A 111,709-nucleotide genomic window follows, 5' to 3' on the forward strand; every position below is an offset into this window, starting at 1 on the left:
CGCCGATGGTACTGCACGGGGGACCGTGTGGGAGAGTAGGACGCCGCCGAACGAGTTGTTGTGGAGGCCCCGTCGGGCAGGTTCCGACGGGGCCTCTTCACGTTTTCGGGCCTTTGTTAAGGGGGGGTTTCGGTTTCCGAGTCGAAGGATTCGGGGGCCGGAGCCTCCCTGCATTTCGCCGTCTGAAACCAGTTCGAAGGCATTCAGGACCCCGGGCATTCGGCGATGGACAGCGGAGATGTCTCTCAGGGGCGGAAGCGGCGGACGAAGCGACGCTGCCAGGGCGTCTCCACCGCACGGGAGTCGTAGTTCCGCCGGACGTAGGAGACCGCCTCGTCGGCGGGTACTCCGTCCAGTACGGCGATGCAGGCCAGCGCCGTGCCGGTCCGTCCTCGGCCGCCTCCGCAGGCGACCTCCACGCGGTCGGTCGCGGCGCGCTCCCACGCCTCGAGCAGCGCCTCCGCGGCGGCCGTGCGGTCGGATGGAAGCCGGAAGTCGGGCCAGCGAATCCACCGGGAGTCCCAGTCGACGGCGGGAGGCTCATGACCCAGCAGATACAGGCCGAACGTGGGCGGTTGGCCCTCCGGGAGGGGGCGTCTCAATCCTCGTCCACGTACGAGCCGGCCCGAGGGCAGTCGCAGCACTCCCGTCGCTCCGGGTTCCCATGGGGCGTTCACGGCGTGGATGCGGCCCTTCCGATCGGACCGCTCCCGGTGAGCTGTGGCCACCAGGCGCACGCCTGTTCCTCGGAGCGGAGCAGCGCCAGTGTGGGCATGCCCATCGACTCGCCGGTCGCCAGGAGCTCGGGGAGCTGGGGTATGGGGGCCACCGCCGCGAGGTTGTCGAGGATCAGGCTCATTGGTGGGTCGAGCCGACCGGCGGATGACCCTGCGGCCATGCGGCGGCCGTGCTCGACCACGCTCGCGGTGAGGGCGGTGAGGAGCGGCATCGTGCCGGGGGCACTGCGTGGATCCTCGATGGCTTCGCCCACGACATAGAGTGTTCCCCCTTCCGCCGCGAAGGAATCCAGTGCGGTGGAATCCGTCCGCGACGCCGTACAGGCGTTGCGGACGTGGAGTTGGGCGAGGGAGGCGAGGGCGCCGCGGACGAGGTGTGTCGCGGCGTCCCTGCGTTCCGGGTGGGCGATGAGAGTGGCTTCCAGCTCACCCGCCGCGCCGGACGCGGCCTTGGGGTGCGTCCGCAGGATGTGGACGGCTTCGCCCGGCGAACCCGCGGTGGCCGTGGCCCAGCGGTGGACCTGACGGAACGGCTCGCCGGCGACGGCGGCGGCGTGGAGCCAGCACCCCAGGAGCGTCTCCGCCGCGCTGTGGACGGCCGCGTCCACGCGGGCGGGGCTCCGTACGGGGGCGAGCAGGGCCGCGGCCCGGAAGGCGGCGGTACGGCGGTCCTCGCAGCCGTGGTGGGGTGCCCAGCGCAGGCGGACGGGGGCGTCGGTGCGCTGTGACGGGTCGTAGAGGTGGACCGGGCCCAGTTTGGCGCGGGCTCCCACGGTGTCCGCCCAGAGGTTCGGGTCGGCGGTCACGACGAGGGCGGGGCCGGAGGCGGCGCGCAGGGCGTCGGCCGCGCGGCTGCCGTGGTCACGGCCGTACTCCACTCCCGTGGGCGGCCCGGCGAACGCCTCCGGTACGGGGTGGGCCCGCATCGGGGCCGGCGGGGGTGGTGCGTCCGCCACCGGCGCGTGGCGTGCCGGGGAGGCCGGGGGCGCCGGGGACGTCTTTGGACGTGAGGCGGCGGGGCGCCGGCGGGGGAGGGGCGCGGTGGCGTCTCGTACGTCGCTTCGGGCCTTCTCGCGCCGGGCCGCGCGCAGGGCACGCCAACGGGCGACGGTGCCGACGACGAAGACTCCCAGGACGGTCAGGACCATCGACTGGCCGATGAGGACGCCCCAGAACAGGCCGGGCCCCGGCAGGGTCTCGGCGGGGGTGTCGGGCCAGGCGGCGGCCAAGTCGCCGGGCTCGGTGAGCAGTGCCCGCATGGCCAGGGGGGTGCGGGTGAAGGCCAGGTCCCGCGGCCACGCTCCGTGGGCGAGGAGGCCGGCCAGCCCGGTGGCGGTCCAGGCGAGGGCGGTGATGCCCAGCAGGAAGCCCAGGAGGCCGACGAGCAGCCCGTCCGGGATGCCGCGCCCCCGCGGGCCGTCCTGCGGCGTCCGGCGCCCCTCGTGGCCGTACGGCACCGTCAGGCCACCGTCTCGTCGGCGCGCGCGAGCCGCTCCATCGCCGCGGCGCGGGACTCGGTCTCGGCGTCGAACTCCTCGGCCAGGGTGTCCTCCAGGGGGGAGCGGGAGGAGGCGGACTCCGTCATGGCGCGGTCGGTGAAGACCAGCGGGCGTTCCATCTCGGTGACCAGGTGTTTGACGACCTGTACGTTGCCGTTGACGTCCCAGACCGCGATGCCGGGCGAGAGCGTGGGGATGATCTCCACGGCCCAGCGGGGCAGGCCCAGCACCTGTCCGGTGGCCCGGGCCTCGTCGGCCTTCTGGGCGTAGATCGTGCGGGTGGAGGCCATCTTGAGGATGGCGGCGGCCTCCTTGGCCGCCGCGCCGTCGACCACGTCGGAGAGGTGGTGGACGACCGCGACGAACGACAGGCCCAGCCGCCGGCCGAACTTCAGCAGGCGCTGGAAGAGTTGGGCCACGAACGGGCTGTTGATGATGTGCCAGGCCTCCTCGACCAGGAAGATGCGCTTCTTCCGGTCGGGACGGATCCAGGTGTGCTCCAGCCAGACGCCGACGATCGCCATCAGGATCGGCATGGCGATGGAGTTGCGGTCGATGTGGGAGAGGTCGAAGACGATCAGCGGCGCGTCGAGGTCGATGCCCACCGTCGTGGGGCCGTCGAACATGCCGCGCAGGTCGCCGTCGACCAGCCGGTCCAGGACGAGCGCCACGTCCAGGCCCCAGGCGCGCACGTCCTCCAGGGCCACGTTCATCGCCTCGGCCGACTCCTGCTTGGGGTGGCGCAGTTGCTCGACGATGTCGGTGAGGACGGGCTGGCGGTCGGTGACGGTCTCGTTGACGTAGGAGTGGGCCACCTTCAGGGCGAAGCCCGCGCGTTCGTCGAGGCCGTGCCCCATGGCGACCTCGATGATGGTGCGCAGCAGGGCGAGCTGGCCGGTGGTGGTGATGGCCGGGTCCAGCGGGTTGAGGCGGATGCCGCCGTCGAGCGCGGCCATCGGGTCCAGGCGGATGGGGGTGATGCCCATCTGCTCGGCGATGAGGTTCCACTCGCCGACGCCGTCCTCGCCCTGGGCGTCCAGGACCACCACTTGGCGGTCGCGGAACCGCAACTGGCGTAGGACGTACGTCTTCTCCAGGGCCGACTTGCCGTTGCCGGACTCGCCGAGCACCAGCCAGTGGGGGGCCGGAAGCTGCTGGCCGTAGAGCTGGAAGGGGTCGTAGATGTACCCCTTGCCGCTGTAGACCTCACGGCCGATGATCACCCCGGAGTCGCCCAGACCGGGGGCGGCGGTGGGCAGGTAGACGGCCTGTGCCTGGCCCGTGGAGGTGCGCACGGGCAGCCGGGTGGTCTCGGTCTTGCCGAAGAGGAAGCTGGTGAAGGCGTCGGTGACGGCGGTCAGCGGATCGAACGCGGCCATGGTGGTTGCGCCTCCTCAGCGGCGGATGCCGGTCGCGAACGGCAGGGTGTTCACGAACGCACGGTGATGCTCCCGGTCGCACCACTCCAGCTTCAAGTAGCTCTTTCCGGCCGATGCCCGGATCGTCCGCTTGTCGCGGGCCAGGGCCTCGGGTGAGCGGGAGGAGACGGTGATGTAGCCGACGAGGTTGACGCCCGCGGCGCCGGAGGCCAGGTCTTCGCCGCGCTGGTCGACGCGGCCGGAGGCGGCCACGTCGCGCGGGTCCACGGTGCGGTTCATCTTCGCGGCGCGGCTGGCCTCGGCCGCGTCGTTGGTCTTCTCCGTCAGCATCCGCTCGATGGCGACCTCGGTGGGCTCCAGGTCCATGCAGACGGCGACGGTGCGGATCACGTCGGGGGTGTGGACCAGCAGGGGTGCGAGGAAGTTGACGCCCACGGGGGTCATCGGCCACTCCTTGACCCAGGCGGTGGCGTGGCACCAGGGGGCGCGGGTGGCCGACTCGCGGGTCTTGGCCCGGAGGTGGGTCGGCTCGGCCGCGTCCAGCTCGGCCGGCCAGGCGTTGCGTCGGGTCATCGCCTGGATGTGGTCGATGGGGTGGTCCGGGTCGTACATGGAGTGGATCAGTGATGCCATCCGGGCCTGGCCCAGCGGCTGCCGCACTCGGATGTCGGCCTCGGTGAGGCGGGCGCAGATGTCGGTGAGTTCCCGGGCCATGACGACGGCCAGGCCCTCGTCGCGGGTGAGGCGACGGCCGGTGGAGGCGCGGGTGGCCTTGGCGATCGCGGCGGCCTCGGCGGCCAGGTCGCGGGTGTAGTGCATGCAGGCGACCAGGTAGGCGCGGTGCTGTTCGCTGGAGGTGGAGACCATCGACAGCAGTTGGTCGTAGGAGTCCCGCAGCCAGGGCGCGGCCCGCTCGTCGCCGCGCTGCGCGACGTCCTTGGCGTGGGCGTCGGGGTCGGCGGGGAGGGTGCGGGCGAGCATCTGGAGGCGGGTGACGAAGCCGTCGCCGTTGGCCACGTGCTTGAGGAGGGTGCCGAAGCGGTCGACGAGGGCTTCTTGGTCCTCGCTGTCGCGCAGGCCCACGCCGGGGCCCTCGATCTCGATGGCGGCGGTGACGGTGCGCCGGTCGGCGTGGAGCAGGACGGCGATCTCGTCGGGCCCGAAGGGCGCGGACAGCCAGGTGATGCGGCCGACGCCGGGCGGCGGTGGGATGTCCACCTCGGTGCCGTCCAGTCGGGTGCCGGCCTCGGCGGCGGCGGACCGGTAGGTGGTGCCGCGGCGCAGCAGCCGGCGGTAACTGCGGTTGATCTCGAACCACTTGTAGTAGGTGCGCCCCTTGTACGGCACGTACACCGCGGCGAGGGCGAGCAGGGGGAAGCCGACCAGGGTGACGATCCGCAGGGACAGGACGGGGATGAGGAGTCCGCTCATCATGCCCAGGAAGGCGCCCGCGATGATCAGCGCGATCTCGCCCGTCTCCCGGTTCCTGCCGATGACGGCGTTGGGGCGGGCGCGCCCGATCATGTACGTGCGGCGCGGTGCGACGGTGTGGGACGGGGAGGTCACCCGCGATCACCTCCGGTGCGGTGGCTGGTGGAGCTGTCGCCCCTGCGCGGCTGGGGCGGTGCGGCGGGCGGGGTGGGCCGGACGCCGCGTGAGGCGTGGGCGGCCACGCCGCCGGAGACGGGGTTGGCGGGCCTGGGCGTGGCGCCGGCGGTGGACGCGCCGCCGCCCTCGGAGCCGCCGCCGCGGGCGCTGTGGGTGTTGATGCCCTGGCGGAGCATGGCGGCGGGGGAGGCGACGACGGCGGCGGCCGTGCGGGAGGCAGGGTCGGCGGCGGCGTTGCGCTGACGGACGATCTCGTCGCCGAAGCCGGGGACGAAGCGGTAGATCATCGCGCTGGCGAAGATGGCGAGCAGGATGATCGCGAGGCCGGAGACGATCGCGGAGAAGGCGTTCGGGCCCTCGTCGGACGCCAGCGCCCCGGCGAGGCCGAGGACGATGACGATGACCGGCTTGACGAGGATCACCGCGATCATGATGCCCGCCCAGCGGCGGACGTGGCCCCACAGGTTCTTGTCGACGAGTCCGGCGTAGACGACCGTCCCCAGGAGGGCGCCGACGTACAACAGGGCGGCGCGGATGACGAGTTCGAGCCACAGGACGCCGGCGGCGAGGACGGAGACGAGGGAGACGACGATCAGCATGATCGGCCCGCCGCCGATGTCGTCGCCCTTCTCGAGCGCCTCGGAGAAGGAGCCGAAGAACTTGTCGGTGTTGGAGCCGGTGCCCGCGGCGATCACCTCGGTGACGGCGTCGGTCGCGGTGACCAGGGTGTAGAGGATCAGGGGGGTGAAGGCCGAGGCGAGGACCGTCAGCCACAGGAAGCCGATGGCCTCGGTGAGCGCCTCGGTGAGGGGGATGCCGCGCACGGCGCGCTTGGCGACGGCCAGCAGCCACAGGACGAGGGTGAGGATCGTCGAGGCGGCGAAGACGACGGCGTACTGGCGGAGGAAGGCGGGGTTGGTGAAGTCGACGGTGGCGGTGGCGGTGACGGCGTCGGAGAGCTTGGTGACGATCCACGCGGCGGCGTCGGCGCAGCCCTGGGCGAGGGAGGCGAGGGGGTCGAGGGAGGACAGGGCGTCGGTGGTGCCGCCGTCGGAGCCCCCGCCGTCGGTCCGGCCCTGTTCGCACACGTCCCTGGCGGCGCCGGGGACGTTCTCGCACTCGTCGTTCTCCTGATCGCCGCTCGGCGTCGGTGTCGGCGTCGGCGTCGGTGTCGGGTCGGCGACCGCGCGGGCGGCCAGCCAGAGCCCGGATGCCTGCAGGCCCGCGAGGAGCGCGGCGAGCGACAGGGCACGGCGGCGGTCAGCGGGCATAGGTGAACCCTCCGTACTCCTCGACGGCCTTGCTGATGTCCTCGGCTGTGGCGGCTCGGTCGCCGCCCGGTACGGGGGCGGGGCCGTCCTCCTGGGAGTCGTCGGCGATCCTCCAGTCGGAGCCGTCCCACCGCAGTTCGAAGGTCCAGGTCTTCCAGGTGGTGGTCACGGGGGTGGTCGAGTCCTCGCCCGCCATGCCGATGAGGCTCGTGTACCAGACCTCGACGGTGGCGTTGTCGTCGTCGTACTCGGTCACCTTGGTGCCGACCGGGATGGTGCGGGAGACGAAGGTCATGCCCGCGGGTGCCGTGCCGTCGGCGGTGAGGCCCAGGCGCTCGAAGAACTCCTTCGAGTACGCTCTGTCCTGCGGTCCCTTGATGCGGGCGGCGGTCTCGGGGGTGTAGAGGGTGTCGACGAGCATGTGGCGGTGCTCGGTCTCGAACATGCCGGTTCCGCCCAGCGCCACCGCGTAGTTGGCCGCGGCGCTCTGCGCGCCCTGTTCGGTGCGGGGGAACCCCGTGGGGATGCCGTTGGTCTGGGTGGTGACGGGACGTTCGCCGGTGGGGGCGGTGGGGCGGGCGTTGTTCTCCGCGTTCGCTCCGTCGGCGCCCGACGGCCCGTCACCTCCGTCTCTGTTGGCGAAGGCTATGGCCGCGATCAGCAGGACGACGACGCCCACCACCGTCACCATGCTGCGGCCCACGCGGACCGGCGGTCGCCTGGGCTCGCCGTAGGCGTCGACGACGTCGTCGTCGTACCCGTCCTCGCCGCCGATGCTCATCGTGCGCGTGCCCCCTCGGTCGCCCGGCTGCCGCCCGGCTGTCGTCGTGCCCTCTCCATGACGTTAACCCCGCCGCGGCCGTTGTGGGGCCGGTGTGTGCGGGATCGCTTCCGCACGGTGATCGGCGGGTGGTCGGCGCCGGTCCCGGCGCCGGCGGTTCGCTCCGATCCGCCGGGTCGGAGGGGCCGCGGGACGGCGTGGGGGGCGGGACAGGGCTGGTGCATGGCCGTGGTGCCTTTTTCTGGTGTGCCGGGCCGTCCCGGGGCGACAGGCGTCGGCGCCCCACCGTCCGCCGGTGGGCGGTGGGGCCGTGGACGCGTGGGTCCGTGAGGTCCGGGACGGTCGTCCCGGGCCGGCCGGTTCCGTCGGCGGGCCGTGAGGTCCCGCCGGTCCGCGGGTGGGTCGGGGGTGGTCGGTGTGGGGGATGGTCGGTGCGGCGCTACACGGCCATGCCGTAGACGATCGTGAAGAGCGTGCCGAGCGATCCGATGATGAAGACGCCCGTCAGGCCCGCCACGATCAGGCCCTTGCCCTGCTCCGCGCTGAAGGTGTCGCGCAGGGCCGTGGCGCCGATGCGCTGCTTGGCGGCGCCCCAGACGGCGATGCCGAGGCACAGAAGGATGGCCACGGCCATCACGACCTCGATCATCACGCGGGCCTCGTTGCCCAACGATCCGAACGGGCCCCAGTCAGGGGCGATTCCGCCGATGATGGTGTTGATGTCGCCCTTGTCGGCTGCCAGGAACATGGTGTACTCACCGCCCCAGGTGGGTTGTTGGAGATGCGCTTCCTTTGGATTCTGACACGGTTACGGCCGAATCGGCAGTGAACTGGGGCCTGATGGGGGATGGTTGAGGGGTGCGTAGGGCATGGGTGGCGATCGGGGTCGGGATCGGGCTCGTCGTGTGCTTCATGGCGTTGCTCGTGGTCGGTACGTACAGCGCCGCGTCGAGCCTCTTCGGGGGGCGCGGCGGGACGGTCGCGTTGGCGAAGGGAGCCGTGCCGGCGGCGTACCAACCCCTGGTGCAGAAGTGGGGCAACTACTGTCCGGCGCTCAACCCGGCGCTGCTGGCCGCCCAGCTCTACCAGGAGAGCGGGTGGAACCCGAAGGCGCAGAGCCCGGCCGAGGCGCAGGGCATCGCCCAGTTCATCCCGGGCACCTGGGCGACGCACGGCATCGACGGGGACGGTGACGGGGACCGGGACGTGTGGGACCCGAAGGACGCGATCCCGTCGGCGGCCAAGTACGACTGCGCGTTGGCGAAGCACGTCGAGGGCGTGCCCGGCGATCCGACGGACAACATGCTCGCCGCCTACAACGCGGGTCCGTACGCGGTGGTGAAGTACGGCGGTGTGCCTCCCTATCGGGAGACGCAGAACTACGTGCGGGTCATCCGGAAGCTGGAGAAGAGCTTCGCCGCGCCGGCCGGTCGCGTGTCCCCGTCGAAGCAGGCGGCCGGGGCGATCGACTTCGCGCAGAAGAAGCTGGGGACGCCGTACCTGTGGGGCGGCGACGGCACGCCGGAGGACGGCGGGCGGTTCGACTGCTCGGGTCTGACGAAGGCGGCGTACGCGAGCGTGGGGATCGAGCTGCCACGCGTCGCCAACGACCAGTGGAACGCCGGTCCGCACCCGAAGCGGGACGAACTGCTCCCGGGGGACCTGGTCTTCTTCGCGCACGATCTGAACGACTCGCGATCGATCTACCACGTGGGCATCTACGTGGGCGGTGGCTATATGATCGACGCGCCGTACACGGGCGCGACGATCCGCTTCGATCCGATCGACACCCCCGACTACTTCGGGGCGACGAGGCCGACGGCATCGTGATCCCAGAGTTCCGGACGCTCCCGATGAGCGATGTGGGGCGTGGGTCCCGAGCCGCGGCGGCGGATCACCGCGGGTCACCCTCCGATAACGTCCGCGTGATCATTCGGTGGAGGTCGGAACGTGCGGCTCGGACAGGGCGTTGTCCTGTCCGGACAGGGCATTCCGCTACCACGGGGGTCGGCAGCGACGAGTGAAGGGCAGCAACGCGATGGCTGATTGGGACAACCCCGACGTCGAGCTGCTGTACGACATCAACGGACTGGCCAAGGACGCCCCCGGTTGGGCCGATCACTTGATGGAGTACATCGGCGAGTACGGCACCATCGCGGCGCTGGGGCTGTTGGGCGTGTGGGCCTGGTGGGTCGCGCGGCGGCGGACGGACGCGGTGAGCGCGGTGGCCGGGTTGGCCTGGGCGCCGCTGGCGGCCGGGGTGGCGCTGCTGGTGAACGTGCCGATCCGGGAGTTCGTGGAGCGACCCAGACCCTTCCTGACCCACGAGGGGCTGGAGGTGCTGGTGGACGGGAAGAAGGACTTCTCGTTCGTCAGCGACCACGCGACGCTGGCGATGGCGCTCGCCGTGGGGATCTTCATGGTGAACAGGAAGCTGGGCCTCGTCGGCATCCTGGTGGCGGTGTTCGCGGGGTTCTGCCGGATCTACATGGGGGTGCACTACCCCACCGACGTGATCGGCGGTCTGGCGTTGGGGACGGCGGTGGCGCTGCTGCTGGCCCCTGCGGCGCTGGCGCTGCTGACGCCGTTGCTGCGCGCGGTGGCCTCCTCCCCGGCCGGTTGGCTGGTGCGGACGCCGGAGGTGGCGGCACGGGCCGAGGAGCCGGAGGCCGAGCGGCGGCCGTACGACCGCGACTTGGCCGCCTGAGGCGCGGCGGAGGAGCGTCCGGTCGGTCCGGGACTCCTCGGGAACGTTCGAAGCCCGGCCCCCGATGGGGCCGGGTTCCGCGTTTTCCGGGGGTTTTCGGGCCTCCGCCCGTTCCCTGCCCGCCCCGTCACCCGCCCGTTCTCCGCCCGGTCGTGCTCATGCCTCCCGACCGCCCGGGGGGTGGGACGTGGCGTCCCTGCGGGCCTGCGAGCGGGCGCGACGGGCGGGTCCGCGCCACCCGCAGGTGCAGACCGCGCTGCAGAACGCGCCCTTCTCCGTTGTCGAGGTGTGGTGTTCGTCGGGCCGCACCGGCCGCTCTCCGCACTCCTCCTGTCGCACGTGACCACGGTACCGGCCGTGACGGTGGCCGGGAATCGTCGTTAATCGGATCGAGTTGCGAGGCTTGTTCTTGGGGGTCGGCAGACGATGGTGGTCAAGCGCGGGCGGACGGCCGGGATTCTCGTGGCCTGTGCCGGAGTGGTGCTGATGACCCTGTCCGTCGCCGGGTGTTCCGGGTGGGGCGCCGCCGCCGCGGACGTGAGTGCCGCCGAGGCGCGGGCGGCCGTGCGGGAGGCGGCCGAGGTGCTGGTGGAGTCGGGCACCTCGCGGACGCGCACGGCGGTGGAGATGAACAGCGGCGGCACCCGCGTCACCATCCGGGGCGCGGGCGTCTTCGACTACGCGGCGGGGACGGGGCGGCTGGAGGTGGTGCTGCCGGGCGAGGCCACCGAGGACGGCGAGCGCCGGCCCATCGTCGAGCTGATCACATCGGACGCGCTCTACATGAGGAACCGGGGCGCCGGTGTTCCCGCCGACAAGTGGGTGCGGGTGGACACGGCCGGTCTGCCGGACGGGAACCTGGTCACGGGGGGTGCCACCGATCCGATCAGCGCGGCCGAGCTGCTGCGCGGCGCGCGGTCGGTGTCCTTCCGGGGCGAGGAGCGGCTGCACGGGGAGAAGGTGCGGCACTACCGGGGCACCGTGGACCTGGCGGTGGCGGCCGAGGAGGCCGGGCCGCGCGCGCGGAAGCGGCTGGCCGCCGCGGCGGAGGGGCTCTCCCGTCGGAGCGTGCCCTTCGACGCCTACGTGGACGAGCGGGGGCGGCTGCGGAAGGTCCGGCACCGCTTCACCTTCCCGGCCTCGGCCGGCGCGCCCGGGCGGGAGGGGAGCGGAGAGGTGTCGGTGGTCTCGACGACGACGCTGTACGGCTTCGGGGTGCCGGTGGAGGTCGAGCTGCCCGAGCCGGAGGACATCTACACCGGGAGGATCGCCGTTCCGTAGCGGCCGGGCGACGGTGCGTTCCGGCCGGCGCCGCCGAACGCCGGTACTGGCCGATGACGGTGGCGTGAAATGGCCCGTACGTGCCATGCGCGGCGGGCGCGCTCCTTCCTACCCTGGGGGTTCGTGTGCCCGAGAGGGGAGCTGGAGGAGGTGGTGCGTGTGTCCCGCAAGAACGGCGGCTCACTGGTCCAGGACCACGTGGCCCTCGACGAGATCGAACTCTACGGCGAGCTGATGATCGCGGCCTCGACGGCGGCCGAGGACCGGCTCAGCCCGGCGCGGATCGACGAGGTGCTCCGGGTCGGGCGCGACGCGGAGGGGAAGGTCTGAGCCCGGGCCCCGGCCTCCGGCTCCGGGGAGCGGGAGTGGGGGCTGGGAGCGGTGAGCCGGGGTTCAGGTGCGCAGCAGACGGGCGATGGCGGCCGTGGCCTCCTCCACCTTGGCGTCGGCCTCGGCGCCGCCCTCGGCCGCCGCGTGGGCGACGCAGTGGCGCAGGTGCTCCTGCAGGAGTTGGAGCGCGAAGGACTGCAGCGCCTTGGTGGAGGCCGAGACCTGGGTGAGTATGTCGATGCAGTAGACGTCCTCCTCGACCATGCGCTGGAGGCCGCGGATCTGTCCCTCGATGCGCCTCAGCCGCTTGAGGTGGGCGTCCTTCTCCTTGGCGTATCCGTGTGGACCGTGGACGGTCTCTGGACGGGCGTCGGCGGTCGTCATACGGTCCTCCCGTGGTCGCCGTGGGGGTCGATACCCCCTCTGGGTATATCGTACCGAATGTTCCGTTCCGGGAATCTGTTACGCATGAGCCCGGTACGGAGGGGCACGGGACGATGAGTGACACTGATGAACGCCGGTTCGCTGTGACCGGGTGATGCGCCTAGCATCATCGAGACCGACAACGAGGCACCCCGAGGAATCCCAGTGCGCTTTCGTCTGACCCCCAGGGAGACGAGCTTTTATGACATGTTCGCCGCATCCGCGGACAACATCGTCACCGGTTCGAAGCTCCTGATGGAACTGCTCGGGGCGGATACATCGACACGGGCCGAGATCTCGGAGCGCATGCGTGCGGCCGAGCACGCCGGTGACGATGCCACCCACGCGATCTTCCACCAACTGAACTCCTCGTTCATCACGCCGTTCGACCGCGAGGACATCTACCGGCTCGCGTCGTTGCTCGACGACATCATGGACTTCATGGAGGAGGCCGTCGACCTGGTCGTCCTCTACCAGATCGAGGAGCTGCCCAAGGGGGTGGAGCAGCAGATCGAGGTCCTGGCGCGCGCGGCGGAGCTGACGGCGGAGGCCATGCCGAACCTGCGGACGATGGACAACCTCACCGAGTACTGGATCGAGGTCAACCGGCTGGAGAACCAGGCCGACCAGATCCACCGCAAGCTGCTCGCCCACCTGTTCAACGGCAAGTACGACGCCATCGAGGTCCTCAAGCTCAAGCAGATCGTGGACGTTCTGGAAGAGGCGGCCGACGCCTTCGAGCACGTGGCGAACACGGTGGAGACCATCGTCGTCAAGGAGTCCTGAACCACGTGGACACCTTCGCGCTCGTACTGACCGTCGGGGTCGCGCTCTTCTTCACTTACACCAACGGCTTCCACGACTCCGCGAACGCCATCGCCACGTCCGTCTCCACGCGGGCGCTCACCCCCCGGGTGGCGCTGCTGATGGCCGCGGTGATGAACCTGGCCGGCGCCTTCCTGGGCAGCGGTGTGGCCAAGACCGTCAGCGAGGGGCTGATCGAGACCCCCTCCGGTGACAGTGGCATGGCCATCCTGTTCGCGGCGCTGGTCGGCGCGATCACCTGGAACCTGATCACCTGGTACTTCGGCCTGCCGTCGTCCTCCTCGCACGCCCTCTTCGGCGGCATGGTGGGCGCGGCGCTGGCGGGCGGCATCGCGGTGTACTGGTCGGGTGTGTTCGAGAAGGTCGTCGTCCCGATGTTCATCTCGCCGGTGGTCGGGCTCGTGCTCGGCTACCTGGTGATGGTGGCCATCCTGTGGATGTTCCGGAAGGCCAACCCGCACCGGGCCAAGCGCGGTTTCCGCATCGCGCAGACGGTCTCGGCGGCGGGCATGGCGCTCGGACACGGCCTGCAGGACGCGCAGAAGACCATGGGCGTCGTGGTGATGGCCTTGGTGATCGCGGACGTCCAGGACCACGGACAGATCCCGGTCTGGGTCAAGGTCTCCTGCGCCGTGATGCTCTCCCTGGGCACGTACGCCGGTGGTTGGCGGATCATGCGGACGCTGGGGCGCCGGATCATCGAGCTGGACCCGCCGCACGGCTTCGCCGCCGAGACGACGGCGGCGTCGGTGATGTACACGGCGTCGTTCATGTTCCACGCGCCGATCTCCACCACGCACGTGATCACGTCCGCGATCATGGGCGTGGGCGCCACGAAGCGGGTGAGCGCGGTGCGGTGGGGGGTCGCCAAGAACATCGTCCTCGGCTGGTTCATCACGATGCCGGCGGCGGCGATGGCGGCGGCCATCTGCTACTGGCTGATCAAGATGGTGCTGGGCTGAGGTCCGCCGACCGGCGAGAACGTGAGGTGCCCGCCCCCCGGGAGCCGGGGGGCGGGCATTCGTCGTGCGGTGGCACCGCCATGCAGCACCGCAGACGGTCGGTGACGGGCCGGCCGGATCAGCCGAAGCGGCCCGAGATGTAGTCCTCGGTGGCCTGCACCGAGGGGTTGGAGAAGATGCGCTCGGTGTCGTCGATCTCCACCAGCTTGCCGGGCTGACCGATCGCGGCCAGGTTGAAGAACGCGGTGCGGTCCGAGACGCGCGCGGCCTGCTGCATGTTGTGGGTGACGATGACGATCGTGAACTGTTCCTTCAGCTCGCCGATCAGGTCCTCGATGGCGAGGGTGGAGATCGGGTCGAGCGCCGAGCACGGCTCGTCCATCAGCAGCACCTTCGGCTCGACCGCGATGGCGCGGGCGATGCACAGACGCTGCTGCTGACCGCCGGAGAGGCCGGAACCGGGCCTGTTCAGGCGGTCCTTGACCTCGTTCCAGAGGTTGGCGCCCTTCAGCGACTTCTCGACGACGTCGTCCAGTTCGGACTTCTTGTAGGAGCCGTTGAGCCGCAGGCCCGCCGCCACGTTGTCGTAGATCGACATGGTCGGGAACGGGTTCGGCCGCTGGAAGACCATGCCGATGGTGCGGCGCACGGAGACGGGGTCGACCCCGCTCGCGTACAGGTCCTCGTTGTCGAGCATCACCTTGCCCTCGACGCGCCCGCCGGGGGTGACCTCGTGCATGCGGTTGAGGGTGCGGAGGAAGGTGGACTTGCCGCAGCCGGACGGGCCGATGAAGGCCGTCACGGAGCGGGGCTCGATGGACATCGAGATGTCCTCGATGGCCTTGTGGGAACCGTAGTAGGCGGTGAGGCCGCTGACGTCGATGCGCTTGGCCATGGGAATCACTTCTCTTCTGCTCGCGTGGCCGGGTCAGCGGCCGGTCTTCGGGGCCTTCCAGCGGGCTATGCCGCGGGCCACCAGGTTCAGGATCATCACGAAGGCGATCAGGACGAGGGCGGCGGCCCAGGCGCGGTCGTAGGAGGCCTCGTTGCCGTTGGCCCACTGCTCGTAGATGTAGTACGGCAGGGACGACTGGGCGCCTTCGAAGGGGTTGCCGTTGATCGCCTGGGACCCGAACACCAGCAGCAGGATCGGTGCGCTCTCGCCGGCGATGCGGGCGACGGCGAGCATCACGCCGGTGGTGATGCCGCCGATCGCGGTGGGCAGCACCACCTTGAGGATGGTGCGCCACTTCGGCACGCCCAGGGCCAGGGACGCCTCGCGCAGCTCGTTCGGGACGAGCTTGAGCATCTCCTCGGTGGAGCGCACGACGATCGGCATCATCAGGATGGCCAGCGCCATGGCGCCGGCGAAGCCGGAGTAGCCGAAGTCCAGGACGATGATCCAGAAGGACAGGATGAACAGACCGGCGACGATCGAGGGGATGCCGGTCATGACGTCGACGAAGAAGGTGACGGCCTTGGCGAGCCTGCCGGTCCCGTACTCGACGAGGTAGATCGCGGTCAGCAGGCCGATGGGCGCCGCGATCAGCGTGGCGAGGCCGACCTGCTCCACGGTGCCGATGATGGCGTGGTAGATGCCTCCGCCGGGCTGGAGGGTGATCACGCCGTTCATGGAGTGGGTGAGGAAGTAGACGTCCAGCACCTTGACGCCGCGGACGATCGTCTCCCAGATCAGGGAGGCGAGCGGGATCACGGCGACCAGGAAGCTGACCCACACCAGGCTGGTGACGAGCCGGTCCTTCGCCTGGCGCTTGCCCTCCACGACCGTGGCGAGGACGTGGGTGGCCACGATGTAGAAGAGCGCGGCGATCAGGCCCCACTGGACGCGGCTGGCCAGGTCGGCCGCCAGTCCGATGCCGACGCCGACGGCGGCCGAGAGCACGGCCAGACCGGCGGGAGCCCAGCGCGGGAGGCGGGGCTGCTTGAGCGTGCCGCCGGGGAGCGGCGTGGTGATCACGGGCTTTTCCATGACTGCGTTGCTCATCAGGCGTTCGCCCCCGAGTACTCCTTGCGGCGGGCAATGATCAGGCGGGCGGCGCCGTTCACCAGCAGGGTGATGACGAACAGGACGAGTCCGGAGGCGATCAGGGCGTCACGGCCCAGGTCACCGGCCTCCTTGAAGCCCGCGGCGATGTTCTGCGCGAAGGTGCCGCCGCCCGGGTTGAGCAGGCTGACGTTGATCAGGAAGCTCGGGGAGAGGACGGTGGCCACCGCCATCGTCTCGCCGAGGGCGCGTCCCAGGCCGAGCATCGAGGCGCTGATCACACCGGAACGGCCGAACGGCAGGACGGCCATCCTGACGACCTCCCACCGGGTGGCGCCGAGCGCGAGCGCGGCCTCCTCGTGCATCTTCGGGGACTGCTTGAAGACCTCGCGGCTGACGTTGGTGACAATCGGCAGGATCATGATCGCCAGGAGGATGCCGGCGGTGAACAGCGAGCGGGCGGCGCCGCCGTCGTAGGCGAAGACGCCGGTCCAGCCGAGGTAGTCGTCGAGCCACTGGTACAGGCCGGTCAGGTGCGGCACCAGGAACAGGGCGCCCCACAGACCGTAGATGATGCTGGGGACCGCGGCGAGCAGGTCGACGACGTACCCCAGCGGCGCGGCCAGCCTGCGCGGGGCGTAGTGCGAGATGAACAGGGCGATGCCGACGGCCACCGGGACCGCCAGCACCATCGCGATGATCGAGCTGACGATCGTGCCGTACGCCAGGACCGCGATGCCGAAGACCGGCGGGTTGGCGTTGGGGTTCCACTCGAAGGTGGTGAGGAAGTTGCCCTCGTTGTGGGCGATGGCGACCACGGCCCGCCAGGTGAGGAAGACCGCGATGGCGGCCATGATCACCAGCAGGGTGATGCCGGACCCCTTGGAGAGGCCCAGGAAGATCCGGTCGCCCGGCCGGGTGGCGGAGTTCCCGGGTGGCGCCTTGGGCGGGGGAACGGATGCGGTGGGTGCTATGTCCATGGTTTCTCCGGTCTGATGAGGGGTGTCATCCCCTGGCGGCGGTGCACCGGATGGGTCGTTCGCGTTGGGATCGGGGACCGGTCGGCGGACGCGGCCGGGCGGCCGGCCCCGCTGTCGGTGCGGGGCCGGCCGCCTCGGGCGTCAGGCGAGCGACTCGATGGTCGAGCGGACCTTGGTGATGATCTCGTCGGGGATCGGGGCGTAGCCCGCCTCGGCGAGGGACTGCTGGCCGTCCTCGCTGGCCGTGTAGTTCAGGAAGGACTTGGTCAGCTCCAGGGACTCCTTGTTGTTGCCCTTGTCGCAGACGATCTCGTAGGTCACCAGGACGATCGGGTAGGCGCCCTCGGCGTCGGTGGCGTAGTTCAGCTCCATCGCCATGTCCTTGCCCTCGCCGACGATCTTGCCCTCGGCGATGGCCTTGGAGGCGTTCTCGACGGTGGCCTCGACCGGCTCGCCCGCGCCGGTGTCCAGGCTCACGGTCGGGATGCCGTTGCCGCTGGCGTAGGAGAGCTCGAAGTAGCCGATGGCGCCCTCGTTGTTCTTGACGTTCGTGGCGACGCCGGAGGAGCCGTCGGCCGACTGGCCGCCCTTGCCGGCCCAGGCCTTGGAGGGCTCGTACTTCCAGGACTCGGGGGCGGCGGCGTGCAGGTACTCGGTGAAGTTGTCGGTGGTGCCGGACTCGTCGGAGCGGTGGAAGGCCTGAATCTTGGTGGAGGGCAGGTCGACGTCCGGGTTCAGCTTCTTGATCGCCTCGTCGTCCCACTGGGTGATCTTCGAGTCGAAGATCTTGGCGATGGTGTCGGCGTCCAGGACCAGGTTCTCCACGCCGGGGAGGTTGTAGCCGACGGCCACCGGGCCGCCGACCATCGGCAGGTTGATGCCCTGACCGCCCTCGCAGACCTCCTTGGACTGCTGGATCTCCTGCTCGTCCAGGGCGGAGTCGGAGCCCGCGAAGCCGGTCTTGCCCTGGAGGAACTCCTGGATGCCCGCGCCGGAGCCGGTGGGCTTGTAGTTGATGCCGACGCCCTCGCAGGCCGCCTGGTAGTTCTTGACCCAGATGTCCATCGCGTTCTTCTGGGCGCTGGAACCGGAGGCGAGCAGGTTGCCCTGGTCCGCGCACTCGATGTTGCTCGCGGTCTTGGCGTTGCCGTTCCCGTTGGCGCCGCCGGTGTTGTCGTCCGAGCCGCAGGCGGTCAGGACCAGGGCACTGGAGACCGCGACAGCGCCGACGGCGATCGCGCGAAGCCGGTGGGTGGGCTGAAGCTTCACTTCGTTCAGTTCCTTCCTGGGGCCCGCCGGTGGGGACGGCAAGCGGTGAGGTGTAACCGGGTGTCTTCAGGATGAGGAGCGGTCCACGTCCGCCGGCGACCGGACGCGCTCCCCGTAAGGCCGAAATTAGGCAGGACAGGTGAAGTGCCCGACGGCCGAGAGTGAACGAGAGGTGAACCTCGGCGGACGACGTAGTTGCGTGGCTCGTCCCGGTGTGGAAGGCGGCCCCGCGCGCGGTCGGTGTGTGCCGTCTGTTGCGGGAGCGCCGACCGTGGCACCATCCCCGACGGTGACTCGTTACGCACGAGTAGGCACAGTGTGGGAGGAAGACGCGTGGGACGTCAGGGGGAGGGCGCACGAGGAGCCCGCCGCGGAGCGCCGATGGGAGCCGCCGCCGTGTGCGCCCTTGTGTGCGCGCAGCTCGGCCTGCTGCTGGTGGTGCCCGCGGGCACGGCGTACGCGGACCCGGGCGGCCCCGGGACGTCAGGGGCCCCGGGCGCCGGGACGCCCGACGGACCCTCCGCCGACGAGGGGTCCGCCGACGGGGAGGGCACCGCCCGGCTGGAGGAGATCCGCAAGAAGATCGAGAAGCTGCACGACGGCGTGGAATCGGCCACCGAGGAGTACAACGCCGCCAGTGAGCGGGCCGAGAAGCAGCGGTACGAGATCATGCGGCTGGCCCAGGCGATCGCGCGGACCCGGGGTCGGCTGGAGCACCTGACGGACCGGGCCGGGGCGATGGCCCGCGCGCAGTACCGCGGCAGCGGGCTGCCGCCCGGGGCGCGGCTGGTCCTGGAGGACGACCCGGAGAAGTTCCTGCGCGACCTCGACCTGCTCCGCAAGGGCGAGCGGGCGACCGACGGCCTCCTGGGGAAGCTGAAGAACGCCAGGAAGGACCTCGACGAGTACGCGGACGAGGCCACCGGCCGGTGGGCGAAGCTGGAGGCGGACCGCAAGAAGAAGGCGGCGGCGAAGAAGAAGATCGAGGCCGAGCTGGAGAAGGCCGAGAAGCTGGAGTCGAAGCTCGAGGCCGAGGAGCTGGAGCGGCTGAGGGAGCTGGAGGACGAGGCGGCCTGGGCGCGGCAGGCGCGGTGGCTGGACACCGGCATTCTCGACGAGATCGACGGCAGGGCCTCGGCGCGGGGGAAGAAGGCCATCGCGTACGCCATGGCCCAGATCGGCAAGGACTACGAGTGGGGCGCCGAGGGTCCCGACACCTTCGACTGCTCGGGTCTGATGCTGCGCGCCTGGGAGGCGGCCGGCGAGCGGATTCCGCGGACCTCGCAGGAGCAGTGGCGGTTGCTGCCGAGGGTGGAGATCACCGACATGCGCCCCGGCGACCTGATCGTCTACAAGAAGGACGCCGGGCACGTCGGGATGTACGTGGGGGACGGGATGATGGTCCACGCCCCTCGGACCGGACGCCAGATCACCCTGGCAGGGGCGGGCTCGCTGCCGATCCTGGGGGTGGTGCGGCCGGACAAGTAGGCGGCCGGACCGGCCGCCCCGGTGGTTTGGCATATGCCACAAGGCATTCCGTGCACCCCCGAGGACCGATAAGGTCGCCCGGGGCGTCTTCACCCCGACGCCTGTGTGCCCTCGGGGGGAGGGAAGAGGACTTCTGCCATGCCCGTATCGATGGGCAACGAGCTGGGGACCGCGCCGGCGCCGCGGCGGTCGGCCGAGTCGGAGACGGTCCCCGGCGGCGACCTGACCCTGCTGGTCATCGAGGACGACCCGGCGGGCTCCCTGGCGATCCCCGAGATGCTCGACGCCTCCGGAGGCCGGGTGCGGGTCCGTACCGCCCGCAACCTCACCGAGGCCGAGCGGCTGCTCACCGACGACGTCCACTGCATCCTGCTCGACCTCACCCTGTCCGACGGCGCCGGGACGAGGAGCGGGGAGGAGGCCGAGGACGAGCTGGCCATCCTCCACCGAGTGCTGCGCATGGCGCCCCGGCACGCGGTGCTGGCGCTCACCGCCGAGGACGACGCCGAGCGCGCGGCCGAGGCCGTACGGGTCGGGGCCCAGGACTTCCTCTTCCGCGACGAGCTGGACGGACGCCTGCTGAGCCGGGCCATCCGGTACGCGGTCGAGCGCAAACGGGCGGACCTGGCCCAGCGGCAACTCACCGAGTCACGGCTGCGGGCCCAGGAGAACGCCCGGCTGGAGCGCGGGCTGCTGCCGACGCCGCTGCTGGACGGCTCGGAGCTGCGGTTCGCCGCCCGATACCGGCCGGGACGGTCGCGGGCCCTGCTGGGCGGCGACTTCTACGACACGGTGCGCACCGCCGACGGCACCGTCCACGCCATGATCGGCGACGTGTGCGGGCACGGCCCGGACGAGGCGGCGCTGGGGGTGGAGCTGCGGATCGCCTGGCGGGCGCTGACCTTCGCCGGGCTCTGCGGCGACGAGTTGCTGGGCACCCTCCAGCGGGTGCTGGAGCACGAGCGCTCCAGCGAGGAGATCTTCGCCACCCTGTGCACGGTGGACATCGCCCCGGACGGGCGGCGGGCCGGGGTGTGTCTGGCCGGCCACCCCGCGCCGCTGGTCGCGGGCGGTGGGCGCGGCCCGCGGCTGCTGCCCGACGAGGACTGCGGCGGCCCGGCGCTGGGGCTGCTGCCGCACGCCCGCTGGCCCCGCATGCAGGTGCAGTTGGGCGGGGCGTGGAGCCTGATGATGTACACCGACGGGCTGATCGAGGGCCGGATCGGCCAGGGCGACCGGCGGCTCGACCAGGACGGCATGCTCGAGATCGTCGGGCAGCGGATGGCCGCCGGGCTGCGCGGCGAGGAACTGCTGGACGCCGTGCTGGCGGAGGTGCGGGAACTCAACGGCGACGAGCTGACGGACGACGTGGCGGTGCTGCTGCTCGACCGGGGGTGACCCGGGCGCGATCCGCCCCGCCGCCCGTCCGGCCGGTGCCGGGCGCGGTCAGCGTCCGCCGTTGTACGGGCCGTAGGGGCCGTCGCTGCTGCTGCCGCGGCGGAATCCGCCGCCCCGGCCGCCCCGGCCTCCGCCGACCTGGACGAGTGCGGGCCGCACGTCCACCATGTAGACGATGTTGGCGATCAGGCCGGCGATGGCCAGCAGGAAGAACCCGGGGATGAGCAGGTTCACGGCGGCGGTCAGACCGAGGATGATCAGCCAGAACTGCTTGGTGTTCTTGTCCGCGGCCCGGTAGGCGTCCTCGCGGCGCAGGACCGCGTCGACGAAGCAGAAGATGCTGAAGACGAACAGGCCCAGGCGGACCCAGGACATCAGCTCGGAGAAACCTTCCAACAGCACGTTGGCCACCATCCTGTCCGTGAACCGGTCGTCGGTCGTCGGATCTCCACGCTACCGGCCGCGGGGCCGGACACGAAGGGCGTGCCCGGCCCGGCCCGGTTCACGCCTGCGGCTTCTCCGCGGGCTTCTCCGACTTCGGAGCCTGCTTGGCGGTCTTCTTCGCGGCCGTCTCCTTCTTCGCGACGGCCTTCGGCGTCGGCACCGAGGCGCTCTTCTTCGCCGCCTCCGAGGAGGAGGCGGTGCTCTTGCGGGCGGCGGTGGTCTTCCGGGCCGCCGCCTTCTTCGCGGCGCCGGTCCGGGCGGTCCCGCCGCGGGCGGTGGTCTTCCGGGCGGCGGCGGCCCTGGCCCGCGGCCTCTCCTCCTCTTCCACCACGACGGTCTCGGCACGCCGGTGGGTCTTGTCCAGCGCCTTGTCGGCGCCGTTCTTCTCCTCGCGCCAGGTCTGCACCGCGCCGCGCCCGCGCTCGGCCAGCTCGCCGTACCCCTCGCGCGCCTTGATGGCGTACTCGGCGGCGAGCCCGACGCCCTGGAGGGCCAGGTGCTGGGCCTGCTCGCGGAGCTTCTTGAGGTCGGTGTCGAGGCCGGACAGCGCGGCGGTCAGCTTCGACTGGGTCTGCTTCGCCTGCTGGGCGAGGCGCTCCTGTACGGCCTTGGGGTCCGCCGCCCGCTCCTTCACCGCGGCCAGGCGCTCGGGAGCCGTCTCGCGGAGCTTGTCGATCACTCCGGCGGCGAAGTACAGCGGCGTGGGGCTGGTCAGGACCTTGCGAATGTCGTTGGTCTTGGTGGGCATTGAGGATCCCTCCTGGTCATGGGTTCGTGGGCTTCGCTTCGGTGGAGGGGGCGTCCTCGGCCTCCGCGCTGGAAGCGTCGTCGGTGTGTCCGTTCTCCTTGCGGAACGACTCGTAGATCTGCAGCAGGACCTGTTTCTGCTGCTCGTTGATCGACGTGTCGGCCAGGATCGCGCCGCGCACCTCCACCCCGGTCCGGTCCTTCTCGTCGAGGATCCCGGCCCGGACGTAGAGCGTTTCGGCGGATATCCGCAGCGCCTTGGCGAGCTGCTGGAGGATCTCCGCGCTGGGTTTGCGCAGCCCTCGTTCGATCTGGCTGAGGTACGGATTCGACACCCCGGCGGCGTCGGCGAGCTGCCGCAGGGACAGTTGGGCGTTGCGCCGCTGCTCCCGCAGGAACTCGCCGAGGTTGCCGACATGCAGTGAAGCCATGACTCCACCGTGCCTTGTCGCGCTAACTTTTGCAAGCAAGTGCTTGCAGGAGTGTCGCTCCGGTCCGGTCTTCCCTCGCCACGCCGGGGGTGTGGTCGGTCACACCGGTGGTCGACGTCGGTGGTCGACGTCGGTGACCGGCACTTTCACCGGCACCGTCACCGGCGTGCTCCGGGTCGGGCGGCGGTGAGGAGACCGAGCCGGTCGGCGGACTCGGTGCCCGGCGCCGCGGTGTGGACGACGACGCGCAGATCGCCGTCGGGCACGGTGAGGACGTCGCAGTCGAGCACGAGCGGACCGACGGAGGGATGGTGGACGGTCTTGGTGTCCCGCTCGTGGACGCCCACCACGTGGGAGTCCCAGAGTCGGGCGAAGCGGTCGCCGGTGTTCCGGAGGTCGTCGACGAGCGACCACAGCCGCGCCTCGGAGGGGTAACGGGCGGTCGCGGCCCTCAAATCGGCGACCACGGCCGCCTCGAAGCGGGCCTCCTGCTCGGGAGTGTGGCGCACTCGGCCGGGCGGGCCGGCGAAGTGACACCACGGCACGTTGCGCTCGCGGTCCGTCAGTTCGGACGGGTCGCCCAGCAGCGCGGTGTGCGGACGGTTCCACGCGATCAGGGTCCAGGACGCGTCGTACACGCCGACGGGCGTGTCCGCCAGCCGGTCGAGCAGGCGCCGTACTCCCGGTGTGGGGCGCGTGGCCATCCGGCCGTGGGCGGGGGGCGCCTGACCCGCCAGCAGGAACAGGTGCCGGGACTCGGGTCCCGACAGTCGCAGCGCCCGCGCCAGCGCGGCGAGGACCTGCGCGGACGGGGAGACAGCCCGCCCCTGCTCCAGGCGCGTGACGTAGTCGACGGACACCCCTGCGAGCAGGGCGAGCTCCTCGCGCCGCAGCCCGACCGCCCGCCGACGGCGTCCGGTGGGCAGGCCGACCGAGGCCGGGTCCGTCCGGTCGCGCCAGCGGCGCAACGCCTCCCCCAGACCGCTGCCCGGACCGCTGCCCGGACCGCCGTTCCGCCCACTGTCCCGTCCGGTGCCGTGTGTGCCCGTGCCGTCGCTCACCCCTCCAGTATCCGGCCGGTTTCCCTGGTACCGCCGGTCCCGGGATACGGAGGGCACTTCACCCCCGTCCACCGCCCGCCGAGGCTGACTCCATGACCGTCACACTCATCACCGGGGCCAACCGGGGGCTGGGGCTGGAGACCGCCCGCCGGTTGGTCGACGCCGGGCACACCGTCCACCTGGGAGCGCGCGACCTCCGGCGCGGGGAGGAGGCCGCGCGGCGGATCGGCGCCCACCCGCTGCGCATCGACGTCACCAGCGACGCGTCCGTGCGGGAGGCCGCCCGGCTCCTTCGGGAGCGGGCGGGGCGGCTGGACGTCCTGGTCAACAACGCGGGCATCGCCGGGCCCGCCCGTCCGGCGGGCGAGGTCACCGCGGCCGAGATGCTGGAGGTCTACGACACCAACGTGTTCGGCGCCGTCCGCGTCCTGCACGCCTTCCTCCCGCTGTTGGAGGAGAGCGACGCGCCCGTGGTGGTGAACGTCGGCAGCGGACTGGGATCGCTGGCCGTCGCCGCCGACCCCGCGGGGCACGCGTCGGTCGTGCCCGACTGGATTCCGGCGCCGGCCTACGGCTCCTCCAAGGCCGCGCTGAACATGGTCACCGTGCAGTACGCCCACGCCTGCCCGACGGTCAGGATCAACGTCGTGGACCCCGGGCTCACCGCCACCGACTTCAACGGCCACGCCGGGACCCGGACCGTGGAGGAGGGCGCCGAGATCATCGTGCGGATGGCCACGATCGGCGCCGACGGCCCGAGCGGCGGGTACTTCTCGGCGAACGGGGTGGTCCCGTGGTGACGGCGCGTCGGGTCGAGGTCGTCCTGGACTTCGTGTGCGTCCACTCCTACCGCGGGTTCGTCCGGTTCCTCCGCGCCGCCCGGCGCCACCGGGCCGACGGGGGCGAGGTGGAGACGGTGCTCCGCCCGTTCCGGCTGGCGCCCGAGGCGTCGTTCACCGGGGAGCCGCTGTTCGAGGTCCACAAACGGGACAGGGGAGAGGCCGTCGCCCGCGCGATCGCGGCCGACACGTCGCTCGGTGCCGCCGACGGCCTGGAGGTGAACCTCGGGCGCGCCGTGTTCGTCAACACCTTCGAGGCCCACCGGCTTCTCGCGAGGGCGTCCGGCGCGGGGCGGGGCGAGGAGATGGCCGAGCGGTTGTTCCGGGCGTACTTCACCGACGGGCTGCACATCGCCGACCGGACCGTCCTGGACCGACTGGCGGCCGAGGTCGGGGTGGTGCCGGGCGCGGGCGGGGAGGCCGAGCTGCGGGCCGAACTCGACCGCGTGCGGGAACTCGGCGTCCGCTCGGTACCGGTCTTCCGGTTCGACGACGGAACGGTCCTGGAGGGAGAGCGGTCCGAGGAGGCGTTCCTCGCGGCTCTCCGGTCGTGACGCCGGTCGTGACGCCGGTCGTGACGGCCGCGGAACGTTTGACCTCCTCCGATCACGGAACCCGTGCCCCTTGTCCCGCGGCGCCTCGTGCGCGGACCCGTGTCCACCGTGACATGCAAAAGGGACTGATGGAACACAACGCCACACAGGGCGATGAACGGGGCGGCGAACCGCGACACGTCGGTGTCCACGCCGCCGGGCAAGAGCGAGGAGTCGGAAACACCATGGCCAACGGCACCGTAAAGCTGTCCATCATCTACTACTCGGCGACCGGCACCATCCAGAAGATGGCCGACCGCCTGGTCGAGGCCGGGCGGCAGGCCGGCGCGGACGTGCGGTTGCGGCACGTCGAGGAACTCGCCCCCATGGCGGCCATCTCCTCCAACGACGCGTGGCTGCGGCACTACGAACAGATCAAGGACCAGCCGAAGGCCACCGCCGACGACGTCGTTTGGGCCGACGCCGTGCTGTTCGGCACCCCCACCCGGTACGGCAACGTCTGCAGCCAGCTCAAGCAGTTCATCGACACCCTGGGCCCGCAGTGGCAGCAGGGCCTCCTCGCGGACAAGGTGTACGCCGGCTTCACCGCCTCCCAGACCACCCACGGCGGCCAGGAGTCCACCCTGCTGACGCTCTACAACGTCATCATCCACTTCGGCGGCATCCTCGTCCCGCCGGGCTACACCGACCCGCTGAAGTTCGTCGACGGCAACCCCTACGGCGTCTCCCACGTCACCGGCCCCGAGAACACCGACCCGCTCACCGAGGCGGAGTACAACGCGCTCGACCACATGGCCCGGCGCGTCGTGACGACCGCGGGCAAGCTGCGCGCCGGCGCCTGACGCGGCGTCCGGCACCGGGAAGCGCCCCGGCGGACGGGGAGGGCGGAACGGACCGCCCTCCCCGGTGACGCCGGCCGACCTACGACAGGTGCACCTCCAGCGCCGCCCGGACGGCCGACTCCAGCGCGCCCTCGATCCAGGCGGTCCTGATCGAGGTGTGGTCCCCGGCGAAGAACAGCGGCCCCTCGGCCGTGCCGACGTGCGGGAAGAGCTCGGTGTGCTGCCCGGGCAGCGGGACGGCCGCCTCACCGCCCGCGTACGGGCTCCGCTGCCAGCTCTGGGTCTGCCCGGCACCGGTGTAGAACACCTCGACGCGCTGCCCGTACACCTGCTGCACCCCGCGCAGCGCGTACGGGTAGCGGGCCTCGTCGTCGAGCGCGTCCCAGCGCCGCGCGTCGTCGGCCCAACTGTAGGAGGCCAGGATCACCCCGCCCTCGCTGCCCTCGACGGGGTGCGAGGGGTGGAGCACGAGCCGGTTGGGGTTGTCGGAGACCGAGCCGCCGCCGGTGACGCCCACCGCCTCCGGCTGATTCCGGGAGACCCAGCGGTGCGCGGTGTAGTGGACGCGCTGCGCCTGGGAGACGCGGCCCCGCGGCACGGACGGGTGCGCCCCCAGCAGGCTGCCGTCGTCGGGCGCGCGGCCCGTGCGGTAGGCGTCGTACAGCCCCGGCCGCACCTTCTCCAACTCGCGCTTCCAGTCGGCCTCGGAGAACTCCCACCAGCGGCGGCTGAACTCCAGCAGCACCTTGGTGGCGCTGTCGTAGTGCAGCTCGGCCACCGCGCGGCGCTTGCCGTACGACAGCGGCGGGGCGATCTGCACGTGCCGCAGCCCGGGGAGGGGCACCGTGAGGATCGCGCAGTCGGCGGTGAACTGCTCGCGCACCACCATGCCGTCGCGCCCCTCGGAGACGGTGTCGATCCACACCCGCGGCCCGTCGGGGGTGAGGTGCGGGGTGTCCTCGCGGACGCCCTCCCCGTCCGCGCGGTACTCGACGCGGGTCACGCGCCGGTCGAGCCGGACGTGGTGGTGGACGCGTTCCAACAGGGCGTCGGTCAGCGCGGCGGTGCCGCCCTCCAGCTCCCAGTAGGTGGGTCCGGGGCTGATCAGGGACCAGCCGACGAAGCTGTGGAGGAAGGACAGGGGGAGACGGGCGGTGAGGTTCTCCAGGGTGCCGACCAGGTCGATGGTGCGTTCGTCGAGTCCGGCGTGCTCGGCCAGGAAGCGGTGCATCGACCAGTGCCCGAACCGCCGGACGATCCGGGCCCAGCCCTCCAGGCGCTCCCGCACCGGCTTGTCCAGGCGTCGCCCGCCGGAGGTGCGCAGGCTGTACTCGTCACGGATCGGGTCCAGGGCGTTGAGCAGGATCGTCGGGGCGGGGACGTCCCAGTACTCCTCGGGCACTCCGAAGGAACGATTCACCGCCCGAGGCGACCTCAGATAGTCGGCGCGGCGGACCCGGATGCCGTTGACGTCGATCCACGAGCGGTGCGCGGGCCTGCCCCGGCCGTCCACGTCCACGTGGTGGAAGCGTCGGCGCTTCAACCCGAGCCGGTCGACCAGGCCCATGGTCAGCTTGTGGTGGCCGGGGATGTGGGTGGGGCCGGCCTCCGCGTACTGCCGGGCGTCGGCGAAGGGCTGCCCGGCGCGCTCGTGGCCGCCGGAGCGGAAGGTCTTGACGCGCCCGCCGACCCGGTTGCCGTTGGCCTCGACGACGGTGACGCGGTGCCCGGCCTGGTTGAGCAGCACCGCGGCGGCCAAGCCCGCCGGACCCGCCCCCACGACCAGCACCTTCTTGGGGGAGCGGGCGGTTCCGGGGCGGACGCGGGGCAGGCCCTGGTGGTGCAGGATTTCGGCGTACCGGGGGACCAGTTCGTTGTTCTCCTCGTCCAGGAGGAGGATGGCGCGGGCCACGGCCAGACAGGTCTCCCAGTCGGCGGTGCCCTTGTCGGCGGAGGCGGGGGCGGAGGCAGTGGTGGGAACGGCGGCGGGGACGGGCTCGGGCGCGGAGCGCGCCGGTGGCGCGGGGGCGCCGGCGCCGAGCCCGGCGACGGCGGCGACCGTCCCGGCGCCCGCGGTGAACCGCCGTCGCGACAGGCGCGTGTCGGGGGTGTGGTGGTCCTGGTGCATGATCACCTGCCTACGGCGGCGCCGCCCCGGCGGACCGTCGGCACACGGGAGGAACCGTCGAATTCGCTCGTACGGGACGCCCGTTCGGCGCGAAAAGCGTTGGTTCGGAGGCGGGCGCGCGGGGCATGGTGCCCCCATGGAAACCGTTGTGCCCGACCTCGTCACCCTGCGCCCCCTGGACGAGGAGCTGCTGCGCGCGCTGTCGGCCACGGCCGTCGCCGAGGCCGATCCCCGTGAGGTGATGCCGCCGGTCGAGGAGGACGGACCGGCCGGGTGGACACAGCGGCGCCGGGAGGCGTTCCTGGCCTTCCACCGGTCGCGCTCCCTGGGCGCCGCGCCGGCGGAGGACGTGTACGCCGTCGTCGTGACCGAGACGGACGGGACGGGACGGCCGACGGAGGCGGTCGCGGGAGCGGCCCGGCTGGCTCCGGGCCCGGAGCCGGACACGGTCGAGGCGGGGCTGTGGCTCGGACGCTCCTACCGGGGCCGAGGGGTGGGCACGGCGGTCTTCGCCCGGCTCGTCGAGACGGCCGGGGCGGGTGGCGCCGCCCGCCTGTTCGCCCGTACCGGCGCGGTCAACGCCGCCGCCCGGCGCATGCTCACGGCGGCGGGCGCCGACCTCGTGCGGCACGGCGACGGGACGGTCACCGCGTGGCTGGCCCTGCGCCGGCCGGTCGGACGTTGCGGTTGAGGCGGAAGAGGTTGTGCGGGTCGTGGACGGCCTTGAGGGCGGCGAGCCGCTCGTAGGTGTCGGGCTCGAACCCGGCGCGGGTCCGGGCCTCGTCGGCCCGCTCGCCGTCCCCGTAGAGGAAGGCGAGGCTGTGGCCCACCGTCCACGGCTCCAGGGCCCCGCGCAGCAGGGCGTGCCGCTCGCGGATCTCGTCCGGGTCGGTGCCGGGGCCGGGGAAGGAGATGACGCGGACGACGTACTCCGCCTCCCGGTGGTCCACGGCCACCCGCGCCGGGCCGCGCCGGCGCAGCGCCCCGCCGAGGTGGCGGACGTCCACCACGCAGTCGACGGGCGACCGCGGCCCCACGGTGTCGAACACGGCGCGCAGCGCCTCGGGCGGGAACGCGCGGAGCAGGGCGTTGTCGGCGGTGTAGGCGTGCGGGGTGGCGGGTTCCCGATGGATGGTGTCGGACTCGGCGTACGGCATCTCCCGCAGGTCGTCCACGAGCCGTTCGCCGACCGCCCGTAGCGGCGCCACCAGCCGCTCGCCCCGCTCGGCCGGTCCGTCGAGGGCGATCCGGAGGGAGGCGGTGTACCGGCCGCGCAGCGGGGCGGGTACGGCGGGGAGGTCGGGGAAGCGGAACAGGACGGCGGTGGAGGTCAGTTCCTCGGGCGCCTCGGCGGTCCACTGCCGCCAGGTCTCCACGGCCTCCTGTGCCAGTGGGGCGTCGAAGACCAGTTGGCCGCCGTAGATCGAGGGCACGGGGAAGAGGTCCACCTCCATGGCGGTCACGATCCCCAGGTTGTCGCCGCTGCCCAGCAGCGCGCCGAACAGTTCGTCGCCGGGCCCGGTGCGGTGGAGGCGCCCGTCGGCGGTGACGACCTCGAGCGCGCGGACGTGGTCGGCGGCGTAGCCGAACCGGCGGGCCGACAGACCGATGCCGCCGCCGAGCGTGTAGCCGACGGCGCCGACGGTCGGGGAGGAACCGGCCAGGGGCGCCAATCCGTGCGGGGCCGCCGCCTCGATCACCGTGCCCCACCGTGCCCCGGCGGCGACGCGCGCCGTCCGGGTGGCGGGGTCGACGTGGACGTCCGTCATCCGCCGGGTGCTCACCAGCACGCCGCCGTCGGCGGCCACCGACAGCCCGTGCCCGGTGGCCTGCACCGCGACCGGCAGTCCGTGCTCGGCGGCGTGTGTCACGGCCAGGCGCACGTCCTCGGCGTCCACCGCGCCGACGGCCAGAGAGGGGCGGTGGGCGTAGGCGGTCTGGAAGCCGGAGACCTCTTCCTCGTAGCCGGGGTCGCCGGGCCGGAGGACCGGGCCGGTGAAGGGCGGAAGCCGCCGTGTCGTGTTCGCCATGAATCCCAGCGTGGTGGCCGCCGGTCCATAAGTCCAAGATCTGATTCTGATGGCGACTAGAATTCCCGCGTATGGAACTCCGACAGTTGCGGTACCTGGTCACCGTGGTGGAGGAGGCCGGCTTCACCCGTGCCGCCGAGCGTCTGCACGTCGCCCAACCGGGGGTGAGCGCGCAGGTCCGGCAGCTCGAGAAGGAGCTGGGGCAGCCGCTGCTGGACCGCTCGGGTCGGACGGTGCGCCTCACGGAGGCGGGGAAGGCGGCGCTGCCGTACGCGAGGGCCGCGCTGGCCGCCGCCGACGGCATGCGGCACGTGGTGGAGGAGTACACCGGGCTGCTGCGCGGCCACGTCACGCTCGGCCTGTTCTCCGCCGCGGCCACGCACGACTTGGACGTGGTCTCCGTGCTGGCCGACTTCCACGACGAGCACCCGGGAGTCGAGATCACCCTCACCGAGGACGTCTCGGACCGGATGATCACCGCCCTGCACCACGGTGAACTGGACGTGGCGGTGATCGGGCTCACCGGGGAGGAGCCGCCGGGGGTCTCGCTCCAGGTGGTGATCGACGAGCCGCTGGTCGTGGCCGTCCCGCCGGACGACCCCCTCGCCTCCCCCGCGGACCGCGCGAGCGTGACGCTGGACGCCCTCCGCGATCGGACGCTGATCAGCCTGCCGCGCGGCACCGGGCTGCGCGGTGTCCTCGATGGGGCCTTCGCCCGGATCGGGGCGCGTCCCCACGTCGGCTTCGAGGCCGCCGCGCCGCACGTCCTCGCCCGGATCGCCGAGCGGGGGCTGGGCGTCGCCGTGCTGCCGGCGTCCTCGGCGGCCGAACACGCGGACCGGCTGCGGGTGTTGGAGATCGTCCGACCCCGGCTGCGCGGCCGGATCGCCCTGGCCTGGCGGGCCGACGGTCCGGCGAGCCCCGCGGCCCGAGCCTTCCTGGCACGGCTGCGCACGGCCCTCCCCGCCCCGGGGCCCACCGGTTCCGGGGACGGCTCGGGTCCCCTGTGAGCGGGGGTCGGAGGACGGTTCGAGAGATATTCGGAATTCTTAATTCCGTTTGACGTCGGAGTGTCTTCCCCGGATGCTTTGGGCTTGCTTGACAAATAACTGTTGTTAACGAACACTTGCGTGTCGTGGACGTCGATATCGCGCTGGTTCGCTCGTTCGTGGTGACTGCGGACGAGTTGCATTTCCGCCGCGCGGCGGAGCTGTTGGGCATTACCCAGCAGGCCCTTTCCCAGCGGATTCGACGCCTGGAGAACACGCTCGGAGTGATGCTGTTCGTCCGGGAGGGGCGGAGCGTCGAACTGTCCGAGCACGGGCGTCGTTTTCTCGCGCCCGCCATCCGCCTTCTGGCCGCGGCGGACGCCGCGCTGGAGGCCGTCCGCCCGGAGCGGCAGCGGCTGCTGAGGATCGACGTGGTGGACGGTCGACTCGCCCCCCTGCGCCTGGTGCGGAAACTGGTGGAGGACAACCCGGACGTCCAGTTGAGCCTGAGCATGCGCCAACGGCTCTCCGCGGCGCTGCCCGCGCTCGTCCGCGGGGAGATCGACGCGGCCTTCGGACGGGTGCACGACGTCTCCGGCACGTGGCCGGCCAGCGTGACCTCGCGGTTGATGAGGCTGGAGCCGCTGCACGCGGTCGTGCTGCGCGACCACCCGCTGGCCGACCGGTCCGCCGTGGAGACGAGCGACCTGCGGAAGGTCGGGGTCTGGCTGCCGTACTACGGAACGCCCTCGGAGTGGGTGTGCTACGTGCGCAGGTTCGCGGACGCCTTCGACGTCCCGCTCACCCTCACCGGCCCCGTGGTCGACGAGGAGCACCTCGTCCGGCGCATGCGGGAGCGAGGGGACGAGGTGTGTCTGAGCGGCGGTGACGTGTCGTACGACCACTCCGACGCGATCCGCTCGATCCCCGTGACCGCTCCCGTGCCGCTGTACCCCTGGTCACTGGTGTGGCGCCGGTACGAGACCCACCACCTGATCGAGAAGCTCTTCGGCGTCGCCCACGAGACCGGGGCGGACGGGTTCGACTACGACTCCGAGGAGCAGTGGCTGCCCGAACCCGACCGGGAGCTGCTCGCCCGGTGAGGCCGGTGGGCCTCGTGAGAGGGGCGTAGGAAACTCGCCATTGCCCCACGGGTGCCCCGGACCCGCCCTGGCGCGATTCCACCGTCCGGACCACCGTCGACCGCCCCGAGGGCATTGTGCCAGGGGGGTGGAAGAACCTTTCCACCCGTGCCGCGGCGGCGTCGTGGCGGGCTTTGCCATGGGCATCGGCGGCGAACCGGCTCCGCTCTTTCCGGCTCCGAGACATCTTTCGACCCGGCGGACAAGGGTCTGTTCGGAAGTCCGAAAACACACTGATTCGTTTGTGGGTCGGAAGAACGAATGTAGTGTGTGTGTCGCTTTCGAATAGTCGTGCGTTACGAGTCGATCGCGGAGGTCAGCCCGGGGGGTACATGCCTATGGGTGTCCCTGCGGAATCGATTGCGACTGAGAAACCGAAACCGCCGATCGGCGCAGCGTTCCGCCACGCCCGCGTCGGCCTGCTCCCTCACTTCTTCCCGCATCCGACACTTCCGAACAATCGAATTCGTCCATCGCCGCGGTGGCTCGCCGGCGAGCGTGTTCGCACGTCTTCTCGCTGTCCGTTGTCAATGCTTCTGGGGGATACATGCCTGTTCGGGGGAGGATCCTGCCGACCGCCTCGGTGTGCCTGGCGACGCTGTTGCCGTTGTCGACCGTTCCCGGCTCGGCGTTCGCCGAGGAGCGCGGCGCGCCCGTGCCCTCGCCGACCGCGTCCGTCCGCGCCCACCTGGAACGCCTCGACGAGATCGCCGACAGGAACGGCGGCCACCGCGCCTCGGGCTCCGAGGGGTACCGGGAGTCGCTGGCCTATGCGGAAACCGTCCTCGAACGCGCCGGATACCACACGGAACGCCGGCCCTTCCGCTTCCTCTACACCGAGACCCTGGAGGAGCGGCTGACGCTGGCCGACGGCACCACGCGGACGGTTGTCCTCACCGGGTACTCGCCGTCCACGCCCGAGGGAGGCCTGGAGACCACCGTGGCGGTGCCGGCGGGAAGCGGGTCGGAGCGGCAGGGCTGCGCTCCCGGAGACTACGCCGGCACACCGGTACGGGACCGTGTCGCACTGGTGGTCGACGGCGGCTGCTCCCTGGACGACAAGCAGCGCGTCGCCGCGGACGCCGGGGCGGCGGCCGTGCTCGTCGCCAACGACGGTCCCGGGGAGCTGTACGGCTGGCTGGCACGGCCGCAGGAGGCCCGCATACCCATCGCCGGCGTCTCGCGGCGAACCGGTGAGGAACTGGCCGAGGAGGCGGCGCGGGAGCGCCCGGTCACCCTGGCCATCCGCTCCCTCACCGAGGAGCGCGTCACCGAGAACCTGATCGCCACCGGCCGGACGGGGGACCCCGAGCACACGGTGGTGTCGGGCGCCCACCTCGACTCCGTCCCCGAGGCCCCCGGCATCAACGACAACGGAGTTGCGGTCGCGGTCCTCCTGGACACCGCCGTGCGGATGGCGCGGCTCCCGGGGGGACAGCGCAACCGACTCGTCTTCGCCCTCTGGGGCGCGGAGGAGTTCGGCATGGTCGGCTCCCGGCACTACGTGCGGTCGCTGTCCCCGTCGGCCCGCGACGACATCGAGCTCTACCTGAACCTGGAGATGATCGGGAGCCCCAACCACGGGCTCTTCGTCCTGGACGGCACCGCCCCCGACGAGCAGACGGGCGCCGTGCCCCCGCCCGGCTCCGCCGAGATAGAGGAGCGTCTCCGCGACGCCTTCTCCGCACGGGGACGGACCGCGCGCCCGTCGGGCGCGGAAGGGAGGTCCGACTACGCGCCCTTCATGGAGGCGGGCATCCCGGTGGGCGGTCTGTACGGAGGGTCGTTCGAGACCAAGACGGCCGAGGAGGCGGCGCTGTGGGGCGGCACGGCGGGCGAGCCCTACGACGCCTGCTACCACCTGCCGTGCGACGACATCGACAACTACAGCCCCGCGGGCGCGGAGGCACACCGGAGCGCCTTCGCGGACGTGCTGGGGCACTTCGCGCGGCACCGGCTCTCCTCCGGCGGGACCCCGTGACGAGGAGTCCCGTGACGAGGAGTTCGGACCGGAGGAGGGAGGACGTTCCGTGGGCGGTCGCGTCGTGGTGGGAGCCCTGATCAGGGACCCGGACGATCGGATCTTCGTGCAGCAGCGCTCGGAGGACCGACGTCTCTTCCCGGGCTGCTGGGACATCGTCGGGGGCGCGGTGGAGGACGGGGAGAGCCTCCTGGCGGCGCTCCGCAGGGAGATTCGGGAGGAGACGGGGTGGGAACTCGACCGTGTCCTGACGCGGTTGCCGCCCCGTACCTGGGAAGCCGACGGACACCGTCACACCGAGTACGACTACGTCGTCGAGGTGCGCGGCGACCTCGCCGCGCCCCGCCTGGAATGGGACAAGCACCCCCGGTACACCTGGCTCGGACCCGACGGGATCTCGATCCTCCACGCGGACGCCGAGCGCACTGGCAGCAGCTTCATCGTCGATTCCGTCAGCGCGGCGCACCGCTGGCTCGCGGCCACGCCCGAACGCTCGTGCCGCGCCGCCGAACAGCCCCTTCCGCACGAACCGCGGCCCTAGCCGCGTGCAGCACCGTCACGACGCACGGCGGCCGAGAAGGACCGACCCGGCGTGCGCGTGCGGTTCGAGCGAGCGTCAGGAGGATGGAATGCCGGTCAGCGAAGGGAAACGTCTCCGAGTGCTGGTGGTGGGGTTCGCCGGCCACCAGGGAACCGAATACCTGCCCGTCATGAGGCGGCTCGCCGACGTGGTCGGCGGGGTCGATCCCGCGCCGGAGGCCGACGAGATCTCCCACCGGCACGGCTTCCCCCGCTTCGCCACCGTGGGGGAGGCGTTGAAACGAGTGAGCTTCGACGCCGCGCTGGTGACCGTCCCGCACAGCCTGCACTTCCCGCTCTGCCGTGAGCTGCTGTCGCACGGCAAGCACGTGCTGAAGGAGAAACCCTTCGCGGTCACCGCGCGGGAGGCCCGGAGGCTGGCGGAACTGGCACGGTCGGTGGACCGGAGCGTGTTGGTGCTCGTGCAGCGGAACTTCAACCCCGCGTTCCGGTTCGCGCACCGGAACCTCCGGCGCATCGGGGCCCCCTACTGGTTCTCCTACGACTACCACATGAACCTGCCGAAGCCGACCACGGGCTGGCGGGCCTCCAGGGAGCAGGCGAGCGGCGGGGTGCTGCTGGACATGGGATACCACCTGGTCGACGCCCTGTGCGGCATGTTCACCGCCCCGGCCGCGGTGCAGGCCACGTTCCTGCACTGCTACGCGGAGATGCGCGAGCGGCGGCTGGAGGACCTCGTCAGCCTGCAGTGGACCTACCCCAACGGGACGTTCGCCGGCTCGATCCGCGTCTCACGACACAACCACGAGAAGGTGGAACGGCTGTCCGTCCTCGGCAGCGAGGGATCGCTGGCCATCACGCCGACGGGCGCCGGCCTGTACTCGCCGGGTGGTCGCGAGACCGACCGCGTCGTCGTGGAGTGCCCCAAGGACCGGATCGTCGAGGACATGGTCGCGCACTACCTGCGCCACCTGGACGACCGGCGGTACCGCGACGCGCACATCGAACGCCAACTGGCCACGGTGCGGATCATCGACGACGTCTACCGGGAGCAGCGCACCGAACAGGAACACGCCATCGACCGGGCCTCCTGAGACCCACGGCCGCGGGACGCGGAGTCCGCGGCGGAGCGCGGCCGGAGACCGAGGTGGACCAACGCCACGAAGAGGAAACGTGAGAGCTTTGACGACCGTACCCACCCGAACGCTCGACGAGTACCTGGCGGTCGCGCTGTCGGCCCACGAGGCACCGGGGGAGACGTTCCCGGTGTACGACCCCGAGGGGCGCCACCTGTGGCCCAGGCGTGTCTCCGCACGGCTGGGCATCCCCGTGGTCGATCCGCCGACCGGGGAGCCGCGGACGGACTCCGGCGCGACCCCCGAGGAGGCCGAGGCGGTCCTGCGGCACGCGCGCGAGGACCACCTGGTGGTCGCCGTGCCGGGCCGGGGGAAGGACGAGGGGTACGCCTGGCCGGCTGCCGTCTTCGCGCTGGCCAAACGGGCGCGGTTGGAACGGGCATACGGAGTCGAGGACGTCCTGCGCGCCGTGCGCCGTGCCGGCTCGCCCCGGTGGCTGACGATCGTCGGGCCGTCCGACGCGCTCGGGTTCGGCTGGACGGCCCGGATCCGTGAGGCCCGTCCCGAGCTGGACGTCGGATTGTTGTGCGCACAGTCCGTCGTCAAGCTCGGCGAGCTGGTCTTCAAGGCCCTGGCCCACCCGCGGCTGCCGGCCGCCCGCGACGTGTTCGTCGCCCCCCTCCTCAAGGGCGACGCGCCGGTCGCCGCCGGCCGGCTCACCACCTACCCGCAGGACGCCGTGGACGCCGCCGCGCTCACCGACGGCACCGGCCTGCACCGGGTGTTCAGCCTCATCACGCACGGCAGCGAGGACTACATGCGCCTGGGCTCGGGCGACATCCTGTGCGGCCTCACCCCCGACGAGTCCGCCCGGGAGGCCGCCGTGCGGGAGGGCGGCCCCCTGCCGGCGTGCCTCCAGGGAGACGGCTGCGTCTACCCGGAGGCGCGGCGCCGGGACCCGGCCCGGGTACCGGCCCAGGTGGTCTTCGCCAACGCCTGCCTCACCGTCAAACTCGGCACCCAACTGCTCGGCCGGGACAACCGCTTCACCGTCGCCCAGCGGTTCCTGGACGCCTGGGCGGGGAGTTACGTCGCCAGCCCCCTGCTGAAGGACGGCACGCCGGCCGAGAACCTGCTCTTCCACCACCTCCTCGACGAGGGGTTGCCGCTCGGCACCGCGGTCCGGGTGGTCAACGACAACCTGCGCCGCTGGGGCGTCGACGCGCCCGAAGTCGTGATCATCGGTGACCCCGAGGCGACCTACGCGCCGGAGCCGGCCACGGTCGCACCACCCTCGGTCACCTGCCACGAGGAGCCGGGCCGCGCACGGATCGTCTTCGAAGGGGTCGTGCCGGCCCGCACCCGGATCCGGTTGAAGGACCCCGATCTCCTCGCCGGACCCGCCGACGGCCTCACCGTGACACCCCTCGCCCCCTTCGGTGGGCGCCAACCCGTCTACTGCGCCACCGGAGTGATCGACGGCGAACCGAACCTGTTCGTCCTCGCCCTCCAGGACCACCGGATCACCGGTCCGCACACCTCACGGACCCTGGTGCTGGAGCGCACGACGGGCCGGGGCGCCGCGCCCGGGCCCACGGCCCACGGCTCGGGCGCGGTCGCGGCGGCGCACCGCATCGTCCGGGCGATCGAGCGCTACGAGAACCTGGCCTTCCTCGATCTCCGGCTGGACCGGACCCGCAACATCCTCGCCGACGCCGCCAACAGCCTTCCGACCATCGCCCGGCGGGTGAAGGCGGTGGCCGCGGAGCCGACCCGGTCCGAGCCGTTGGAGAAAGCCACCGACAGGATCCTGGCGAACTGCCGGCGCCTCGACCGCAACCTGCTGGAGATGCTGCTGCGGCTGACCGAGACGCGCGAGTACCACTTCGTCGAGGCGTACCGGCCCGCCTACGCCGTGCGGCACGTCGACAGCCCTTACGGCGTCTGCGACTACTGCGGCGAGGTCCTGCACCGCTACGTCAGCGCCCATGTGCTCCGTCCCCACCTCCGCCGCCACCTGCTGAGCTGCCCCGTGTGCGGTGCGACCCAGGACACCGAGGACGACGCCGTGCGCATCGCCATCCGCGGCGACAACCGGCTCCAGCCGGGGACGGAGACCGTCCTCGACGTCCGTATGGACAACGACGGTGACGAGCCCCTGGAGGTGCTGCTCGGCGCCCGCATCACCCGTGGCAAGCCGCACGGCTTCGGCTTCCGGTTGGACCCGGACACGCTGACCGTCCCCCCGCGCGCCGCGGCGCGGACCCGACTGACCGTCACCACCGGAGAACCCTCGATCCACCACCCCGTGCTGCTGCGCTTCTACGCCGTGGGCCTGGGACGCATCGACTTCGCCGGCCGGGACCTGTGGATCCGCAAGGAGCGCTGACGCTCCGCCGCCGCGCACCGGGGCGCACGAGACCGGCGCACGAGATCGGCGCACGAGACCGGCACGGACGTGAGCCGACGACGAACACGAGACGAGGAGGACACATGAGCGACGCCCGGACCCTTGCGCTCCTGGGCGGGGAGCCGGCGATCTCCCGGCCGCTGCCGCACGAGGTGTGGCCGCCCCCGGCGTCGGAGGAGGAACTCGCCGCGCTGGCCGCGCAGCGGAACCTGGACATCTCCATCAAGGGCAGCAGCGGGCCGATCGCGGAGCTGGAGCGCGACTTCCTGGACTTCCTGGAGAACCGCGTGCGCTGGGCGGTGACGTTCAACTCCGGGACGAGCGCGCTGTTGGCCGCCTACTTCGCGCTCGGCGTGCGCGAGGGCACCGAGGTGATCGGCCCGGCGCTCACCTACCACGCGGCGCTCAGCCCGGTGCACGTGCTGCGCGGAGACGTCGTCCTGGCCGACATCGACATCCGCACGCGCGGTGTCGACCCGCGCGCGGTGGAGGAGGCGATCACCGAGCGGACCAGGGTCCTCACCGTCGTCCACCAGTGGGGCCACCCCTGTGACATGGACGCCCTGCTGGACATCGCCGACCGGTACGGCCTGAAGGTCCTGGAGGACTGCTCCCACGCCCACGGCAGCCGCTACAAGGGCAGGCCGTGCGGAACCTTCGGGGACGCCGCGGTCTTCTCCCTGCAGGCCAACAAGGCGGTCTTCGCCGGCGAGGGCGGCATCCTGGTGACCGACGACGCCGAGGTGCACGACCGCGCGACCCTCCTGGGCCACTACCGCGACCGCTCCCGCGACCGCGTGGTGGACGAGGAACTGCGCCGGTTCTGGGTGACCGGTTTCGGTCTGAAGCTGCGCATGTCGCCGTTCAACGCGCTGGTCGCGCGCCACTCCCTGGCCGCTTTCCCGGCCCGCAGGGAAGCCCGTCACCAGTGCCTGCACTACCTCAACGCACGGCTGCGCGACGTGCCCTACCTGGAGCCGGTCCATGTCGCGGACGAGGTCGACATGGGCGCCTGGTACGGCTTCAAGCCGCTCTACCGGCCCGAGGCGCTGCACGGGCTGCCCCGCGCCGTGCTCATCGAGGCCCTCCGGGCGGAGGGCATGGAGGTCTCCGCGCCCTCCGGCCCGCGCCTGGCGACGCTCCCGCTCTACTCCGACGCGGACAGCCCCCTCTTCCCCGGCGCGCCCAGGCGCGCCGCCGCCCCCGAGGAGGGCTCCGTCGCCGAACACGTCGAGCGGCACGCCCTGTCGCTGCCCACGTTCACCAACTGGCCGGAGGACAAGGCACTCATCGACGAGTACGTGGAGGCGTTCCGGAAGGTGGGCCGCGAGTCGGCCGCCCTCGCCGCCCACGCGGCACGCCGCTGACCCCCGTCCCCGCCCCGTGGGGCGGACCGACGAACCGAGAGAGGCACTCATGACGATCAAGGAATCCCCGGAAGCCGCGGCGAGGGTCCTCGCCCACGCCCTGGAAGGGGAGGACCTGCCGGACTCCTTCACCCTGCTGGGCAAGGAGTGGAGCCTGCACCGGGGCGTCTTCCCCGGCACCATCACCGCGGCCACCGAGGTGATGGCGTCCGTCCTGCCCTACCCGCGCGGCGGCAGCTTCCTGGAGGTGGGATGCGGCACCGGCGTCATATCGGTCACGGCCGCGCTCTCCGGCTGCTCCCACGTGACGGCGCTGGACATCAACGAGAAGGCCGTCGCCAACACCGCGGAGAACGCCGAACGACACGGGGTCGCCGACCGGGTGCGCGTCCTCCACAGCGACCTGTACTCCGCCCTCGGCCCGGAGGACCGCTTCGACGTCGTCTTCTGGAACGTGCCGTGGACCTACGTCGAGGAGGACTTCCCGCTCACCACGGACCTGCACGGTGCCGTCTTCGACCCCGGCTACCAGGGCCAGCACCGGTTCATCACCGAGGCCCGACCGCACCTGGCGGACGGGGGGCGGCTGCTCATCGGCACCGCGGACCTGGGGGACCAGGAACGGCTGGAGCGGTCGGCGGCCGAGATCGGCATGCGGGTGGAACTGCTGCGTCGCGTGCGGCGCATCGAGGTGACGCGCGTCATGGAGTACAGGTTGCTGGAACTGACCGCCGCGTGAGCGCCGGTGGGGGCGGGCGCGCCCGCCCCCACCGGCCGGGCCCCGAACGTCCCGACGAACCACCCACACGAGAGAGGCGCGCATGCCGACACCCGAGGACCTGGCCCTGGCGAGGGAACTCGCCGACATCGCCGATGCCGTCACCGTGGAACGCTTCCGGGCACGGGACCTGGAGGTCCGCAGGAAACCGGACCGCACCCCCGTCACCGACGCGGACCTGGCCGTCGAGAAGGCGGTGCGCGCGGCGGTCGAGGAACGCCGTCCCGGCGACGCCCTCTTCGGAGAGGAGCAAGGCGGCGAGATCACCCGGGGCCGCACCTGGGTGGTGGACCCCATCGACGGCACCAAGAACTTCCTGCGCGGCGTCCCGGTGTGGGCCACCCTCGTGGCCCTCGTCGAGGACGGTCGCCCCACCGTGGGCGTGGTCAGCGCTCCCGCGCTGCGCAAGCGCTGGTGGGCCGGGCTCGGCCAGGGCGCGTGGACGGCCGGCCCCGACGGCCCCGTCGCCCTGCGGGTCTCGGAGGTCGAACACCTGGCGGACGCCTACCTGTCCACCACGGAACTGCGCACATGGGCCGCGTGCCAGGCCCGTGACAGGTACCTGCGTCTGGCCGATTCCTGCTGGCAGGACCGGGCCTTCGGCGACTTCCTCCAGTACTGCCTGGTGGCCGAGGGCACCATCGACCTCGTGGCGGAACCGATCGTCAGCCCGTGGGACGTGGCCGCCGTGCGGATCCTCGTCGAGGAGGCGGGGGGCGTCTGCACCGACCTGGACGGCCGGGACCCGCTGGAGGGGACGGGCGTCCTGGCCGGCAACCCGAGGCTGCACGCCGCCGCGCTCTCCCTGGTGAGCGCGCGGCGGGGCGGTGGAGAGGGGGACCGGGAACCGAACCGATGACCGCGCCGGGCGGGCGCCGCACACCACAGAACCGACATCCTGTCGAGGAACCAGAAGCACAGAAGAAGGCGATACGACCATGCCCACCTCCGACCACACCACCTCCGCGACCCACGCGGTGCGCCCGGCGACCCACGAGGACGTCCCCCGAGCGGTCCGGACGCTGGAACGCGCGTTCGCGGACTACCCCGCCACCCGGCACACCATCTCGGCGGACGACCACGGCAGGAGGGTGCGGGAGGCCCAGGAGCTGATCCTCACCCGCGTCGGCCTGGAGTACGGCCGGGTCTGGGTGGCTGCCGACGGCGACGCCGTGGCCGTGTGGACCACTCCGGAGAAGGACCCCACCCCGGCCTTCGTGGAGATCGGCCCGCGGATGGGCGAACTCGCCGGTGACCGGCTCCACGCCCAGCAGGAGAGCGAGCGCCTGGTGGCGCCCCACCGGCCCACCGAGCCGGTGTGGTTCCTGGCCACCGTGGCGGTGGACCCGGACCGTCAGGGGCAGGGGCTGGGCACCGCGGTCATCCGGCCCGGCCTGGAGGAGGCCGACCGGGCCGGCGTGCCCGCCTTCCTGGAGACCGCCGACGAGCGCAACGTGCGGCTCTACCGGCGGTTCGGCTTCGAGGTCACCGCCGACATCGACATCCCCGACGGCCCCCGCACCTGGTGCATGCGCCGCGCGCCCCGTTCCTAGCCCTTCGGAATCCGCCGTGCCGGCCGGCCGTCGCGTGGCCGGCCGGCACGGCGCCCGCTCCTCGCCGCCGCGGCCGACGGCCGCCCGCCCCGCCCCGCAGGGAGACCACCGTGGGAACCACCACTTCGCACCGTGACCAGTTCGCCGACCAGGCGAGGCTGTTGGAACTGATATGGGGTTACATGACGTCCGACCTGGTGGACGTCGCGACCCGCCTCCGCATCCCGGACCACATCGGCACCCGTGAGGTCGGCAGCGGCGAGCTGGCCGAGGAGACCGGCACCCACGCGCCGTCGCTCCTCCGGCTGCTGCGTGCCCTGGCCGCGCTGGGCCTGTTGGAGGAGCCGCGGGCCGACACGTTCCGCCTGACGCCGATGGGGGCACGGCTGCGCGCCGACGCTCCCGACTCGCTGTACTCGTTCGCCCGGCAGGGGACGGGGGTGTTCCGCCGGGCCTGGGAGGAGTTGGAACACAGCATCCGCACCGGGGAACCGGCCTTCGATCGGATGTTCGGCAAGGACTTCTTCGGTCACCTCGCCTCCGAGCCCGAACTCTCCTCGACGTTCACCGCCTCGATGCGGCAGGCGACCCGCAGCGTGGCCGCCGCGCTGGCGGCGCACCACGACTTCTCGCGGTACGGCACCGTCGTGGACGTGGGCGGCGCCGACGGCTCGCTGCTCGCCGCGGTGCTGCGTGAGCACCCGAAGACGAGGGGCGTCGTCTTCGACTCGGCGGAGGGCGCGGCGAACGCCCCCGACACGGTGCGCGCCGCCGGGGTGGAGGAGCGGTGCCGCGTCGAGACCGGCGACTTCTTCCGGGCGGTGCCCGAGGGCGGGGACCTGTACCTGCTCAAGAGCATCCTCCACGACTGGAACGACGAACGTTGCGTGGACATCCTGCGTGCCTGCCGGCGGGCCGTCCCGGAACACGGTCGGCTGCTGGTCATCGAGGTGCTGATGCCCCCGCGCGCCGCCTCGGACGTGCATCCGCTGACCTACCTCAGCGACCTGTACATGTTCGTCACCATGGGCGGCAAGGAGCGCACCGAGCGGGAGTACGCCGAGCTGTTCGAGGCGGCCGGGTTCACGACCGCAGGTGTCGAGTCGCCCGCGACGCTGGCACCGTTCTCCCTGATCGAGGCGGAACCGTCCGCGGAGGCGTGAGGCGCGGCGGCGCCGGGCGGCGGCCCGGCGCGATCGGGCACGGCCGGACACGACGACAAGTCCTCCTTGCCGACCGGCCCCGACCGCTTGTTGGACGCGGTGCCCCCGCCCCTGCTGTGCTGGTGCCGCGCCGAGACCACCGGGCCCGGAACACCGGACGGAACGACCTGTGGCTCGACGCTCCCGCCGTCCCCGGCGCGCACGATCGGTGGAGCCCCCGCCCACCCGTCGCCCGCCCGCGCCGGGGACGGCTCCCGGCACGACGACAAGGAGCCTCGCCCATGGCCGCGGCGGCCGATTCCTCCCCGCCCGTCCCTTCCGTGCGGACCGCGCGCCCACCCACGCCGCCGTCGGACGGTCGGCGGTGGTGGGGCATGGTGGTCGTCGGTCTGGCCCAGATCCTGGTCGTGCTGGACGGCACCATCGTCAACATCGCCCTGCCGTCGGCCCAGGCCGACCTCGGGATGTCGGACGCCGACCGACAGTGGGTCATCACCGCCTACACCCTCGCCTTCGGCGGCCTGTTGCTCCTCGGGGGCCGGGTCACCGACCTCCTGGGACGCAGGCGCGTTCTCCTGGTCGGCCTGCTCGGTTTCGCCGCCGCCTCGATGCTGGGCGGGGCGGCGACGAACCCGGGGACGCTGCTGCTCGCCCGCACCCTGCAGGGCGTCTTCGCCGCCGGACTCGCCCCGGCCGCGCTCGCTCTGGTCAGCACCATGTTCTCCGAACCACGGGAGCGGAACCGGGCGTTCGCGGTCTACGGGGCGGTGAGCGGCAGCGGCGCCGCGGTCGGACTGCTGACGGGCGGCGTGCTGACCGACTGGCTGGACTGGCGCTGGTGCCTGTACGTCAACGCTCCCGTGGCACTCGTGGCGGCGTGCGGGCGTGCGCTGCTGCCGGCCGACGGACCGGTGCGGCGCTCCACCCGGCTCGACCTGCCGGGCGCGCTGCTGGGCTGCGCGGGTCCCGTCGCCCTGGTCTATGGGTTCGCCCGGGCCGAGGGGGGGTGGGGCGATCCGGTGGTCGTCGGCGCGCTGATCCTGGGGGCGCTTCTGCTGGCCCTGTTCGCGCTGGCCGAGCGTCGGGCGCCTCACCCGCTGCTGCCGCTGCGGGTCGTGGCGGACCGGGTGCGGGGAGGCTGTTTCCTGGTCATCGGTCTGACCCAGGTGGGCCTGTTCGGGGTGTTCCTGTTCCTGACCTACTACCTCCAGACGGTCCTGAGGTACTCGCCGGCGCTCACCGGTGTGGCGTTCCTGCCGCTGGCGGCGGGCATGGCCGTCGGCGCCACGGTGATCGCCGCGTACCTGTTGCCGCGTGTGCCACCGCGCGGCTTGGTCGTCTCCGCCCTGATCACGGTGGCGACCGGGATGGCGCTGCTCACCCGGCTCCGCGCCGGGATGCCGGACGTCTACCTCACCCATCTGCTGCCGGCCCAGGTCCTGATCGGCCTGGGGCTCGGCTGCGCGATGATGCCGGCCATGAGCATCGCCACGTCCGTCGGTCCCGCCGACGCCGGAGCGGCGGCGGCCACCGTCAACAGCGCCCAGCAGATCGGGGGTTCGCTGGGGGTGGCCCAGCTCAACAGCGTCGCGACGAGCGCCACCGCCTCGTACGCCGCAGGGCACGGCACCGGGGAGGCGGTCCGGGACGAGGCGGTGGTGCACGGGTACGCCGTGGCGGCCGGCGTCTCCACGGGCATCCTGGCGGCCACCGCCGTCCTCGCCGCCATGCTGGTGACGTCGGCGCCCGGGCTGTCCCGCGGTGGGAGGCCGCGGGACGCGAAGGCGCCGGTCGACGGTGAGCGGCCGGCGTCTCAGGGGACGCTCGGGCCGCCCAGGTAGGTGCCGTCGGCGGAGTAGGGCCAGGCGTTGGAGACGCAACCCTTGAGACCCTTGATCTGCTGCATCATCGCGGGCGCGGGCAGGCCCGGACCGGGACAGGTCTCGTGGCCGTGGCCGATGCGGTGACCCACCTCGTGGTTGACGATCAGCGCCCGGTACTCCGAGACGGGACCGGCGAACTCGGGTGAACCCAGCACCCACCGCTTGAGGTTGACCACCACGGTCCCGCCGACGGCGCAGTTCAGCTCGCCGTGCGTGTTCAGGCCCGCGGCGCCGCAGAGGGCGTCGGCCGTGCCCGGAGTGGCGATCTTGATGACGAAGTCGGACGGCCCGCCGGAGACGAGTCTGAAACCGTTGACGCCGTCGTTGGTCCAGCCGCGCGGATGGCCGAGGATCGCGGCGATCTCCCGGGCGGCCTCCGTGGCCGAGAGCCGGATGCCGTCCTCCACCTGCACCCGGTAGGTGCGGATGGTGCCGCTGCCGACGGCCGTGCCGTCCGCCCGGGCGGTGACGAAGGTGCCGGGGCCGGTCGCGGGCACCGGGATGGCCTCCGGCTCCTCGGGCTCCGTGACCTCGGCGGAGGGGGACGTGGAGCCGGAGGGGGACGCCGACGGCGAGGACGACGGGGACGGTACGGGGGACGCCGTGCGGGTCGGAGCGTCGGTGGGCGGGGCCGTGCTCCCGGAGCCCGCGGCGTTCTCGGCGCGCTCTGTGTTCTCGGCGTGCTCGGCGTTCTGCCGAGCGACCTGTAAGCCGCCGACGGTCGCCATCCCGATGGTCAGCACCGAGGCCAGGACGCGCGTGTGCGGCCGTCTTCGGGAACGGTGGGCCCGGCGGCCGGTGGCACTGCGGCGTCGGTCGTTGCGGCGGCGCCCCACGATGGAATTCCCCCCGAGTGTCGATGCGTGACCCGTCGACCGGTGAGTGGGGGGAGGTCGAAGATCACACCGTAACACCGGTGTCGCGCGGTGGACGAAGGGGGAGCCGACCCGGTGGTTCGCGCCCCGGCGTGCTCCCACCCTCCCGGCGGCGGGACTCCTTCGAGCCGAACGACCCGTGGAGGAGCGGGACTTGAGGGAGGGGCGAGCGTCCGCGGCCGGGGCCCGCCGCGGCGCCGCGCCGGGCCGGGGCCCGGCGCGGGCGGGGCCCGAGCCGGCGTCCGTCCCCTCCTTCGGCCCGCTCACGGCAGGTCGCGGCGGCTGCGGGCGTTGGCCGCGGCGAGGCGGGCGCTGAGCTGCTCGCGCGGGGTGAGCGGCCGGACCTCCTCGGGCCTCGCGTCCCACTCCCGTCCGCCGCCCAGTGGTCGCAGCCAGACCCGCCCGGGGTGGACGTCCATCACGTCCCCCACCCGACCGTCCCGCACGTCCCGTGCCATCGAGCCGACTTCGACACGGGGGAGCGCCTCCCGCTCCCGAGCCCCTTCCGTGGTCATCGTGTCGCCCACGTCCTCAGCGCGTCCACGGCCTCCTCCGGCAGTTCGGCGAGCGGCGCGGTCGGCACGAAGGACGGTCCGGACGCGGCGCGTACGGGCATCGGCGTCCACCAGAAACCCCTGTCGTCGAGGCCGAGCAGGATCTCCGCCGTCGTGTCGGTGCCCGCGGCCCTGGCGGCGCGGGCGAAGTCCTCGCTGTCGGCGAAGACCGCCGACGGGTGTTGGGTTCGGGATTCCATCGTGCTCCGTACTCCGTGGTGCCCCTCTAACGGGCGACTATCACTGTCTGTATCCAGATCGTCGCTCCCTGACTCCAGAAACGGCGGGGTTTTCGCCACGGCCCCTCGGAAGTCCCGCCGGTGCGCGCGAACCGATCGACGGCGCCCCCGCCGAACGGCACGCCACACGCCGTGCGCGGTCGGCGGTTGACCTCAAGTCGACTTGAGGGCCTAGTTTCTCGGTCGTGCCCGGTCGCCTATGAGATGGGATGGGACACCGACATGACCGACAGGACAGAGAGCCTCGACACGACCGCCGTGCCGACGCGGCGGGACCAGTACCGCCTCGCCGTGGTCTTCGGAAGCGTGCGCGAGGGACGCTTCGTCACCACCGTGGGCGAGTGGTTCGTCCGACAGGCCGAGCGGCGCGAGGACGTGAAACTCGACGTGATCGACCTCGTGCGACCGGACGAGGGCGGGAGCGGGTTCGGGGAACGGATCGACGCCGCCGACGCGGTCGTGATCGTGGTGCCCGAGTACAACCACAGTTTCCCCGGGGAGCTGAAGGTGGCGATCGACTCCCTGAAACCGCAGTGGAGTGCCAAGCCGATCGGTTTCGTGTCGTACGGGGGGAGAGGCGGCGGACTGCGGGCGGTGGAGCAGTTGCGGCTGGTCTTCGCGGAGCTGCACGCGGTCACCGTCCGTGACGTGGTCAGCTTCCACAACGCCTGGGAGGTGTTCGGGCCCGACGGCGAGCCCGTGGACGCGGACGAGGCCGCCCGGGCCGCGACCGCGCTGCTGGACCAGCTCGCGTGGTGGGCGACGGCTCTGCGGCGGGCGCGGGAGGACGCGCCGTACCCGGGGTGAGCCGGTGCCGGACGATGGCGCCGGGCGGTGCGCCTTCGCACCGCCCGGCGCGGGCCGTCACGCGGTGCCGAACAGCTTCAGCAGCGAGTCCCGGCCGAACATCCGCGCGGTGTCGATGGCGGACGGGTTGCCGGCGGCCGGGTCGGCCCCGGCGTCCAGCAGCAGCCGCACCATCTCCTCTTCGTCCTTGAAGACCGCGCCCGCCAGGGGGCTCTGCCCGCGGTCGTTGATCCGGTTGGGGTCGGCCCCGCGCTCCAGGAGGGCCCGGACGGTGGGGGTGCGTCCGTAGTAGGCGGCGAGCATCAGCAGCGAGTCGCCCTTGTCGTTGGTCAGGTTGACCGGAACGCCCGCGTCCACGTAGGCGGCGAGGGTGTCCGTGTCACCGTCCCGGGCCAGGTCGAAGACCTTGGCCGCGAGTTGGAGAACCTCCGGGTCGTGGGCGGGTTCCTCGCTCGCGGGGGTCGGGGCGTCGGACATCGGGTGCCTCCTCGTTTCGTCTCGCCACTTGCCGTTTTCACCCTACGTATGCCCGGTATCGCGTCCGATGCCGCCGCGCTCGTCTTGCGTACCCTTCGTCCCATGCGACTGCCCGCCGTTCGCCGTCCCGCTCGTCTGTCGGCCGTCGCCGTCGCGCTGGTCCTGGTGGCGGCCAATGCCTACCGGATGACGCGGATCGACCGGCCGTGGACGGACATGGCCCTCGACTGGGCGTTGATCGCCGTCTGCTGCGGGGCCCTGTACTGGCGGCGCGACCGCCCGGTGGCGGTGGCGGTGGTCGTCCTGGTGGCCGCGGGGGCCTACTACCCGCTCGGGCCGTACGACAGCCCGCTGCCGATGATCGCCTACGTCGTCGCGCTCTACACCGTCGCCGCCGAGGGCCGGCTCGCGGCGGCCGTCACGCTCGCCGTGCTGACCATGCTGGCCATCGGGTACGGCGAGTTGGTGCCCCGGTCGGACGACGAACGGCATGTGGACGACGCGGCGATGGTGCTGCTCACCGGCTGGCTGTTCGGCGTGATCGCCGTCGGACACGCCCAGCGCAACCGGCAGGCGTACCTGCGGGAGGTGGAACGGCGGGCGATCGCCGCCGAACGGGAGAAGGAGGTGCGCGCCAGGCAGTCGGCGACGGAGGAGCGGCTCCGGATCGCCCGCGAACTGCACGACGTGATCGGCCACAGCCTGTCGCTGATCAATGTGCAGTCCGGCGCCGCGCTGCACGAACACGCCCGGCGGCCGGAGGGGACCAAGGGGTTGGTGGACGCGCTGGAGGCCATCCGCGCCTCCAGCAAGGACGCCCTGCGCGAGTTGCGCGCCACGCTGGGAGTGCTGCGGCAGGCGGACGAGGAGGCGGCGCCCACCGCGCCCGCGCCCGGTCTGGAGGAGGTGCGGGAACTGGTGGAGCGGGCGCGTTCCGCCGGGCTCGACGTGCGACTGGTGGTCGAGGGGCCGCGGGGACGGCCGGTGCCGCGGCAGGTCGGCCACGCCGCGTACCGGATCGTGCAGGAGTCCCTGACGAACGTGACCCGTCACGCGGAAGCGCGGCGGGTGGTCGTCACGGTCCGGTACGAGGGCGACGACATCCGGGTGAGGGTCGAGGACGACGGGCGGGGGGCGGCCGAGGAGGACACCGCGGCCGGTGCGGGTACGGGCAGCGGCATCGCGGGGATGGCGGAACGGGCCCGCGCGCTGGGCGGCGAGCTGACCGTGGGCAATGCGCACGAGGACGGCGTGCGCGAGGGCGGCGCGGGCAGGGGTTTCCGGGTGGAGGCGCGGCTGCCGCTCGGCGGCGAGGAGTGAGGCGCGGCCCGGGCGGCCGGCGGCGTTCTCGGAGCCGGTTCGGAGCCTGGTGGCGGTCGGAGTCTGATGACGGCCAGGGCCTGGTGGCGGTCAGAGCCTGATGACGACCAGGGCGACGTCGTCGGGGTTGCCGTCGTTCATCCCCTGATCGTCCAGGAGGTTGTCGGCGATCTGCTCCGGGTCCAGGTCGCTGTGTCGGGCCAGGCTCTCGGCGAGCCGCTTCAGTCCGACGTCGATGGCCTCGCTGCGGCGCTCGACGAGCCCGTCGGTGTAGAGGATGAGGACCGAGCCGGGGGCGTAGCCGGCGATCGCCTGCGGCCGGTGCGAGGGCCTGCTCCGGGCGGCCAGGGGGACGTCGGTGGCCTGGTCCAGGTACTCGACGTGCTTGTCGGGGTGGCAGAGCATCGGCGGCAGGTGGCCCGCGCTGCTGTAGGTGAGGGTGTGGGAGTGGGTGTCGATGTCGATCTTGACGGTGGTGGTGGCCAGGGCGCCGTCCAGGGAACGGGCGTACAGGTCGAGGCCGTACAGCGCCTGGGCCGGTCCGTCGGCCACCCGCATGGAGGCGCTGAGGGCACTGCGGAGCTGCCCCATCACGCTGGCGGCCTCCAGGCCCCGGCCGACGACGTCGCCCACCGCGACGGCGAAGCGGTCCTCGCTGAGGTTGATCAGGTCGTACCAGTCCCCGCACACGTTCAGCGACCCGGCGGCCGGCCGGTAGCGGACGGCCGCGTGCCGGTGCTGGAGCGGCATGTGGGTGGGGAGCATGGCCTTCTGGAGGGTGAGGGCCACCTGGTGCTCGCGGGCGTGGGCCTGCCGCAGCCGCTCGTTGTGCTCGTGGAGCTCCCGCGCGCGGGCGTAGAGTTCGGCCTCGGCGACCTCCCGGCCCACCAGCGGGTCCCGGGAGCGGCCGGTGATGCTGCCGGCCGCGGCGAGGCTGTCGCGTACGTACGCCGTGGCGTCCTCGACGCGGTTGATGATCAGGGCCACCGAGCCGTCCGGCCCGATGACCGGGGTGTTGAGGGGGCTCCAGTACCGCTCCTCGTACTCCCCCTCCTTGCCGCGCACGGGGATGTCGTACCGCTGGAGGAGCATGGTGTCCGGCTTGCCGGTGTCGAGGACGCGCTGGAAGGAGGCGCGGAGGTTCTTCGTGCCGTCGGCGGTGGGGTCGTTCGGGTTCTCGGGGAACACCTCGAACAGGGGGCGGCCGACGACCTCCTCCCGGCTGCGCCCGGTGATCTCCAGGTACGCCGGGTTGGCCTCCACGATGACCAACTCGGGGGTGAGCACCGACATGGGGGTGGGAATGGCCGCGAACAAGGCCGCGTAGTCGATGTCGCGGTTCGCCTCGATCATGCTCCCTCCCCTCCCGTGTCGTCGGCCCGACTCCGGCGCTCATCTCGACGGAACGTGCCGGACCGTACCCTTCGAACACTACCCGCTGCCCGTCCCGGGTATCGGTTCCCATGGGCCCGGGGCCCACGGAATCGGCATCCTCGCACACGGTCGTCGCCATCTGAGATGGAACGAGGAAGATCGCACGCGGCTCCCGGCAATCGCCCGGTTTGTTGCGGTAAACGCCTTTTGCTCGCCACTGCCGGTCGCCGCCTGTCGGCGAACTGTCCGGAATTGCCCATTCCGGCCTGTGGGTCGGCGTGCGTGGCGGTGTGGCGTTCCCACATCGGCGGGGCGGTGGACCGCTGTGACGGGGCCCACGGCCCGTCCCTCCACCGGGGGACGGGAGGCAGCGCCGGAAGGAGTGCGGGAGGAGGATTCCCGCCCGGCCCGCATCCGAGCCGGGCGGCATAGGCTCTTGCCATGGTCGAGTACCCATCGCGCCCCTTCGGAGCCGGCGCCGGACGAGAGGGCGGACGGACGGTACGCGTCCTCCTCGCCGATGACCAGACCCTCGTGCGGGCCGGCTTCCGGACGATCCTCGACGGCGAGGAGGACATCGAGGTCGTCGGAGAGGCCGGCGACGGCCTGCGCGCCGTCGAACTGGCCCGCGAGCTGCGGCCCGACGTGGTGCTGATGGACATCCGCATGCCGGAACCGGACGGACTGGAGGCCACTCGGCGGATCGTCGGCGACGAGCGGCTCGACCGGGTCCGGGTGGTCATCCTGACCACCTTCGACGTCGACGACTACGTCTACGGCGCACTGCGCGCGGGCGCCTCCGGCTTCCTGCTCAAGGACACCGAGCCGATGGAGCTGCTGCACGCCGTCCGCGTGGTGGCGCGCGGTGACGCGCTGATCGCCCCGGCGGTGACCCGCCGGCTGATCGCGGAGTTCGCCGGGCGGGCGAAGCGGCCCGATCCCTCCCCCCGGCTCAACGCCCTCACCGAACGCGAACGGGAGGTCATGGCGCTGGTGGGCGCCGGGCTCTCCAACGACGAGATCGCGCGGCGGCTGGTGCTCAGCCCGGCCACCGCCAAGACGCACGTCAGCCGCGTCATGACCAAGCTCGGCGCGCGGGACCGGGCGCAGTTGGTGATCCTCGCCTACGAGTCGGGGATGATCAGGCCCGGCTGGCTGGGCTGACGCTCCGGGAGTCGGGGAGGAGCCCGCCGATCCCCTAGGGGCGAGGCACGCCCGGCCGCAACCCGCGTGGTACGTCCCCACGCCCGACCGCGACCGGGGCGGTACCGCGATTGACCACCGCCGGCCGACGCGCGGGACCGAACCGCGGCCCGACGGTGAGGGCGTGAACGGTTCCGAAGCGCTCGACCTCGCCCGGTGGCAGTTCGCCCTCACCGCCGCCGCACACTTCCTGTTCGTCTCGCTGACGCTGGGCCTGGCGACCTTCGTCACCGCGGTCCAGACGTGGGCGGTGCTGCGGCGAAGGAGCCGGCAGGGTGCCCTGTACGAGCGCATGGTGCGCTTCTGGGGGCAGCTCTACGTCGTCAACTACGCCGTCGGGATCGTCACCGGCATCGTCATGGAGTTCCAGTTCGGGCTGGCCTGGAGCGGGCTCGGGCACTACGCGGGGAACGTCTTCGGCGCCTCGTTGGCGATGGAGACGGTCGTCGCGTTCTTCGTGGAGTCCACCTTCCTGGGCCTGTGGATCTTCGGCTGGCACCGCTTCGGCCCTCGCGTCCACTGCGCCCTGCTCTGGGTCGTCACCGGCACCGCGTACCTGTCGGCGTACTGGATCCTGGTCGCCAACGGCTTCCTCAACCACCCCGTCGGTCACACCCAAACCGACCACGGCATCGAGTTGGCCGACGCCGGCGCCGTCCTGACCAACCCCAGCGCGCTGCTCGCCTTCGGCCACATCGCGGGCGGGGCGGCGGTGACGGCGGCGTTCTTCGTGGCCGGCGTCAGCGCGTACCACCTCTTCCGGTGCCGTACCACCGGCGAGGACGCCGGCGGGGACGCCGACGACGCCGTCCTGTTCCGGCGGTCGCTGCGGATCGCGGCCTTCACCGCGCCGCCCGCGCTGCTGTTCACCGCGGTCTTCGGCGGCCTCCAACTCTCCGCCCTCGCCTCCTTCCAGCCGATGAAGGACGCCGTGTGGAAGGCGGAGACCGCGAAGATCGCCCGGCTCCAGGCCGATCTGGTGGAACGGTTCGGCCCCGGCGACCACGTGCCTCCCGAGTCCCTGACGCGCGGCGCCGCGCTGCTGATGCTCGTGGCCTTCGCGCTGATGCTCTACCTCTCCCTCGGCTCGGCCCTGCTGGCCTTCTTCCGCCCGGCCGTGGAGCGCTTCCGCGCCTGGCACCTGCTGCTGATGGCGATGGTGCCGCTGCCCTACGTCGCGATGACCGCCGGCTGGGTCTTCCGGGAGGTGGGACGGCAGCCCTGGGTGGTTCACGAACTGCTGAGGACCGAGGACGCCCTGACGGATGTGTCGGCCGGCGCGATGCGGGTCTCGCTGACTGTCTTCGGCACGCTCTTCGCGCTGCTCCTGGTCGTCAACTGGTGGCTGCTGCTGCGCACCGCCCGTCGCGGCCCCCGGGCCGTCACGCTCGGGCGGGACGAGCGGGTGCCGGACGGCGGACCGTCCCCCGAACCCGACCCCGTCCCCTCCTACTGATCCCTTCCGATTTCCGATCCGCGTCCGACCGGAGGGCCTTCCATGGAAATCCTCGCCGCGGCCCTGCTGGGCTTCTTCACCGTCGGCTACCTCGTGCTCGGCGGCGCCGACCTCGGCGTCGGCATGCTCCTGCCCCACCTGGGCCGCGACGGGCGCGAACGGCGGCTCGTGCTGGCCGCCATCGCACCGTTCTTCCTGGGCAACGAGGTGTGGCTGATCGCCGCGGCCGGGGTGTTCATCGGCTGCTTCCCCGCCCTGGAGGGCGACCTGTTCGGCGGACAGTTCGCCGTCCTGGTCCCGCTGCTGGCCGGCTGGGTCGTGCGTGACGCGGGCCTGTGGTGGCGCGGACGCGCGGCGCACCGCGCCTGGCACGCCCTCTGCGACGGCATGGTCACCGTCGGAAGCTGGGCCGCCGCCCTCTCCTGGGGGTGGCTGCTGGCCGGACTGCTGACCGGCGACCCCACCGGACCGGCCGGCGGCCCCGCCGCCGTGCTCACCGCCCTGGGCGTGGCCGCCCTCTTCGCCGTCCACGGGATGGCCTTCGCGGCGCTGCGGCTGACGGGCCCGCCCCACGAGCGCGTCCGGTCGTCCACGGGACGCGCCGGCGGGGCGGGGACCTTCGCCCTCACCTCCGCGGCCATGGCCGTCCTGCCGCTCGCCGCCGGCGCCCGGCTGCCCCTGACCGACACCGCCGCGCACGGCCCGGTGCTGGGGCTGCTGGTGCCGGCGCTGCTGGCCGTCACACCGCTGCTGGTGGCCGCCCAGGCGTGGCTGTGGTGGACCTTCCGCGGCCGGGTCACCGGCCCCTCCTACCTGTGAATCCCCCCTGAACTCCGCCCCTGAACTCCGCCCCCCTGAACCCCGATCCGCGAATCCTCTCCGGGAGACCTCGATGAACCCTTCGACCACCGATCCCACGACCGCCGAGAAAACCGCGCCCCCAAAACGCGCGGGCGTCCTCGAACGGATCGCGGCGCTCTCCCGCCGTCGCCGCTGGTGGGCGCTGGCCCTGTGGGCGGCGCTGCTGGTGGGCGTGCAGGCGCTGGCCGGGACCGTGGGGAACGACTACCACAACGACTTCTCGCTGCCCGGCACCGAGTCCCAGGAGGCCGCCGAACTCCTGCGGGAGCACGGCTCCGCGCAGGCGGGCGCCGAGGTGACGATCGTCCTCCACGACGAGGACGGGGTGCGTTCGGCGGAGCACCGGGAGCGCGTCGGCGCGATGCTGGCCGAGGTCGCCGACCTGCCGCACGTCACCGGGGTCCAGGACCCGTACCGGGACGGCAACGACCACGCGGTCTCGGTGGACGGCACGGTCGCCTACGCCACCGTCACGCTCGACGCGGAGGCGGAGAACGTCCCCGTCGAGGCCACCCGGCGGATCGTCGACACCGCGAACGAGGCGGAGGGCGACGGGCTGCGGGTGGAGCTGGGCGGCGACGCCGTCCGGGCCGCCGAGGAGGGCGGGGGCGGCGCGGCCGAGGGCGCGGGCGTCCTCGGGGCGCTGGTGATCCTGGTCTTCCTCTTCGGATCGCTGGTCGCCGCCGCCCTGCCGGTGGTCACCGCGCTGTTCGCGGTGGGCGGCGCGCTCGGACTGATCGTGCTCGCCTCCCACCTGGCCTCCGTCGCCGACTTCACCCCGCCGGTGATGGTGCTGGTGGGCCTGGGCGTCGGCATCGACTACGCCCTGCTGATCTTCTCCCGCTACCGGGGCGAACTCCTGCGCGGCGCCGACGACGAGACCGCCACCCGCACCGCGCTGGACGCGGCCGGCCGCACCGTCCTCTTCGCGGGCTGCACGGTGATCGTCGCCCTGCTGGGCCTGGTGGTCCTCGGCCTGGGGTCGCTCCAGGGCGTGGCGCTGGCCGTGGCCCTGACCGTGCTGGTGACGATGGTGGCCTCCCTGACGCTGCTGCCCGCGCTGCTCGGCGTCTTCGGCGGTCGCATCCGGCGCACCGTCGAGAAGAGGGCCGCGCGGCACCGGGCCCGCCGGGAGGCCAAGGGCCGCACCTGGGAGGAGGGCGCCGGCTGGCGCCGCTGGGCCCGGGGAGTGCAGCGGCGGCCGTGGACGGCGCTGCTGGTGTCGGTGGCCGCGCTGGGCGCCCTGTCCGTGCCCGCGCTGGACATGCGGCTGGGCTTCGCCGACGCGGGCAACGACCCCGCCTCCACCACCGGCCGCGCCGCGTACGACCTGCTGGCCGACGGCTTCGGTCCGGGGTTCAACGGCCCGCTGGTGGTGGTCGCCCACACCGGCGGGGACGGCCGGGCCGGCGGCGCGGCGGACGAACTGCGCGGCGCCCTCGCCGACACCCCGGGCGTCGCGGCCGTGACGCCGCCGATTCCGACCGAGGACCCGTCCACGGCCACGGTGATCGCCTTCCCGGAGTCGGCGCCGCAGGACGCGGAGACCTCCGAGCTGGTCGCCACGCTGCGCGAGGACGTCCTGCCGCCGCTGGAGGAGTCCACCGGCACCCGCTTCCTGGTGGGCGGACCGACCGCCGCCACGGAGGACTTCGCGGCGACCGTGGAGAGCCGCATGCCGCTGTTCGTCGCCCTGGTGGTGGGCCTGTCGGCGCTGCTGCTGATGCTGGTCTTCCGCTCGGTGGCGATCCCGTTGAAGGCGGCCGTGCTGAACCTGTTGAGCATCGGCGCGTCGCTGGGCGCGATCACCCTGGTCTTCCAGCACGGCTTCCTCGGCCCGGAACCGGGCCCGATCGAGGCGTTCATCCCCGTGATGATCTTCGCGATCGTCTTCGGCCTGTCGATGGACTACGAGGTCTTCCTGCTCTCCCGCATCCACGAGGAGTGGCGGAACACCGGCGACCCCGCCCTCGCCGTCCGGGAGGGCCTGGCCCACACCGGCCGGGTCGTCACGGCCGCGGCGGCCATCATGATCGTGGTCTTCGCCGCGTTCGTCCTCGGCCCGGACCGCATGCTCCAGCAGTTCGGCCTGGGGCTGGCGGTGGCCATCGCGCTGGACGCCGTGGTCATCCGCTGCCTGATCGTCCCGGCGGTCATGCAGCTCCTGGGCCGCCGCGCCTGGTGGTTGCCGCGCCCGCTGCGCCGCGTCCTGCCGACGGTGGAGGTGGAGCGGCACTGACGCGGAGCCGGCGCGCCCGGACCCTCGCGCCGGCGCCCGCCGCCACGGGGGTCCGGGCGCGCCGGGCGCCCGTGGCGGCGTCAGAACTCGTCCGGGCACCAGGGGCGGCGGGCCGTGCGGAACAGGACGTCCGCCAGGGCCGCGGCACCGGGCCGCTCCTCGACGACCCGCCCCAGCGCCCGCAGCCGCGAGGCCGGCTGGTCGCCCAGGTACAGCGAGCCCAGCGCGTCCACCCCCATCGACAGGTCGGCGGAGCGCGTGGTGGGCGAGCAGCTCGCGCCCTCGGGGGAGGCGTCCAGCAGGAAGCGCCCGCCCGCCAGGCCCATCGGGTCGTGGAGGTCCAGCACCAGGGAGGCGGGGACCGGGTAGGCGCGGGCCGCCAGCAGGGCCGGGACGTCCAGGGGGCGCAGCCACAGGAAGTCCGTCCGGGTGCGGAGCCGCGCGGCGCGCGCGTTCGGCAGCAGGTCCGGGAGCAGGTCGTCGGGGGCGCGGTTGCCGGTGTGGACCGTGGCGATCCAGTCGACGGACAGCAGGTGGTGCCACAGGTCCCGCTCGGCCTCGGGCGTGGCGGCGATCAGGTCCCGGACGTGGAGGTTCACGGACGGCGCGTTGTTCTCCCAGTGGTCGTCCGTCGTGTACGTCGCCAGGCCCTGCACCCGCCCGGCGGCGTCGCGGTGGAGGACGTGGAAGGGACGCTCGCGGTCGCCGGGCCACCGGAGCTCACCGGTGTACAGCTTCCACCAGCGCTCGCCGCGGTCGACCATCCCCTGCCGGTCGGGCAGGGCGCGCACCCGCTCGTGGAGGGCGGCCCCCTCGACCCGCACCTCGGCGCCCTCGGCCGGATCGATCCGGGCGCCCTTCTCCTCCGGCACCGGCCGGCGCCGGTCCAGGCCGGTGCGGTGGACGTCCACCGTCCAGTCGGCCGTCTCGGTGGCCGGCCCGTAGCCGAAGCGGCCGTAGATCGGGTACTCGGCGGAGTCCAGGGTGGAGCAGACATCCCCGCGCTCCTTCCCCTCGGCCAGCGCGTCCGTCATCATCCGCGTCAGCAGCCCGCGACGGCGGTGGGTGGCGGAGACGGTGACGTTGGTGACGGCGCAGGAGACCACCGAGGCCCCACCGGGGACGGTGAGGCGCTGCGGCAGCGTGCGGAACGTGGCGACGCACCGATCGCCGTCGAACGCCCCGCGGGTGCGCTCCAGGTCCACACCGCCGCGCCGGAGCCCGATCTCCTCCTCGGTGACCTCCTCACAGCGCAGGAAACCGGTCCGCAGGGCGCGCACCCACCGGGGGAAGTCGTCTTCGCTCAGCGTGCGGAGGTCGAGGACGTCGAGGCGCATGGGGGCACGCTAGGCGAGCGGAACGTCGAACGTCGCCCGAATTTCCCCCACCCGCTCGCCGCCGCCCAGCAGCGGGGCGTCGGCGATCCGCGCCAGGACCGGGGAGTCGACGCCCAGGTGCTCCAGCGCGCGGGCCAGGACCGGACCGAGCGCCCGCTGCCCACCGTCCTCGATCTTGAACGCCAGTGCCCGACCGTCGGGCAGGGCCACCGCTTGGACCGCCTCGGCGCCCACCTTCGCCAGCGAGCCCGGCACCTCGCGCATCAGCCAGGTGTCGATGCGGCGGGTACCGGCGACCCACTCGGGGTGGGCGCGCATGGCGTCCGCGACCCGGCGCTCGGGGGTGCCGGGCTCGGCCAGCACGTGGGAGCGGAAGGCGCGGGCCAGCCCGGTGAGGGAGAAGGCGAACAGCGGAGCGCCGCAGCCGTCCGTGCCGGTGTGCGCGACCGGCTCGCCCGCCATGGTCTCGACGACCTCGTGGGCCAGGGCCTGGAGGGGGTGGCCGGGGTCGAGGTAGTCGGCGCGCGACCAGCCGTTCGCGACGCAGGCGGCGAGCATCGCGGCGTGCTTGCCCGAGCAGTTCATCGCGATCCGGGAGGGACGCGTGCCCGCCGCCAGGCACCGCTCGTGCTCCTCGCGGTCCATCGGCAGGTCGGGCGGGCAGCCCAACTCGTCCTCGGTCAGGCCGTGTTCGACGAGCATCTTCCCGACCAGCTCCAGGTGGAACGGTTCGCCGGAGTGGCTGGCCGCGGCCAACGCCAGGCGCTCGCCCGTCAGTTCCACTCCGGCGCGCAGCACGGCCGTCGCCTGCATCGGCTTGTTGCAGGAACGGGGGAAGACCGGTTCGGTCACGTTCCCCAGCGACCACTCCACGTCGCCGTCCCGGTCGAGGACCACCAGCGAACCGCGGTGCCGGCCCTCGACGAAACCGGAGCGGACGACCTCGGCGAGGACGGGGGGCGCGGCGTCGTGGGACGCGCCGGTCGCGTCGGCGGGCATGAGGGTGGTCATGGGCGGCCTTCCCTGGGTGTGGGGGGACGACCGCCTCCCCGGGGTCAGGGGAGCAGGTCGTCCACGCGTGCTTCGCCCTCACGGTACCTGCGGGCGATCTCCGCGCTGCATCCGTTCGCCGTCTCCTGGAGCGCCCGGCGGCGCCGGGAGATCCGGTGCTCGTACTGGCCCAACCGTGCCATGGCGGCGTGCAGTTCGTCGTCGGTGCGGGCGGTGAGGTCGGAGAGTTCGACCTCGGCGAGCATCGCCTCGGCCAGCCGCCGGTACTCCTCGCTGCGCGGTGTGCGGAGCGTCACGTGGCGGGCGGACCGCGAGGCGAGCCCACCGGGGGCGGAGGCGGGAGCGTCGGCGAGGATCTCCGCGAGCCGTTCGATGAGCGGGACGTCCGCGGCGCTCCGGCGGGCCAGTTCGGCGCGGAGGATGTCGATCCGGCCCTGGAGGAGCCGCCGCACATAGCTGAGGTCCGCCTCCTCCTGCTGGGCCTGGCGGCGCAGTTCGCGCAGTTGGGGCAGCCGGAGGGCGGTCAGCACCGGCGGTTCGGTGTCGTGCGGGAACGCCGGGAGCGCGCCGTGCCGGTCCGGCGGCGCGGACCGTGGGGGTTCTGTGATCCGGGTGGTGCCCGTGGCTCGTGTGGTCCGTGCGTCCGGCGTGCGTCGAGCGCTCGGCGTGTCCACCGTGCTCGGCGCGTCCACCGCGTCCACCGCGTCCGACGCGTCCGCCATGTCCGGAGTGCCCGCCGTGCGGGCGGACGGAACGGCTCCGGGTGTCGACCCGGTTCCGGCTGTGCTCATCTTCCTGTGCCCCTCATCCCCTCACGCCGTGGCCCGCGACGGAACGCACGGTCCGTCACGGATGCGCCGCGTCGGCCACCGTGCGCACCGTGCTGTACGCATCGTGCCACCGCGGGAACCCTCCGTGCAGCGTGGACCACCCGTCCGGCGGCCGGCGACGGGCGCACACGGGGCGCGACGAGGCACGGCATGATGGTCGGTATGCGAGCTGTGGTGCAGAGAGTGGACGGGGCCAAGGTCGTCGTCGAGGGGAACGTCGTCGGCGAGATCGTGGGCGAGGGCCTGTGCGTGCTGGTCGGCGTCACCCACGACGACACGCCCGAGAAGGCCGCCAGGCTCGCGCACAAGCTGTGGAGCCTGCGCGTCCTGGAGGGCGAGAAGTCCTGCTCGGACACCGGGGCCCCGCTGCTGGTGGTGAGCCAGTTCACCCTCTACGGCGACGCCCGCAAGGGCCGCCGCCCCACCTGGAACGCCGCCGCGCCCGGACCGGTCGCCGAGCCCCTGGTGGACGAGGTGTGCGCCCGGCTGCGGGAGCTGGGCGCCCACGTGGAGACGGGCCGGTTCGGGGCGAAGATGTCGGTCTCGCTCACCAACGACGGCCCGTTCACGGTGCTGTTGGAGGTGTGAGGCCTCGGCCGCCCCCCGTCGGTACGGCCGGGACCTCGGTTCGGGAGGTTCGGGACGCTGCCCGGATCACTTCACCGAACCCGCCATGACGCCCTGCACGAAGTGCTTCTGGAAGGCGAAGAACACCAGGAGCGGGACGGTCAGGGAGAGGAAGGCGCCGGGAGCGAGGATCTCGATGTTGCTTCCGAACTGCCGCATCTCCGACTGGAGGGCGACGGTCAGCGGCTGCGCGTCGCTGTCGGCGAAGATCAGCGCGACGAGCATGTCGTTCCACACCCACAGGAACTGGAAGATGGCCAGGCTCGCGACCGCCGGCCTGCCCACCGGCAGGACGAGTCGGGTGAAGATCCGCCACTCCCCGCCGCCGTCCATCCGCGCGGCCTCCAGCATCTCCCGCGGGATCTCGGCGAAGTAGTTGCGCAGCAGGAAGATCGCGAACGGCAGGCCGTAGGCGACGTGGAAGAGCACCACGCCGGGGATCGTGCCGAACAGCCCCAGCGCGCCGAACATCTCGGCCACCGGCAGCAGACCGACCTGCACGGGCACCACCAACAGGCCCACCACGAGCAGGAAGATCCAGTCGCGGCCGGGGAACTCCAGCCAGGCGAACGCGTAGCCGGCCAGGGCGGCGATCACCACGACCGCGACGGTGGTGGGCACCGAGATCAGCACGGTGTTCCACAGGGCCTGGGTGATGCCGGAGTTCTCCAGCAGTGCCGTGTAGTTGTCGATCGACAACTGGCTCGGTCCGGTCAGGGCCGTCCACCAGCCGCTGGTGGAGTTGGCCTCCTCCGTGCGGAGCGAGGACAGGAACAGGCCGAGGGCCGGGGTGAGCCAGATCAGGGCGATCACGGCGAGGAACGCCTGGACCACGCCCCGGCTCAGCCATCGGGTCAGTCGGGAGGCGACCGACCGGCGGGTGGGAGAGCCGGAGGAGGACCCGGCGCCCGCGTCCGCCGCCGCGGGCGCCGGGGGCTGCGTGACCGTCCCCTTCGCGACGGTGTCGTGGGAGGTCATGACTGGCTCCTGCGGAAGCGTCGGATGTTGAAGATCATGGCCGGGACCACCAGGAGCAGGAGCAGGACGCCGATGGCGCTGCCCAGGCCCTGGTTGTTGCCGCCGCCGAAGGAGACCAGCCACATCTGCACGGCCAGCACGTTGGCCTCCTGGAGCACGGGGCCCGGGGCGATGATGTAGACGAGGTCGAAGACCTTCATCACGTTGATCACCTGGGTCACGAAGACCACGGTCAGCACGGGTGCGAGCAGCGGCACGGTGATGCTGCGGAAGATCTGCCACTCGCTCGCGCCGTCCATCCGCGCGGCCTCCAGCACGTCCCGGGGCATCGCGGCGAGCCCGGCTCCGATGAGCACCATCGCGAAGCCCGTCCAGACCCACAGGTAGGCGGCGATGATGGCCGGGGTGACCAGGGCGGGACCGAGCCAGGAGACGCCGCCGTAGGGCTCGGCGAAGTTGGACGCCGGCAGTCGCACGGCGTACGAGCCGTCCGCCAGGCCGGTGAGGCGGAACGAGCCGTCGGCGGCGGTGGTGGTCTCGCCGACCACCTTCCCGTCGCGGACCGCCTGGACCGTCATGCCGGGCAGCCCGCGCTCGCCGGAGTCGATCCGTCCGGGTTCGCCGCCCCCGCCGGGGACGAAGTCGAGGTGGACGGTGCCGGCCAGGACGCCGTCCCCCGCCTTCGGAGCGGGAGCGGCGGGCTCGGCGTCGGCGGGGACCTCCTTGGGCGGCACGCCGACGATGCCCAGGGAGACGGTGCTGCCGGGAGTGAGGTCCGCCGCGGTGCCGTACGAGCCGTCGGCGTCCTTGGTGACCGGGGTCTCGCCGGCGTCCTCGCGGGCCCGGGCGCCGGGGTAGGCGGGACGGTCGGCGAAGACGTCGTGGACGCCGACGGCGACGGCGTTGAGGACGCCGCGCTCGGGGTCCTGCTCGTAGGTGATGCGGAAGATGATGCCGGCGGCGAGGAAGGAGATCGCCATCGGCATGAACATCAGCAGCTTGAACGCGGTGGCCCAGCGGATCTTCTCGGTGAGCACGGCCAGGATCAGCCCGAGCCCGGTCAGCACGGCGGGGGTGATCACGACCCAGATCGTGGTGTTGCGGATCGCCTTGAGCGTCGAGGGGTCGCGGAACATCTCGACGTAGTTGTCGGCGCCGACGAACCGGGTGCCGGAGGCGTCGAAGAGGCTGCGGCCGATCGAGAACAGGATCGGGTAGACGACCAGCGCGCCGAGCAGGAGCAGGGCGGGCAGCAGGAAGAGGGCCGCGACGAGTCTGCGGCGCCGCTGGGCCCGCCGCCGCGGGGTGTCGGCCCCGGCGGGGGCGCCGGGCGGGGGCGGCGCCGGCGGGGTGCCGCCCGCGGACGCGGGCGGCACGGCGGGAGCTGTGGCGGACATGTCCCTCGCCGCCTCAGCTCTTCTTCCAGGCCTTGGCCGCGGCGGCCTCCAGCTCCTCGGCGGTGGCCTTGGGGTCGGAGGGGTCGCGCAGGAAGTCCTGGAGGATCTTCCACTCGCCGGCGCCCTGGGTTCCGCCGAAGGCGGCCGGCGCCTGGTCGGACATGTCGAACCGCACGGTGTCGCCGGCCTCGACCAGGGACTTGGCGGTCTCGCGGGTGGTCTCGTCCTGGTAGGCGTTCAGGTCCAGGGCCTCGTTGGGGGAGAGGAAGCCGCCCGCCTCGGCCCACACCCGGGCGGCCTCGGGCGTGGCCAGGAACTCCACGAACTCCATGCCGGCGTTCGCGTTCTTGCCCTCGTCGAGCACCACCGCGGCGTCACCGCCGCCGACCACCGGCGGCTTGCCGCCGTCCACGGCCGGGAACGGGAAGAACTTGGCGTCCTCGCCGACCTTCTTGCCGAACTGGCCGGAGATCAGGCCCGCGACGAAGTCGCCCTCGTAGACCATGCCGGCCTTCGGGTCGCTGCCGAAGACCTTCTCGACGGACTCGGGGAAGTCGGTGTTCAGCGCACCGGAACCGCCGCCCTCCACCAGCTCCTTGTCGCCGAAGAGTTCGCCGAGGGTGGTGAGGGCCTTGACCACGGACGGGTCGGTCCAGGGGATCTCGTGGGCGGCGAGCTTGTCGTACATCTCCGGGCCGGCCTGGGAGAGGTAGACGTTCTCGAACCAGTCGGTGAGCGGCCAACCGGCCTCGCCCGCGACGGAGAAGGCGGCCAGGCCGGAGTCGGAGAGGGTCCGGCCCACCTCCAGCATCTCGTCGTAGTCCTTCGGCGGGGTGACGCCGGCCTGCTCGAACGCCTCCGGGCTGTACCAGACGGTCGACTTGTGGGACGCCTTGAAGTACAGACCGTAGAAGGTGCCGTCGACCGTGCCGTACTCCTTCCACACTGGGGCGAAGTTGTCGCCGGCCAGCTTGTCGACCTCCTTCGACAGCGGCTTGAGCCAGCCCTTCTCGGCGAACTGCTCCAGGACGCCGACCTGGGGGACGAACACCACGTCGGGCGCGTTGCCGCCCTGGATCTTGCTGCCGACGACGGTGGAGACGTTGTCGCCGGTGGAGACGAACTTCATCTCGGCGCCGGTCTTCTCCGAGAAGGCGTCCATGACCTTCTTGAAGTTCTTCTGCTCCACGCCGGTCCACACGCCGGCGACCGTGATGGTCTCGCCCTTCAGCTTCTGGTCGTCGGAGGCCGTCGTGGCATCGCCGCCGCAGGCCGTGGCGGTCAGGGAGAGGAGGAGAGCGGCGGCCGCGCCGGCGGTGGCCGCGCTGCGCCGTCGGGGTCGTCGGGTCGGTCGGGTCGATCCGGTGGTTCTGTGCATCGGGCGTCCCTTTCGGTGTCGGGCCGGCCTGCCCGGCCAAAGGACCGGGGAGGTCGGGGTCTGGTCGGGGTGGGGCGTCAGTGGGGGTGGGGCGCGGTGTCGGTGACCCACCAGGCGGCGGTGGAGCCGGGGAGCACGCCGTCCGGGCACTCGCCGCTGGAGAGCAGCGGGGTGCCGGGCACCGGGGCGGGCGCGGGGGCGGTGCCGAAGTTCACCGCGCAGATCAGGCCGTCGCCGCGTTCGAAGGCGAGGACCTCGGGCGGGGCGTCCAGCCAGCGCAGCGTCCCCTCGCCGAGTTGGGGGAGTCCGCGGCGGAGCTGGAGGCCGTCGCGGTAGAGGTGCCAGAACGAGCGGGTGTCGGCCAGCGCCCGGTCGGTGGCGTGCTCGGCGAACCAGTCCGGCTGGGGCAGCCACGGGCGGGCCTCCTCCGCGCCCGAGGTGAAGCCGAAGGGCGAGGCGTGGCCCGACCACGGCAGCGGGACGCGGCAGCCGTCGCGGATGCGGCGGCGGCTGCCGGTGCGGCGGAAGATGGGGTCGGTGAGCACCTCGTCGGGCAGGTCCACCACTTCGGGCAGGCCGAGCTCCTCGCCCTGGTAGACGTAGGCGGCGCCGGGCAGGGCGAGCATCAGCAGGGCGGCGGCGCGGGCGCGGGCGGCGCCCAGGTCGACGTTCCACGGCTCCGTCCCGGAAACCCCGGAGGCACAACCCTCGCCCGCGTACCGGGTGACGGTCCTGACCTGGTCGTGGTTGTTGAGCACCCAGGTGACGGTGGAGCCGGTGCCGGCGATGTCGGTGAGGGCCTCGTCGATGACCTTGCGGAAGGCGTCCACGTCCCAGGGGGCGCTCAGCAGGTGGAAGAAGAACGCCTGGTGCAGTTCGTCGGGGCGCACGTACTTCGCGTGCTCGCGGGCGGTGGGGACGGACACCTCGCCGACCAGCAGCCGGTCCTGGCCGTCGCGGTCGGCGTACTCGTCGCACAGCGCGCGCCAGCGGCGCCACACCTCGTGGACCTCGGGCTGGTTCCAGGCCAGCGGGTTGACCGAGTCCCGGGTGCGCTCGTCGGCCTCGGGGTCGGGGGAGTCGGGCAGGTCGGGGTGCTTGAAGAGGCCGGCGGCGACGTCGACGCGGAAGCCGTCCACGCCCCGGTCCAGCCAGAACCGCAGCACCCGGTCGAAGTACTCGGCGACGGCGGGGTTCCGCCAGTTGAGGTCGGGCTGCTCGGGCGTGAACAGGTGCAGGTACCACTGGCCGGGCTCGGGGGCGCCGGCCGGGCCGCCGGGCTCGGTGACGCGGGACCAGGCGGGCCCGCCGAACATCGCCCGCCAGTTGTTGGGCGGCAGCTCCCCGTTCGGGCCGCGGCCGTCGGCGAAGTGGAAGCGGGCGCGGTGCTCCCCGCCGGGCCCCTCCGCCAGCGCGGCGCGGAACCAGGGGTGCTCGCTGGAGCAGTGGTTGGGGACGATGTCGATGACGACCTTCAGGCCCAGCCGATGGGCGGCGGCCACGAGCCGGTCGAACTCCTCCAGGTCGCCGTAGGTCGGGTCCACACCGCAGTAGTCGGCGACGTCGTAGCCGTGGTCGTGCTGCGGCGAGGGGTAGAAGGGGCTGAGCCAGATGCCGTCCACGCCCAGCTTCTTCAGGTACGGCAGCCCGGCGCGGACTCCGGCCAGATCGCCGATGCCGTCCCCGGTGCTGTCGAGGAAGCTGCGGACGTAGACCTGGTAGATGACCGCGTCCCGCCACCAGTCCCGCGCCGTGCCGGACGTCGTGCCGGACGCCGCGCCGGCCCGGTCGGGGCGGGGTGAGATGCCGCTGTGAGGCGTGGCTGTGAGCATCCCTGGGATCCCGTCTTCCTGCTCTCGGGGTCACCCCGGAGACGAAACGTGACGAATTACGTGAAGGGGAGGATTTGCAAAGGAGCGGTGCGCGCCGTGGCGCTCCGCCGTTATGCATGCATGTTAGGTAGCGATGACAGTCGGGTGTCAACGAGTGCGCAAGAAACCGCCCTTTTATGGGCTAGTTTGTTCTGGTTGCTCCCCATGGAAGTGGCGCATGGTGATCCTTGGGGATACTTAACAAGTAAGTAGGGGAGAGAGATGGGAGTGAGAGGAGGGACTCAGTCCTCGTGTGCCACGGAACGCAGCTCCCGCGCCAGCCGGACGACGGCCTGACGCGGTGTCTGACGCCCCGCCATCGCGTCGCGCACCACGGCCTGCACCACCAGGCTCACCTGGTCGTACCGCGGACTCTTGGGACGCGGCTCGGCCGCCAGGACGCTCTTGCGCAGCGTCGGCAGGTACGGGAAGTCGCGGACCAGCTCGGGGTCGGAGTACAGGTCGGCCCGCACCGGCGGCAGCGAACCCTCGGTGAGCACCCGACGCTGCACCTGCTCGCCGGTGAGGTACGCGATGAGGTCGGCCGCCGTCTCCGGATGCCGGGAGCGGGAGTTGACCGCCAGATTGGAGCCGCCCAGCACGCTGACGCCCGGACCGTCCGGCCCCGGCAGCGGCACCGCCTCGAACTTCCCGGCGACCTTGGAGTCCTCGCCGTTGGCCTGGGCGTACACGTACGGCCAGTTGCGGAGGAAGAGCAGCCGGCCCTCCTGGAACGCCAGCCGCGACTCCTCCTCCTTCCAGCCCAGGGCCTCCTCGGGAATCCACCCCTTCCGCACCCCGTCGGCGAGGAAGCGCAGCCCCTCCTCGGTGGCGGCGGAGTCCGCGGTCACCGTCGCCCCCTCGTCGCCGAGGAGGGAGCCGCCGGCCGAGCGGATCGCCTCGGTGGCGTTGGCCGTCAGGCCCTCGTACGGCAGGAACTGGCCCGCGTAGCCGTCCAACCCGTGCTCCGGCGCGACCTCCTGTGCGAGCCGCTCCAACTCGTCCCAGGTGCGCGGGGGCTCCTCGCCCTCGGCCTCCAGCACGTCCGAGCGGTAGTACAGCAGCCCGGCGTTGGTCACGTAGGGGACGGCGTAGAGCCGGCCGCCGAAGGTGGCGGTGTCCACCACCGGCGGCAGGAAGGTGTCCAGCGGGAAGCGGTCCGGCTCCACGGGGGCGATCCAACCCGCCGCGGCGAACTCCGACGTCCAGGCCACGTCGATGTTCAGCACGTCGAAGCGGTCGCTGCCGGAGCGCAGGCTCGTGACCATCTGGGCCCGCGTCTCGTCCGCGGAGTCCGGCAGTTCCACCAGGGTGACCCGCTCATCGGGGTGCGAGCGGTTCCAGTCGTCCAGCACCGGGTCGAGGTAGTCCGTCAAGTCCCCGGCGGTGACCAGCGTGATCGGCCCGCGCCCCCCGTCGTGCGCGACCGACTCGACGGCGGGGGCACTCGACACGGCGTATCCCGCCAGGGCCACGGCGGCGGCCAGGAGACCCCTCCCCGCGGCCCGCGACCACCGCATAGGCTCCTCCCCCGTGCACCGGCCTCTTTCGTCGAGCGCCGGACGTTCGGCCCATATATACCCGTTGGGCATGGGCGATACTAGACGCCGGACGGACCCCGTCGACAGGTGTCCGACAGCACCGGACCCGCCCGGGGCGGGAAGGAGGAGAGCACGCGTGCGCCTGCCGCTCCTGGCTCTCCTCGCGTCCGGCCCCGCCCACGGCTACGAGCTCAAACAGGACCTTGAGAAGCTCCTGGGCGCGGCGTACCCTCAGCCGAACGTCGGGCAGATCTACGTCACCCTGGGCCGGTTGGAGAAGGCCGGTCTGATCGAGGGCGAGGAGGTCGCCCAGTCCACCCGGCCCAACAAGAGGATCTACCGGCTCACCGAGGCGGGACGCGAGGCGGTGCGGGCCTGGTTCGACGAGCCGACCGACGAGCCGCGGGTGCGCGACGAGTTCTTCATGAAGCTCGCGCTCGCCCCGCAGACCGGACTGGCCGACCGGATCGCCCTGATCAACAAACAGCGCCGCCAGTACCTGAACACCATGCGAGCCCTGTCCAGACTGGCCGCCGGCGAGGACCGGGACAACCGGGTGGCACAGCTCCTCATCGAGGGCGCGATGCTGCACCTCCAGGCCGACCTCGACTGGCTGGAGCGGTGCCAGGAGGAGTTCGAATGAGCCGTGCCGAGGCGCCCGACGCCCACTCCGACAACCGCTCCGACGCCCACCCCGGCGCTCACGCCGACGGTGCCCCCGGCACCCCGCCGGCCGCGCACCCCATCGTCCGGGCCCGGGAGCTGGTCAAGACCCACCACGGCGAGGGCGCCCCGGTGAAGGCCGTGCGAGGAGTGGACCTCGACATCGAGCGCGGCGAGTTCGTCGCCGTCACCGGCCCCTCCGGCGCGGGCAAGTCCACCCTGCTCCACCTCCTCGGCGGGCTCCAGAGACCCGACAGCGGCGGCATCTGGTTCGACGGGACGTCCCTGGACTCCTACGGCGAGGCCCAGTGGGCGGTGCTGCGCCGCCGCCGCATCGGCATCGTCTTCCAGTTCTTCAACCTCGTCTCCAACCTGACCGTCGCCGACAACGTCGAACTCCCCGCCCTGCTGGCCGGGCGCGGACCGAAGCGGGCCCGCGCCGACCGCGCCGAACTCCTGGAGGAACTCGGCCTGGCCGGCAAGGAACGCAGCATGCCCGGCGAGCTCTCCGGCGGCGAACAGCAGCGCGTCGCCCTGGCCCGAGCCCTGGTCAACCACCCCGACCTGCTGCTGGCCGACGAACCCGCCGGCAGCCTGGACAGCAAGGGCACCCGCGAGGTGCTGCGACTGCTCTCCCGCTTCCACGCGCGCGGCCAGACCATCCTGCTGGTCACCCACGACGCCCGGCTGGCCAGCGCCGCGGACCGGGTGATCAGCCTCTTCGACGGCCGTGTCGTCGACGACGCGGTCCTGGACGCGGACGGCGACGGCGCACGACGGCGCGGCACGGGCGTGGCCGGCGTGCTCGAACTGAAGGACTGACGGAACGTGCGCGCCATCCTGCGCTGGGCCCACGCCGACCTGCGGGCGCACCGCGGCGAGGCGCTGTTCATCGTCCTGGCCACGGCCGGGATCACCGCCTCCCTGCTGCTGGCCGCGGCGCTGTTCTCCTACGCGGCCGACCCCTGGCAGCGGATCTTCACCCAGTCCGAGGGCGCGCACGTGTGGATCCACACCCGCGCCGACGCGCAGCCGGAGGACCTGGCGGACCTGAAGGGCGTCGCGGACGTCTCCGGCCCCTTCGACACCGCCCGCGCCACCGTGGAACTGGGCGGCGCGCGGGCGACCGTCGAACTGCGGGCCGCCGGCCCGAAACCGCCCCGGGTGAGCCGCCCCCTGATCCACGACGGACACTGGCCCAAGGCGGGAGCCGACGACGAGATCGTCCTGGACTCCTCCCTGGCCGGCGCCCTGTGGGCCGAGACCGGCGACACGCTCACCGTCCGGGGCGCGGGCGGGGCCGAGCACCGGTTGCGCGTCGTGGGCGTCGCGGACACCGCCGAGCCGCGCTACGCGCCCGGCGAGCGGCCCGGCACCGGATGGCTGCCCCCCGAGGGCCTGCGCCGGATCGCGCCCGACCCCGAGCACACCGGACGGACGGTCGGGCTGCGGCTGGACGACCCCGACGACACCGACTTCATGGTCCAGCGGGCGGTCACCGCGATCGGCGCCGACCGGGTGACCGAGGTGACCCGCTGGCAACAGGCACGCGCCGAGGCCGAGGGCGAGGGACGGCTGCTCGGACTGCTGCTCGGACTCTTCGGACTCGGAGCGCTGCTGGCCGCGGCGCTGGCCGTGGCCGGGGCGATCGGCACCCGGATCCACGGCCACCTGCGGGACATCTCCGTACTCAAGGCCATCGGCTTCACCCCCGCCCAGGTGGTCCGCGTCTTCCTCGTCCAGCACCTGGCCTTCGCCCTCCTCGGGGTCGCCTGCGGCGCGGCCGTCACCGAACTGCTGGGCGCCGGCATCCCAGGCCGGATCGGGGAGGCGGTGGACCTGTGGCGCCGACTGCCCAGCCACACCTGGACGGTGTCGGTCACCACGGCCGGCGTGGTGCTGTTCATCGCCCTGGCGACCTGGCTGGCCGCGTGGCGCGCGGGCCGGGTGCCGCCGGTGCCGGTCGCGCGGACGGCGGTGCCGCGCGGCCCGGGCCCGCTGACGTCGGTGGAGCGACGGATGCTGGGCAGGGGCCTGCCCCCCGCCCTGGTGCTCGGCTGGCGCGGCGCCTTCACCGGCCGGTTCCGTTCGCCGGCCGCCGTGGGACGGCTGGCCGTCCCGCTGATGCTGATCACGGTCGCGCTGGGCGCGTGGACCACCCTGGACCGGTTCCAGAGCCACCCCGAGGAGATCGGCCTCCCCGCCGCGCTCACCGTCCGCGATGGCGCCCCCGACGAGCCCGGCACGGGCCGAGGCGCCGACGGGGGGAGCGGCTCGGAGATCGAGCGGCTGTCGGCCGCGCACCCGGACGTCATCGCCGTCCACCCGGGCGTGGAGGTCGCGGCGCTGGTGCCGGGGCAGACCGGCACCATCACCCTGCGCGGCCTGGGCACCGACGAGCGCCCCTACCCGTTCGCCCTCGCCGAGGGACGCCTCCCCACCGGCCCGGACGAGGCCGTGGCCGGCCAGGGCCTGCTGGACCTGCTGGACGTGGGCGTCGGCGACTGGGTGCGGATGACGGTCCAGGGCCGCCCGCAGATCCTGCACATCGTGGGACGCGGCATCGAACCCGAGGACGGCGGCCGGACGATCTCCACGTCCCTGGACAACCTGGAACTGGACAACCCGGAACCGGGCGACCGCGGCCCGACCCGGCCCGACGTCCACCACCTGGTGCTCCGCGACGGCGCCGACGCGGACGAGGTCGCCGCCGACCTGGTGGCCGCCGGCGACGGACGGCTGGAGGTCCGGCGGGTCCCCAACCCCGCCGACGGGCTCTCCGCCGTGCGCGGTGTCGTCGTCGGGCTGGTCGCGGTGCTCGCCCTGATCGGCCTCATCGAACTGTCCACCACCATCGGCGCACGGGCGCGCGACCGGGGACGCGACCTGCTGGCGCTCAAGGCGATCGGGCTGACGCCCCGCCAGATCGCCGGGGTGATCGTGGTCTCCGCCGCACTCACCGCGCTGGTCGCCGCGCTGCTCGGCACGGTGCTCGGCGTCCTCGCCGGCGACTGGCTGATCGACCTCCTGGGCCGTGCCGGCGGCATCGGCGCCGGCATCGCCCGGTCCCCGTCCCCGGGAGCCCTGCTGCTGGTGTGCGCGGCGGCCCTCGCGGTCGCGGTCGCGGCCTCGCTCGTCCCGGCCGCCCGCACGGCCCGCCGCCGCATCGCGGACACCCTCAGCGAGACGCTCTAGCGGCGACCTCCAGACGCGCCGCGGCGACCGGCGGTGTACGCCGGTCGCCGCGCGGGACGGGAGTGCCCGCGGTGGGACCCCGCCCCCGTCCTCCCTCTCGCACCGTCACGGCCGGGAGGGAAGGGAATCAAGGGAGAACCAGGAGAGCGGACAGGGGATCAGACGCCCGCGATGGACTGGATCCAGGACCGGTAGGCGGTCACGTTCGTGTACGCCGTGGTGGTCTGCCGGTCGCTGGTGGAGGCGACGCCGACCTGGACGCCGTTGGCCATCATCGGGCCGCCGGAGTCGCCGCCCGCGGTGATGCCGTCACCGCGCCGGGCGCAGATCGCCGAGCCGTTGTAGGCGTCACGGCACGCGCCGGTCACGGTCACGTTCGCGACCTTCAGGTACTGGGACTGGCAGTTGGCCTCGGAACCGCACCGGGACGTCGCGCCCCAGCCGTAGACCTGCACGGTCTGGCCCACCGACACCGTGCCCGGCTGTCCGAGACGCGCGTAGGTCGCCGAGACGGAGCGGTCGAGGCGGACCAGCGACAGGTCCGACGAGGAGTGGTTGTACACCTGGGTGCCGTTGGCGACGACGCCACCGCTGTGCTGGTCGAGGCTGCCGATGCGGAACGACAGCCCGCCGCCGCTGACGCAGTGCTTGGCGGTGAGGATCCAGGTGGGGGCGATGATCGTGGCGGAGCAGGTCTCCCTGCCGTTCGAGAACAGCCGGGCCGCCCAGGGCGCGTTCTGCGCGTACCCGCCGCCGATGATCGGCTGGGGTCCGCCACTGCCGGGCTGCTCCTTGGCCACGGCGGCCGTGGGGGCGAGGGTGAGCACGGCGAGCAGAGCGGCGATGAGGGTGGGAATCAGCCTGGTTATGCGCAAGGCTCCTCATTTCGAAAAGACACGCGAACATTGCGCGTGTGTTCTGTGGGGGAGCCACCAGGATTCCCGGTCGAGGACCGTTCTGGATAATGCCGATCGGCGATAACACGGGGCTATCACCCCGGCGCGGTCGCGGAGTTCGCAGGTGGAACTCACAGGTGGACGCGCCGTCCGCGACCCCGGCGGAAGGCCGTTTCGCGCCGCCGCACGGGCCGCGCACGCCGGTGGTACGACGCGACAGACGTCCGTCACCCGGCCTCGAAAACCCGCACGGCCCGGCGCTCGTCTCCGTATCGAGCGCCGGGCGTCGTTCGTGACCGCCGTCGGGAGGTCGGTCGCCCTACGGCTCGACGACGACCTCCTGGGCCGCCGCCGTGTCGCCCGCCAGCAGTTCGGCGTCCACGGGGACGTTCCGCTTCACCAGGGCCAGCGCGATCGGGCCCAGTTCGTGGTGGCGGGCGGAGGTGGTGACGAAGCCGAGCTGCCGCCCCTCCTCGCCGTCCGACGCCAGGCGGATGGGCGTGCCGTGGCCGGGCAGGTGCACCTCGCTGCCGTCCAGGTGGAGGAAGACCAGCCGGCGCGGCGGCCTCCCCAGGTTGTGGACGCGCGCCACGGTCTCCTGGCCCCGGTAGCAGCCCTTGTCCAGGTGGACGGCCGTGCCGATCCAGCCCACCTCGTGCGGGATCGTCCGGTGGTCGGTCTCCAGGCCCAGCCGCGGCCGGTGCGCCTCCACGCGCAGCGCCTCCAGGGCCAGCGCGCCGATCAACGGACCGTGGGAGGCGGCGAAGGACTCCAGCTCGCCGCGCGGCAGGAACACGTCCCGCCCGTACGGCGTCTCGCGGACGACCGCGCCCTCGGGGGTCTCGGTGATGGAACCCGCCGGGAGGTGGACCACGGCGTACTCGGCCGTCGCGTCCCGCACCTCGACCCGGTAGAAGAACTTCATGCTCTCCAGGTACGAGATCAGCGCCTCCTGGGTGCCCGGCTCGACGTGGATCCACACCGTGGAGCCGTCGTCGACCAGGTAGAGCGCGTGCTCGACGTGGCCGTGGGGGGAGAGGATCAGCGCCTCCGTGGCGCGGCCGGGCTCCAACTCGCTCACGTGCTGGGTGAGCAGCAGGTGCAGCCAGCTCAGCCGGTCGGCGCCGGAGACCGTGACCACGCCGCGGTGCGAGAGGTCCACCAGTCCGCCGCCGTCCGCGAGGGTGCGCTGTTCACGGAAGAGGTCGCCGTAGTGCGCGGCGACGCCTTCGTCCGGCCCCTCGGCGGGGACGGCTCCGGGGAGCGACAGCAGAGGGCTCTTGTACGACATGCGACCAGCCTACGGCTCCGGGTCGCCGGTGTTCCCGCCGCTCTCCTCGCCGTCCCGTTCCTCCGGGCAGTCCCGGCACCGGCCGAAGATCGCGAAGTGCTTCATGTCGGTGTCGAAGCCGAACTTCTCCCGCAGCCGGTCGGTGAAGTCGGCGGCCAGCGACACGTCGGCCTCGATCACCTTGCCGCAGTCCCGGCACACCAGGTGCATGTGGTCGTGCCGGTCGGCGAGGTGGTAGGTGGGAGCGCCGTGGCCCAGATGGGCGTGACTGACCAGCCCCAGCTCCTCCAACAGCTCCAACGTGCGGTAGACGGTGGAGATGTTCACGCTCCCCGCCGTGCGCCGCACCTCGGCGAGGATGTCGTCCGGGGTGGAGTGCTCCAGCTTGTCCACGGCCTCCAGCACGAGCTGGCGCTGCGGCGTCAGCCGGTATCCGCGTCTGCGTAGGTCGCTCTGCCAGTCGGTGCTCACCACACGGCCAGTGTAGGAGGAGGGCCGCCGGAGATGGGGCGTACGAGGAGCGAATCCCGGGGCCGCGGTCGGAGCCGCCGGCCGAACCCCTCGGGCCGACTACTTGAAGAAGGCGATCCCGTCGTCCGGGAGGTCCTTGAGGTCCTTCGCCCACTCGCTCGGGTCGACGACCTTCTTCAGGTGGGCCGACATGTACGGGCGCAGCGGGCGGTCGGGGTCGGGGGTGGCCAGCTCGCCCACCCACATCAGGTCGCCCTTGACGTAGCCGTACAGGCGCTTCCCGCCGGAGTACTCGCCGGCGGAGGCGAGCCGGGCGACGGCGTCCGTGGCCAGGTCGATCTGGGGCTTCTTCTCGGCCATCTCGCCGTACCAGACCTCGGCGATGCCCCGGTCGCGGACCATGACGACCTCGATCTTGCGGTCGGAGTCGATCCGCCAGTAGCCGGTCTCGGTCTCCAGGGGGCTGACCTTCTCGCCCTTGGAGTCCAGCTCCCAGCTATGCGAGACGTACTCCAGGAAGTCCCGGCCGTCGTGGGTGAAGGTGACCTCCTGCCCGAAGTTGCACTGCTCGCGCCCGGGGAAGTCGGCGACGCCCACTCCCGTCCAGTTGCCGAGGAGGAAGGCGAGGGGCACGAGGTCCGGGTGGAGGTCGGACGGGATCTCGATCATGGATGCTCAGACGATCTGTCGAGGGCGTGACGGACGGGACGGCGGCCGGTCGGCCTGGGCGAGGGTCAGCGCTGGCCCTGGTAGAGCTTCTTCACGGTCAGACCCATGAACGCCAGCACGCCGATGCAGACCAGGACCAGCAGGGCGGTGAAGAATGCCTCAAGCACGGGAGCGCTCCTCGCTTCGCATGTGACGAACGGGCCGGTGGACGGCCCGCGACCGAGTCTAGTCGGCCCGTGGCGGGGCGACGCTGTGAGGTGCGCCGCCCCGTCGCGGAACCGGCCTTCGCACGCTCGGGCGAGCCGGCCGGAGGAGGCGGGATCAGCCCAGGAGCTGGGCTTGAAGGATCACCGTCTGCCAGTACGGCACGGCGGGGGCCGTGCCCTCCCGGGACTGGACGACCAGGGCGAGGGTGTCCCCGGCGAGCAGGTAGGCGTGACGGGTGTGGGTCTTCCCGCGCGGCTTCGCCTCGTCGTAGGAGTACACCAGGACGTTCTCCGGGCGGGCGTGGATCGGCCACTCCTCGTCGAGCACCGACTCAGGGGCCTCGGCCAGGTCCATGCCGGGGGTGGTTCCTCCGGCCAGGGCCTCGGCGTGGAAGTAGTGGGCGGCGGTGCCGCTGTTGAACCGCAGCAGGTGGACGCTCGTGCGGGTGCCGTCCGGCATCGTCCAGCCGCGGGCGGCGATGTGCCGCACGGCGTCGTCCACCAGCCGCTGCCGCAGCGCCTCGCCGTCGTCCTTCCCGTAGAGCCCGGTGTAGTCCTCGATCGTGACCCAGCCGCCCTTCGGCGAGGGCAGCCCCTCGTCCTCCTTCGCGCCCTCGGGTGCCGGGAGCAGCAGGTCGCGGAGGTCGGCGTGGTGGATCTCGGCGATGTTTCCCGATGTGAAGGGGCGCGGGGAGCCCGAGGGGAGGGCGGGCAGCGTGAGTTCCGGGTACTCCCAGCGTCCGTCGTTCTCGGTGGCCAGGCCGGGCACCTCGTGGCGTTCCATCCGGGTGATGCCGTAGGCGGTGCCCGCGCAGAACACGCCGAAGGCGGCCACGACGGCCGTCCACCGTCCGACGGCCCGCAGGACGCGGGTGGAGGGGCGACGGCGCGGCGACGGGGGCGGGGCGTGGAGATCGGGCGCCCGGAACGGCGCGGTGGCGGCCCCGGCGTCCTCCGCGCCGGCGGGGGGCTCGACCGTCTCCGTCAGGGCCGTCGGAGCCGTCGGGGCCGCCTGGTCCGCCGGGGCGGTCGGGGTGGTCGGGGCGGTCGGGGTGGAGTCGTCCCGGACGCGCTCCGGCTCGTTGGTCACGCACTCGGTCATATGTACTCCCCCGGGGATTCCAGGTGGTCGAGCTGGTCCTTCAGCAGCTCGGCGGCGTCCTTCTTCGGGAAGGGCTTGGTGCCGTCCACGGAGTAGGAGACCAACAGCTCGCCCTGGTGGGCCGTGCAGAACATCGACTCCAGGTCGGTCTCGTCGTCCTTGGGCGGCAGGAAGCACTCGGCGTTCTCGTGCCCCTTGATCCTCGGCCCGTCGCGGAAGACCGACAGCGCGTCGAGCAGCTCGGACCGGAATCCGCTCATGTCCCGGACGGCCTTCTCGTTCGTCATCCGGGCGATCTGGATCTCGGCGACGAAACCGTGGGTGTCCGACACGTACGAGCGCATCACCACGCCCTGGAGGCGCAGTTTGTCGACGTACTCGCGGTGTTCCCGCCGCTGCTTGGGGGGCAGCCCCCTGCCGCTCTCCTCCATCAGGGCCCGGGCCTGCCTGCCGCTCAGTTCCGCGTCGTTGCCGAACTCGGCGATGTCCGGGCCGAGGGCGAAGTAATCGGGCACCGGGAGCAGCTTCTTCCGCAGCGCGCTGTCGGAGCGCCCCTTCTCGGGGTCCTGGACGGGGTCGTCGTCCGAGGGGGTCTTCGCCGGCTTCTTCCAGGCCTCGGCGGGGGCCGAGCGGTCGGCGCCGTCCACGACCCTCTTGGTGTAGGCGAGGCCGCCGCCCACCGCGCCGAGGACCAGGAGGGCGGCCAGGGCCGGCAGGAGGGCGCGACGGGACCGGCCCGCCTTCGGGTGCGGCTCGCCGTGGGGTTCGGATGTGGTCCCGGTGCCGTTCTCCGGTTCGTTCACAGCCGCTCCAGTTGGCGCTCGCCGAGGGTTCTGATGTCCCGCTCGCTGATCGGTTCGGTGTCGTGGATCCAGACGTCCATCACGATGTCCCCGCGCTGGGCGATGGCCCGGGTCCGGTACATCGGGAGGTAGCCCGGCTCGCGCGTGGGTCGGTCGTAGACGTAGTACCGGCCGTTGCTCGAGCCCTTCAGGGGCTTGCCCTCGTTGCCCGCGTGCTCGTCGTCGGGCATGTACGCCTGTTGGCCGTTGAGGAAGGGGAGAGCGGCGCGTTTGTGGTCCTCCCGGAACTGGACGAGCCTGATGTCCACCGTCCGGTACCGGCCCTCCTCCCAGGAGACGGCCGCGACACGGCGCAGCCCCTCGTCCTGGGCCAGGTGGGTGAACATGTAGTCGGGGTGGTCGAACTCCAGGGCGTAGGCGGACGGGGAGAGCCAGCCGTCGTCGTCGGGGACCAGGTCCGGCTCCCGTGCGCCCTTGGGCTGCTTCACGAGCAGCTCGCGCAGGTCGCCGTCCGTCCTCACCCGCCGGTCCTCCTCGGCGGTGAGCGGTTCGGGCTCCCGGTCCTTCGGCAGCGGCTTCTTCGGGTACGACAGCTCGGCCTGGGACAGCGGCGGCAGCGGTGTGGGGTCGCGGTCGGCCTGCACGGTGTAGCCGACGGCCGTACCGGCGACGGTGCCGAGCAGCGCGGCGCAGGCGATCAGCAGGGCGGTACGGCCGCGGCGGCGCGTCGGGGCGGGGGTCGCGGCGGTCTCGGGTGTCTCGGGAGCGCCGGACCCGGCCTGCGGCGGGTGCTCCGGCGGGGGACCGGAGGGCTCCGCCGGGGGCGGCGGGAACGCGGACATGGGGTGTCACCTCGCACTTCTTGTCAGTTCACTGACAAGAGCGGAGGACGGAAGGTTGTGCCCCTGCCGATCACGATCGGATTGCGGTACGGACTACCGTGGGGCGCATGGCTGACTCGAAGAAGCTCGTGATCAAGGTGACGGCCGGGGCGGACGCGCCCGAGCGGTGCTCGCAGGCCTTCACGGTGGCCGCGGTGGCCGTGGCCGGCGGGGTGGAGGTGTCGCTCTGGCTGACCGGCGAGTCGGCGTGGTTCGCGCTGCCGGGACGGGCGGCCGAGTTCGAACTGCCGCACTCCGCGCCGCTGCCGGAGCTGATCGACGGCATCCTGGCGGGCGGACGGGTCACGCTGTGCACCCAGTGCGCGGCGCGACGCGACATCGAGGAGAAGGACGTGATCGAGGGCGTGCGCATCGCCGGGGCGCAGGTCTTCGTCAGCGAGATCATGGGCGAGGGCGTGCAGGCGCTCGTCTACTGACCCGCCGCCGACGCACCGTCCGCGCTCCCTCGGGGACGGCTGCGGGACGACTCCGGGGAGACCCCGGGAAGGCCCCGAGAAGGCTCCGAGCGGGGGCGGCGGACGAGCACGGAGGCCGCGCCCGATGGTGTCCAACCCTCGTGGGCGCGGCCTCCGTACGCTCGCGGCGGCGGCCCCTCACCGCCGGGCCGCCGCCGTGGTCACCGCCGTCACACGGCGATGGCGACCTCCGTCAGACCGCCCTTCTGGGCGACGACGGTGCGGTCCGCCTTGCCGCCGGGCACCAGCGCACGCACGGTCCAGGTGCCCTCGGCCGCGTAGAAGCGGAACTGGCCGGTGGCGGAGGTCGGAACCTCGGCCGTGAACTCGCCGGTGCTGTCCAGAAGACGGACGTACCCGGTGACGGGCTCGCCGTCGCGGGTCACCTGGCCCTGGATCGTCGTCTCGCCGGGCCTGATGGTGGAGGCGTCAGGACCGCCTGCCTGGGCTCCGCACATGTCTCGGTGCTCTTCCTTCTCTGCTGGGAAGTGGAGGAGTGGATCGGGGAACGCGGCTCAGTTGTCGCCGGGGCCGAGCTCGATCGGCACGCCCACCAGCGAGCCGTACTCGGTCCAGGAGCCGTCGTAGTTCTTGACGTTCTCCTGGCCCAGCAGCTCGCGGAGCACGAACCAGGTGAGCGAGGAGCGCTCGCCGATGCGGCACAGGGCGATGGTGTCCTTGGAGAAGTCGACGCCCGCCTCCTCGTAGAGGGCCTTCAGCTCCTCGTCCGACTTGAAGGTGCCGTCGTCGTTGGCGTTCTTCGACCACGGGATGTTGCGGGAGGTCGGGATGTGGCCGGGACGCTGCGACTGCTCCTGCGGCAGGTGGGCCGGGGCGAGCAGCTTGCCGCTGAACTCGTCGGGGGAGCGGACGTCCACCAGGTTCTTCTTGCCGATCGCGTCGAGGACCTCGTCGCGGAAGGCGCGGATGGAGGCGTCCTGCTCCTTCGCCTTGTACTCGGTCTTCGGGCGGGACGGGACCTCGGTGACCAGCTCGCGGGCGTCCAGCTCCCACTTCTTGCGGCCGCCGTCGAGGAGCTTCACGTCCTGGTGGCCGTAGAGCTTGAAGTACCAGTAGGCGTAGGCCGCGAACCAGTTGTTGTTGCCGCCGTAGAGGACGACGGTGTCGTCGTTGGAGATGCCCTTCTCGGACAGCAGCTCCTCGAAGCCGGCCTTGTCGACGAAGTCACGGCGCACCGGGTCCTGGAGCTCGGTCTTCCAGTCGATCCGGATGGCGTTCTTGATGTGGTTCTTCTCGTAGGCCGTGGTGTCCTCGTCGACCTCGACGATGACCACCTTGGGGTCGTCGAGGTGCGCCTCGACCCAGTCGGCGTCCACCAGGACGTCACTGCGACTCATGTCTCTCCTCCGGAGGGCAGTTCAGGGGGTGTGCTGGGAGTGCGTGCGTGACGGCGCCGGGCGCCGGCGGGCACGCACGGTGCTGTACGTCGCGGAGCGGGACAGCGGGACGGTGCGCGGCTGCGGTCCGGGCTACGGAGGCACCGAGGTCAGCCGTCAGAGGACGGCGCGACAGAGCATGGCGGCGACACGGCACAGATCGACTGCCCGTCGCTTGGTGAGATCCGCCTGTCGCATCATGGGTCCGATCGTAGGGACGGAAGGGCGGACGTGTCACCGTCGTTCCATACTTCAAGACATCATCGTCCGAATGTCGAGATTGCGGGCGAAGGGTCGCGGAACCGCCCGGATCGACGGGTCGGCGCGCCGGTGGGCGCGTCCGGCCCCGGACACACCCGTCTCGCGTGTCGGACGGGCCGGAGACGGGCCGGAGACGGACCGTCGGGCGGGCCGTGGGGCCGTCCCGCGCTCCCGCGCCGGCCGGCCGGTCAACCGGTCAGCCGGCCAGGTTCACGTCCGTGCCCGTCAGGTGGAGCACGACGCCCTTCTCGTCCACCTCGGCCTTCTCCAGCTTCAGCCCCGCGGGCAGGCCCTCGAGCGCCAGGTCCAGGTCGGTCCGGTCCCGTATCAGGTTCTCCGCCAGGGGAATCTCCGGGATCTCCTCGGCGTGCAGGCGGACGGTGTCCCCGTCGGCCACGCTGACGGTGCTGTGGAGGGTGAGTTCCAGGGCCCGACCCAGCAGCCCCGCGTTCGCCTCCACCTTGACCTGGTTCTTCGCGGCCCGCTCCGCGCCCGCGTAGCCGATGGTGTAACTCTCGCCGACGTTCTCGCTCAGGTCCGTGTAGGTGATCCGGGCGCTGCCGGTGGCCCGGGCGGCGACGGCGGTGGAGAAGTTGTTCTCCAGCCGCACGTCGCTCAGCGCGACGTCCACCTCGGTGACCTCGACCTCGCGACCGCCGACCGTGACGGTCAGCCCGTCCAGCGTGGCGTCGACCGAGTCCAACTCCTTGCCCAGAATCTGGGTCAGGAACGGGAAGCCGTGGATCTCCACGGAGGGTTGCTCGCTCAGCCCCTTGGCGCTCTTGATCCGTGCGGCCACTTCGTCCTCCGCGAAACCGACCGCGAGCCGGTCGGCACCGACGAACAGGCCGCCCAGGAGGACCAGAAGGATCAGAAGTGTCCGTAGTGCACGCATCGTGGTGGTCCCCCTGGGTGGCCGGGATCGATCGGGCTGCTCGGAGTGAACGACGTCGACGGAGGCCGCTCGAGTTCCGGCGAGCCTAGCGCGGGAGGTCTACGCCAGGGCCCTGCCGAGCAGGTAGACGGCCGGCACGGCGGCGGTCAGCGGCAGCGCCACACCCGCCGTCATGTGGACGAACCGGGAGGGGAAGTCGTAGCTCGCCACCCGCAGTCCGATCAGCGCGCACACCCCGGCGGCCGACCCCAGCACCGCGCCCGACGTGCCCAGGGAGGTGAACTCCCCGGCCGCGATACCCGCGCCCGCGGCGGCGGCCACCGCGACGAGGAGGGAGACCGGGCCCGGCAGCGGCAGCGCCCGGGCGAGCGTCGCGGCGGCCACGGCGAGGGCGCCGACCGTCACCGCGTCGGGCTCGGCGGCCAGGTGGCCGGCGGCGAGCACGGCGAGCGCGGTGGAGGCCACCCCGGCGGTCAGGGCGTACAGGCGCTCGTCGGGGGAGCTGTGGTTGCGCAGTTGGAGGGTGAGGACCAGCACGCACCAGACGCCGAGCGTGCCGACGACGGCGACCGGGGCGTGCTCGTCGGCGACCGTCAGCAGCGCGACGTCGGCGGTGACGCCCCCGAGGAACGCCAGCGCGATGCCCTGGCGGGCCGGCCACATCCCGTTGAGCCGGTACCAGCCGGCGGCGGTGACGGCCTGGAGCAGCACCACGGCGAGGGCCGTCACCGGGCTCGGGAGCCGGGCGCCGACCGCGAGCAGCACGGCGAGGACGGTGGTGAGGGCGGCGGGCAGCAGACCCGGCGCGATGATCGGGTCGCCGGTGCGGTGCGCGGCGGGGGAGGGGGCGTCCACCGTGGCGGTGGCCGCCGGCGCGGCGGCCGGGGCGGTCGTGCCGGCCGAGATGCCGTCCCGCCCCGGCGGAACGGGGCCGGGGTACTGCGGCGGCGGGGAGGCGGAGCCGTCGGGGACGGCCGGTCCGTACCCCGCCTGGCCCTGGTCGCCGTACGAGCCGTACGAGCCGTGGGAGCCGTACGGGCCCTGGCCACCGTGCGAACCGTGCGAACCGTACGGGCCCTGCGCGTCGTACGGCTGCTGGGAGGGCAGGGGGTGGTGCGGACGGCCCTGGGGGTACCGCTGGTCGTTCATCGGGAGCCTCCCGCGAAGGGGGGAAGCACCTCGACGGTGCCGCCCTCGGTCAGTCGGACGATGGTGTGGTCACGCCTGCCGACCGGCTCGCCGTCCACCAGGAACGAGCAGCGCGTCAGCACCCGCGCGAAGTCCGGCCGGTCGGCGTGCCTCTCGCGCGCCGCCGCCAGCGCCTCGGCGAGCGTGTGGGCGTCGTACCGTTCCTCGGTGATCCCGGCGGCGGCCTTGGCCGCGGCCCAGTAGCGGATCATGCCGCTCGGCATGGTGATTCCCTCTCAGCCGTCCGTCGTGCAGCCACCATGATGGCGGGTCGGCCGGCCGGCGTGCGCCGTCACCCAGGAACCGATCCGGTCCAGGAGCTCCGGGGGCGCGGCGTTCTCGGCGTGCCCGAAGCCGTGTTCCACCCACAGTTCCGTGGTCGCGGAGTCGGCGGCGGCCACCAGCGACCGGGGGTGGTCCAGCGGGAAGTAGGCGTCCCGGTCGCCGTGCACCACCAGCAGCGGGGTCGGCGCGATCAGCGGCGCGGCCTCCACCGGCGACAGCGGCACCGGGTCCCAGTCCCGGTGGTGGACGCGGGTGCGCAGCCCGTAGCGGGAGACCAGCCGCCCCAGCGGGCGTTGGATCACCCAGTGGACCCGGCGCATGGCCGCCGTGCCGCGGTAGTACCAGCGGGCGGGCGCGCTCACGGCCACGACGGCGTCGGCGTGCGCGTCCCCACGTCCGCGGATCCGCTCCTTCGGCCGGTACAGCGCCGCGTGCCGCAGCACCACCGAGCCGCCCATCGAGAAGCCCACCGTGGCCACCGCGGAGTGCCCCAGGGAGCGGGCCCAGCGCACCGCCGCGGCGAGGTCCAGCACCTCCTTGTCGCCGACGGTGGACCGCCCCCCGGACCGGCCGTGACCGCGGAAGGAGAACGCGACCACGGCCGCGTGTCGGGAGAACGCCTGTGACACTCGTCGCACCGCGGACCGCTCCAGCGAACCGGTGAAACCGTGCGCGACGACGATCGCGAGTCCGCCCGGACCCGACCCCTCCGCATCCGTCTCCCGGCCCCCCGCGCACCCGTGACGGGGCAGGTACAGGGCGTCGACGCCCACTCCGTCGTCCGTCCTCAGACGCCTCCGCAGAGGGGTCCGCACGGGCCTTCGAGGGGGCCTTCGCGCCGCCGCCCGACCGACACCGTCGGTGACCGGCCCGCCACGGTGGAGATGCGCGGAGCCCTCTGTTCCGTCGTCCATGTGGGATATTCTCGACGACGAGAGGATCCGGGCAGCGCCGCCCCCGGGTCCTTTTGTGCTTTCGGAGCGCCGTACGAAGCAGTGCCGCCACACGTGCCCCACGGGGCCGGGGAAGGAACTCGACGTCATGAGCTCGCTACTTCTGCTGACCAACGCACTCCAGCCCTCGACCGAGGTCCTGCCCGCGCTCGGCCTGCTCCTCCACGACGTCCGGGTGGCCCCCGCCGAGGGGCCGGCCCTCGTGGACACCCCCGGCGCCGACGCCGTCCTCGTCGACGGTCGCCGCGACCTCCCCCAGACGCGCTCGCTCTGCCGGCTCCTGCGCTCCACCGGGCTGAGCTGCCCGCTGATCCTGGTGGTGACCGAGGGCGGACTCGCGGCCGTCACCGCCGAGTGGGGCGTCGACGACGTCCTGCTGGACACCGCCGGACCGGCCGAGGTCGAGGCCCGGCTGCGGCTGGCCGCGGGCCGCCGGCAACTGGCCGGGGACGACAGCCCCATGGAGATCCGCACCGGCGACCTGTCGGTGGACGAGGCCACCTACAGCGCCAAACTCAAGGGCCGGGTCCTGGACCTGACCTTCAAGGAGTTCGAGCTGCTGAAGTACCTGGCGCAGCACCCCGGCCGGGTGTTCACCCGGGCCCAGCTCCTCCAGGAGGTGTGGGGCTACGACTACTTCGGCGGCACGCGCACCGTCGACGTCCACGTGCGGCGGCTGCGGGCGAAGCTCGGCCCCGAGCACGAGTCGCTGATCGGAACCGTCCGGAACGTCGGCTACCGCTTCGTCCTCCCGGAGAAGAAGGAACCGACCGCGGAGGAGAAGAGGGCCCGCGAGGACGCCAGAGCCACCGTGGACGCCGCCGAGGAGATGGCGCGGGCGGCGGCCGGCGGCAGGGCGGGCGAGGGCCGGGCGGCCTCGGCACGAGGGGAAGGAAGACGGGGAGGAAACTGACACACCGCGCGTAGACTGCCCGTTGTGGCGAAGGTGACGCGGGACGATGTGGCGAGACTGGCGGGTACGTCGACCGCTGTCGTCAGCTATGTGATCAACAACGGTCCGCGACCGGTCGCCCCGGCGACCCGCGAGCGCGTGCTCGCGGCGATCAAGGAGCTGGGCTACCGACCGGACCGGGTGGCGCAGGCGATGGCCTCGCGGCGCACCGACCTCATAGGGCTGATCGTCCCGGACGCCCGGCAGCCGTTCTTCGCGGAGATGGCGCACGCGGTCGAACAGGCCGCCGCCGACCGCGGCAAGATGGTGCTCGTCGGCAACTCGGACTACCTCGACGAGCGCGAGGTGCACTACCTGCGCGCCTTCCTCGGCATGCGCGTCTCGGGCCTGATCCTGATCAGCCAGGGGCCCAGCGAACGCGCCGCCGCCGAGATAGAGGCGTGGGACGCCCGCGTGGTGCTGCTGCACCGGCGGCCCGAGGCGATCGACGACGTGGCCGTCGTCCTCGACGACGTCGGCGGCGCCCAGATGGTCACCCGGCACCTGCTGGAACACGGCCACGAGTACGTGGCCTGCCTGGGCGGCGTGGAGTCCACCCCCGCCTACGGCGACCCGGTCACCGACCACGTGGAGGGCTGGCGCCGGGCGATGAAGGAGGCGGGCCGCTCCACCGACGGCCGACTCTTCCAGGCCCCCTACAACCGCTACGACACCTACCGCGTCGCGCTCGACCTGCTCGGCGGCCCCGATCGCCCGCCCGCGCTGGTGTGCGCCACCGACGACCAGGCCATCGGCGTGCTGCGGGCCGCCCGCGAACTGGGCATCGACGTGCCCGGCGAACTGGCGGTGGCCGGCTTCGACGACGTCAAGGAGGCGGCGCTGACCGACCCGCCGCTCACCACGGTCGGCTCGGACCGCGAGGCCATGGCCCGGGCGGCGGTGGACCTGGTGCTGGACGACGGGCTGCGGGTGACGGGCTCGCGGCGCGAGCGCGTCCGCCAGTTCCCCACGGGCCTGGTGGTGCGCCGCTCCTGCGGCTGCGGCGACTGACCCACGCGCCTTTCCGAACCCCTCCCGGTGGACTCTTCCCCGGGTTTCAGTCGGCTCTCATAAAATTCTCATACCGGACGCGCACAGTCGTCGGTATGAGCGATCACGACACGCACCCCGCGTATCCGCCCCGCCCGACCCACGAGCCCCTGTTCGCTCCGCCCGCGCCCGCCTCCGAACCGACGCCCGCGCCCGCCCCGGGGACGCGCTCCCGTCGGCGGGCCCGCCGGCCGGTCGGACTGCTGGCGGCCGTGGCGATCGTGTCGGCCGCCGTCGGCGGCGGCACCGCCGCCCTGGTGGGCGGGGCGGCCACGGACGGCTCCGCCTCCCCCGGCGTCTCCGCGGTCCGGGGGACGAACACCGCCGCCGAGGCCAGTGTCGCGGACGTGGTGAAGGCCGTCGGCCCCAGCGTCGTGGAGATCGACGCCTCCTCCTCCTCCGGCTCCGCGACCGGCTCCGGCGTGGTGATCTCCGAGGACGGCGAGATCCTCACCAACAACCACGTCGTCGCCGGCGCGGGACGGATCGAGGTCACCTTCTCCGACGGCGACACCGCCCGGGCCGAGATCGTCGGCACCGAACCCGACCTCGACATGGCGCTGATCCGGGTGGACGGCGCCCGGAACCTCGACCCCGCGGAACTCGGCGACTCCGACGCGGTCGCCATCGGCGACCGGGTCGTGGCGTTCGGCTCCCCCCGCGGCCTGTCCGGCACGGTGACCAGCGGCATCGTCTCCGCCAAGGACCGCGACGTCACCGTGGAACGGGAGGACGGGAACGGCGGGCCGCGCGGCGACGGCTCCTGGCCGTTCGAGTTCGGCGGCGGGCAGTACAACGGCGAACTCGGCCGGGACACCACCACCTACCGGGCCATCCAGACCGACGCCTCCCTCAACCCCGGCAACTCCGGCGGCCCGCTGGTCACCCTGGACGGCAGGGTGATCGGCATCAACTCCGCGATCCACTCCAACGCCTCCTCGGCCTCCGAGGCGGGCAGCATCGGCCTGGGCTTCGCGGTCCCGATCAACGACGTGAAGGAGATCCTCGACGACCTCCGCGCCGGCGCCGGCCGGTGATGCGACACTCGCGTCCATGACCTCCGCCGCCAACCCCACACCCGCGTCCGCGCGCGTGCTGATCGTCGACGACGAGCCGGCCGTACGAGAGGCCCTGCGCCGCAGCCTGGCCTTCGAGGGCTACGAGACCGACCTCGCCTCCGACGGGCTGGAGGCCCTGGAACGGGTCGAGGCGCACCGCCCCGACCTGGTGATCCTGGACGTGCTGATGCCGCGCATGGACGGACTGACCGCCGCCCGGCGGCTGCGCGCGGCCGGCGCCACCGTCCCCATCCTGATGCTCACCGCGCGGGACACCGTCGGCGACCGCGTTACCGGCCTGGACGCGGGCGCCGACGACTACCTGGTCAAGCCGTTCGAGCTGGACGAGCTGCTGGCCCGCATCCGCGCCCTGCTCCGCCGCAGCTCCTACGCGCGCGAGCAGGCGGGCGGAGAGGACACCGAGGTGCTGACCTTCGCGGACCTGCGGATGGACCTCACCACGCGCGAGGTGACCCGCGGCGGACGGCCGGTGGAGCTGACCCGGACGGAGTTCACCCTGCTGGAGATGTTCCTGGCGCATCCGCGTCAGGTCCTCACCCGCGAACAGATCCTCAAGGCCGTCTGGGGCTTCGACTTCGAACCCTCCTCCAACTCCCTGGACGTGTACGTGATGTACCTGCGCCGCAAGACCGAGGCGGGCGGCGAGCCCCGCCTGCTGCACACCGTGCGGGGCGTCGGCTACGTGCTGCGCGAGGGGCCGGGGAGCGCCGGCCGGTGACCCGCTGGTTCAACGCCCTGCCGCTGCGCTCGCGCCTGGCCCTGCTGGTCGCGACGGCGGTGGCGGTCGCGGTGGCGGCGTGCGCCGCGTCCGCCTGGTTCCTGGTGCGCGCCCAGCTCGTCGACTCCCTCGACGACGCCCTGCGCCGCAACCAGGTCGATCGGCTGGCCCTGGACTTCGTCCGGGCCGGGGGGCAGTGCCGGGCGGTGCCCGAGGAGGAACGGCGGTCCCTGCCCAACCCCTTCGACTCCACGGTGCAGCTCGTGGACGGCACCGGCACGAGCTGCGTGGTCTTCGGCGAGCAACCGCTGCCGGTCTCCGCCTCCGACGTGGCGGTAGCGCGCGGCGAGCGCCCGGAGGCCCTGCGCACCGTCACCGCCGGCGGCACCGAGTACCGGGCGCTGACGACCCCGCTGGAGGGCACGAACGTCGCCGCCACCGTGGCCCGCCCGCTGGACGAGGTCGACGACTCCCTGAACACCCTCGGCATCGTCCTCGGTCTGGTCGCCGCCGCCGGCGTGCTCGGTTCGGCGGGCGCCGGCGTCGGGCTCGCCCGCGCGGGCCTGCGACCGGTGGACCGGCTCACCGACGCGGTGGAACACGTCGCCCGCACCGAGGACCTGGCCGTCCGCATCCCCGTGGAGGGCGACGACGAGATCGCCCGCCTGTCGCGCTCCTTCAACGCCATGACCGCCGCCCTGGCCACCTCCCGCGACCTCCAGCAGCAGCTCATCGCCGACGCCGGGCACGAGCTGCGCACCCCGCTCACCTCCCTGCGCACCAACATCGACCTGCTGGTGCGCAGTGAGCGGACCGGCCGCTCGCTGCCGCCGGAGGACCGTCGGGCCCTGTTGGAGTCGGTGCGGGCGCAGATCGCCGAACTCGCCTCGCTCATCGGCGACCTCCAGGAACTCTCCCGCCCCGACGCCGTCGCCGCCGGCGGGTCCGTCGAGGTGGTCGGCCTCCACGACACCACCGAGCGGGCCGTGGAGCGCGCCCGGCTGCGCGGCACCGGCATCACCGTCACCGCCGAACTGGCGCCCTGGTACGTGCGCGCCGAACCGGCCGCCCTGGAACGGGCGGTGGTCAACCTGCTGGACAACGCCGTGAAGTTCTCCCCGCCCGGCGGGACGGTCGAGGTCGTCCTCGCCGACGGCGTCCTGCGGGTGCGCGACCACGGTCCGGGCATCCCGGAGGAGGAACTGCCCCACGTCTTCGACCGGTTCTGGCGCTCCCCGTCCGCCCGCAGCCTCCCCGGCTCCGGACTGGGGCTGTCCATCGTGGCCCGCACGGTCCGCCGCAGCGGCGGCGAGATCGCCCTGCGCCCGGCGGGGGGCGGCGGCACGGAGGCGATCCTCCGCCTCCCCGGCGCCCCCACGCCCCCACCGGACCGCCTTCCCTGACCGCCGGGCCCGTCCGATCACCGGGTGTGCCGTCGGCGGGATCAGTCGCCCAGGGCCTCGCAGATGTTCTCCTGCGTGCCCTCCATCACCGAGAAGCGGCGGGTGCCGTCCTCGGCGAACTCCACCACGTGGAAGCCGTCGACGACCCAGAAACCCCGGGGGAACTCGTCCCCCTCGCGCATCCCGAAGCCCACCGGGCCGAAGGCGACGTACCGCTCGTACCGGCCGTCCTCCCGGTACTTGGGGAAGGCGTGGCCGCTGATGTCGCGCACGGTGGTCGCGCCGGTGTCGGTGTTCTCGAACTCGACCACCAGCGGGCCCTTGTACTCCTCGCGCTTGACGGCGCCGTCGGGGTACCGCTCCAGCACCCGCTTGACCATGTCCTGCTCCAGCGGGGTCGACGTCAGGGGGAAGGAGCAGACGTACCCGGCCGGCACCGAGAAGCCGTGGTCCACGTACGGCTCCCACGGTTCGGGAGCCGGGCCCCGGGCCGGGCCGTCGGCGGCGGCCGTCGCCGCGGGGAGCAGCCCCGCCGCGCACACGGCGGCCAGTACGAACGCGACACGTCGCTTCACTCGGTCCTCCTCGACGGCACGGCTCTCGGTTCGCCGTCGACCCAACCGGTTCGTCGTGCGCGCTGTCAACACATGTGCTTATCAAGGGTGTTGGCGTGGAAGCGTCCCGAGGAGCCCCACCGGGACGGGGTCAGCAGCGGCCTTCCCGGAGGGAGGGGATCAGGTCGTACTCGGCGGCGTACATGTCGCCGTCCGATCCCGAGCCGTCGCCCGCGTCCACGGCGGACCGCGCGACGTTCATGCAGAAGGCGGTGTCCGTGCCGCTTGCGGTGATCTGGTAGGGGCCGTGCTTCCCCATGGGCTCGACGGTGACGTCGGGGCCGGGGAGCCACGAGTCGTCGGCGTCGTCGACGGCCTCCTCGATCAGGTCCGCGATCTGTTGGGCCGGGGACCCGTACTCGGACAGGGTGTGCGGCCGTGCGGCCAGGGCGTCGGTCGCCTCGTGGACGGCGTCGCGCAGATCGCCCTCGCCGAACGACGGCCGGCCGGGCATCATCAGGAGGCCGGCGCCGGCGACGAGCAGGGAGAGCACGATGAGCGTCCTGCCCACCGGGTTGCGGTGGTTGTAGACGTAGCGGTTCGTCCCCCATTTGCTGCGGATGAAGACGGGTTCGTGGTCGTCGTCGTGACGCATGGGCCACACCCTACGGGGGGTGGAACGGGTGCGCCGCCGACCGGGTGGGGGCCGGTCGGCGGCGCTGTGGGGGGAGGTCCGCGGGCCGTCCGGCGAGGCGGCCCGCGGGGAGGGTCGTCCGGTGGTGGGGGTTACCGGACGACCGTGATCCGGTCCGCCGCCGGCGCGTCGAGCGGGGCGGAGGCGGAGGAGTTGGCGGTCAGGTACTCCTGGAGGGCCGCCAGGTCGTCGCCGCCCACCAGCGGGTCGGTGCCCTGCGCGAGGGTGGCGAAGCCGTCGCCGCCGCCCGCCAGGAAGGAGTTCGCCGCGACGCGGTAGGAGGCCGAGGGGTCGATCGGCTCGCCGTGCAGCCGCACCGAGTCGGCGACGATCCGGTCCGCGCCGGACTTGGTGAGGTCCACCGTGTAGGTGAGGCCGGACGAGACCTGGAGGAACTTCGGGGACGCCTCGTTGGGGCCGCTGACCTGTTCGCGCAGCACCGACAGCAGTTGCGCGCCGGTGAGGGTGGTCAGGTTGACGGTGTTGGAGAACGGCTGGACGGTGAAGCCCTCGGCGTAGGTGACCACGCCGTCGCCCTCGCCGCCGGAGGCCGCGTACACCAGGTCGGCGCGGATGCCGCCGGGGTTCATCAGGGCCAGGTCCGTCCTCGGGTCCAGCGCCTTGGCGTGGGCGAGTTGCGCGTCGGCGATCAGGTCGCCCAGCGGGGACTCGACGGTGTTCCGGTCGGCGGTGATGTCCTCGGAGATCCAGCCGATGGGCCGGCCCGCGACGGGCTCGGCCAGCGTCTGCCAGTAGCCGACCAGGTCGGTGAGGTCGGCGGCCTTCTCCCGGTTGCGGTGGACGACGTGGTTGGTGCCCTCGACGGAGGCCCGCACGATGTCGCCGGTGCGGCGGTCGTACTCCATGGTCAGCTCGGTGAACAGCCGGCCGAAGGAGGCGGCGGAGGTGACCAGGCGCTCCTCGCCCCTCGGGTCCGGGATGGAGCAGACGTACGGCTGGTGGGTGTGACCGGTGATCAGCGCGTCCACGCCCGCGTTCGTCCGCTTGGCGATGTCGACGATCGGGCCGGAGAGGTTCGCGCCGTCCTTGCCGCAGTCGGCGTTGTAGGCGGTGGAGGCCGGGGTGCCGCCCTCGTGGACCAGCGCGATGACGGCGTTGACGCCCTTGCGGCGCAGTTCCCTGGTGTACTTGTCGAGGGTCTCGGCCTCGTCGAGGAACTTCAGGCCCTTGACGCCCTCGGCCGAGACGATGTCCGGCGTCCCCTCCAGGGTGACGCCGATGAAACCGACCTTGACGCCCTTCGTCTTCGTGATCGTGTAGGGCGCCAGCAGCGGCTTGCCGGTCTTCTCGTCGACGACGTTGGCCGCGAGGATCGGGAAGTCGGCGCCCTCGAAGACGCGGCCCTCGGCGTAGCAGCCGTCCTCGGGGTGGCAGCCGCCCTCCTGAAGGCGCTTCAGCTCGGCCGCGCCCTCGTCGAACTCGTGGTTGCCGACGCCCACGACGTCCATGCCCAGGGCGTTCATCGCCTCGATGGTGGGCTCGTCGTGGAAGAGGCCCGACAGCAGCGGGCTGGCGCCGACGATGTCGCCGGGCGCGACGGTGATCGAGTGGGACCGGCCCTTCCGGGCCTCCCGGAGGGCGGTGGCGAGGTATTCGACGCCGCCCGCGTCGATCTGTTCGGTGGTGCCGTCCGGGTGCTGACGGGTGACACGTCCGGAGGAACCGGTGGGGGGTTCCAGGTTGCCGTGGAAGTCGTTGATGGCGAGCACCTGGAGGTCGACGGTGCGGCCGTGGTGCTTGCCGGGGCCGCCGTGCGCGCCGGGGGCCGTCTCCGGGGTGGCCTGCGCGGCGGGCATGGCGGCGGCGAGCACGCCGACCGTCACCAGGCCGGCCGCGACGGCGGTGAGTCCACGGGAGAGGGCAGGCCGTCTGGGTGGAGTGGACACCATCTGTCCCCTTCTGTTCCCTTGTCAGGGTCATGAATGGCCTAAGTGGGCGAGGGGCAGCCTAGGTCAACGCGCGTAGCGTGTCATGGTTCCAGAGGTAACCGACACGTTTCGAAGCTGCGTAGGCTTTCCCCATGAGCGACGTGGTGGTTGTGGACGAGGTGTCGGCCGAGGTCGTCCGGCGCGCTCAAGAGCTGATCGACGAGGCGGCCCGCGTGGACGGCCAGCCTGCCGTGTCCGAGCAGGGGCGCCTCCAACTGCGCGGCGGACGCCGAGAGGGCGTGCGCCACCTGCTGGTATGGGAGCGAGGCGAGCTGGTCGGATACGGCCAACTGGAGGACACCGACCCGGTGGAAGCGCCCGCCGGGGAGTTCGTCGTCCACCCCGCCCACCGGCGTCAGGGGCACGGCCGGGCACTCGGCCGCGCGCTGCTGGAGGCGTCGGGCAGGCGGCTGAGGGTGTGGGCGCACGGCGGACACCCGGCCGCCCGGCACCTGGCCCGGCTGCTGGGGCTCACGCTCTTCCGCGAACTGCGGCAGATGCGCCGCCCGCTGACCGACCTGAACCTGCCCGAGCCCGCGCTGCCGCCGGGGGTGCGGCTGCGGACCTTCGTCCCCGGGCGGGACGACGCGGCCTGGCTGGCCGCCAACGCCGCCGCCTTCGCCCACCACCCCGAGCAGGGCGGCATGACCCAGCGCGACCTCGACGACCGCAAGGCCGAACCGTGGTTCGACCCCAAGGGCTTCTTCCTCGCCGTGCGCGACGACGAGGAGGGAGGCGAGGAGATCGTCGGCTTCCACTGGACCAAGGTCCACAGCGCCGAACAGATCGGCGAGGTCTACGTCGTCGGCGTCACCCCCGAGGCCCAGGGCAGCGGCTTGGGCAAGGCGCTGACGGTGGTGGGCCTGCGCTACCTCGCCCGCGACCGCGGCCTGCCGACCGGGATGCTCTACGTGGACGCCGACAACAAGGCGGCCGTGTCGCTCTACGACCGGTTGGGCTTCCGCATCCACGAGGTGGATCTTATGTACCGCGCGGAGACCTGAGACCCGAAACCCGAGACCGGGGTCGGCCGCCGCGCACGCCGCGGCGGCCGACCCCGTCCGTATCCCGTTCGCGTCCCGTCCGCCTCACCCCGCCAGCGTGTCCCGCAGCCGCCGGGCCTCCTTCACCAGCCGACCGCCGCCGCCCCGCGCGGCGACCTCCGCCAGCCCGTCCACCGGCTCCCGCGCGCCCGACGCCCCGGCGCACTCCGCGCCCAGGGCCAACAGGTCGGGCAGCCCTCGGGGCGGCCGGTCGAACGCCAACAGGGCGGGCAGCGCGGCGGCCAGCACCGACCACACCACCCCCGGCGCACCGGCGCGGGCCGTCTCCCGAAGGGACTCCAGCAACCGGTTCGGCTTCACCGTGCCCACCGACACCGTTTCGGCCACGTCCCGCCCCAGCCGCGTCGGGTCGAGGTCGCCGCGCGCCGCGAGGAGCAGCAGCGCGTCCACGGCCGCCGTCCGGTCCTCCGGATGCCGCGCGCCGAGCGCGTGGGCCAGGCCCAGGTGCACGGCCGCCCCGGCCGGACCTCCCGCCTCGGCCAGGACGGGCAGCAGCGCCGCACCGCCGCGCAGCCCGTCGTCGGCCGCGGCGGCGAAGGTGGACTGGAGGCACAGGGCCACCAGCTCGCGGTGGTTGGGCAGGACGGTGGGCCACAGGCGGACGCCGGAGTGCCAGGCGTAGGTGTTCCGCTTGTCCGGGGCGTCGCACGCGCTCAGCAGCCGCCGGAACCCGGGGGCGGGTTCGCACGGGACGACCGGGGCGGGGGCGGAGAGCACCACCCGGGTGACGGTGGGGTCGTAGCCGGTGGAGCGCACCGTCCGCACCTCGCGCACGGGCTCCGGGAGGGACAGGCCGCCGGCTTCCAGCCAGGCGCGGAGCCTGCGCCCGGCCGGGCTGCCCAGACGTCCGGCCGCCTCCGGGACCTCCGGGGTGACGGCGGCGGTGTCCAGACGCAGCAGCGCCTGGTCCAGGTCGCAGGGGCCGGGTGTGGCACCCGTCCGTTCGTACTCGGCCAGTCGGGCGATGAGTTCGGCCGGGGCGATTCGCCCGTCGACGGTGGTGGGGGTGGCCAGCAGGAACGGCGGGGGGTCGTTCACCACCCACCAGGCGGCTTCCAGCAGACGCGCCGCGAGGACCCGGCCGAAGGGGGTGAGGTTCTGCCGGCGCAGGTGCGCCACGGCCTCGGAGCCCGGCGCCGAGGGGGCGTCGCCGGGAGCCTCGCCGCACAGCACCGCCACCAGGAAGCGCAACTCCCCCGCCCCCGCGTCGCCCCACCACTCGTCGTGGTGATCGTGCCAGGGGTGAGCGCGGACGACCGGCCTCAGCGCCCGCACCAGGCCCCTCCGGTCCCGGTGGGCGTGGCGGACCAGGCCGTCCAGGGCCCGTTCGAAGGCGGTCGCGTCGGGGCCGCCGGCCGTGACGGAACCGCTGCGCTCGGCCGCCTCGGCGGCGGCCAGGACGGCGTTCACCTCCTCGGCGACCTCGGCGGCGGTGGCCAGGGGCGGCGGCATCGGGGCCGGCTCGGGGACGGGCGGGAGGACGTCCTCCACGGGCCCGGCGGACTCGTCGGTGAGCGGCTCCAACCCCAACAGCTCGGCGGCGCGGGGCCGCAGAGCGGGGCTCAACGACGCGGCGGCGTCGGCCAGTTCGCCGCGCACGGCATCCCCGGCGTGCTTCAGGTGGCGGGACATCAGGTTCAGTGCCCGCTCCTGCACGGCCGCGTCCTCGTGGCCGAAGGCGTCGGCGGCGGCCAGGACGACGGCCCCGGCGCGCTTCCGGTCACGGCGGGCGGCGGTGTCCAGCCAGGTGAGCTGGGCCCGCACGAGCTTCTTCTCCGTCCGGAACAACACCGTCCGCGACGCTTCCACCAGGTGCTCGACGTCCAGCCGACCGTCCGCGTCCAGCGCGGCCAGCCGCTCCTGAGCGAGCGAGGCGACGGTGGAGGGGGCATCGGGCAGCAGCCGCAGCAGCACCGTGGTGCGGGCCGCGTACTCGTCGTCGGTGGGGTCGAGGGCCTTCAACAGGGCCAGGAAACCGCGCAGTTCGGTCGGGCGCCCGCCGCGCAGCAGCCGCGACAGGCAGCCGTCGAGCAGGGCGGCGCGGTCCAGGCGCCCCTCGGCGGCGAGTGCCGTCAGGGCACCGGACCAGGAGGACCCGTCGCGGTCGGGGACGGTGCCCCAGCCGTCCAGCAGGGCGCCGACGCCGTCCACCTCGAACAGGCGCGGGGCGAGCGCGTCCAGGAACGGGTCGGAGCGCAGCCGCTCGACGAGCGTGCCGGACCGCACGCCGACCGCCGAGGGCAGGGGCGGTGTCAGGGCGCCGTCCACGACACCGGGCCAGAGCAGGGACCGCTCCGGAAACATCCGCTCCCGCACCCAGGCGAGAACGAACCCGTCGCCGTCCGGCACGGGGCACCCGGCGAGGAGGACCAGCCGCTCGGTCAGGGTGTAGTGCGCCCACCTCCATGTGTCGTCCGGCCGTATGCGGTCGGCGAGGCGGTGGGCGACGTCGCCCAGCCACGGCGCGGGACGGTCGGCGAGGACGGTCAGGAGCAGGTGGACGTCGAACGGTTCCACCAGGACCAGGTCGTCGTGCGCGAGCCACTGGGCGGCGGCGGCCGCGCCCGTGTGGCAGCCGGCGCCCGCGATCACCAGGGCCCGCTTGCGGGGCCGGGCCTCCAGGTTCCATGTCTCGCGCATCAGGGTGCGCCACGTCTTCAGGTGGGGGACGCAGGAGCGCCGCTGCTTCTCGGAGAGGCCGGCGATCAGCTCGGGGAGGCGCTTGTGCTCGCCGTCGGCCACCGCGAGCAGCACCGCGTACGCGTCCGGGTCGAGTGTCCGCTCGGCCTCGTCGAGCAGTTTCCGTTCCTCCGCGGGCAGGTTGTCCGTGCGCGCCCGCATCCGCACCAGTCGGGCCAGGGCGCCGCTCACCGGGCACCTCCCAGGACCGTCGCGGAGGAGTCGGCGGAGGACTCGGCGGAGGATTCGACGGGGGACTCGGCGGTGTCGAGGACGATCCGCACGGCCAGGGCGTGGCTGCACGGGCCGCGCCCGCCCCGGTAACGGGCCCACCACCGGCAGGTGCAGCTCAGCACGTCGCCGTCGGAGCGCACCCGGTGGGCAGCGCCTTCCTCGGTACCCGTGGTGACGGTGAAGGTGCCGTCCGCCTCCCGGCGAACCGCCCCGGCCGCCACCAGATCGCGGGCGGCCCGCAGCCGGGGGTTGTCGCGCTCGACGCGCCCGGCGTCGTAGGGCAGCTCGCGGTGGAAGTACGCGGCCTCGGCGGTGTCGTAGCCGATCCGGCCGGCGGTGCCGAGCACGGTCAGTGCGGCGCGCACCCGCTCGGGCGTCAGACCCGACTGCCGGGCCAGCTCGGCGATGTCCACGCGCGGCTCCCAGGCCAGCAGGACCGAGACCAGATCGGCGTCCTCGGCGGCCTCCTCCGTGGCCAGGGCGTCCAGCACCGCGCCTTCGCCGGAGAAGCCGCGGGCGGGGTCGGGGGAGAGGGTGAGCGTCAGGCGCATCCCCGGCAGCACCACCTCCCACGCTCCGGCGACCGGGGCGCTCGCGGCCGTCACCGGCGGACCGTACAGGCGCAACCCGGTCGCGTGGCGCAGCACCCGCAGCAGGGCCGAGAGCCGGTCGGGGCCGGGCAGGCAGACGGCGCCGGGGACGGCACGGCTGGTCAGCCGCAGACCGCGCCCGGCCTGCACCACCCAGGCGGCCGAGCCCGAACCGGAGCGGACGCGCGGCAGAGTGCGCAGGAAGCGGACGGCCTCGGCGGCGGTGACCTCCGCCCGCAGGTCGAAGGCGGAGGCGATCACCTGCGTCTCGGCGAACCCGCGCAGCCAGCGATCCGGCAGCGGCACCTTCTTCTCCACCACCGGCCCGTCGAACGTGGTCACCGTCAGATCGTCCGGACCGACCTGGAGGTGCAGCGGATCCGAGGGCCCGACGCGGACGAGGGCGTCGCGCAGCGGGGTGTTGACGTCCACGTTCGTGGTGCCGTGGCCGATGTCGTCCCCGTCCAGCCCCTCGTCGAGGATGTCGAGACGGGCGTAGACGCCGCAGCAGCCGGAGAACGACTCGAACCGCAGCCGGTCGCCGTTGCCCGTCACCACCGGGTCGAGCGAGGCAGCGGCCGGCCGCTGGTAGTAGCGGGCCGAGGCGACGTCGGCGACGGACAGCAGCGCCGCGGCGGCGGCCTCGGGCGCGGTCACGAACCCGGCGAAGAACCGGGGATGGGCGCTCACGCCCGTCGGCGTCGCCCCACCGGAGGTCTCCAACGCGAGCGCGGGACCGCCCGGACCGTTCCGCACGGCCGAGGGACGGAGATAGGTGTACGTCTGCACCGCTGTCGTGGTCATGGCGCAGAACGTACGACCCGCCACTGACAAGTGGCCGTGTTCGTTGCGGAGTTCGGGACCGCTCCGCCCGCACCCACGGGCGGAGCGACGCTCAGTGGCCCGTGGCGTGGGCCAGGAACTCGGCCCAAGCGGTGGGTTCGAAGGCGAGGTGCGGCCCGTGTACGCGCTTGGAGTCGCGGACGCGGACTGTGTCAGAGGTGGCCGCGACCTCCAGGCACGCGGGGCCGTCGTCGGTGCTGTGACTGCTCTTGATCCACTCCAGCGCGGAGCCGCTCTTGGCAGAGGGGGTGGTCGTCACGATTCTCCCCGTCCGGCGGTGCGGGTGAGGAAGTCGGACCAGGCCCCTGGGGTGAAGACGAGGCGCGGACCGTGTATGTGTTTGGAGTCGCGGACGCGGACGGTGTCGGGTGCGGTCGCGACCTCGACACAGTCGGGACCATCAGGAGTGCTGTGGCTGCTCTTGATCCACTCCAGTGTGGAAACAGCTTCGGTGGAAGGTGTGGATGTCATGGTCCTCCCCGTTCCGTGGTCGTGCCCGGCAGGGCGGTGGCCGTTACCGCTCGGCGGCGTGCGCGAGGAAGTCGGCCCAGGCTCCTGGAGTGAAGGCGAGGTGCGGCCCCTGTATGTGCTTGGAGTCGCGGACGCGGATGGTGTCAGGGGTGGCCGCGACCTCCACGCAGTCGGGGCCGTCGTTGCTGCTGTGGCTGCTCTTGATCCACTCCAGCGCGGAGCCGTTCCCGGCGGAAGGGTTGAAGGTCATGTCTCTCCCAGGACTTTCTCAATGAAGGCCAGCGACTCACGTGGGGTGAGAGCCTGCGCTCGGATCATTCCGTACCGCATCTCAAGGATCTGGACCTCCTTGGGATCGGAAACCAGGCGGCTGGTGAGCTGAGCTTCCGAGTACCCCACCGCCGAGCCGTCCCCGAGCTTCAGCACACGCAGTTCACCAGCCATCCCGGCGTGTTTTTCGCGGCTCGTCGGCATCACCTGAATCTCGACGTGCCGCAACTGTCCGACTTCCAGCAGGCGTTCGAGCTGGCGTCGCAGCACCATTCTGCCCCCGAGTGGGCGTCGGAGCGTCGCCTCTTCCTGGACAAAGGCCAGGAGTGGAACAGGCTGCCGTTCGAAGATCCTCTGTCGAGCCATACGAGCGGCCACGTGCCGCTCGATGTCATCCGCGCTGTACGTGGGGAGTCGCATCTCGAACAACGCCCGCGTGTATTCCTCTGTCTGCAATAGACCATGCATGTTGTGGTTGCCGTACGCGCCCATCTCGACGGCCTCGGCCTCCAGCCTGGCCAGATCGCGGACCTTCTTCGGATAGCGCGCCTCCGCCACGTCGTCCTTCATCGCCGCGAGCTTGCCGCCCGCGCCCAGGACCGCGTCCGCTTTGGTCAGGAACTCCGGGTGCGGCAGGCGCTTGGCCCGCTCCACGGCCGAGACCATGCCCAGGCTGTATCCGATGGCCTCGCCCAGCTCCGCCTGCGTCAGCCCGGCCGCCTCCCGCCACAACTTGATCTGGCGGCCGGCGGCCCGCACCACCGCCCCGTACTCGTCGTCCCACTCCGCTTGCCAGGACGTGCCGTCCGCGCCGTCCGTCGTGTGCGCCTTGCGGGCCGCGTACTCACTGTCCACGGTCATGTGCGTCCTCACCTCCGTTCGTGCCCGTGTCCAACGGCGCCCGCCCCGGCATGTCACCCCGAGCAGGCCGCACAGAATCGGGCCGCACCCGCACAACCGTCCGTTGCCCGAGCGTCACCGAAGACGACTCTAAGCAAAGGAACGTGACTCTGTGTAGCGAAGGATCGAAAATCACTCGAACTGGAAATTCCGCATCTTCCGCTCCCTCGACGCGCACGTTCGCCGGAGCGAACCACGGGAAGTCCGCACACCCAGGCGAGGCGCGGGGATCGCCTGGTGGCCATGTCTGCTTAACCGGCGATTCAAACTCGCTTGCGAGCATCACGGAATGCAGCCCGTCGTGTCGAGTGCGAACCGCAGGTCACGACCGGCGCGGTTTCTCGACGCGCCGGCAATCCTCGCGGCGCGGAAGAATGGAAGAATGAGCCAGTCCGCCCAGCCTTCCGTCGGTTCCATCGCCGCCTCGCGTTCGAACGTCGTGGTCCCGTCCGAGCCCGCCCCGGAGCCGGGGATCGACCTCGACGTGGACGCCTACCCGGAGGGGGAAGGCCCCGAGGACAGGGACGAGGAGCTTCCGCAGGGACGTTTCCTCGACCGCGAGCGGAGCTGGCTCGCCTTCAACGAGCGGGTGCTGGAGCTGGCCGAGGACCCGAGCACGCCGCTGCTGGAGCGCGCCAACTTCCTGGCGATCTTCGCCAACAACCTCGACGAGTTCTTCATGGTGCGCGTCGCCGGTCTCAAGCGGCGCATCGCCACCGGCGTCGCCACCCGCTCCGCCTCCGGCCTCCAGCCGCGCGAGGTGCTGGAGCAGATCTGGACCCGCTCGCGGGAGCTCATGGCCCGGCACGCCGCCTGCTTCCAGCAGGACGTCCTGCCCGCCCTGGCCGACGAGGGCATCCACCTCATCCGCTGGCCGGAGCTGACCGAGGAGGAGCAGTCCCGTCTGTTCACCCTCTTCCGGCAGCAGATCTACCCCGTCCTGACCCCGCTGGCGGTCGACCCGGCGCACCCGTTCCCCTACATCTCCGGACTGTCGCTGAACCTCGCCGTGGTGGTGCGCAACCCGGTCAGCGGCCACGACCACTTCGCGCGTGTGAAGGTGCCGCCGCTGCTGTCGCGGTTCCTGGAGGCGTCCCCGCAGCGGTACGTGCCCGTCGAGGACGTGATCGCCGCCCACCTGGAGGAGCTGTTCCCCGGGATGGAGGTCCTCGCCCACCACATGTTCCGGGTCACCCGCAACGAGGACCTGGAGGTCGAGGAGGACGACGCCGAGAACATCCTCCAGGCGCTGGAGAAGGAGCTGATGCGGCGCCGTTTCGGGCCGCCGGTGCGTCTGGAGGTCGAGGAGAGCATCGACCCGTACGTGCTGGACCTGCTGGTGCGGGAGCTGAAGATCTCCGAGGCCGAGGTGTACCCGCTGCCCGGCCCGCTGGACCTCACCGGTCTGTTCGGCATCTCCGCGCTGGACCGGCCCGAGCTGAAGTACCCCAAGTTCGTCGCCGGGACCCACCGCGACCTCGCCGAGGTGGAGTCGGCGTCGGCGCCCGACGTCTTCGCGGCGCTGAACAGGCGGGACGTGCTGCTCCACCACCCGTACGACTCCTTCTCCACCTCCGTGCAGCGTTTCCTGGAGCAGGCCGCCGCCGACCCGGACGTGCTGGCGATCAAGCAGACGCTGTACCGGACCTCCGGCGACTCCCCGATCGTGGACGCGCTGATAGACGCGGCCGAGTCCGGCAAGCAGGTGCTGGTGCTGGTCGAGATCAAGGCGCGCTTCGACGAGCAGGCCAACATCAAGTGGGCGCGGAAGCTGGAGGAGGCCGGCTGCCACGTCGTCTACGGGCTGGTGGGCCTCAAGACGCACTGCAAGCTGTCGCTGGTGGTGCGGCAGGAGGGCGACACGCTGCGGCGGTACAGCCACGTCGGGACGGGCAACTACCACCCCAAGACCGCCCGTCTCTACGAGGACCTGGGCCTGCTCACCGCCGATCCGCAGGTCGGCGCGGACCTGTCGGACCTGTTCAACCGACTGTCGGGCTACTCGCGGCGCACCAGCTACCGTCGACTGCTCGTCGCGCCCAGCTCGCTCCGCAAGGGGCTGGTGCGGCGGATTCACCGGGAGATCGCCCACCACCGGGCCGGGCAGCCCGCCTTCGTGCGCATCAAGGTCAACTCGATCGTCGACGAGGCGGTCGTCGACGCCCTCTACCGCGCCTCCCGCGCCGGCGTCCCGGTGGACGTGTGGGTGCGCGGCATCTGCGCGCTGCGGCCGGGGGTGCCGGGGCTGTCGGAGAACATACGGGTGCGCAGCGTGCTCGGGCGCTTCCTGGAGCACTCGCGGGTCTTCGTCTTCGGCAACGGAGGCGACCCCGAGGTGTGGATCGGCAGCGCCGACATGATGCACCGCAACCTCGACCGGCGGGTCGAGGCGCTGGTGAGGGTCACCGACCCCGGCCACCGCGCCTCCCTCAACCAGTTGCTGGAGACGGGCACGGCGGACACCACCGCCTCCTGGCACCTGGGTCCGGACGGCGAGTGGACGCGCCACGCCACCGACGCCGAGGGACGACCCCTGCACCACATCCAGGAAATGCTCATCGACGCCCGGAGGCGCCGACGTGGTCCAGCGACATGACCTGTCCGTCGGAACGAGCGGTGGGGGAGGGGACCCGGGGGCCGGGACCCTGCCGGAGCCGTTTCCGGGGGAGTACCCCGACCCGCGGAACGCCACGGCGGGCGAGGTGCTGGCGGAGTACCTCCACCGGCAGGCGACGGAGTTCCTGCGCAGCCTGCGCCTGCACGAGGAGAGCGCGGGCAGCGCGGAGTCCGCGGCCGTCGCGGCCGAGGCCGTGCGGATGCTGCGCCGCTCCGCCCGCCGGATCGGCGCGGCCCTCCAGTCCTACCGGCCGCTGATCGACGGGGCCTGGGCCGACCAGCTCTCCGGCGAACTGGCCTGGCTGGCGGGGGTGTTGGGTCGGGAGTCGGCCTACGAGGCGCGGCTGCACCGGCTGCTCGCGGCGCTCCACCGGCTGTCCTCCGCACCCGCCGACCCCGCGCCGTCCGCCGAACCCGCCCTCGTCCCGCCCGCGCGGCCGGCCCGGCGGGGCACTGCCTCCGCCGGGGGCGGCCTGGACGCGGGCGTGGCCCGGGCCGGGGCGCTGCTGGAGCGGCAACTGACCCTCGCCCGCACCCGCGCCCACTCCGCCGCACTCCAGGCGCTCGGCTCCTCCCGCTTCCACGCCGTCGCCGACGCGGTCGCCGTCCTGGCCTCCGAGGCGCCGCTGTCCGAGGCCGCGTCCCGTCCCGTGGCCGGGGCCCTGCTGCCGCTGGCCGAACTGGCGCACCGGCGTGCGGTGGAGGCCGTGGAGGCGCTGCCGCTGACCCGGGCTCGCCAGTCGTACAACGGTGAGGCGTTGGCCCACACCCTCGCCGTCGACGGGGAGCACGACGCCGCCTGGAACCGGGTGCGGCTGCTGGTGCGGCTGCGCCGGTACGCCCACGAGGTGGTCGGGCACGACGACCCGGCGCTGATCGCCGCCGGCCGGGCGCTCGACCGGCACCGGGACGCGGCCGAGGCCGCCGCCGCGGCGGCCGGCGCCGCCCGCACCCCCCGTATCGCGCCCGCCACCGCCTACGCGCTGGGCGTCCTCCACGCCGACCAGCGGCACGAGGTCGAGGCGGCGCGGTTCAGTTTCGGACGGCTGTGGCACCCGGCGCCCGTGGCGCCGCAGGCCGCGCCGGCGGCGGTGACGTCCGGGGCGGAGGCGGGACGCTGATGCCCGGCCCCCGGGTGATCCGTGCGGCGGGCTGTGTGCTGTGGCGTCGTGCGGGCTCCGGCGCGGGGATCGAGATCGCGCTCGTGCACCGTCCCAAGTGGGACGACTGGTCGCACCCGAAGGGGAAGTGCGAGAAGGGCGAGGGAGCCCTGGGCGCGGCGGTGCGCGAGGTGCGCGAGGAGACCGGCATGGACTGCCGGCCGGGCGTGATGCTCCCCACCGTGCGGTACACGGTCGGGGACGTGCCCAAGGAGGTCCGCTACTGGGAGGCCGAGGCGACCGGTGGGGCGTTCACGCCCGGCGACGAGGTCGATCGGCTGCTGTGGCTGCCCCCGGAGGAGGCCAGGGAGCGGCTCACCCGGGACCAGGACCGCGAGCTGGTCGACGCGCTGCTGACGGTGCTCCCCCACGAGCTGCTCTGACGCCTCGGTCCGGCCCGTCCCCCTTCGTCTCCCCTCCCCGCCCTCCTCCCGGCAGGCTCTCCGCGCGCCCTCAAGGGGATTGTTCCGTACCTACTTTGACCTGCTCATTTGACGTGTCCTCTCAAGTAAGTTGAGTGCTCACTTGTCAATTTTCCTCCGTGGGGTTATATAGGAAGCAGAGGACATCACGGGAGGGTGAGAGAAGGAAGGAGATGGTCCGTGATGCTGATGCGCACCGATCCGTTCCGTGAGCTCGACCGCCTCACCGAGCAGTTGCTCGGCACCGTGGCCCGTCCCGTCGGGATGCCGATGGACGCCTACCGCACCGACGACCACGTCGTGGTCCACTTCGACCTGCCGGGCGTCGACCCGGAGACGGTCGACCTCGACGTCGAGCGGAACGTCCTGACCGTCAACGCCGAGCGCTCCTGGCCGGGCCCGGAGGACGCCGAGCGGATCGCCGCCGAGCGGCCGACCGGCCGGTTCAGCCGGCAGATCTTCCTCGGCGACACCCTGGACACCGAGCGGATCGAGGCCACGTACGAGGCCGGTGTCCTGACACTGCGCATCCCGGTGGCCGAGCAGGCCAAGCCGCGCAAGATCCAGATCAGCGGCGGCTCCGACAAGAAGGAGCTCACCGGCTGAGTTCGCCGGCCGGGCCCACCGGCCGGCGCCGGGCCGACGGCGGCCGGGACCGACGGCGAGGGCCCGTGCCCGTACGGGCCCTCACCCCCTCCCGCGCGGCGCCAGGGCGTCCCACCGGACGGTGACCTCGCCCTGGCGCCAGCGCCGCGGCCCGTCCACCACCGGCCAGTCGGCGCGGACCTTCAGCACGGTCCGCATCCACCGTTGCCGGGCGCCCAGCGCGGCGTACGAGGAGGCCGCCGCCCAGGCCCGGTCCATGGCGCGGAGGAAGGCGTGCACCGGTTCGCCCGGCACGTTGCGGTGGATGAGCGCCTTGGGCAGCCGTTCGGCCAGGTCGGACGGGACGCCCAGGGAACCCAGCCGGGTCGCGAAGGTCACCGTCCGCGGCCCCTCCGGGCCGATCGCCACCCACACGTGACGCCGCCCGATCTCGTCGCACGTTCCCTCGACCAGCAACCCGCCGGGCGCCAGCCGGGCGCGCAGCCGGTCCCACACGGGCGCCACCTCGTGCTCGTCGTACTGCCGCAGCACGTTCGCGGCCCGGATCAGCAGGGGCCGCCGCCCGCCGGGCAGTGGCACCTCGAACCCGCCGTGCGCGAAGGTCAGCCCCTCGCGGGCGTACGGCAGCGCGGCCTCGACCCGCGCCGGGTCGATCTCGATGCCCACCACGTTCACGTCCGGGCAGACCGTCCGCAGCCGTCCCAACAGCTCGACGGCCGTCCACGGCGCGGCCCCGTACCCCAGGTCCACGGCGACGGGTCCGCCGGGGTCGGCGGCGCGGCACAGCGCGGCGCCGTGCGCGGCGGCGATCCAGCGGTCCATCCGTCGGAGCCGGTTCGGATTCGTCGTTCCCCGCGTGACGGCCCCCACGGGCCGCCCGACCGCACGCCTGCCCATGGCGGCAACCCTACGCGCGGATCGCGCGGCGCTCGGACGCACCCGGCGTGATCGGACGCGCCCGGCCCCGACCGAACGCCGACCGGAAGCCGGTCGGAACCGCCCGACCCCGGTGCGATGCGCGTCACGGTTTGGCAAAGCGTGGAGCGGAACGGAAATGGAACCGGGACGGCGCATGGTTGTAACCGCTCAAGGAGCGGACCGCCGCTCGGCGTCCCACCCGGAGGAGGCACCGCAGGTGAGCCCGTACCCCACCAGGCTCAGTCGGCGGCGGCACCGTTTCACGCGACGACCGCGGCGCGTGGCCATGCTCAGCGTGCACACCTCGCCGCTGCACCAGCCGGGCACCGGTGACGCCGGCGGGATGAACGTCTACATCGTCGAACTGGCCCGGCAGCTCGCCGCCATCGGCATCGAGGTCGAGGTGTTCACCCGGGCCACCGCCGCCATGCTCCCGCCCACCGTCGAGCTGGCGCCCGGCGTGCTGGTGCGGCACGTGGACGCCGGCCCCTACGAGGGGCTCGCCAAAGAGGACCTCCCCGCGCAACTGTGCGCCTTCACCCACGGCGTGATGCGGGCCTGGGCGAGGCACCGGCCCGGCTACTACGACCTGGTCCACTCCCACTACTGGCTCTCCGGCCACGTCGGCTGGCTCGCCGCCGAACGCTGGGGCGTCCCCCTGGTGCACGCCATGCACACCATGGCCAAGGTCAAGAACGCCGCGCTCGCCGCGGGCGACACCCCCGAACCCGCCGCCCGCGTGATCGGCGAGACGCAGGTCGTGCGCGCCGCCGACCGGCTCATCGCCAACACCGCCGAGGAGGCGGGCCAACTCGTCCACCACTACGACGCCGACCCCGCCCGCACCGCCGTCGTCCACCCCGGCGTCAACCTCGAACGCTTCCGCCCCGCCGACGGCCGCGCCGCCGCGCGGGCCCGGCTCGGACTGCCCGAGGACGCCTTCGTCCCCCTGTTCGCCGGACGGATACAGCCGCTGAAGGCCCCCGACGTCCTGCTGCACGCCGTGCGCCTGCTGCTCGACGCCGACCCCGCCCTGCGCGAACGCCTCGTGGTGCCCGTCGTCGGCGGACCCAGCGGCAGCGGACTGGCCAAACCCGAACGGCTCCAGAAGCTCGCCGCCCGCCTCGGCATAGCCGACGTCGTCCGCTTCCGTCCGCCGGTCGGACAGGACATCCTCGCCGACTGGTACCGCGCGGCGAGCGTGCTGGTGATGCCCTCCCACAGCGAGTCCTTCGGCCTGGTCGCCATCGAGGCCCAGGCGTGCGGCACCCCGGTCGTCGCCGCGGCCGTCGGCGGGCTGCCGGTGGCCGTGCGGGACGGCGTCAGCGGCTTCCTGGTGGACGGGCACGACCCGGCCGACTACGCGCGGGCGCTGCGCCGCCTGGTCGACGACGAGGCGCTGTCCGCCCGGATGGGCGAGGCGGCGGCCCGGCACGCCGGCGGGTTCGGCTGGGACACGGCGGCGACCGCCACGGCCGAGGTGTACGCCGAGGCGGCGGCCGAACACCGCCGCCATCTACGATCGGCCCATGCCCATGGATGACACCTCCCCGTCCGCCGCCCCGCCGGCGGACCCGTCCGCCAAGGCCAGGGCCGCGATCGAACAGGCGCTCCGCGAGGCGGAGTTGACCTGGGAGAGTCCCGCCGACGGCAACTACGTCGTCACGCTGCCGGGCACCCGCAAGCTCTCCACGACCTGCTCGTTGATCGTCGGCCGGCACTCCCTGTCCGTCAACGCCTTCGTCGTCCGCCGCCCCGACGAGAACCACGCCGAGATCCACCGTTGGCTGTTGGAGCGCAACACCCGCCTGTACGGGGTGGCCTACGCCGTCGACCGGCTCGGCGACGTCTACCTGGTGGGGAGGCTGCCACTGGCCGCCGTCACCCCCGAGGAGGTGGACCGGCTGCTCGGGTCGGTCCTGGAGAACGCCGACGGGGTGTTCAACACGCTGCTGGAGATGGGCTTCGCCACGGCGATCCGCAAGGAGCACGCCTGGCGGACCTCCCGCGGCGAATCCACCCGCAACCTGGAGGCCTTCGCGCACCTGCTGCGCGACGAGTGAGCGCTTCCCCCATCGCTTCCCCCACCGGCGCACCGTGAACCACGGGACGCGCGCCCCGGCGACATGTGGCCGAAGCCCATGCGCCGGGGCCTTTGTGTATGCGGCACGGACATTGCCGGTTCATCACCGCGGGGCGGACGCTGCCAGGCATCACCAGAGAGAAACAGCCACCGTCAGTGGCCCGTACGCATCCGCCGAGGAGCCGACCCGCCATGCGCAGACCCGCCTTCATCTCCCTCGCCGCGGCAGCCGTGGCCGCCGCACTCGTCACCTCCTGCTCCAGCCCGGGCACCACCGCCTCCGGCGGTGACGGCGCCAAGGAGGTCGACGTCGCCCTGATCACCTCCACCAGCGGTCCGCTGGCCTCGTACGGGGAGCAGTACCTCCAGGGCTTCGAGGCGGGCCTCGACCACGCCACCGACGGCACCGGAGAGGTCGACGGCATCAAGATCAAGGTCCAGAAGTACGACGACGCCGGCGACCCCGCCAAGGGCGTTTCCCTGGCCAAGAAGAGCGCCGGCCAGGGCGTGAAGATCATCGCCGGCACGGCCGCCTCCGGCGTCGCCACCCAGATCGCTCCGGTGGCCGCCCAGAACAAGGTCCTCTACATCTCCGGCCCCGCCGCGACCGACGCCGTGACCGCCGCCAACGAGTACACCTTCCGCTCCGGACGCCAGACCTTCCAGGACGTGGCCACCGCCCAGCAGATCCTGAAGAAGGCCGAGGGCGGGGACGCCAAGGACAAGAAGGTCGTCGTCCTGGCCCAGGACAACGCCTTCGGGCAGGCCAACGTCGCGGCCGTCGAGAGCGTCCTGGGCAAGGACGGCACCACCGTGACCTCCGTCCTGGCCCCGCCCAGCGCCACCGACCTCACCCCGACCGCCACCAAGGTCAAGGCCGCCAAGCCCGACATGGTGTTCGTCGCCTGGGCCGGCGACACCGCCCAGTCGATGTGGACCACCCTCGACCAGCAGGGCGTGCTGGACGCCTCCACCGTCGTCACCGGCCTCGACATCCGCGCCAGCTACCCCGTCTTCGGCAAGGCCCGCGACAAGATCACCCTGCTCGCCCACTACGTGCCGGGCGCGACCGACACCCCTGAGGCCCAGGCGGTCGAGAAGTACTTCGAGAAGAAGGGCTGGAAGACCGACCTGTTCACGCCCGACGGCTTCAACGCCGCCCAGATGGTCGTCCAGGCCGTCCGCGAGGCCGGAGCCGACGGTGACACCGACGCCATGGTCAAGGCCCTGGAGGGCTTCACCTTCTCCGGCATCAAGGGCGAGAACACCGTGCGGGCGTCCGACCACGCCCTGATCCAGCCCATGTTCCAGGCGGAGTTCAAGGGCGACATGCCGAGCGTGGCGTTCACCGTGGACGCCCAGGGCGTCGCCCCCGTCGAGAAGAAGATCGGCTGATCACGGTGACCGTTCTCGAACTGAGCGGGCTGACCTGGTCCGTCGGCGCGGTCACCATCGTCGAGAAGGTGGACCTCGCCGTCGACGAGGGCGAGTTCGTCGCCGTCATCGGCCCCAACGGCGCCGGCAAGACCTCCCTGTTCAACCTCCTCTCCGGCGTCACCCGCCCCACCGGCGGCACCATCCGGCTGGACGGCACCGACATCACCGCCCTGCCGCCGCACCGCCGGGCCCGGCGCGGGATGGGCCGCACCTTCCAGTCCTCCTCCGTCTTCCCGACCATGACCGTCGCCCAGCACGTGGCCCTGGCCGCGCGGGCGGTGGGCGTCAAGCGGGTCGCGGACGACGGGGAGGGCGTGCGCTCGGTCCTGGAGCGCGTACGACTCGGGCACCGCGGCGACGACCTCGCCGCGGGCCTCTCCCACGGCGACAAGCGCAAGCTCGAACTCGCCATGCTGCTCGCCCCCACCCTCGACCAGGGTGGGGGCGGGCCCCGCCTGATGCTCCTCGACGAGCCCATGGCGGGCGTCGCGGCCGAGGAGGTCGACGAGCTGACCGACGTCATCCGCACCCTCCACCGCACCGAGGGCCGCACCGTGCTGATGGTCGAGCACCACATGGACATCCTCCTCGGCCTCGCCGACCGGGTGGCCGTGATGCACCACGGCACGCTGCTGGCCGTCGGCACCCCCGACGCGGTGATGGCCGACCTGACCGTCCAGGAGGCGTACGTGGGGGAGGAACTGTGACCGAACAGCCCGAGAAGCGGTCCCCGTCCCCGGAGCAGTCCCCGATCCTGTCGGTGCGCGACCTGCGGGTCCGCATCGGCGAGTCGCGCATCCTCCAGGGCGTCGGCTTCGACGTCGCCCCCACCGGCACCACCGCCCTGCTGGGCCGCAACGGCGTCGGCAAGACCACCACCGTCCGCTCCGTCCTGGGCCTGCTGCCCGAGGACGGCGAGGTGACCGGCGGCACCGTCGTCTTCGACGGCACCGACATCACCGGACACCGCACCCACACCGTGGTGCGGCGCGGCATCGGCTACGTCCCCGAGGACCGCGGCGTGTTCGGCGGACTCACCGTCGCCGAGAACCTCACCCTCGCCGAACGCGGCGACGGCCCCCACCACTACGACCTGGTGCACGACCTCTTCCCCGAGCTGAAGGCCCGACGGAAGCAGCGCGCCGGCACCCTCTCCGGCGGCCAGCAGCAGATGGTCGCCCTCGCCCGCGCCCTGCTCAACGACAACCGCCTGGTCATCGTCGACGAACCCACCAAGGGCCTCGCGCCCCGCGTCGTCACCGAGGTCGCCGAGGTCCTCGAACGCGCCGCCGAACGCGTTCCGTTGCTGCTCGTCGAGCAGAACCTGGCCGTCGTGAGGCGGCTGGCGCGCGACGCGGTGGTGCTGGACGCGGGCCGCACCGTCCACACCGGCGACGCGCGCGACCTGCTCGCCGACCGCGAACGCACCACGAGCCTGCTCGGCGTCGGCCGCCACGAGAAGCCCGGAACGCCGGAGACCGCGGGCACCGGGCGGAGCACCAAGGAGGCCACCCGATGAGCACACTGGTCCTGCTCACCCTCACCGGACTGGGCCTGGGCGCCCTGTACTTCCTCATCGCCTCCGGGCTCGCCCTGATCTTCGGCCTGATGGACGTCCTCAACTTCGCCCACGGCGCGTTCCTGACGGTCTCGGCGTACGCCGCCTGGCGCACGGCCGAGACGTTCGCCGGGACGGGCGGGCTGGCGCTCGCCGCGCTGGTCGGCACCGCCACCGGCGCGCTGTTGGCGATCGTCGTCGAACTCGTCCTCATCCGCAGGCTCTACGGGCGGCCCCGGGAGCAGATCCTGGTCACCGTCGGCCTCTCGCTGGCCATCCCCGCCCTCGTCCAGGCCGTCTGGGGCGCGGACTCCCGCCCGTTCCCGGTGCCCGAGGCGCTCTCCGGCACCGTCGGCGTGCTGGGCGCGCAGGTCCCCGTCAGCCGCTTCGTGCTGATCGTGGCGGCTGGACTGGTGCTGGCGGCCGTGACGCTGTTCCTCTCCCGCACCCGCTACGGCCTGATCGTGCGGGCGGGCGTGGAGAACCGGGCGATGGTCACCGCGCTGGGCATCGACGTGACCCGTGCCTTCACCCTCGTCTTCGCCATCGGCGGCGCCCTCGCCGGACTCGCGGGCGTGCTCGGCGGGCTCTACTTCGGCTCGCTCTCCCCGCACCAGGGCACCTCGCTGCTGGTGTTCGCCTTCGTCGTGGTGGTCATCGGCGGCATGGGCTCCATCCCCGGCGTGGCGCTCTCCGCGCTCGCCGTCGGCCTGGTGCAGCAGTACGCCAACTACTACGTCGACGGCTACGGCGACTTCGCCGTCGTCGTGCTGCTCGCCGCGGTCGTCCTCGCCCGGCCCGCCCCCCGACTCGCAGGAGGAACGGCATGACGGCCTCTCCGACACCCACCCCGACCACCACCGAGAACCCCACCGCCACCGCCGAGGCCCCGCCGGCGTCCCCCGCCCGGCCCGCACCCGCCCGGCAGTGGTGGCGCGGACCGATCGTCCCGGCGGCCGTCCTGCTCGTCCTGGCGATCCTGCCGTTCTCCGCCGTCGAGGTGCCGATCCTGCTCGACGGCCCGGTCAACTCGCCCGGCTCGCTGCAACTCCTCGCGCTGTGCCTGGTGTTCGCCGGCCTGGCGCTCGGCTACGACCTGATGTTCGGCCGCACCGGACTGCTCTCCTTCGGCCACGCCCTCTACGTCGCGGGCGGCGCGTACGGCACCCAACTGGCCATGACCGAACTGGGCCTGGGCTTCTTCCCCGCCGTGCTGCTGGCCCTGGTCGGCGGCGCCGTCGCCGCGGTCCTGCTGGGCGCCGTCTCGCTGCGCGGCCTGGCCCTGGGCGGCATCGGCTTCGCCATGGTCACGCTCGCCTTCGCGGAGGCCGGCTCGCTGTGGGTGCAGCGCAACCCGGGCGGTATGACGGGCGGCGAGGAGGGACTGCCGCTGCACACCGAGGGGGTGCCCGAGGCGTTCGTCGGCGTGCAGAACACCGCCAACGTCTACTGGCTGTCCCTGGGCTACCTGGTGCTGGTGGCCGCCGTGGTGTGGGTGGCCGTCTCCCGGCCGGTCGGCCGGATCTGGCAGGGCATCCGCGACAACGAGCAGCGGGTGTCCGTCCTGGGCTACGACCCCTTCCGCCACAAGCTGGGGGTGTTCGTGCTCGCGTCCACGCTGGGCGTGTTGGGCGGCGCGATGCACCTGCTGGTCACGGCGGGCGTGACCCCGCGCTCCAGCACCGCGCAGTTCACGCTGACGCTGCTGGTGATGGTCGTCCTCGGCGGCAGCGGCACCCGCTGGGGTCCGGTGATCGGCGGTGTGCTGTTCACCTTCCTCGACCAGCGGCTGGCGGTGCTGGCAAGCTCCGAACTGGTGGACGGGCTGCCCGAGTTCCTGCACGCTCCGCTGTCGGAGCCGATGGTGATCCTCGGCGCCCTGTTCGTGGTCGCGGTGTACGTGGCGCCCGGCGGCATCGCGTCGATCAGGCGCTCGCTGTCGTGGGGCCCGTCCCGACGGACGGAGACGAAGGGAGCGGAAAGGTGACGGTGCGCGAGGTGAAGGATCTGAGCGTCCCGGTGCGCGGGGGAGACCTGGCGGTCTCCGAGTGGCCCGGCGCCGGGGAGCCGGTGATCGCCCTGCACGGCATCACCTCCAACAGCCGGATCTTCGGCGCCCTCGCCGACGCGCTGGGCGAGGACGTCCCGCTGCTCGCCCCGGACCTGCGGGGTCGGGCGGGCAGTGCCGGACTGCCGGGGCCGTACGGGCTCGCCGAACACGTCGAGGACGTCATCGCCCTGCTGGACCACCGGGGGCTGGAGCGGGCGGTGCTGGTCGGCCACTCCATGGGCGCCTTCGTCGCCGCCCTGACGGCGGCCCGCCGGCCCGACCGGGTCGCCGGGGCGGTGCTGGTCGACGGCGGCGTGGGCTTCCCCGCCCCCGAGGGCACGGACATCGACGAGCTGCTGGAGGCCGTGATCGGCCCGGCGATGCGGCGCCTGTCGATGACCTTCCCCGACCGGGACGCCTACCGGACGTTCTTCCGCGAGCACCCGGCCCTGGCCGCCCACTGGTGCGACGCCGTCCGGGCGCAGGTGGACCGCGACCTGG

The 111,709-nt window shown here is 72.6% G+C and carries 108 protein-coding genes (1 of these 108 cut by a window edge); 53 read left to right on the forward strand and 55 right to left on the reverse strand.

What is annotated here, in order from left to right:
• Positions 1-245: 245 nt before the first annotated feature.
• The 7 genes from IF47_RS0109400 to IF47_RS0109430 all read right to left on the reverse strand — a co-directional run bounded on the left by IF47_RS0109400 (position 246) and on the right by IF47_RS0109430 (position 8,023).
• Complete coding sequence (locus IF47_RS0109400) at positions 246-677, reverse strand: phosphatase domain-containing protein (RefSeq protein ID WP_031508021.1); 432 nt, start codon at positions 675-677, stop codon at positions 246-248.
• Positions 674-2,194, reverse strand: a complete 1,521-nt coding sequence (locus tag IF47_RS30130) for a P-loop NTPase family protein (RefSeq protein ID WP_051717336.1) — start codon at positions 2,192-2,194, stop codon at positions 674-676. Before IF47_RS30130 ends, IF47_RS0109400 begins: the two co-directional genes overlap by 4 nt.
• A gap of 2 nt (positions 2,195-2,196) precedes the next feature.
• Entirely contained in the window at positions 2,197-3,615 is a 1,419-nt protein-coding gene (locus IF47_RS0109410; RefSeq protein ID WP_031508024.1) for an ATP-binding protein, read from the reverse strand.
• Between the two features lie 15 nt (positions 3,616-3,630).
• The gene (locus IF47_RS0109415; protein ID WP_031508025.1) at positions 3,631-5,181 is read right to left on the reverse strand and encodes an SCO6880 family protein; all 1,551 of its coding nucleotides are present in this window, start codon (positions 5,179-5,181) and stop codon (positions 3,631-3,633) included.
• Positions 5,178-6,494 carry a hypothetical protein gene (locus tag IF47_RS0109420; protein ID WP_031508026.1) on the reverse strand — a complete coding sequence of 439 codons (1,317 nt, stop codon included), beginning with the start codon at positions 6,492-6,494 and terminating at the stop codon, positions 5,178-5,180. Before IF47_RS0109420 ends, IF47_RS0109415 begins: the two co-directional genes overlap by 4 nt.
• Positions 6,484-7,275 carry a DUF8175 domain-containg protein gene (locus tag IF47_RS0109425; protein WP_031508027.1) on the reverse strand — a complete coding sequence of 264 codons (792 nt, stop codon included), beginning with the start codon at positions 7,273-7,275 and terminating at the stop codon, positions 6,484-6,486. The genes IF47_RS0109420 and IF47_RS0109425 overlap by 11 nt, the downstream gene beginning before the upstream one ends.
• 439 nt (positions 7,276-7,714) lie before the next feature.
• A complete protein-coding gene (locus IF47_RS0109430; protein WP_031508029.1) occupies positions 7,715-8,023 on the reverse strand; it encodes a hypothetical protein in 309 nt (102 codons plus the stop codon).
• Positions 8,024-8,187: 164 nt separating this feature from the next.
• Here IF47_RS0109430 and IF47_RS0109435 point away from each other — a divergent pair, with 164 nt between their 5' ends.
• The 4 genes from IF47_RS0109435 (at position 8,188) to IF47_RS28650 (ending at position 11,593) form a co-directional block, all read left to right on the forward strand.
• Positions 8,188-9,105, forward strand: coding sequence for a C40 family peptidase (locus IF47_RS0109435; RefSeq protein WP_245641067.1), 918 nt, complete (start codon positions 8,188-8,190; stop codon positions 9,103-9,105).
• 208 nt (positions 9,106-9,313) lie between these two features.
• Positions 9,314-9,982 (forward strand): phosphatase PAP2 family protein, encoded by a 669-nt coding sequence (locus IF47_RS0109440; RefSeq protein WP_031508031.1) that lies wholly within the window; start codon positions 9,314-9,316, stop codon positions 9,980-9,982.
• 426 nt (positions 9,983-10,408) lie between these two features.
• A complete protein-coding gene (locus IF47_RS0109445) occupies positions 10,409-11,263 on the forward strand; it encodes an SCO4651 family lipoprotein (protein WP_031508032.1) in 855 nt (284 codons plus the stop codon).
• A gap of 159 nt (positions 11,264-11,422) precedes the next feature.
• Positions 11,423-11,593 (forward strand): hypothetical protein, encoded by a 171-nt coding sequence (locus IF47_RS28650; RefSeq protein ID WP_169745204.1) that lies wholly within the window; start codon positions 11,423-11,425, stop codon positions 11,591-11,593.
• A gap of 63 nt (positions 11,594-11,656) precedes the next feature.
• On the opposite strand, the gene IF47_RS0109455 is transcribed toward IF47_RS28650, so the two are convergent.
• Positions 11,657-11,977, reverse strand: a complete 321-nt coding sequence (locus tag IF47_RS0109455; RefSeq protein ID WP_031508033.1) for a metal-sensitive transcriptional regulator — start codon at positions 11,975-11,977, stop codon at positions 11,657-11,659.
• A gap of 204 nt (positions 11,978-12,181) precedes the next feature.
• Here IF47_RS0109455 and IF47_RS0109460 point away from each other — a divergent pair, with 204 nt between their 5' ends.
• Together IF47_RS0109460 and IF47_RS0109465 are read left to right on the forward strand one after the other, a co-directional pair.
• On the forward strand, positions 12,182-12,802 hold the full coding sequence (locus IF47_RS0109460; RefSeq protein WP_031508035.1) for a DUF47 domain-containing protein: 621 nt from the start codon (positions 12,182-12,184) through the stop codon (positions 12,800-12,802).
• 5 nt (positions 12,803-12,807) lie between these two features.
• Complete coding sequence (locus IF47_RS0109465) at positions 12,808-13,803, forward strand: inorganic phosphate transporter (protein ID WP_031508037.1); 996 nt, start codon at positions 12,808-12,810, stop codon at positions 13,801-13,803.
• Between the two features lie 118 nt (positions 13,804-13,921).
• Here IF47_RS0109465 and pstB read toward each other — a convergent pair whose 3' ends face one another.
• From pstB to pstS, 4 genes are all read right to left on the reverse strand, one after another.
• A complete protein-coding gene (gene pstB, locus IF47_RS0109470) occupies positions 13,922-14,698 on the reverse strand; it encodes a phosphate ABC transporter ATP-binding protein PstB (RefSeq protein ID WP_031508038.1) in 777 nt (258 codons plus the stop codon).
• 33 nt (positions 14,699-14,731) lie between these two features.
• On the reverse strand, positions 14,732-15,793 hold the full coding sequence (gene pstA, locus IF47_RS0109475; protein WP_425423566.1) for a phosphate ABC transporter permease PstA: 1,062 nt from the start codon (positions 15,791-15,793) through the stop codon (positions 14,732-14,734).
• Between the two features lie 14 nt (positions 15,794-15,807).
• The gene (pstC, locus tag IF47_RS0109480; protein WP_031508040.1) at positions 15,808-16,788 is read right to left on the reverse strand and encodes a phosphate ABC transporter permease subunit PstC; all 981 of its coding nucleotides are present in this window, start codon (positions 16,786-16,788) and stop codon (positions 15,808-15,810) included.
• Positions 16,789-16,929: 141 nt separating this feature from the next.
• Positions 16,930-18,057 carry a phosphate ABC transporter substrate-binding protein PstS gene (pstS, locus tag IF47_RS0109485; protein ID WP_031508041.1) on the reverse strand — a complete coding sequence of 376 codons (1,128 nt, stop codon included), beginning with the start codon at positions 18,055-18,057 and terminating at the stop codon, positions 16,930-16,932.
• Between the two features lie 381 nt (positions 18,058-18,438).
• Between pstS and IF47_RS0109490 the strand changes: the two genes are divergently transcribed.
• A complete protein-coding gene (locus IF47_RS0109490; protein ID WP_031508043.1) occupies positions 18,439-19,545 on the forward strand; it encodes a C40 family peptidase in 1,107 nt (368 codons plus the stop codon).
• Positions 19,546-19,683: 138 nt separating this feature from the next.
• Positions 19,684-20,943, forward strand: a complete 1,260-nt coding sequence (locus tag IF47_RS0109495) for a PP2C family protein-serine/threonine phosphatase (protein ID WP_031508045.1) — start codon at positions 19,684-19,686, stop codon at positions 20,941-20,943.
• Positions 20,944-20,991: 48 nt separating this feature from the next.
• Here the strand turns inward: IF47_RS0109495 and IF47_RS0109500 are convergent, their stop codons facing one another.
• The 4 genes from IF47_RS0109500 to IF47_RS0109515 form a co-directional block, all read right to left on the reverse strand.
• Positions 20,992-21,357, reverse strand: coding sequence for a DUF2516 family protein (locus tag IF47_RS0109500; RefSeq protein ID WP_031508047.1), 366 nt, complete (start codon positions 21,355-21,357; stop codon positions 20,992-20,994).
• Between the two features lie 88 nt (positions 21,358-21,445).
• Positions 21,446-22,135 carry a hypothetical protein gene (locus IF47_RS0109505; RefSeq protein WP_031508048.1) on the reverse strand — a complete coding sequence of 230 codons (690 nt, stop codon included), beginning with the start codon at positions 22,133-22,135 and terminating at the stop codon, positions 21,446-21,448.
• 16 nt (positions 22,136-22,151) lie between these two features.
• On the reverse strand, positions 22,152-22,565 hold the full coding sequence (locus IF47_RS0109510; protein ID WP_031508049.1) for a helix-turn-helix domain-containing protein: 414 nt from the start codon (positions 22,563-22,565) through the stop codon (positions 22,152-22,154).
• Positions 22,566-22,723: 158 nt separating this feature from the next.
• On the reverse strand, positions 22,724-23,626 hold the full coding sequence (locus tag IF47_RS0109515; protein ID WP_037732312.1) for an MmyB family transcriptional regulator: 903 nt from the start codon (positions 23,624-23,626) through the stop codon (positions 22,724-22,726).
• 92 nt (positions 23,627-23,718) lie between these two features.
• Between IF47_RS0109515 and IF47_RS0109520 the strand changes: the two genes are divergently transcribed.
• From IF47_RS0109520 to wrbA, 3 genes are all read left to right on the forward strand, one after another.
• Positions 23,719-24,426 (forward strand): SDR family NAD(P)-dependent oxidoreductase, encoded by a 708-nt coding sequence (locus tag IF47_RS0109520; RefSeq protein WP_031508052.1) that lies wholly within the window; start codon positions 23,719-23,721, stop codon positions 24,424-24,426.
• Positions 24,420-25,019: a DsbA family oxidoreductase gene (locus IF47_RS0109525; protein ID WP_245641062.1), complete on the forward strand. Its 600-nt coding sequence runs from the start codon at positions 24,420-24,422 to the stop codon at positions 25,017-25,019. Before IF47_RS0109520 ends, IF47_RS0109525 begins: the two co-directional genes overlap by 7 nt.
• Before the next feature lie 224 nt (positions 25,020-25,243).
• The gene (gene wrbA / locus IF47_RS0109530; protein ID WP_031508055.1) at positions 25,244-25,861 is read left to right on the forward strand and encodes an NAD(P)H:quinone oxidoreductase; all 618 of its coding nucleotides are present in this window, start codon (positions 25,244-25,246) and stop codon (positions 25,859-25,861) included.
• A 79-nt stretch (positions 25,862-25,940) separates the two neighbouring features.
• Here the strand turns inward: wrbA and IF47_RS0109535 are convergent, their stop codons facing one another.
• Positions 25,941-27,989, reverse strand: coding sequence for a flavin monoamine oxidase family protein (locus IF47_RS0109535; RefSeq protein WP_031508056.1), 2,049 nt, complete (start codon positions 27,987-27,989; stop codon positions 25,941-25,943).
• Between the two features lie 136 nt (positions 27,990-28,125).
• On the opposite strand from IF47_RS0109535, the gene IF47_RS0109540 reads away from it, so the two are divergent.
• Entirely contained in the window at positions 28,126-28,680 is a 555-nt protein-coding gene (locus IF47_RS0109540) for a GNAT family N-acetyltransferase (RefSeq protein ID WP_031508058.1), read from the forward strand.
• Here the strand turns inward: IF47_RS0109540 and IF47_RS0109545 are convergent.
• Entirely contained in the window at positions 28,634-30,019 is a 1,386-nt protein-coding gene (locus IF47_RS0109545) for an FAD-binding oxidoreductase (RefSeq protein WP_037732314.1), read from the reverse strand. The two genes, IF47_RS0109540 and IF47_RS0109545, sit on opposite strands and share 47 nt — an antisense overlap.
• Before the next feature lie 71 nt (positions 30,020-30,090).
• On the opposite strand from IF47_RS0109545, the gene IF47_RS0109550 reads away from it, so the two are divergent.
• From IF47_RS0109550 to IF47_RS0109605, 12 genes are all read left to right on the forward strand, one after another.
• The gene (locus IF47_RS0109550) at positions 30,091-31,029 is read left to right on the forward strand and encodes a LysR family transcriptional regulator (RefSeq protein ID WP_037732316.1); all 939 of its coding nucleotides are present in this window, start codon (positions 30,091-30,093) and stop codon (positions 31,027-31,029) included.
• Positions 31,030-31,154: 125 nt separating this feature from the next.
• The gene (locus tag IF47_RS0109555) at positions 31,155-32,111 is read left to right on the forward strand and encodes a LysR family transcriptional regulator (RefSeq protein ID WP_031508062.1); all 957 of its coding nucleotides are present in this window, start codon (positions 31,155-31,157) and stop codon (positions 32,109-32,111) included.
• A 586-nt stretch (positions 32,112-32,697) separates the two neighbouring features.
• A complete protein-coding gene (locus IF47_RS0109560) occupies positions 32,698-34,131 on the forward strand; it encodes a M28 family peptidase (protein ID WP_078591680.1) in 1,434 nt (477 codons plus the stop codon).
• 49 nt (positions 34,132-34,180) lie between these two features.
• Complete coding sequence (locus IF47_RS0109565) at positions 34,181-34,672, forward strand: NUDIX hydrolase (protein ID WP_051717340.1); 492 nt, start codon at positions 34,181-34,183, stop codon at positions 34,670-34,672.
• A gap of 88 nt (positions 34,673-34,760) precedes the next feature.
• Positions 34,761-35,765, forward strand: a complete 1,005-nt coding sequence (locus IF47_RS0109570) for a Gfo/Idh/MocA family protein (RefSeq protein ID WP_051717342.1) — start codon at positions 34,761-34,763, stop codon at positions 35,763-35,765.
• Between the two features lie 88 nt (positions 35,766-35,853).
• A complete protein-coding gene (locus tag IF47_RS0109575) occupies positions 35,854-38,136 on the forward strand; it encodes a hypothetical protein (protein WP_031508068.1) in 2,283 nt (760 codons plus the stop codon).
• Positions 38,137-38,240: 104 nt separating this feature from the next.
• On the forward strand, positions 38,241-39,524 hold the full coding sequence (locus IF47_RS0109580) for a DegT/DnrJ/EryC1/StrS aminotransferase family protein (RefSeq protein WP_031508070.1): 1,284 nt from the start codon (positions 38,241-38,243) through the stop codon (positions 39,522-39,524).
• 49 nt (positions 39,525-39,573) lie between these two features.
• On the forward strand, positions 39,574-40,263 hold the full coding sequence (locus tag IF47_RS0109585; RefSeq protein ID WP_031508071.1) for a class I SAM-dependent methyltransferase: 690 nt from the start codon (positions 39,574-39,576) through the stop codon (positions 40,261-40,263).
• Positions 40,264-40,345: 82 nt separating this feature from the next.
• A complete protein-coding gene (gene hisN / locus IF47_RS0109590; protein ID WP_037732317.1) occupies positions 40,346-41,161 on the forward strand; it encodes a histidinol-phosphatase in 816 nt (271 codons plus the stop codon).
• A gap of 79 nt (positions 41,162-41,240) precedes the next feature.
• Positions 41,241-41,855 (forward strand): GNAT family N-acetyltransferase, encoded by a 615-nt coding sequence (locus IF47_RS0109595; RefSeq protein WP_031508074.1) that lies wholly within the window; start codon positions 41,241-41,243, stop codon positions 41,853-41,855.
• A gap of 110 nt (positions 41,856-41,965) precedes the next feature.
• Complete coding sequence (locus IF47_RS0109600) at positions 41,966-43,018, forward strand: methyltransferase (protein WP_031508075.1); 1,053 nt, start codon at positions 41,966-41,968, stop codon at positions 43,016-43,018.
• Positions 43,019-43,392: 374 nt separating this feature from the next.
• Complete coding sequence (locus tag IF47_RS0109605) at positions 43,393-44,859, forward strand: MFS transporter (RefSeq protein WP_245641063.1); 1,467 nt, start codon at positions 43,393-43,395, stop codon at positions 44,857-44,859.
• On the opposite strand, the gene IF47_RS0109610 is transcribed toward IF47_RS0109605, so the two are convergent.
• The 3 genes from IF47_RS0109610 to IF47_RS0109620 form a co-directional block, all read right to left on the reverse strand.
• Positions 44,832-45,644 carry a DUF3152 domain-containing protein gene (locus IF47_RS0109610; protein WP_342667250.1) on the reverse strand — a complete coding sequence of 271 codons (813 nt, stop codon included), beginning with the start codon at positions 45,642-45,644 and terminating at the stop codon, positions 44,832-44,834. The two genes, IF47_RS0109605 and IF47_RS0109610, sit on opposite strands and share 28 nt — an antisense overlap.
• A 395-nt stretch (positions 45,645-46,039) precedes the next feature.
• Positions 46,040-46,291, reverse strand: a complete 252-nt coding sequence (locus tag IF47_RS27635) for a hypothetical protein (protein ID WP_031508080.1) — start codon at positions 46,289-46,291, stop codon at positions 46,040-46,042.
• Positions 46,288-46,530 (reverse strand): hypothetical protein, encoded by a 243-nt coding sequence (locus IF47_RS0109620; protein ID WP_031508081.1) that lies wholly within the window; start codon positions 46,528-46,530, stop codon positions 46,288-46,290. Before IF47_RS0109620 ends, IF47_RS27635 begins: the two co-directional genes overlap by 4 nt.
• 261 nt (positions 46,531-46,791) lie before the next feature.
• Here IF47_RS0109620 and IF47_RS0109625 point away from each other — a divergent pair, with 261 nt between their 5' ends.
• Positions 46,792-47,376, forward strand: a complete 585-nt coding sequence (locus IF47_RS0109625; protein WP_051717375.1) for an NADPH-dependent FMN reductase — start codon at positions 46,792-46,794, stop codon at positions 47,374-47,376.
• A gap of 57 nt (positions 47,377-47,433) precedes the next feature.
• Here IF47_RS0109625 and IF47_RS0109630 read toward each other — a convergent pair whose 3' ends face one another.
• Positions 47,434-47,853 carry an ankyrin repeat domain-containing protein gene (locus IF47_RS0109630; protein WP_031508084.1) on the reverse strand — a complete coding sequence of 140 codons (420 nt, stop codon included), beginning with the start codon at positions 47,851-47,853 and terminating at the stop codon, positions 47,434-47,436.
• Positions 47,854-47,955: 102 nt separating this feature from the next.
• On the opposite strand from IF47_RS0109630, the gene IF47_RS0109635 reads away from it, so the two are divergent.
• Positions 47,956-49,173 carry a sensor histidine kinase gene (locus IF47_RS0109635; protein ID WP_037732318.1) on the forward strand — a complete coding sequence of 406 codons (1,218 nt, stop codon included), beginning with the start codon at positions 47,956-47,958 and terminating at the stop codon, positions 49,171-49,173.
• Positions 49,174-49,263: 90 nt separating this feature from the next.
• On the opposite strand, the gene IF47_RS0109640 is transcribed toward IF47_RS0109635, so the two are convergent.
• Entirely contained in the window at positions 49,264-50,526 is a 1,263-nt protein-coding gene (locus IF47_RS0109640; RefSeq protein WP_031508087.1) for a PP2C family protein-serine/threonine phosphatase, read from the reverse strand.
• Positions 50,527-50,988: 462 nt separating this feature from the next.
• On the opposite strand from IF47_RS0109640, the gene IF47_RS0109645 reads away from it, so the two are divergent.
• The 4 genes from IF47_RS0109645 (at position 50,989) to IF47_RS0109660 (ending at position 56,306) form a co-directional block, all read left to right on the forward strand.
• Positions 50,989-51,711 carry a response regulator gene (locus IF47_RS0109645; protein WP_051717346.1) on the forward strand — a complete coding sequence of 241 codons (723 nt, stop codon included), beginning with the start codon at positions 50,989-50,991 and terminating at the stop codon, positions 51,709-51,711.
• 163 nt (positions 51,712-51,874) lie between these two features.
• Entirely contained in the window at positions 51,875-53,206 is a 1,332-nt protein-coding gene (locus IF47_RS0109650) for a cytochrome ubiquinol oxidase subunit I (protein WP_031508090.1), read from the forward strand.
• Between the two features lie 42 nt (positions 53,207-53,248).
• Positions 53,249-54,025: a cytochrome d ubiquinol oxidase subunit II gene (locus IF47_RS0109655; RefSeq protein ID WP_031508091.1), complete on the forward strand. Its 777-nt coding sequence runs from the start codon at positions 53,249-53,251 to the stop codon at positions 54,023-54,025.
• A 73-nt stretch (positions 54,026-54,098) separates the two neighbouring features.
• Complete coding sequence (locus IF47_RS0109660) at positions 54,099-56,306, forward strand: MMPL family transporter (RefSeq protein WP_031508092.1); 2,208 nt, start codon at positions 54,099-54,101, stop codon at positions 56,304-56,306.
• Positions 56,307-56,386: 80 nt separating this feature from the next.
• On the opposite strand, the gene IF47_RS0109665 is transcribed toward IF47_RS0109660, so the two are convergent.
• From IF47_RS0109665 to IF47_RS0109675, 3 genes are read right to left on the reverse strand one after another with little or no spacing between them, the layout of a single operon-like run.
• Positions 56,387-57,643, reverse strand: a complete 1,257-nt coding sequence (locus tag IF47_RS0109665; RefSeq protein ID WP_031508094.1) for a GNAT family N-acetyltransferase — start codon at positions 57,641-57,643, stop codon at positions 56,387-56,389.
• A gap of 9 nt (positions 57,644-57,652) precedes the next feature.
• A complete protein-coding gene (locus IF47_RS0109670) occupies positions 57,653-58,654 on the reverse strand; it encodes an asparaginase (RefSeq protein ID WP_031508096.1) in 1,002 nt (333 codons plus the stop codon).
• A gap of 44 nt (positions 58,655-58,698) precedes the next feature.
• Positions 58,699-59,445, reverse strand: a complete 747-nt coding sequence (locus tag IF47_RS0109675; protein ID WP_078591681.1) for an RsiG family protein — start codon at positions 59,443-59,445, stop codon at positions 58,699-58,701.
• A gap of 201 nt (positions 59,446-59,646) precedes the next feature.
• On the opposite strand from IF47_RS0109675, the gene dtd reads away from it, so the two are divergent.
• Positions 59,647-60,072 carry a D-aminoacyl-tRNA deacylase gene (dtd, locus tag IF47_RS0109680; RefSeq protein WP_031508098.1) on the forward strand — a complete coding sequence of 142 codons (426 nt, stop codon included), beginning with the start codon at positions 59,647-59,649 and terminating at the stop codon, positions 60,070-60,072.
• Positions 60,073-60,138: 66 nt separating this feature from the next.
• On the opposite strand, the gene IF47_RS0109685 is transcribed toward dtd, so the two are convergent.
• From IF47_RS0109685 to IF47_RS0109705, 5 genes are all read right to left on the reverse strand, one after another.
• Positions 60,139-61,089 carry a carbohydrate ABC transporter permease gene (locus tag IF47_RS0109685; protein WP_078591682.1) on the reverse strand — a complete coding sequence of 317 codons (951 nt, stop codon included), beginning with the start codon at positions 61,087-61,089 and terminating at the stop codon, positions 60,139-60,141.
• Complete coding sequence (locus IF47_RS0109690; RefSeq protein ID WP_031508101.1) at positions 61,086-62,486, reverse strand: ABC transporter permease; 1,401 nt, start codon at positions 62,484-62,486, stop codon at positions 61,086-61,088. The genes IF47_RS0109685 and IF47_RS0109690 overlap by 4 nt, the downstream gene beginning before the upstream one ends.
• Before the next feature lie 13 nt (positions 62,487-62,499).
• Positions 62,500-63,864, reverse strand: coding sequence for an ABC transporter substrate-binding protein (locus IF47_RS0109695; RefSeq protein ID WP_078591683.1), 1,365 nt, complete (start codon positions 63,862-63,864; stop codon positions 62,500-62,502).
• A 77-nt stretch (positions 63,865-63,941) separates the two neighbouring features.
• Positions 63,942-65,696 (reverse strand): glycoside hydrolase family 13 protein, encoded by a 1,755-nt coding sequence (locus tag IF47_RS0109700; RefSeq protein ID WP_078591684.1) that lies wholly within the window; start codon positions 65,694-65,696, stop codon positions 63,942-63,944.
• Between the two features lie 281 nt (positions 65,697-65,977).
• A complete protein-coding gene (locus tag IF47_RS0109705) occupies positions 65,978-67,255 on the reverse strand; it encodes an ABC transporter substrate-binding protein (RefSeq protein WP_031508106.1) in 1,278 nt (425 codons plus the stop codon).
• A gap of 157 nt (positions 67,256-67,412) precedes the next feature.
• Here IF47_RS0109705 and IF47_RS0109710 point away from each other — a divergent pair, with 157 nt between their 5' ends.
• From IF47_RS0109710 to IF47_RS0109720, 3 genes are read left to right on the forward strand one after another with little or no spacing between them, the layout of a single operon-like run.
• Positions 67,413-67,919, forward strand: coding sequence for a PadR family transcriptional regulator (locus tag IF47_RS0109710; RefSeq protein WP_031508107.1), 507 nt, complete (start codon positions 67,413-67,415; stop codon positions 67,917-67,919).
• Positions 67,916-68,761 carry an ABC transporter ATP-binding protein gene (locus tag IF47_RS0109715; protein ID WP_078591685.1) on the forward strand — a complete coding sequence of 282 codons (846 nt, stop codon included), beginning with the start codon at positions 67,916-67,918 and terminating at the stop codon, positions 68,759-68,761. The genes IF47_RS0109710 and IF47_RS0109715 overlap by 4 nt, the downstream gene beginning before the upstream one ends.
• Positions 68,762-68,767: 6 nt before the next feature.
• Entirely contained in the window at positions 68,768-71,134 is a 2,367-nt protein-coding gene (locus tag IF47_RS0109720; RefSeq protein ID WP_031508110.1) for an ABC transporter permease, read from the forward strand.
• Between the two features lie 158 nt (positions 71,135-71,292).
• On the opposite strand, the gene IF47_RS0109725 is transcribed toward IF47_RS0109720, so the two are convergent.
• From IF47_RS0109725 to IF47_RS0109760, 7 genes are all read right to left on the reverse strand, one after another.
• Positions 71,293-72,009: a S1 family peptidase gene (locus IF47_RS0109725; protein ID WP_031508111.1), complete on the reverse strand. Its 717-nt coding sequence runs from the start codon at positions 72,007-72,009 to the stop codon at positions 71,293-71,295.
• Between the two features lie 340 nt (positions 72,010-72,349).
• A complete protein-coding gene (ygfZ, locus tag IF47_RS0109730) occupies positions 72,350-73,321 on the reverse strand; it encodes a CAF17-like 4Fe-4S cluster assembly/insertion protein YgfZ (RefSeq protein WP_031508112.1) in 972 nt (323 codons plus the stop codon).
• Between the two features lie 9 nt (positions 73,322-73,330).
• Positions 73,331-73,795 carry a Fur family transcriptional regulator gene (locus IF47_RS0109735; RefSeq protein WP_031508113.1) on the reverse strand — a complete coding sequence of 155 codons (465 nt, stop codon included), beginning with the start codon at positions 73,793-73,795 and terminating at the stop codon, positions 73,331-73,333.
• Between the two features lie 96 nt (positions 73,796-73,891).
• Positions 73,892-74,461 (reverse strand): heme-binding beta-barrel domain-containing protein, encoded by a 570-nt coding sequence (locus IF47_RS0109740; protein ID WP_031508115.1) that lies wholly within the window; start codon positions 74,459-74,461, stop codon positions 73,892-73,894.
• Between the two features lie 321 nt (positions 74,462-74,782).
• Positions 74,783-75,769, reverse strand: a complete 987-nt coding sequence (locus IF47_RS0109750) for a hypothetical protein (protein WP_245641064.1) — start codon at positions 75,767-75,769, stop codon at positions 74,783-74,785.
• Positions 75,766-76,572 (reverse strand): hypothetical protein, encoded by an 807-nt coding sequence (locus IF47_RS0109755; RefSeq protein ID WP_031508119.1) that lies wholly within the window; start codon positions 76,570-76,572, stop codon positions 75,766-75,768. Before IF47_RS0109755 ends, IF47_RS0109750 begins: the two co-directional genes overlap by 4 nt.
• The gene (locus tag IF47_RS0109760; RefSeq protein WP_031508120.1) at positions 76,569-77,414 is read right to left on the reverse strand and encodes a hypothetical protein; all 846 of its coding nucleotides are present in this window, start codon (positions 77,412-77,414) and stop codon (positions 76,569-76,571) included. The genes IF47_RS0109755 and IF47_RS0109760 overlap by 4 nt, the downstream gene beginning before the upstream one ends.
• A 107-nt stretch (positions 77,415-77,521) precedes the next feature.
• On the opposite strand from IF47_RS0109760, the gene IF47_RS0109765 reads away from it, so the two are divergent.
• Positions 77,522-77,890 (forward strand): DsrE family protein, encoded by a 369-nt coding sequence (locus tag IF47_RS0109765; RefSeq protein ID WP_031508122.1) that lies wholly within the window; start codon positions 77,522-77,524, stop codon positions 77,888-77,890.
• A gap of 209 nt (positions 77,891-78,099) precedes the next feature.
• On the opposite strand, the gene IF47_RS0109770 is transcribed toward IF47_RS0109765, so the two are convergent.
• From IF47_RS0109770 to IF47_RS0109795, 7 genes are all read right to left on the reverse strand, one after another.
• Positions 78,100-78,387, reverse strand: coding sequence for a DUF1416 domain-containing protein (locus IF47_RS0109770; RefSeq protein ID WP_031508123.1), 288 nt, complete (start codon positions 78,385-78,387; stop codon positions 78,100-78,102).
• A gap of 57 nt (positions 78,388-78,444) precedes the next feature.
• Positions 78,445-79,287, reverse strand: a complete 843-nt coding sequence (locus IF47_RS0109775) for a sulfurtransferase (RefSeq protein ID WP_031508124.1) — start codon at positions 79,285-79,287, stop codon at positions 78,445-78,447.
• Positions 79,288-79,443: 156 nt separating this feature from the next.
• Positions 79,444-79,527, reverse strand: coding sequence for a putative leader peptide (locus tag IF47_RS32115; RefSeq protein ID WP_425423569.1), 84 nt, complete (start codon positions 79,525-79,527; stop codon positions 79,444-79,446).
• Positions 79,528-79,783: 256 nt separating this feature from the next.
• Entirely contained in the window at positions 79,784-80,482 is a 699-nt protein-coding gene (locus tag IF47_RS0109780; protein ID WP_031508126.1) for an LmeA family phospholipid-binding protein, read from the reverse strand.
• Between the two features lie 99 nt (positions 80,483-80,581).
• Complete coding sequence (locus IF47_RS27640; protein ID WP_078591686.1) at positions 80,582-81,631, reverse strand: hypothetical protein; 1,050 nt, start codon at positions 81,629-81,631, stop codon at positions 80,582-80,584.
• Positions 81,628-81,894 (reverse strand): MoaD/ThiS family protein, encoded by a 267-nt coding sequence (locus IF47_RS0109790; RefSeq protein WP_031508129.1) that lies wholly within the window; start codon positions 81,892-81,894, stop codon positions 81,628-81,630. Before IF47_RS0109790 ends, IF47_RS27640 begins: the two co-directional genes overlap by 4 nt.
• A 12-nt stretch (positions 81,895-81,906) precedes the next feature.
• Positions 81,907-82,728 carry an alpha/beta hydrolase gene (locus IF47_RS0109795; RefSeq protein WP_425423568.1) on the reverse strand — a complete coding sequence of 274 codons (822 nt, stop codon included), beginning with the start codon at positions 82,726-82,728 and terminating at the stop codon, positions 81,907-81,909.
• 268 nt (positions 82,729-82,996) lie between these two features.
• Between IF47_RS0109795 and IF47_RS0109800 the strand changes: the two genes are divergently transcribed.
• The 5 genes from IF47_RS0109800 (at position 82,997) to IF47_RS0109820 (ending at position 88,110) form a co-directional block, all read left to right on the forward strand.
• Positions 82,997-83,821, forward strand: coding sequence for a response regulator transcription factor (locus tag IF47_RS0109800; protein WP_031508132.1), 825 nt, complete (start codon positions 82,997-82,999; stop codon positions 83,819-83,821).
• A 24-nt stretch (positions 83,822-83,845) separates the two neighbouring features.
• The gene (locus IF47_RS0109805; protein WP_031508133.1) at positions 83,846-84,871 is read left to right on the forward strand and encodes a LacI family DNA-binding transcriptional regulator; all 1,026 of its coding nucleotides are present in this window, start codon (positions 83,846-83,848) and stop codon (positions 84,869-84,871) included.
• 95 nt (positions 84,872-84,966) lie between these two features.
• The gene (locus IF47_RS0109810; protein WP_031508134.1) at positions 84,967-85,947 is read left to right on the forward strand and encodes a S1C family serine protease; all 981 of its coding nucleotides are present in this window, start codon (positions 84,967-84,969) and stop codon (positions 85,945-85,947) included.
• Between the two features lie 16 nt (positions 85,948-85,963).
• Positions 85,964-86,707, forward strand: a complete 744-nt coding sequence (locus IF47_RS0109815) for a response regulator transcription factor (RefSeq protein WP_031508135.1) — start codon at positions 85,964-85,966, stop codon at positions 86,705-86,707.
• Positions 86,704-88,110 (forward strand): HAMP domain-containing sensor histidine kinase, encoded by a 1,407-nt coding sequence (locus IF47_RS0109820; RefSeq protein WP_031508136.1) that lies wholly within the window; start codon positions 86,704-86,706, stop codon positions 88,108-88,110. Before IF47_RS0109815 ends, IF47_RS0109820 begins: the two co-directional genes overlap by 4 nt.
• A 41-nt stretch (positions 88,111-88,151) precedes the next feature.
• Here the strand turns inward: IF47_RS0109820 and IF47_RS0109825 are convergent, their stop codons facing one another.
• From IF47_RS0109825 to IF47_RS0109835, 3 genes are all read right to left on the reverse strand, one after another.
• Positions 88,152-88,685 (reverse strand): hypothetical protein, encoded by a 534-nt coding sequence (locus tag IF47_RS0109825; protein ID WP_031508138.1) that lies wholly within the window; start codon positions 88,683-88,685, stop codon positions 88,152-88,154.
• A 130-nt stretch (positions 88,686-88,815) separates the two neighbouring features.
• On the reverse strand, positions 88,816-89,319 hold the full coding sequence (locus IF47_RS28655) for a hypothetical protein (RefSeq protein ID WP_051717350.1): 504 nt from the start codon (positions 89,317-89,319) through the stop codon (positions 88,816-88,818).
• Positions 89,320-89,450: 131 nt separating this feature from the next.
• Complete coding sequence (locus IF47_RS0109835; protein ID WP_031508141.1) at positions 89,451-91,268, reverse strand: bifunctional metallophosphatase/5'-nucleotidase; 1,818 nt, start codon at positions 91,266-91,268, stop codon at positions 89,451-89,453.
• Positions 91,269-91,399: 131 nt separating this feature from the next.
• On the opposite strand from IF47_RS0109835, the gene mshD reads away from it, so the two are divergent.
• Complete coding sequence (gene mshD / locus IF47_RS0109840) at positions 91,400-92,311, forward strand: mycothiol synthase (protein WP_031508142.1); 912 nt, start codon at positions 91,400-91,402, stop codon at positions 92,309-92,311.
• An 84-nt stretch (positions 92,312-92,395) separates the two neighbouring features.
• On the opposite strand, the gene IF47_RS0109845 is transcribed toward mshD, so the two are convergent.
• The 6 genes from IF47_RS0109845 to IF47_RS0109865 form a co-directional block, all read right to left on the reverse strand.
• On the reverse strand, positions 92,396-95,242 hold the full coding sequence (locus tag IF47_RS0109845; RefSeq protein ID WP_078591688.1) for a DUF6493 family protein: 2,847 nt from the start codon (positions 95,240-95,242) through the stop codon (positions 92,396-92,398).
• Entirely contained in the window at positions 95,239-96,678 is a 1,440-nt protein-coding gene (locus IF47_RS0109850; RefSeq protein ID WP_031508145.1) for an SWIM zinc finger family protein, read from the reverse strand. Before IF47_RS0109850 ends, IF47_RS0109845 begins: the two co-directional genes overlap by 4 nt.
• Positions 96,679-96,769: 91 nt before the next feature.
• Entirely contained in the window at positions 96,770-96,976 is a 207-nt protein-coding gene (locus tag IF47_RS0109855; protein ID WP_031508147.1) for a DUF397 domain-containing protein, read from the reverse strand.
• Positions 96,973-97,188 (reverse strand): DUF397 domain-containing protein, encoded by a 216-nt coding sequence (locus tag IF47_RS29260; protein WP_078591689.1) that lies wholly within the window; start codon positions 97,186-97,188, stop codon positions 96,973-96,975. The genes IF47_RS0109855 and IF47_RS29260 overlap by 4 nt, the downstream gene beginning before the upstream one ends.
• A 43-nt stretch (positions 97,189-97,231) precedes the next feature.
• Positions 97,232-97,438 carry a DUF397 domain-containing protein gene (locus IF47_RS0109860; protein WP_031508148.1) on the reverse strand — a complete coding sequence of 69 codons (207 nt, stop codon included), beginning with the start codon at positions 97,436-97,438 and terminating at the stop codon, positions 97,232-97,234.
• Positions 97,435-98,319: a helix-turn-helix domain-containing protein gene (locus IF47_RS0109865; protein ID WP_078591690.1), complete on the reverse strand. Its 885-nt coding sequence runs from the start codon at positions 98,317-98,319 to the stop codon at positions 97,435-97,437. Before IF47_RS0109865 ends, IF47_RS0109860 begins: the two co-directional genes overlap by 4 nt.
• Before the next feature lie 421 nt (positions 98,320-98,740).
• Here IF47_RS0109865 and IF47_RS0109875 point away from each other — a divergent pair, with 421 nt between their 5' ends.
• From IF47_RS0109875 to IF47_RS0109890, 4 genes are all read left to right on the forward strand, one after another.
• The gene (locus IF47_RS0109875) at positions 98,741-100,954 is read left to right on the forward strand and encodes an RNA degradosome polyphosphate kinase (protein ID WP_031508152.1); all 2,214 of its coding nucleotides are present in this window, start codon (positions 98,741-98,743) and stop codon (positions 100,952-100,954) included.
• Complete coding sequence (locus IF47_RS0109880; RefSeq protein WP_211257181.1) at positions 100,938-102,095, forward strand: CHAD domain-containing protein; 1,158 nt, start codon at positions 100,938-100,940, stop codon at positions 102,093-102,095. The genes IF47_RS0109875 and IF47_RS0109880 overlap by 17 nt, the downstream gene beginning before the upstream one ends.
• A complete protein-coding gene (locus IF47_RS0109885) occupies positions 102,095-102,517 on the forward strand; it encodes an NUDIX hydrolase (RefSeq protein WP_031508155.1) in 423 nt (140 codons plus the stop codon). Before IF47_RS0109880 ends, IF47_RS0109885 begins: the two co-directional genes overlap by 1 nt.
• A 222-nt stretch (positions 102,518-102,739) precedes the next feature.
• Positions 102,740-103,162 (forward strand): Hsp20/alpha crystallin family protein, encoded by a 423-nt coding sequence (locus IF47_RS0109890; protein ID WP_031508156.1) that lies wholly within the window; start codon positions 102,740-102,742, stop codon positions 103,160-103,162.
• Positions 103,163-103,243: 81 nt separating this feature from the next.
• Here IF47_RS0109890 and IF47_RS0109895 read toward each other — a convergent pair whose 3' ends face one another.
• A complete protein-coding gene (locus tag IF47_RS0109895) occupies positions 103,244-104,059 on the reverse strand; it encodes a class I SAM-dependent methyltransferase (protein WP_078591692.1) in 816 nt (271 codons plus the stop codon).
• Positions 104,060-104,297: 238 nt separating this feature from the next.
• On the opposite strand from IF47_RS0109895, the gene mshA reads away from it, so the two are divergent.
• The 8 genes from mshA to IF47_RS0109935 all read left to right on the forward strand — a co-directional run.
• A complete protein-coding gene (gene mshA / locus IF47_RS0109900) occupies positions 104,298-105,623 on the forward strand; it encodes a D-inositol-3-phosphate glycosyltransferase (protein WP_031508158.1) in 1,326 nt (441 codons plus the stop codon).
• Entirely contained in the window at positions 105,616-106,143 is a 528-nt protein-coding gene (locus tag IF47_RS0109905; RefSeq protein WP_031508160.1) for a type III secretion system chaperone family protein, read from the forward strand. The genes mshA and IF47_RS0109905 overlap by 8 nt, the downstream gene beginning before the upstream one ends.
• 212 nt (positions 106,144-106,355) lie before the next feature.
• A complete protein-coding gene (locus IF47_RS0109910; protein WP_037732319.1) occupies positions 106,356-107,558 on the forward strand; it encodes a substrate-binding domain-containing protein in 1,203 nt (400 codons plus the stop codon).
• A gap of 5 nt (positions 107,559-107,563) precedes the next feature.
• On the forward strand, positions 107,564-108,307 hold the full coding sequence (locus tag IF47_RS0109915) for an ABC transporter ATP-binding protein (protein ID WP_245641065.1): 744 nt from the start codon (positions 107,564-107,566) through the stop codon (positions 108,305-108,307).
• On the forward strand, positions 108,304-109,119 hold the full coding sequence (locus IF47_RS0109920; protein ID WP_051717353.1) for an ABC transporter ATP-binding protein: 816 nt from the start codon (positions 108,304-108,306) through the stop codon (positions 109,117-109,119). Before IF47_RS0109915 ends, IF47_RS0109920 begins: the two co-directional genes overlap by 4 nt.
• Positions 109,116-109,988: a branched-chain amino acid ABC transporter permease gene (locus IF47_RS0109925; RefSeq protein WP_031508166.1), complete on the forward strand. Its 873-nt coding sequence runs from the start codon at positions 109,116-109,118 to the stop codon at positions 109,986-109,988. Before IF47_RS0109920 ends, IF47_RS0109925 begins: the two co-directional genes overlap by 4 nt.
• Positions 109,985-111,145 carry a branched-chain amino acid ABC transporter permease gene (locus IF47_RS0109930; protein ID WP_031508167.1) on the forward strand — a complete coding sequence of 387 codons (1,161 nt, stop codon included), beginning with the start codon at positions 109,985-109,987 and terminating at the stop codon, positions 111,143-111,145. The genes IF47_RS0109925 and IF47_RS0109930 overlap by 4 nt, the downstream gene beginning before the upstream one ends.
• Positions 111,142-111,709: the 5' portion of an alpha/beta hydrolase gene (locus IF47_RS0109935; protein ID WP_037732320.1), read on the forward strand. Its footprint extends 320 nt past the window's final position; 568 of the gene's 888 nt are visible here — the first part of the coding sequence; it begins with the start codon at positions 111,142-111,144; the stop codon falls past the right edge of the window. Before IF47_RS0109930 ends, IF47_RS0109935 begins: the two co-directional genes overlap by 4 nt.

Source organism: Streptomyces megasporus, assembly GCF_000718985.1.
Classification (GTDB): domain Bacteria; phylum Actinomycetota; class Actinomycetes; order Streptomycetales; family Streptomycetaceae; genus Streptomyces; species Streptomyces megasporus.

Bases quoted from the DNA above. Each gene is read 5' to 3' on its own strand.
- IF47_RS0109410 (WP_031508024.1), bottom strand. From the start codon at position 3,615: ATGGCCGCGTTCGATCCGCTGACCGCCGTCACCGACGCCTTCACCAGC.
- IF47_RS0109420 (WP_031508026.1), bottom strand. From the start codon at position 6,494: ATGCCCGCTGACCGCCGCCGTGCCCTGTCGCTCGCCGCGCTCCTCGCG.
- IF47_RS0109425 (WP_031508027.1), bottom strand. From the start codon at position 7,275: ATGAGCATCGGCGGCGAGGACGGGTACGACGACGACGTCGTCGACGCC.
- IF47_RS0109430 (WP_031508029.1), bottom strand. From the start codon at position 8,023: ATGTTCCTGGCAGCCGACAAGGGCGACATCAACACCATCATCGGCGGA.
- IF47_RS0109435 (WP_245641067.1), top strand. From the start codon at position 8,188: ATGGCGTTGCTCGTGGTCGGTACGTACAGCGCCGCGTCGAGCCTCTTC.
- IF47_RS0109440 (WP_031508031.1), top strand. From the start codon at position 9,314: ATGGCTGATTGGGACAACCCCGACGTCGAGCTGCTGTACGACATCAAC.
- IF47_RS0109445 (WP_031508032.1), top strand. From the start codon at position 10,409: ATGGTGGTCAAGCGCGGGCGGACGGCCGGGATTCTCGTGGCCTGTGCC.
- IF47_RS0109455 (WP_031508033.1), bottom strand. From the start codon at position 11,977: ATGACGACCGCCGACGCCCGTCCAGAGACCGTCCACGGTCCACACGGA.
- pstB (WP_031508038.1), bottom strand. From the start codon at position 14,698: ATGGCCAAGCGCATCGACGTCAGCGGCCTCACCGCCTACTACGGTTCC.
- pstA (WP_425423566.1), bottom strand. From the start codon at position 15,793: ATGGAAAAGCCCGTGATCACCACGCCGCTCCCCGGCGGCACGCTCAAG.
- pstC (WP_031508040.1), bottom strand. From the start codon at position 16,788: ATGGACATAGCACCCACCGCATCCGTTCCCCCGCCCAAGGCGCCACCC.
- IF47_RS0109490 (WP_031508043.1), top strand. From the start codon at position 18,439: ATGGGAGCCGCCGCCGTGTGCGCCCTTGTGTGCGCGCAGCTCGGCCTG.
- IF47_RS0109495 (WP_031508045.1), top strand. From the start codon at position 19,684: ATGCCCGTATCGATGGGCAACGAGCTGGGGACCGCGCCGGCGCCGCGG.
- IF47_RS0109500 (WP_031508047.1), bottom strand. From the start codon at position 21,357: ATGGTGGCCAACGTGCTGTTGGAAGGTTTCTCCGAGCTGATGTCCTGG.
- IF47_RS0109505 (WP_031508048.1), bottom strand. From the start codon at position 22,135: ATGCCCACCAAGACCAACGACATTCGCAAGGTCCTGACCAGCCCCACG.
- IF47_RS0109510 (WP_031508049.1), bottom strand. From the start codon at position 22,565: ATGGCTTCACTGCATGTCGGCAACCTCGGCGAGTTCCTGCGGGAGCAG.
- IF47_RS0109520 (WP_031508052.1), top strand. From the start codon at position 23,719: ATGACCGTCACACTCATCACCGGGGCCAACCGGGGGCTGGGGCTGGAG.
- wrbA (WP_031508055.1), top strand. From the start codon at position 25,244: ATGGCCAACGGCACCGTAAAGCTGTCCATCATCTACTACTCGGCGACC.
- IF47_RS0109535 (WP_031508056.1), bottom strand. From the start codon at position 27,989: ATGCACCAGGACCACCACACCCCCGACACGCGCCTGTCGCGACGGCGG.
- IF47_RS0109540 (WP_031508058.1), top strand. From the start codon at position 28,126: ATGGAAACCGTTGTGCCCGACCTCGTCACCCTGCGCCCCCTGGACGAG.
- IF47_RS0109545 (WP_037732314.1), bottom strand. From the start codon at position 30,019: ATGGCGAACACGACACGGCGGCTTCCGCCCTTCACCGGCCCGGTCCTC.
- IF47_RS0109550 (WP_037732316.1), top strand. From the start codon at position 30,091: ATGGAACTCCGACAGTTGCGGTACCTGGTCACCGTGGTGGAGGAGGCC.
- IF47_RS0109560 (WP_078591680.1), top strand. From the start codon at position 32,698: ATGCCTGTTCGGGGGAGGATCCTGCCGACCGCCTCGGTGTGCCTGGCG.
- IF47_RS0109570 (WP_051717342.1), top strand. From the start codon at position 34,761: ATGCCGGTCAGCGAAGGGAAACGTCTCCGAGTGCTGGTGGTGGGGTTC.
- IF47_RS0109580 (WP_031508070.1), top strand. From the start codon at position 38,241: ATGAGCGACGCCCGGACCCTTGCGCTCCTGGGCGGGGAGCCGGCGATC.
- IF47_RS0109585 (WP_031508071.1), top strand. From the start codon at position 39,574: ATGACGATCAAGGAATCCCCGGAAGCCGCGGCGAGGGTCCTCGCCCAC.
- hisN (WP_037732317.1), top strand. From the start codon at position 40,346: ATGCCGACACCCGAGGACCTGGCCCTGGCGAGGGAACTCGCCGACATC.
- IF47_RS0109595 (WP_031508074.1), top strand. From the start codon at position 41,241: ATGCCCACCTCCGACCACACCACCTCCGCGACCCACGCGGTGCGCCCG.
- IF47_RS0109605 (WP_245641063.1), top strand. From the start codon at position 43,393: ATGGTGGTCGTCGGTCTGGCCCAGATCCTGGTCGTGCTGGACGGCACC.
- IF47_RS27635 (WP_031508080.1), bottom strand. From the start codon at position 46,291: ATGACCACGGAAGGGGCTCGGGAGCGGGAGGCGCTCCCCCGTGTCGAA.
- IF47_RS0109620 (WP_031508081.1), bottom strand. From the start codon at position 46,530: ATGGAATCCCGAACCCAACACCCGTCGGCGGTCTTCGCCGACAGCGAG.
- IF47_RS0109625 (WP_051717375.1), top strand. From the start codon at position 46,792: ATGACCGACAGGACAGAGAGCCTCGACACGACCGCCGTGCCGACGCGG.
- IF47_RS0109630 (WP_031508084.1), bottom strand. From the start codon at position 47,853: ATGTCCGACGCCCCGACCCCCGCGAGCGAGGAACCCGCCCACGACCCG.
- IF47_RS0109635 (WP_037732318.1), top strand. From the start codon at position 47,956: ATGCGACTGCCCGCCGTTCGCCGTCCCGCTCGTCTGTCGGCCGTCGCC.
- IF47_RS0109640 (WP_031508087.1), bottom strand. From the start codon at position 50,526: ATGATCGAGGCGAACCGCGACATCGACTACGCGGCCTTGTTCGCGGCC.
- IF47_RS0109645 (WP_051717346.1), top strand. From the start codon at position 50,989: ATGGTCGAGTACCCATCGCGCCCCTTCGGAGCCGGCGCCGGACGAGAG.
- IF47_RS0109655 (WP_031508091.1), top strand. From the start codon at position 53,249: ATGGAAATCCTCGCCGCGGCCCTGCTGGGCTTCTTCACCGTCGGCTAC.
- IF47_RS0109660 (WP_031508092.1), top strand. From the start codon at position 54,099: ATGAACCCTTCGACCACCGATCCCACGACCGCCGAGAAAACCGCGCCC.
- IF47_RS0109665 (WP_031508094.1), bottom strand. From the start codon at position 57,643: ATGCGCCTCGACGTCCTCGACCTCCGCACGCTGAGCGAAGACGACTTC.
- IF47_RS0109670 (WP_031508096.1), bottom strand. From the start codon at position 58,654: ATGACCACCCTCATGCCCGCCGACGCGACCGGCGCGTCCCACGACGCC.
- IF47_RS0109675 (WP_078591681.1), bottom strand. From the start codon at position 59,445: ATGAGCACAGCCGGAACCGGGTCGACACCCGGAGCCGTTCCGTCCGCC.
- dtd (WP_031508098.1), top strand. From the start codon at position 59,647: ATGCGAGCTGTGGTGCAGAGAGTGGACGGGGCCAAGGTCGTCGTCGAG.
- IF47_RS0109685 (WP_078591682.1), bottom strand. From the start codon at position 61,089: ATGACCTCCCACGACACCGTCGCGAAGGGGACGGTCACGCAGCCCCCG.
- IF47_RS0109690 (WP_031508101.1), bottom strand. From the start codon at position 62,486: ATGTCCGCCACAGCTCCCGCCGTGCCGCCCGCGTCCGCGGGCGGCACC.
- IF47_RS0109695 (WP_078591683.1), bottom strand. From the start codon at position 63,864: ATGCACAGAACCACCGGATCGACCCGACCGACCCGACGACCCCGACGG.
- IF47_RS0109700 (WP_078591684.1), bottom strand. From the start codon at position 65,696: ATGCTCACAGCCACGCCTCACAGCGGCATCTCACCCCGCCCCGACCGG.
- IF47_RS0109705 (WP_031508106.1), bottom strand. From the start codon at position 67,255: ATGCGGTGGTCGCGGGCCGCGGGGAGGGGTCTCCTGGCCGCCGCCGTG.
- IF47_RS0109715 (WP_078591685.1), top strand. From the start codon at position 67,916: ATGAGCCGTGCCGAGGCGCCCGACGCCCACTCCGACAACCGCTCCGAC.
- ygfZ (WP_031508112.1), bottom strand. From the start codon at position 73,321: ATGTCGTACAAGAGCCCTCTGCTGTCGCTCCCCGGAGCCGTCCCCGCC.
- IF47_RS0109740 (WP_031508115.1), bottom strand. From the start codon at position 74,461: ATGATCGAGATCCCGTCCGACCTCCACCCGGACCTCGTGCCCCTCGCC.
- IF47_RS0109750 (WP_245641064.1), bottom strand. From the start codon at position 75,769: ATGACCGAGTGCGTGACCAACGAGCCGGAGCGCGTCCGGGACGACTCC.
- IF47_RS0109760 (WP_031508120.1), bottom strand. From the start codon at position 77,414: ATGTCCGCGTTCCCGCCGCCCCCGGCGGAGCCCTCCGGTCCCCCGCCG.
- IF47_RS0109765 (WP_031508122.1), top strand. From the start codon at position 77,522: ATGGCTGACTCGAAGAAGCTCGTGATCAAGGTGACGGCCGGGGCGGAC.
- IF47_RS0109770 (WP_031508123.1), bottom strand. From the start codon at position 78,387: ATGTGCGGAGCCCAGGCAGGCGGTCCTGACGCCTCCACCATCAGGCCC.
- IF47_RS0109775 (WP_031508124.1), bottom strand. From the start codon at position 79,287: ATGAGTCGCAGTGACGTCCTGGTGGACGCCGACTGGGTCGAGGCGCAC.
- IF47_RS32115 (WP_425423569.1), bottom strand. From the start codon at position 79,527: ATGATGCGACAGGCGGATCTCACCAAGCGACGGGCAGTCGATCTGTGC.
- IF47_RS0109780 (WP_031508126.1), bottom strand. From the start codon at position 80,482: ATGCGTGCACTACGGACACTTCTGATCCTTCTGGTCCTCCTGGGCGGC.
- IF47_RS27640 (WP_078591686.1), bottom strand. From the start codon at position 81,631: ATGAACGACCAGCGGTACCCCCAGGGCCGTCCGCACCACCCCCTGCCC.
- IF47_RS0109790 (WP_031508129.1), bottom strand. From the start codon at position 81,894: ATGCCGAGCGGCATGATCCGCTACTGGGCCGCGGCCAAGGCCGCCGCC.
- IF47_RS0109800 (WP_031508132.1), top strand. From the start codon at position 82,997: ATGAGCTCGCTACTTCTGCTGACCAACGCACTCCAGCCCTCGACCGAG.
- IF47_RS0109810 (WP_031508134.1), top strand. From the start codon at position 84,967: ATGAGCGATCACGACACGCACCCCGCGTATCCGCCCCGCCCGACCCAC.
- IF47_RS0109815 (WP_031508135.1), top strand. From the start codon at position 85,964: ATGACCTCCGCCGCCAACCCCACACCCGCGTCCGCGCGCGTGCTGATC.
- IF47_RS28655 (WP_051717350.1), bottom strand. From the start codon at position 89,319: ATGCGTCACGACGACGACCACGAACCCGTCTTCATCCGCAGCAAATGG.
- IF47_RS0109835 (WP_031508141.1), bottom strand. From the start codon at position 91,268: ATGGTGTCCACTCCACCCAGACGGCCTGCCCTCTCCCGTGGACTCACC.
- mshD (WP_031508142.1), top strand. From the start codon at position 91,400: ATGAGCGACGTGGTGGTTGTGGACGAGGTGTCGGCCGAGGTCGTCCGG.
- IF47_RS0109850 (WP_031508145.1), bottom strand. From the start codon at position 96,678: ATGACCACGACAGCGGTGCAGACGTACACCTATCTCCGTCCCTCGGCC.
- IF47_RS29260 (WP_078591689.1), bottom strand. From the start codon at position 97,188: ATGACATCCACACCTTCCACCGAAGCTGTTTCCACACTGGAGTGGATC.
- IF47_RS0109860 (WP_031508148.1), bottom strand. From the start codon at position 97,438: ATGACCTTCAACCCTTCCGCCGGGAACGGCTCCGCGCTGGAGTGGATC.
- IF47_RS0109865 (WP_078591690.1), bottom strand. From the start codon at position 98,319: ATGACCGTGGACAGTGAGTACGCGGCCCGCAAGGCGCACACGACGGAC.
- IF47_RS0109875 (WP_031508152.1), top strand. From the start codon at position 98,741: ATGAGCCAGTCCGCCCAGCCTTCCGTCGGTTCCATCGCCGCCTCGCGT.
- IF47_RS0109885 (WP_031508155.1), top strand. From the start codon at position 102,095: ATGCCCGGCCCCCGGGTGATCCGTGCGGCGGGCTGTGTGCTGTGGCGT.
- IF47_RS0109890 (WP_031508156.1), top strand. From the start codon at position 102,740: ATGCTGATGCGCACCGATCCGTTCCGTGAGCTCGACCGCCTCACCGAG.
- IF47_RS0109895 (WP_078591692.1), bottom strand. From the start codon at position 104,059: ATGGGCAGGCGTGCGGTCGGGCGGCCCGTGGGGGCCGTCACGCGGGGA.
- IF47_RS0109905 (WP_031508160.1), top strand. From the start codon at position 105,616: ATGGATGACACCTCCCCGTCCGCCGCCCCGCCGGCGGACCCGTCCGCC.
- IF47_RS0109910 (WP_037732319.1), top strand. From the start codon at position 106,356: ATGCGCAGACCCGCCTTCATCTCCCTCGCCGCGGCAGCCGTGGCCGCC.
- IF47_RS0109925 (WP_031508166.1), top strand. From the start codon at position 109,116: ATGAGCACACTGGTCCTGCTCACCCTCACCGGACTGGGCCTGGGCGCC.
- IF47_RS0109930 (WP_031508167.1), top strand. From the start codon at position 109,985: ATGACGGCCTCTCCGACACCCACCCCGACCACCACCGAGAACCCCACC.